We start from the raw sequence: 89,992 nt of genomic DNA, 5'->3' as shown, positions 1-89,992 counted from the left end.
TTGCCTTAGTCTGATCCTCAGTGACGGGGCGCGCCCCGTTGAAACCCGGAACGACCTGGAGGTGAGCCATGCCATTATTGACCTTTGATATTCTCGAGGGACGCAGTGAACAACAGATTACCCAGATGCTGGACGCCGCCCACCGCGCAGTGTTGACCGCCTTTAAGGTGCCAGAGCGCGATCGCTACCAGATTGTTCACGAAAATAAACCTTACCAAATGGTGATCCAAGATACCGGGCTAGGGATTGAGCGGACGGACAATATTTTGGTGCTGCGGGTGTTTACCAGCCCGCGCAGCGAGGAGCAGAAGGCGCTGTTCCTGACCGAACTGTGCCGCGAACTGCATGAGCAGTGCGGCATTTTGCCGAGTGACGTGATGGTCTCGTTCATCAGCAATACGCGCTCGGACTGGAGTTTTGGCAATGGGGTCGCACAGTATGTGACGGGTGAACTCTAGGCATGAAAAAGGGACGGCGTACCGTCCCTTTTGGCGATCTGGCCGCTTACCGTGCGCCGACAAACCCGCCGGTCTGGTGACGCCACAGGCGGGAGTAAAGGCCCTGCTCCCCCTGCAACTCGTCGTGGCTGCCCAGCTCGGCAATCTGCCCCTTCTCCATCACCACCAGCCGATCCATCTTGACGATGGTGGAGAGGCGGTGGGCAATCGCAATCACCGTTTTGCCCTTCATCAGCACGTTCAGGCTCTCCTGGATGGCCGCTTCCACCTCAGAGTCGAGGGCGGAGGTCGCCTCATCCATGATCAAAATGGGCGCATCTTTCAACAGCACGCGGGCGATGGCGATACGCTGGCGCTGGCCGCCGGAGAGTTTCACGCCACGCTCGCCGACATGGGCATCCAGCCCGGTGCGACCCTGATCGTCCACCAGCGACGGGATGAACTGATCGGCGTGCGCCCGTTTGATGGCGCGCTGTAACTCTTCCTCGGTGGCATCGGGCTTGCCGTAGAGCAGGTTATCGCGCAGCGAGCGGTTCAACAGCGCGGTGTCCTGGGTGATCATGCCGATCTGCGCGCGCAGGCTCTGCTGGCTGACCTGGGAGATGTCCTGCCCATCAATCAGAATGCGGCCGCCATCCAGGTTGTAGAGGCGCAGCAGCAGGTTGACCAGCGTGGACTTGCCGGAACCCGAGGGGCCGACCAGCCCGATGCGTTCGCCAGCGCCGATGGTCAGGTTGAAGTCGGGGATTAGCGGCGTACCCTCGCGGATGTAGTTGAACTTGGCGTGCTCAAAGGTGATCTCGCCACGGGTGACAATCAGTTCCGGTGCGTTTGGCTCGTCGCTGACGGTGACCGGCTGGGTCAGCGTCTCCAACCCATCCTGAACCATGCCGATGTTGCTGAAGATGCCGTTGACCACCCACATGATCCAGCCAGACATGTTGACCAGCCGCAGCATCAGGCCGGTTGACAGGGCAATCGCGCCGACGGTGATCAGGTTCTCCGTCCAGAGCCAGAGCGCCAGCGCGGTGGTGGCGACAATCAGCATCCCGTTGAGGATGTTTACCGTCACATCCATGCTGGTCACCATGCGGCTGGTGAGTTGCGCCTTATGGGTCTGTTCGCGCAGCGCCTCTCGGGCGTAAGCCTCCTCCAGGTCACGCTGGGCGAACAGTTTGATGGTCAGGATATTGGTGTAGTTATCGACAATCGCCCCCACCAGCCGGGAGTTGGCATTGGAGGCGGCCACCGAGCGCGCTTTCACGCGCGGCACAAAGTAGTTAAGGCTAATGGCGTAGGCGACAATCCACACCAGCAGCGGGATCATCAGCCGCCAGTCGGTCTCGAGGAACAGCACCATCGCGCCGATGGAGTAGATCAACACATGCCAGATGGCATCCACTGCCTGCACCGAGGAGTCACGCAGGGCGTTGCCGGTCTGGGTGATGCGCTGGGCGATGCGCCCGGAGAAGTCATTGGTGAAGAAGCGCAAGCTCTGCCGCAGGATGTGGTTGTGGTTCTGCCACAAAATCATGCTCGACATGCCGGGGTTGATGCACTGGTGAATCAGCAGGTCATGCAGGCCGATGAACAGCGGCCGCAGGATCAACGCGACGATCAACATCCAGAGCAGCTCATGGAAGTGCGCCTCGAAAAAGTTGGCCGGCGTGGTGCCGCGGGTCAGGTCAATCAGTCGGCTCAGGAAGTCAAACAGGATCACCTCCAGCAGGGCACTGACCAGCCCGACAAACATTAGCGCCAGGAAGGTCGGCCAGACCTGCTTGAGGTAGTAAAAGTAGAAAGCCCATACCCGATTAGGCGGCGTTTCCTTCGGAGCTGGCTTGAAAATGTCGATCATTTTTTCAAAGCTGCGGTACAACATATGACGCCTCTCATCTCATCAAGCGGATTCCGGCCGGCACAGCACCCGACCAAGGTGACACTGTCACATAAAGTGTAGCCATATTTATCAATTATGAAGTGTCCATGTGCCGTTGCCGGTACTGCCGGTGTGGCGGGAGGGGGAAAGCCGGAAGCCGGAAAGGCGCCCCGCGTACGGGGCGCCCCACTGTCAGCTCCCTGTACCATCCTTACGTTGCAGGGCTTTCACTTTCTGCGCCGCGTTCTTGCCGGCGACAAAGGCATGATCTGAATTGTAGTACTCCCACTCACTATAGCGACCCGACAGCACGATATCGTGCTTCGCCAGCCAGCTGCGCACCGTCGAAACGTGTTTGGCGCGGGTGTGGTCGTAGATCACATAGGCATACGGCATATCGACGATGTTGGCCGCCAGCACCTTGTCCTCTTTGGTGAACATCCCAACCTGGATGCACTCCTCAATGCAGCGGTCAATCAGCGCCTGCCCATCAACCGGCAACGGTTTATACGGCGAGTAAGTGATTTCGCAGGTAATGCCAAAACCACCCGGCGGGTTGCAGTGCGGGCTGGCATTGCCCTGCACAAAGATGCGGTGGAAGATGGTCTCCTCCGGGTAGTAGATCCAGTGTTTGTCGGTCAGGTTTTCGCGGCCAATCCCCAGGTTGACGCACTTGACGGAGATATGTTGCAGCCCTTCGGCGGCCTCACGGATCTCCACTGGCGCGGCATCGCCCATCATGCGGATCAGCTCTGGCAGCGGCAGGGTGCTGATCAGGTGGTCATAGCGGTAGCGGCGGCCATCGGCCAGCGTCAGGATATGCTCACGCGGCTGTACTTGGATAATCTTCGCGCCAGTCTCCAGTTGCCCGTCGATATGCGGCAGGAAGCCCTCCATCAACGCCTGGAAGCCGCCGCGCAGCGGATAGCCGAAGCGGGCGTTTGGCCCCATCGGTGCGCCGACTGGCTCCAGCGCCCCCTCAATGATCTGCTCCAGATCCGGCAACGGCACGCGGCCACCCAGCCATGAGGTTTCCATCTCAGAGAGCGGCACCGTCCACAGTTTTTTGTTGTAAGGGATGGCGAAGTGGTTGCCGATGCCCTTGCCCCACACCTTGTGGATGAACTCCTCGAAGTTTTTCGGCTCGCAGCCCGCGCCATCCACCACTGTGGTGTTCTCATCCGGCGCGCTGCCATCGGCGCAGCAGTCATCCAGCGGTTTCACCACCGCGCCCGCTGGCTGTTCGGCCGCGCCGTAACGCGCCTCGATTGCCCCGACGATGCACTCTTTGATCACTTCCGGCGGCAGGCCGTAAAGCGCACCCTGGAACGGGTAGCGGGTGTAGACATTTTTGCTGTAGACCCACGCCTCACGGTTCTGCCAGTGCAGGTTGTCCCCCAGCAGCATTGCGTAAAGCTCCAGCACATAGGGGTCATTGGAGAACATGATGTGGCCGGCGAAGTCAAAGGTGAAGCCATTGTCCTCAATGGAGCGGCACCAGCCGCCGACGCTATCATGGCGCTCCAGCAGCAGCGCGCCGGGGCCATAGTGGTAAGCGGCGCTCAGGCCGGTTGGGCCAGCACCGGCAATCAGGCAAGGGATGCGCACCGCGTCATTCGGGCTGGTAGTGCTCAGCACCGCGACGTTGGAGGCATCCAAATCGGTGCGGGAGACCGGCGCAATGTCCTGATGAACTGGGTGGCGTTTATGCAGCAGGGACTCATCCATCAGCGTCGCCATCTGCTCCGCCGTGGCATCCCACGAGGTGGCGGCGATGCGCCCGCGCATCTGCTCACCGCTCTCCGCTTTTTCGGCATCTGTCAGCGCCAGGGCGCGCTCACAGGCGGCGATAAAGCCCTCGGTATCGTAGCCGATGGCCACCACGTCACCATGCGGCTCCACCACGTCCTTAATGGCGGTACTGACGATCGGCAGCTCGGCGGCCATGTACTCCAGCACTTTGGTCGGGCTGATGAAGCGGGTGGACTCATTCAAGGCGAACGGCAGCAGGCAGACGTCCCAGTCAGCCAGGAAGTGCGGTAGCGCCTGATAGGTCTGTTGGCCGTAGTAGTGGATGTTCGGGCGCTGCGGCAGGCTGGCCGGGTCAATCTTCACCACTGGCCCCACCATGCAGAGTTGCCACTCAGGGTGGCGGTCTGCCATCGCCGCAATCAGGTCGAGGTCGAGTCGCTCGTCCAGCACGCCGTAGAAGCCAAGGCGCGGGTGCGGCAGGTGCTGCTGGTCAGGGTGGCCGTTGTTGCGGTCGCGCGCCTGCTCAAAGTGCACCGCGTCCACGCTGCTCGGGAAGCAGTAGCTGTTGTCATGGCGGCCCTGTTTGGCGGCATGAAGGCTCGGCCCGCCGGTGAACAGCAGGTCAGCGCGCGCCAGCAGGGCGGACTCACGTTGCAGCAGCTGTTTCGGCGCGTTTTTGAAGGCGGCCAGTTCATCCATGCAGTCATAGACCACCAGACTCGGGGTCAGGGAGTTGAGCAGCGGCAGCGCCATCGGCGTATAGAACCACGCAATGGGTTCACTGCCATCTTTGATCAGGTTCTCCAGCAGAGGTTGCAGCACGGCGATCTGGTCGTCGTGGAAACCGGGGGCGTGGACCGGTGTATGCGGACGGTAAACGGTGATGTTTGGGGCGGGAGTCGAGGTTTCCAGATAGGGTGCCCCTTCGTCAAACACGGGCTCCTCAATGAAGAGGATCCGATGAAATTGTGCCAGCCGGCTCAGCAGCTGCTGGGGCCGTTGATAGACAAAATCCCAACGCAAATGACAAAACACAACGATAGTCGACATAGAGCTTTCCTGGCCCGGTGGGCTGTTGGTGAAACACAGTTTCGAATGGAGCCGATGCAACATGCCCTGCGCGCGGCGCAAGGCGGTTGCATAGTGAGGAACCAGCACCCGGGCATGGGGATCGGGGCCGAGGTAGTCCAGATCCCATAAGCCGCTGCGGTGCCAATGTGCAACGTTGTCCCAATCGGGACGATCAATAATCGGATAGAGGCAGATGCCGCGGACATCCACGCCGATCATTTGGGCCTGCGCCACTTCAGCGGTGATGTCATTGATCCAGGTGCCGCGGCCACTGCCAACATGGCTGGTTTCAGCCAGCAAAACAGGACGGCCATAACGTTGATGCAGTTCCAGTAACATCTGGTAGAGCGGTTTGCGCCGCTTGTCGCCCAGATGCCACCACAGTCGGGCTTCAGTACCTCCCTCCCACTGGTTACTGTGATAGTAGTTCGCGCCAATCAGATCCAGATAGCGCGGCGAGCCGCCCAGCTCCGGTGCCAGGCGGCCGCAAATCATGTCCCAGGCGGCGTATTGCGCCTCACGTAGCCCCGCCACGGCCCCCTCCCACAGCTCCGGGTCAACCTCTGGCGGCACCAAATGGATGATCGGGTCGCATTGCAGGATGCGCGCGCGCGGGTCAGCCGCCCAGATGGCATCGCAACCGGCCAGCGTGGCGCGCACCATCTGGCGTTTGGCGGCGTCGCCAATCCCCGCCTCCACGCCGGGCGGCGGCGGGAAGATGCCGTTTTCCATGCCCCAGCTGGTGAAGGAGATCTCGTTGATAGGTGAATAGATGGGAATGTCAGAGAATGGGGCCAGGTAGCGCGTCACCGCGTCGCAGAAGCGGGCAAAGCGCGTGATGAACTCTGGCGAGAAGAACGCCACATCCTCCGGGTAGCCGTAGTGGCAGAACGTCCAGCAGATCTGGATGCCCAGCTCCTGCGCCACCCGGGCGCGCTCCTCCAGCGAGCTAAAATCAAATTCGCCATCCTTTTCAACCAACCGCCAACCAACCGTTTCACGCACGGTACGGATATTGAACGGTATCAGCGCGGCATAATCTTCCCTTACCCGGTTGAGGTGGCCTGTCGCCTCGTTCATTGACAGCGCCTCGCCTTGGGGGTTGATATGATCCGCACCTTCATATCCGGCTTGCCAGAAACTGGAAAATGGGGTCATCACTCACTTCCTTCTCATCATTAACAGCCGTCCAGTACCGGCCAGCCTGTGACAACCAGACCACCGGGCAGTTGACGGCCCTTCGGGACAGCCGAACCCGATCACGCAGGTTTAAACGGCATGAATCACAACGGTAATGCTGTGTGGTGAGTGCTGGAAAAAAGCAGCCAGCAAAAAAGAAGAAAGCAGAGCGTCCCTTGCAGCAAAACGCATGACCGCTTGCCGCCAGGTCTCAGACACTGAAAATTGATCCTGGGAGATTTGTAAGGCAGACGTGCCCTACTCCCCACTGATAGTTAGGATTTTTTAAGTATTAACGCATTGGGGATTTATGCACGAAATATGAAACAAAAATAGGGCAATAAATTAAATAAAAAATATTTAATTCAAAAAATTGCTCATCGTAAGAATTTTTAACTAAATGGAGGGGATTTATCACCGAAAATGGCGCATATTTGCCTGACGGGGTTTCCGCTGGCTGCCACTGCAGACAGTTCATTAATTGAGCAGAGTTTACCATGCCCCATACTGGCCGGGTAATAAAATACGCGGGCCACCGGGCTTTAGGAACAATGCCAGTCAGAGGGCGTCAGGCACGTTACCATCCCAGGATGCCAGGATGCTGGAATCCCAGGATACTGCACCACACCTACGCCAGCCGCTTGCAGAGCGTCAGGGTATTTTCGCCGTGGTCACTCTGGTAGCGCACCTCATCGACGCTGGCCTGAATAAACATGATGCCCATGCCATTCTCAGGCCAGCTCTCCATATCATCCGGGTCAATCGCCAAATGCTTCTCCTGTTGCAGCAGCGCCGCCGGAATGGGGGTGCCGCTGTCCACTAGCCCAATCTCCAGTACCCTCTCCTCCTCACGGTAGCGCAGTGAGAGGCGCAGCGTGCGCGAAGCATCGTAGTGGTAACCATGCTTGATCACGTTGGTCATCGCCTCACTGAGCGCCAGATCGAGCGGGAACAACCCTTCGTCCCCCAGCGTCAGGGGGCGGGCAAAATCGTCCAGGGCCCGGCTGGCAATCGCCAGGCTGTCTGTGACAGCGGGCAGCGTCAGCTCCACGTCCTGGGGCAAGCTCTCATACATGGCCGCATACCTATCGGTTGAGCAGTTTGTTCAACGCCTCTTCCTGAGTGGGGAACGTCATGAAGATCCGGTCCATGCGCGTCAGTTTGAATAAATTGAGCAAGTTGGCATTCATGGCGCACAGCGCCAGCGTGCCCTTGCCGTTGAGCGACTTCAAAATCGACACCAGCGCGCCGAGGCTGCTACTGTCGATGAAGTCGACGCGGCTGAAGTCAATCAGCAGCTCCGTGTCGCCGCCTCGGATCATCTCCTGCACCGTCTCCTTGAATTTGTTCGATACTGACGCATCCAGCCGCCGCACCACCGGCATCACCAGGGTGACCTGTTCATGTTTCGCTGTTTCGACAATCATGGTTTTTCCTCTTGCTGCACAAAGGAGGATGTCCGCTCTATCACCAGCAGCGAGACATCGTCATTCAGGTTGCTGTTGCCATATTTGACGCCGTTCTGCGGGTCCACCGCATCCAGTTGCACATTGCGCCACTCCAGCAGCGCCAGCTCCAGTTGGAGGAAGCGCTCGGCGCGCGGCAGGGCGTGGTTGTCCCCCAATAGCGCGCGCAGGCGTGCCTCGCCAAACTGCTCGCTCTCCTCGTTTTCGCACTCGCTGATGCCATCGCTGTAGAGGCAGAGGCACTCGCCCGGCTGGAGAGTGAAGGCGCAATCTTCCCAGCTCAGGGTGTCAAACAGCCCCACCGGCCCGCCCCCCTCGCCGATGGAGGTGGTGGCCCCATCCGCATGGACGATAAACGGGGTCGGGTGGCCCGCCTGACAGAGCCGCCCCCGGCCATCCAGCGTGTTGATCACGCCATAGATCATGGTGAAGTAGCTCTGCACGTCATCATTTTCGTAACAGAAGCGCTGGTTGAGCAGGCTGACCACCTCATGCGGCGGGGTGATCACCACCCGCCCGGCGTCATCGGTGCGCGCCAAAAAGTTCTCCACCGTGCGGCCATGCATAAACTGGCGGCCCACCGCCAGCGAGTGCATTGCCGCCGTGACGCCATGCCCGGCGACGTCGATGCAGTAGAAGCCGATATGGTGGTCTGGCAGAGCGAAGAACTGGAACATGTCCCCGGAGACATAGGCGGAAGGAATGAAAAGCCAGTCGATGCTGAATCCCTGCAAGCTGACGTTGCGCGCCGGTAACAGCGAGTGCTGGAGCCGCGCCGCCGCTTGCAAGTCCGCCTCCATCTGCTGCCAGGCTTGCACTAGCTTGGCGTTGCGCAGCGCGAGGTTGGCCTCCAGCTTCAGGATGCGCTGACCAGCATAGAGCCGCGCCTGCAACTCACTGGCGTTAACTGGCTTGCTGAGGAAGTCATCGGCCCCCGCCTCAATGCCAGCGGTCAAATCCTCTACCGAGTGGCGCGCCGTGACCAAAATCAGGTAAACGTAGGGGGTGGCGTTGCGGTGGCGGATCGCCCGGCAGAGCGCCAGCCCATCCATCACCGGCATCTCCCAGTCGCTGATGACCATATGGATCGGCTGCTGCTGCAACACCTCCAGCGCCCTCTCCCCTTGGTCGGCCTCAAACACCCGGTATCCCCACTTCTTCAACAAACTGGAGAGCAAAAACCGGTAACTGGAGGAGTCATCCACCACCAGAATGGTGGTTGGCTCGCGCTCGGCGCTCATCACTTGCATAGCACGCTCCTCAAAACGGGATGTAATAGATCAGGCTGATGGTGCCTTCGCGGAACAGGGCGTTGGCGTTGCTGCGCCACGGGTAGCGCGTCCCGCTGTAGTTAGTGTACTGGATGGAGAACGAGCCGGGGGTGTAACCCGAATACCCAAAGCTGTAGGTGTAGTCGGAGTCCCACGGCTGCTGCTGTCGGCTATCAGGATAGTAGAATGCGCTGAACCGAAAGAACCAGTGCTGCACAAAGCTGTAACCGCAGCCGCCTAGCAGGATGCTTTTGTTGTTTTTGCGATCGTTGTCCGCCAGCGAGTAGTAGCGCGGCACCCAGGTGTAGCCTACCTGGCAGGTCAGCGCATCGCCCTTTTGCAACAGCAGGTACTTCTCCAGCTCCTTGGGCAGGCTGAACTTGTACGCGCCCGTCCAGGAGCCTTGCTCCGGGTAGGTGCGCCGGTTGTTGGAGGTCGGGAAGAAGCGGTTATCGCCATAGTTGCCGTAGACCAAACTGAAGGTATTGGGGTGCCAGTCGTCATAGCCAAAGCTGTAGCGGAAATCGGCGCTGTATTTGTTGATGTTACGCAGTGGCATCCGGAAGGTGACGTTGGCAAACCAGTAGCTGAAGGGCGAGTATTGCAGGCTCAGCAGCAGCCGTTGGTTGAGCTCATTCTTCTGGGATGCCGAATCCTGCCCGGTAGGGATGCTGACCCACTGATCCTTCAGCCCGCTGTTGAAGGAGAGCGCGCCAGAGAACTTGGCATCATCTCCATAGAACAGGCGGCCCCAGCGGCTGGTAAAGACGCGCACCTTCTCTGTGCTGCCGCCGCTGTTGACGGTGGGCTTCTGCGCGGCGGAGCCAACGTTGTCCGGCACGCTGCCGGGCACGGTTTTTTTGGTGGGATCGGGCGGCGGCTTGACGGCGGCGGCTTGTCCAGAGAAGGGGTTGCGCCCTTGGCTCTTTTTGACCACCGGCGCGCTAGCCGTCTCCGCCGCCCCGCAGGCAGCCGCCACCGCCAGGCAGCACAAGCCGCCCAGCCACCGGCTGCCCCTCCCCCGAACCCGCCTGCTCAATGCCCCCATATCACCTCTGTCACGCTGCCACATACCACTCAATTTGGAATAAATTTGCCACCCACCTCATACTTCGCCATCAGCCATAGCGCCATCAGGATGGCGGCATGAACCACGGTGTTGCGTATCCACGCCTGCTGCCACAGGTCAAAGTGCACCAGCTGGCTGGCCATCAGCACGAAGTAGACGTGGATAATGAAGGTGTAGAGCGAGTGCTGACCCAGGGGGATCAGGAACCAGCCAACCGCCCGCTCAATGGGCCGCCACAGGTAGGTCAGCACCAGATAAACCGTAATGATCAGACAGAAGTCATCCAGCACCCGCATCGGCCCCAGCGCATTTTTTGCCGCCAGCGTGCGGTAAAACCAGTTAAAGTCCGCCGGCGAGATGACGTGCATCATCAACGCTGGCGGCATGAAGGGGTTGGTGTGGTTCTGGGCGATGAACATCATCCCCAGTGCGAAGATCACCATCACCACGATCACAAAGTGGCCCATGCCGGTGCGCGCCAGCGAGGTCAGCTCATCCTTGTACCAGCCGCAGCACATGCCAAGCACATAGATCAGCTGCCATGCCAGCAGCGGGAAGGCGAACTCAAATTGTGACACCGTCAGGCGCACATGGTTGAACTGGTAAAATACATACAGCGCCAGTGAAATCAGCAATAACCAGGCGATCCGTCCGCGTGACAGCATCCAGAGCATCAGGGGGCTGGCGAGCAGCAAAAAGATATAGAGGCCGAGGATTTGGGTCTGGTGCGGCCCTATTTGTAGGTAGAGAATAATATTGAACCACGTCTCGCGAATTTGTGGCGTCACGGGAATTAGCGAGTAGGAGATACCGGCGTAGCGGTCAGTAAAATGGGTAATTTCAAAGGTATTAATAAAAGGCACCTGCGCCAGCAGCAGCACCGAAAGAATAATGATCAGATTCACCTGGTATATTTTCCACGCGCGCCGCACCAGGTTATAGGAAATAGTCAGCAGGTACTCTTTCTGCAAGCGTATACGGTTCAACATCCCCAGCATAAAGCCAGACATAATGACAAAGCCTTCCGCGCCGGTGGTTAATCCCAGCCGCTCCCAGGTAAATATATTGAAAACCGACATCACCTCGGTATGGGCGACCACCATCATCACCAACGCAATGCCACGCAGCATATCAACCCGCAAATCGCGACGGCCTGGCACCGCATAGCGCCAGGAGACCCGTTCGGAAACGTCTGAAATGACTGTATCTTGTGCTGCCATACTCGCCCCGCGCACTCCGCAGATTTAGGTTAGGGAGATTACTGATTTCTAGAGTGTAGACGAGTTCCCCCGGCTAATGGGTGGGAAACTGCTTCGCGCCAAATTACGTGAGTCCTCTCACAGAATAGTAGGTGAATTTTTCGCTATGTCGCGGTTGTTTCGATAAAAAATTGCCTTGAAACCTTTTTTAGCTGCACTAGACTCAAATGACATTGCGCCAATGCCCCTTATCGGTAAAGAGCGCGAGGCCAATCAATAATACTTTATAATTCAGTAGCATTTCTGTTTTTGACACCGGGAAACGTAGCGCCTTTGCGCATTTATTCTTGTGAAACGATGAACAGGAATGCCCATGGCTTTCTATTTTTCCAATTTTGAACACCGGAAACCGCCAGAACCACTAAAAACCCCCTGGATAATCCAGGTACTGTGGCAATGCCTTGCGGTGGCAGCGCTTATTCTGGGCGCCAACTATATCCGCTGGAGATGGATGTCATCGCTCAATTACGATGCGCTCTGGTATGCCATTCCACTGGTGCTGGCAGAAACACTGGCCTATATCGGCACGGTATTTTTCACCATCAATCTCTGGAAAGAGTGGGATGTCCCGCAGCGCCCGGCACCGATCGATATTAATGAGTGCCTGGGGGCGGATGAACAGACAGAAACCCGGCCGCTAAAGGTCGATCTATTTATCGCCACTTATTCAGAGGATGTGGAGCTGGTGCGCATCTCGATTCAGGATGCGCTGAAAGTCACCTACCCGGCGCCGATTGATTTCAAGATCCATGTGCTGGATGACGGCCGCCGCCCGGAAATGCGCGCCGTGTGCGAGCAGGAGGGGGTGAACTACATCACCCGCGAGACCAATATCGGCTACAAGGCCGGTAACCTGCGCAATGGCATGGAGCAGACCGACGGCGACTTCCTGGTGATCTGCGATGCCGATACCCGCGTCTTCCCGACCCTGCTGACCCACACCATGGGCTACTTCCGCGATCCAGATGTCGCCTGGGTGCAGACGCCACAATGGTTCTATGACCTGCCGGAGGGACGGCGGCTGCCGGAGGCCCTGCGCCGTCGGCTGGGCGTGGTGGGCTACGGCCTTGGCAAGGTGACCGAGGCGGTGGTTGGCCCGGTGACGCTGGGGCGCGATCCCTTCTTCAATGACGCGCGGATGTTTTATGAGGTGATCCTGCGCCGCCGCAACTGGGCCAACGCCTCATTCTGCTGCGGCGCAGCTTCCATCCACCGGCGTGAGGCGGTGATGCAGGCGGCGCTGCGCAGCTATGTCTGGGCGGTGGATGAGGAGGTGGCACGCTTCACCCGCGACATCCCGGATGCCGACGCGCGCGAGGCGCTGGAGCAGGCGATGCGGCCGCACGTGATCATGGACACCGAACTGACCCCCTACAAATTCCATGTCTCGGAGGATATCTACACCTCCATTGTGCTGCATGGCGATACCGAGCGGCGCTGGAAGTCTGTGATGCACCCGCGTACTGAGTCCAAAATGCTGTCGCCGCAGGATCTGCTCACCTGGATGATCCAGCGCTTCAAGTATGCCGCTGGCTCGATGGATATCCTGCTGCATGACCCGATTTTTAGCCGTAAGCGCTTCCGCCTGAGCCTGCCGCAGACCCTGATGTATGGCACCACCTTCTGGTCCTATCTGGCCTGCCTGTGGAACACGGTATTTTTGATCTCGCCGCTGATCTACCTGTTCACCAATATCCCGCCGGTGTCGGCCTACTCCCAGCCGTTCTACCTGCACTTCCTGCCGTTCTTCATCGTGTCGGAACTGGCCTTTATGTTCGGCACCTGGGGGCTGTCCGCCTGGGATGGGCGCTCCTCCTATCTGGCGCTCTACTCGATGAACTTGCGGGCGCTGGACACGGTATTGCGCGGCGAGAAGATCAAGTTTCACGTCACGCCGAAAGAGCGTCAGCAGGGAATGTTCCTCTATCTGGTCAAGCCCCAGCTGGCGATCGTCGCCCTGACGCTGCTTGGCCTGATCTGGGGCGGCATCAAGGTGGCGAATGGCGATATTGAGGACCCTTCCGGTTACATCATCAATATCTTTTGGGGCGGGGTGAATATCGCCGCCATGATGCCGATGATCCTGGCGGCGATGTGGAAGCCGGACACGGCTGCGTCTGATGAAGAAGAGGGCGTCTGATATGTCATGGAAAGAGAGCCTGTTGCCAGCCCGCAGTTATGTCACCATCCTGCTGGGTTTCCTGATTGGCTTTGGCATCGTGCTCTATGTGGAGAAACACATGCCGCCGGTGGTTGAGGAGAAAGCTGGTTATACCCTGAGCAAGGATTTCCCGCCGCTGCCCCAGCAGCGTGACCTGACCTTTGACGAGGCGGTGTGGGCGCGCGTCGCGTGGCAATACTTCGCCAACAATACCCAGCTGACCGGGCTGGCAAACGCCCAAGACCAGCGCCCCTACACCTCGCTGTGGGACACCGGCAGTTACCTGATGGCGCTGATTGCCGCCCGCCAGCTCGATATTGTCACGGCAGAGGAGTTTGACCAGCGAATTTCCAAGGCATTGACCGCCCTGAGCCTGCTGCCGCTGCTGCCCTCTGGCGTACCGGGCAACTGGTATCAGACCCAAACGCTGGAGCTGCTGCGCGACCCGGCCGATACCGAGGCCCCCACCACCCCGGCGGTGGACATGGGGCGGCTGCTGGTGCCGCTCACCGTGCTGATGTGGCGCTACCCCTACCACGCCGCACAGGTGCAGGAGGTGCTGGCGCAGTGGAACCTCAACAGCCTGTTTGAGAGCAGCACGCCCGCCACCGCCACCAGCATCCAAGTCGCCCACTGGGATCTGGGGGCCAACACCAACCGCAGCGGTTATGGTTTCCGCCTCTACACCGCTGGCACGCTGCGCATGGTCAGCCCCTCCGCCGGTATCGCGGTAACCCAGCCGCCGGAGGGGGTCAAGCTGGTACAGATTGATGGCTACGCCATCCCCAGCGATGGCTTCCGCCGCGGCGTCGACCAGGAGGCGCCCACCATCATCACCCTGCCCTATGTCCTGACTGGGCTGGAGATGGGCTTTGACAGCCGCAGCGCCGAGTTCGCCTGGCGTATCGTGCGCATCCAGCAACGGCTCTATAAGGCCACCGGCAACTACACCTCGGTGAATACCGACTATGCCGAACAGGCACCCGACTTTATCGCCAACCTGCCCGGCCAGCAGCCGGTGCAGGATGCCACCGTGCAGCGCAGCGACCTGCCGCCGCCGCGCATCCTCTCCACCCGCTCCGCCTTTGGCTGGTACGCGCTGTTCCGCAACGCCTGGAGCGAAACCCTGCGCACGCAGGCCGTCCCGCTGCTAGTACCCGGCAAGGGGTGGTATGAGGGCTACAGCGGCAATCAGGCGGTGAACCAGATTATTAGCGCCGACACCAATGCGGTGGTGTTGGAAAGCCTCAGTTATATCGCGCATGGACAACTGTTATGCCTGGCCTGCGTCCCCCCTTCATCCATGCCGATGAACGATCGGAATAAAGGAGTACTCCCATGAGACCATCGTCCGCCACTGTCTCTTCTGCTGTCCGCCCGGCGCGGCGCTGGCTGGCATGGCTGGCCATGCTGGCGGCGCTGTGGCTGCTGGCGGGCGGCGTGCAGGCCGCCACCACTGAACTGCCGTCGCAGCACTACCCGGTGCGCCACGGCGAACTGACGCCGCGCGAGCGGGCCATTGCCGTCAATGCCTGGCAATACTTCGTCGCCAACTACCAGCCCACCACCGGGCTGGTGAACGCGGTAAACAAATACCCCTCCACCACCATGTGGGATACCGGCTCCTATATCGGCGCGCTGGTGGCGGCGCGCGAACTGAAGATCATCGACAAGGCCGAGTTTGACCAGCGCATGATCAAGCTGCTCAAAACGCTCAACACGCTGGTGCTCTACCAGAACGAGATGCCAAATAAGGCTTACAACACCATCACCGCGCAGAAGGTGAACTATCTGAACAAACCGGGCGACATCGGCTTCTCCGCACTGGATATCGGCCGCATGTTGCTGTGGCTCAAGATCGTCAAGGAGCGCTACCCGGAGTATGGCAACAGCATCGATAACATCGTGCTGGGCTGGGACTTCACCCACACGGTGGACGACTGCGGCACGCTGTATGGCGCTTACGTCGGCCCGGACAAGAAGCCGGTCTATGTGCAGGAGGGACGGCTGGGGTATGAGGAGTACGCCTCGGCGGGCTATCAGCTCTGGGGCTTCAAGACCTGCCAAGGCTCCCGGCCAGAGCCATATTCGCTGGCGAATATCTACTGCGTGCTGGTGCCCTATGACACCCGCGACCCGCGCCTGACCAGCCAGCACAACTATGTGGTGACCGAATCCTACCTGCTGCACGGTCTGGAGATGGGCTGGGACAAGGCAGATGACCGCGAGGATCGGGTCAATGAGTTCTCCCACCCGTGGATGAAAAACTTCGCCGACCGTGTCTATCAGGCACAGGAGAACCGCTACCTGATCACCGGGGTGCTGACCGCCCGCTCGGAACACCAGCTCGATAAAGCGCCCTACTTCGTTTATGACACGGTTTTCTCTGATGGCTTCAACTGGAACACCATCACCGACAAGGGCAAATATGTGCCGGAAGTCTCCGCCATCTCGCTGAAAGCGGCGCTCGGCATGTGGGTGCTGTGGGACTCGGCCTACACCGACCGGCTGCTGGATACCATTGAGAACGCCAATGAGAAGGGACTGGGCTACTACGAGGGGATCTACGAGAACGGCGACGGCCCCATCCGCGAGTTCACCGGCAACAACAACGGCATCATGCTGGAGGCGCTGCTCTACAAACAGGAGGGCCGCCTGCTGAAGTTCAATACGGACAAGCCGAAGGCGCATGACTTCGCGCCCTCGCTGTGGGAGAAGCGTCTGGTGGATGCCTTCGAGGAGAACAACACCAAACGCAACCGGCCTTTCATCAGCTCCACGCCCGGCGTGAAGAACTGGTGTGAGCAGACCGGCGTGGCACAGCGTACCGAGCCATCCTGCCAGTCCTGTAAATGCGCGGCCTGCCAGAATGAGGATGCGCCGATCAAACTGCCTCCGGTGGCGATGTCATGCTTAAAACCGTAAGCCTGATCAGGCTTGGCCTGTTGCTACTGATCGCGGTGGCGATCGCGCTGGTCTTCTCCTCTTTTCAGGAGAGTCAGGGCGGCCGCTACCTGCGCAGCGGCGCGTGGCACTATCCGGGGCGGATGGGCGAACTGACGGCGGAGGAGCGCCAGTGGGCAGAGGTGGCCTGGCGCTACTTCAAGAACAATACCCAAAGCGGCACCGGCCTGATCAACGCCAGCGACAACCGGCCAGTCACTAACCTGTGGCAGATTGGCGACTCGCTGATCGCCCTGACGGCGGCACGCCAACTGGCGCTGATTGATGAGGTGGAGTTTGACGACCGGCTCACCCGGCTGCTGGCGACGCTGAACCAGCTGCCGCTGACCAACCTGAAAACGCCGAACCTGCTCTACAACACCAGCAATGCCACCATGGTCAACTACAGCAACAAACCGGCGATCCTCGGCTGGTCGGCGCAGGACATCGCCCGGCTGATGACCGGCTTGCGCATCGTGGCGCTCTGGCACCCCGCTTACAGTGAGTACCTCGACCGGGTGATCATGCGCTGGAACTTCTGCAACGTGGTGGATGACAAGGGGCAGCTGCTGCGCGGCGGGATGCGGGACGGCAAATTGATGCCGCAGCCGGAGGGGCGGCTCGGCTACAGCGAGTATGGCGCGGCGGCGCTCAGCCTGTGGGGCTTCCCCTCGGCGCGCTCAGTGACGCCGCCCTACCAGTCGGTGATTGTCGATGGCATCGCGATTGATGTCGATGCCCGTGACCCACGCACCACCTACACGCCGGCGGTGGTGACCAACACCCCCTACGTGCTGGGCGGGCTGGAGTATGCCTGGCAGACGCCGGGCGAGGACGCCACCCTGCTCACCATGCAGCAGAAGCGGGCGCAGAATATCTACCGCGTGCAGGAACAGCGCTGGCAGAAGGAGAAGGTGCTGACGGCGCGTGATGAATTTAACCTCAATGCCGAGCCGTGGCATATCTACGACACCATTTTCGGCAACGGCTACGCCTGGAACACGCTGGGCGACAACGGCAACTACTACCCGACGCGGGCGCTGGTCTCCACGCGGGCGGTGTTTGGTCTCTGGGTGCTGTGGAAAAGCGACTTCACCGACGCGCTGATGACCATGACCCGCCTGACGCGCGACAACCAGCGCGGCTGGTATGAGGGGCGCTTTGAGGCCACCGGCGGCTACAACCGCATGATCACCCTGACCACCAATGCGATGGTGCTGGAGGCGCTGTTCTACAAGCACAACTATGGCCCGCTGATCCGCAGCGTGCCACAGGAGAGCTACTTCAATACCCGCCTGAGCGATGTCTTTAACCCACCCCGCTTGTGCATGCCGCAGGAGCGCAAACCCGGAGGACAACAGCCATGAGTTTCTCCTATGATGCCGTTTTCAATGACAGCTACGCACGCATTACGGACAGTGATAACGGGGAGCGTTTTTTCAACCACTTCTACCAACTGTTCGTCCACAGCACCGCCGAGATCGAGGCCACCTTCCTGGAGCAGGATGAGGCGCGCATCCGCAAGATTGTCTACAAGACCTTCTTTTACATGCTGTCGGTCTCCAGCACCCACAATGTCTCCAACTACCTGATCAATATCTCGCGCACCCAGGATGCAGAGGGGATCAAGCTGCCGCCAGCGTTCTACGCCCACTGGAGGCGGGCGATTCTGGAGACGGTGCGGCGGCTCGATCCTGACTGTGACGAGGAGATCATCACCGCCTGGGCGATGGTGATCGCCCCCGGCCTTGAGTATGTGCGGCGGCAGGCGGAGCTGTTCCACGTCATCGCGCCGCCGGCAGTCCCAGGAACCACACCATGAAAAATGCCATCTTTGCGGCGCTGGACCATATCAATGCCGCGATCTTGATTTACGATGCCGAGGAGCGGCTGGTCGCCTTCAACGAACAGGCGCTGGACTACTATCCGGCGGTCAAGGATCTGATGGTGCGCGGCACGCCGCTCCATGCCCTGATTGAGGCGTTCATCACCTCCGGCTACATCTCCGAGATTGCCGATCAGGGGGCGCTGGCCGCCGTGCTGACCGAGCGCTGCCGGGTCGATAACCACTTTGAGATCCGCAAGCTGCCGGGGCGCACGGTGTTCGTGCAGCATAACCGTACCCCGGACGGCGGCATTGTCAGTTTGCATACCGACGTCACCCATTTCGCTGACATCCTCGCCTCCCGCAACCAGCTGCATGATGACTTTATCCTCGCCGCCGAGGCGACCCACATCGGCATCTGGGACTGGGACTATTTGCAGGATCTGGTGCAGGTCAATGACGCACTGCTGATGTTGCTGGGCTACCCGCGCCGCAGCTGGAAGTACCGCTCCGATGACTGGCGCGGGCTGATCCACCCGGATGACCTGCCCACCGCCGCCCGCCTGCTGAAAGAGGCGGGCACCGACCGGATGGCGGTGTTTGAGTGTGAACTGCGTATCCTGCACAGCGACCAGCAGTACCGCTGGTTCCTGCTGCTCGGGCAGGTGATCAGCCTCGCCAACGACGGCGGCATCGGGCGGGTGATCGGCACCATGCAAGACATCACCCAGCGCAAAAAGGCAGAGGCCGCCTCGTTGCAGGCAGTGGAGATGGCGAAAGCCGCCAGCCAGGCCAAGAGTGCGTTCCTCGCCAACATGAGCCATGAGATCCGCACGCCGATGAACGGCATCCTCGGCATGACCCAACTCTGCCTCGACACCGAACTGACGCCCGAGCAGCGTGACTACATCACCATGGCCCACAGCTCCGCCCGCGTGCTGTTGAAGGTGATTGATGACATCCTCGACTTCTCCAAGATTGAGGCCGGCAAGATCACGCTGGATATGGAGGAGTTCGCGCTACGCCCCTTCCTGCAAGGGATCATGCGCCCGCTGATGCCAAAGGCGACCGAAAAGGGCATCGAGTTGCTGGTGGATGTCGCGCCCGGCATCCCGGAGTACATCTACTGTGACTCGGTGCGGCTGCGGCAGGTGCTGACCAATCTGGTCAGCAACGCGCTGAAGTTCACCCACGAAGGCGAGGTGGTGATGAGCATCACCCCCGGTATCGCCGCCCAGCAGCTCTCCTTCGAGGTGAAGGATACCGGTATCGGCATCCCGCCAGAGAAGCAGCGGCTGATCTTTGAGTCCTTCAGTCAGGCCGACACCTCCACCACCCGCAAATATGGCGGTACTGGCCTTGGCCTGACCATCTCCGCCCGGTTGGTGGAGATGCTCGGCGGCGAACTGCGCGTCGCCAGTACGCCCGGCAGCGGCAGTACCTTCTTCTTCGCCCTGCCGGTGCTGAAAAAAGTGCCGCAAACGGCCGGGCCGACCCACGTACCCGCGGTCATCAAGGGCACGCGCATCGCGGTAGTGGATGACAACCAGACCAACCTGCGGCTGATGCAGGAGATGCTGCGCAATATGGGGCTGCAACCCTTCACCTTTAGCAGCGGGCAGGCGGCGCTGGACGCGCTCGAAATCTCGCCGGACTTTCCGCTGATCCTACTTGATGCCCAGATGCCGGATATGGATGGCATGACGCTGGCGCTGGAGATCACCTCCACGCCGGAGTTGCGCCACAGCAAGCTGATTATGCTCAGTTCGATGGGCCGCTACATGGATACGGCGGTGCTGAAAAAGATTGGCGTGGTGCACTTTCTCAACAAACCGGTAGACCAGAATGAGCTGTTCAGCGCCATCGTACAGACGCTGGCGCCCGGCGCACCCGCCACCGTTGCGCCAGCGGCCCCGGCCGCGCCGCCGGTCGCCGCGCTTGCGCCACAGGGCCAGCAATACCGCATCCTGCTGGCGGAGGACAATCTGGTGAACCAGAAACTGGCCGTGCACTTCCTCGGCAAGCTGGGCCATCAGGCGGACATTGCCAACAATGGGCTGGAGGCGCTGGAGATGAGCGCCCGGCAGGAGTACGACCTGATCCTGATGGATCTGCAAATGCCGGAGATGGATGGGCAGAAAGCCACCCAGATCCTGCGCCAGCGCGAGGCGTTCGCTACCCCGCCGCACCACTTCCCGATCATCGCGATGACCGCCCATGCCATGCAGGGCGACCGCGAATACTGTCTGGAAAATGGCTTCGATGGCTACATCGCCAAGCCGGTGATGCTGGATGCGCTTTCGACCGAAATTGCCCGCGTGATGGCCAGTCAGCAGGGCGCGCTAGCGCCGGCGGCCCCCGTGGCGACGGATGACCCTGCCGAGGCAGTCGATTATGCGCTGATGCTAGAGCGAGTCGGCCACGATAAAGAGTTGCTGGTGGAGCTGATCGGCATGTTCCTGCTCGATATTCCGGTGCTGCTCGACAACCTGCACCGGGGCGTGGCGCAGCATGACAACGATGCCGTCAAACGCAACGCGCACAAAATGAAGGGCGAGGCCGCCACCTTTGCCTGCGAGAAGCTGGTACAGGCGCTCGGCCAGCTGGAGCAGGCGGCCGAAGCCGATGACACCGCCGCGATGGCGACGCTGGATAGCCAACTGGATACATTGTGCCAGCGCGTGAATGATGCCCTGACACAGATTAAGGAGACGCCATGAAAAGGTTACTGGTCGCCGCTGGCGCCCTGCTGTTGCTGGCCGGGTGCGCCGATCGCACCGCCCAAGGCCCGTCCACCCAGTCGTTGGCCGGCAAGTGGCGGGTGCATGACGCCAACGATCCCGCGCTGGCCGGGTGGCGCGCCGACGATGACCAGTGGCGGTCCCTGCGCGTGCCAGCCAACTGGTATGTCGCCGGGCTGGATCACCAAGGGGCGCTCTGGTATCGCACCCAGTTCTCCCTGCCGCCGTTGCGCCCGGACAACATGGCGACGCTGGTGTTCAAGGGGGTGGATTACCATGCCGATGCCTGGCTCAACCAGCGCCCGGTGGGCCGCCACACCGGCTATTTCCAGCGCTTCTCCCTCGATATCAGCGAGGAGGCGCGGCGCGACAACCAACTGGCGGTGCGTGTCGATAGCCCCTTCGAGTCGCCGGACTCCATCTGGCCGCTGCATAAGAGCGTGATCAAGGGGGTCTTCTCACAGCATGACGCCCGCCCCGGCGGGGCCTGGACGAAACAGGGGCAGGATGCCAATACCGGCGGCATCTGGGCGCCAGTGGACGTGCACATCAGCCGCGGCGCGGTAATTGATAACGTGCTCACTACCCCGGCGTGGCAACAGGGGCTGGCGCACCCGGCGCTGACGCTGGCGATTGACTATCGCACCAACCGCGACCGCCCGGCCATGCTGCATATCCGCGTCAAGCCGCATAACTTCTCCGGCAAAAGTTACACCTTCAACCAGCCAGTGAATCTGGCCTACCAACGCAGCGGCGCGCAATCCTTGCAGGTGACACTGCCGATGGAGGGGGCGGCGCTGTGGTGGCCGAAAGGGTATGGCGAGCCCAACCTTTATGAGGTGGAGGTCAGCCTGACGGACAACCTTGGCGTGATGGACCGCACTACCACCCGCACCGGGCTGCGGCAGATCGTCAAGCCCGCGCAGGGCGGCTGGATGATTAACGGCAAGCGCATCTTCCTGCGCGGCACCAACTACATTGGCTCCTCCTGGCTGAGCGCCATGAAGCCCGCCGACTGGGAGAAAGATCTGGAATTGCTGGAGGAGATGAACGCCAACGCCATCCGTGTGCACGGGCATATTGCCAGCCATGAGCTGTATGAGCTGGCGGATGAGCGTGGAATGCTGATCTGGCAGGATATGCCGTTGCAGTGGGGCTATAACGATAGCCCAGAGTTCGCGCAGGAGGCGGCGCGGCAGGCTACCGATGCCATCCGGCAGTATGGCAACTACCCGTCGATCATTGTCTGGGGCGGGCAGAATGAGCCGCCGTTTGATTCACTCTGGATGCAGAAACGCTTCCCGGACTGGTATCCGGAGATGAACAAAAATCTGGCGCAGAAAGTAGCGGACGCGCTGGCACAAGACACTACCCGCATCATGCACCCGTGGTCATCCGTGACTGAGCACTTCTGGCAGGGGTGGTACTTCGGCACCATCAATGACTTCCTGCAACCGGCCAAGAACGGCATCATTACTGAGTTTGGCGCGGAGGCGCTGCCGAATCTGGAGACGCTGAAGACCATCATCCCGGAGAAAGATCTCTGGCCGGCCACCACCCAGCCGGGCGATCCGGGTTGGGCAATCTGGAAGTACCACAACTTCCAGCCGGTGCAGACCTTCCAGTTCGCCAAAATCGAGCGCGGGCCGACTATCCAGACTTTTATCGAGAATACCCAGCGCTATCAGGCTGACTCCGTGCGCACCGCCGCTGAGAGCTATCGCCGCCAGCGCTACCAACCGGTGAGCGTGCTGTTCCAGTTTATGTTCGTCGAGACCTGGCCCTCCATCAACTGGGGGGTGATGGACTATCGCCGCCAGCCAAAACTGGGCTACTACGCGTTGCAGAAAGCCTACCAGCCAATTTTGCCCTCCATTGAACCAGTTACGCTAAACTGGAAAAGCGGCGCGGCCGGGAAGGTCAACCTATGGGCCATCAATGACACCCTGAAGGCTTACCCGAAGGCGCGCCTGGCATGGACGATTACCCAGGATAACCGGGTATTGGCAGCGGGCGAACAGCGTCTGGATATGGCGGCTGACAGCGGCGTGAAGCTGGCGGCGGCCAGCGCGGTGCCACAGGGCGGCGCGCCAGTGACGGTGACCAGCCGCCTCTATGACCGCTGGGGCAATCTGCTTGGTGCCAATGACATCGACTTTACCCTACAAAAATAAGCAGGAGGCTTAATGCGTCATCCCTTTCGTGCCCCGCACCGGCTGTCGGCCGGTGCGGGCCTGTTACTGCTCGCCCTTGGCTGCGGAGCCGCCCCCATGACACCCCTGACCATCGCGGAAGATTTCAACGAGAATCTGCCGCTCAGCCAGGCGGTCACCGAGGTGAACGCCGATCGCAGCATCACTTTCCGGCTGTTTGCGCCACAGGCGCGGCAGGTTTCGGTGGTGGTGGGCGCGCTGCCGCGTACCCGCATCAGCTACCCGATGGAGAAGAACGGTCAGGGCGTCTGGCAGTACCGGCTGGCGCCACAGTCGCCCAATCTTTATGAGTACTACTTCAATGTGGATGGCTTCCGCAGCATCGACACCGGCAGCGCGATGCCGAAACCGCAGCGGCAGGTAAACACCAGTCTGGTACTGGTGCCCGGTAGCCTGCTGGATGAGCGCGCAGTGCCGCATGGTCAAGTGCATGGCCTGACCTACCACTCCAAGGCGCTGGACAAAGAGCGGCATCTCTACCTCTGGTTGCCGCCGGGCTACAGCCAGGCTGACAAGCCGCTGCCAGTGCTCTACTTCTACCACGGCTTTGGCGATACCGAGAGTTCGGCGCTGGTGCAGGGCCGCTTCGCGCAGATCATGGATAACCTGCTGGCAGAGAAGAAGATGACGCCGATGGTAGTGGTGTTCCCGGACACCGAAACTGACGTTACCGAGGCGGTGCCGGAGAACTTCCCGCGTCAGGAGCGGCGCAAGGAGTTCTACCCGCGCAATGCCAAGGCGGCTGACCGTGAGCTGGTGGAGGACATCATCCCGCTGATTGAGCAGAGTTACCGGGTGCGCACCGACGCCGAAGGGCGTGGCATCGCTGGCATCTCGCAGGGCGGCTATCAGGCGCTGGTCTCTGGCATGAATCACCTCGACCAGTTTCGTTGGCTCGCCAGCTTCAGCGGCGTGACCACCGTGACCGTGCCGGATGCGGGCGTGGCGCAGGCGCTGGCCGATCCGCAGCGCATCAACCGCCAGCTGAAAGATTTCACACTGGTGGTTGGTACGGATGATGACGTGACCGGCAAGGACATCAACGACCTGAAAAAGCAGCTGGATGAGAAGCAGGTGAAGGTGGACTTTCACAGCTACCCCAAGCTGGGGCATGAGATGGATGTATGGCGGCCCGCCTATATCGACTACGTGCAGAAGGTCTTCAAATAGCAAAAAGCCCGGCAGTGCCGGGCTTTTTTATCAGGCGGAGACTTAGACGTTCACGCCGAAGCTTTTCGCCAGTGCAGACAAGCCACCTTCGTAGCCCTGACCCACAGCCTTGAATTTCCACTCGTCATTGTGGCGATAAAGCTCACCGAAGATCATCGCGGTTTCGGTCGCGGCATCTTCTGACAGGTCATAGCGCGCCAGTTCAGTCTGGTCATCGTTGTTGACCGCACGAATGAAGGCGTTGCTGACCTGACCGAAGTTCTGCTTGCGCTCGTCCGCTTCATAGATGGTCACGGCAAAGACCACTTTCTTCGCAGCGCTATCCACTTTATCCAGGTGGATCAGCAGTTGCTCATCATCGCCCGCGCCTTCGCCGGTGCGGTTGTCACCCTGGTGGATCACGCCGCCGCAAGCGCTGGTTTTATTGTTGAAGAAGATGAAGCTGGCATCAGAGAGCACTTTGCCATCTTCGCCCACGATGAACGCCGAGGCGTCCAGGTCAAAGGCGTTGCCATCGGTCTGGCGGGCATCCCAGCCCAGACCGAACAGCACGGATTTCATGGAAGGGGCTTCTTTGGTCAGGGAGACGTTGCCGCCTTTTTTCAGTGAAACTGCCATACTTTTTTCCTTTTCGTTAATGTTTTGAAGATCAATCGCGCCGTCCACGACGGCGCGGGGCCAGCCATCAAGCCGCGTTAATGCCGAAGTTTGCGCACAGCGCCGACAGGCCGCCGCCAAAGCCCTGCCCTACCGCACGGAATTTCCAGTCACCGTTATGGCGATACAGCTCGCCGAAGATCATCGCCACTTCAGTGGAGCTATCCTCTTGCAGGTCATAGCGCGTCACTTCGTTGTTGCTCTCTTCATTCACCAGACGGATAAAGGCGTTGCTCACCTGACCGAAGTTCTGGCGGCGCGCGGTCGCGTCATGGATGGTGACGGTAAAGACAATCTTGTCGACGCTGGCAGGCACTTTCGCCAGTTCCACCGTCAGCTTCTCATCATCGCCATCACCGGCACCGGTGCGGTTGTCGCCCTGATGCACCACGGAACCGCAGCTGGAGCGTAGGTTGTTGTAGAAGATGAAGTCATTGTCCTGTGAGACCTTGCCATTGGCTTGCAGCAAAAAGGCTGAGGCATCCAGGTCAAAGTCCTGCCCATCCGTAGAGCGGGCATCCCAGCCCAGACCCACCACCACTTTTTTCAGGCTTGGGTCGGTTTTGCTCAACGAAACATTGCCGCCTTTGGAAAGTGAAACACCCATGTGGTTCTCCTGTTATCTGTAAAGAGGGCGGGCATCGCCCGCCGGTATGAAAATTTATCCCTGACGATCGTCTGCCGGCGCATCTTTGCCGGGGAACATGACGCTCGCCAGAATGCCAAGGGCCAGCACGCCCAGTACCACGTAGAGGCTGGTGGTGGCGCTGATGCCGTAGCCGTGGTGCCAGAGGTGGTCACTGGCGTTCAGGCCCAGTTTGAACGCGATGAAGAACAGTAGCACAATGACCGCTTTTTCCAAGTGCACCAGGTATTTGCGCAGGGCTTCCAGCACAAAGTAGAGGGTACGCAGGCCAAGGATGGCAAACATCATCGCGGAGTAGACGATCAACGGCTCACGGCTGACCGCAATCACCGCCGGTACGCTGTCAAAGGCGAACATCACGTCCGACAGCTCCACCACTGCCACGCAGAGCAGCAGCGGCGTGGCGTAGCGCACACCCTTCTTTACAGTGAAGGCGAAGCCCTGATTCTCGGGCTTGGCCAGCTCAGCGCTTACTTCCTCTGACTTCAGCAGGAAGCGGTTGCCCGCCAGCTTTGGCCAGACCGGGAAGAAGCGGCGTACCAGACGATTGGCGAGGTGATCGGAGTAGTCCTCAATCTCCTCGTCGTCGTCGCCAGCGCGCAGCATCATCACTGCCGTCCAGGCGACAATCACCGCAAACAGCATCTCGACCCACGGGCCAAGCATCAGCAGGCCCGCGCCGATCGCCACGAAGATGGCACGAAATACGATGGCCCCAATGATCCCCCAGTAGAGCACGCGGTGGCGATAGCCGTCAGGCACTTTGAACCATGCAAAGATGGCCATCATCACAAACAGGTTATCGACCGACAGCACCTTCTCCAGCGCATAACCAGTGACAAACAGGCTGGCGATCTCCGCGCCGTGGTGGAAATAGAGGAAGGCGGCGAAACCCAATGCCGTCGCCACCCAGAACAACGACCACATCACCGCGCTTTTCAGGCTGATCGCCTTATCGCCACGGTGGGCCAGCAGGTCAATCAGCAGCGCGGCCACGGCCAGCACCACGAAAACAATGACCGTTTCAGCCGGGAAACCAATCAGGGTAGATTCCATCGTGTACTCTCAGTTAGAAGAATTCGTCAGGCTTCAGGCCCAACTCATGGCAGATGGCAATCAGTGCCTGCTTCTCCGCCTCATCAAAATCTGCGTCGCTCTTGGCGATCATCACGCCCAGACGCACCGCCGCACGGGCCTCCTCCGGCTTGTTGCGCAGCTTGCCGATCACCTTCAGGCACTCGGAGCGCCCAATATCCAGATCGAAATCAAACTTCTCGGAGAGCTTCTGGAATTCGCGGATCACTTCATCAGTGCTGAAGACCTTGAGCGCGTCACTGATTTCAAAGTACTTCACCAGCTTCTGCTTCTCTTGCGGCGAAACCACGCCATCGGCAAACGCGATATAGGTGCCGGTCGCCACGCAGCCCTGCATGAAGTCTTTGCTCTTGTAGCGGCTGACCTCGTTTAGGAAGGTTTCGCGGCCCTGATTGAATTTATTTTTGGCCCAATCAAACATAGTGTTTTCCTCGTAAAAGATTACTTGCTGCCTGCCCGCCAGTTGAAACCCCAACCGTAGGCTTTATCCATCGGCTCATGGCCGGCGAAATAGTCATTCAGGCGCTCCACCTTCAGGGTGCCCTGGGTGTTCTCTAGCCGGGCGATGGCGCACATCATGTTGCGGCTGCCGCCTTCGGTGAGGCGGGTCTCAATCGGCGGCTGCTCTGGCAGTTGCAGCGTGACCACGCCGTCGGTTTTCGCCCAGTTCGGCACGCCCTTATAGATGAAGGCGAACACCACCACCTCGGCAATCTCATCCCAATGCGCGCCATTGATGTTCAGCCACTCGCCTTCAGAGCGGGAGCCAGTGCGGTCATCGCCCTCCAGGTGCACATAGGGGAAGCGGTCAAAATCACCGAAGCGGTTGCCGAGCGCCTGAATCAGGTCTTTCTCACCATTTTTCAGGCGGACGTAAGCGCCGAGATCGAGGTCAATGGCGTTGAGCTTGTTGAAGAAGCCGCCGCCGCTGCCGCGGTTCCAGTTCAGGTTGACGCGGATACGGCCGAAGCCCTGGCTCTTGCTCAGGTTGACCGACTTGGTCAGGTTGATGGTCGGCTGCTCTTTGGTCAGCGTCACCTTGCTGAGGTTGATTGGCGCGGGTTTCGGGGCCGGTGCGGGAGCTGGCGCTGGCGCGGGGGACTCCTCCGCGGCCTCATCAATGGTCACGCCATAGTGCTCGGCCAGCGGTTGCAGCCCGCCATTGAAGCCCTGCGCGACAAAGCGGAATTTCCACTCGCCGTTGCGGCGATACAGTTCGCCGAGGATCAGCGCCGCCTCGCGGCGCCCCGCCAGATCCACCTCGCCCGCCAGTTGCGGCTGGCCGTTGTACTCAACACCCACGGAAAGGGAGCGCAGCGCCTGCACTGACTGACCACCCTCCGGCGTAATGGTGAAGGCCACTTTCTGCACGTCGGCGGGCAGCGCGCTGAGGTTCACGGAGAAGGCGCTGGTTTCGCCCTCGGTCAGCAGGATCAGCGAGCGATCCTGGCTCTGTTTCTGGCCGTAGAAGACAAAATCGTCATCCTGGCGAGTTTTGCCCTGTTCGTTCAGGCGAAACGCGGAGACATCCGCGGCCACGCCGCTCTTGATGCGGATGATGACCGTGGTGTTTGGCACGGCGGCATTGCCGCCGGCAATCAGTTGGGTCGCCATGGTTACCCCGCCAGCTCGCGCACGATCATCGGGATCATGCTCTCAATGGTACGGCCATTGGCCGGGATACCGTGCGCCTTGAACTGCCAGTCGCCGCCGGTGCGGGAGAGCGAGGCGATAAACAGCGCGGTATGCTCCCCTTTCTGCGCCAGATTGTAGGTGGCCAGCTCTTTATTGGCCTGATCGAGGATGCGCACCCCGGCATTTTCCACTTTAGTAAAGTTCTGACCAGTGAAGCTGTTGACGGTGAACGCCAGGTGCTGCACCTCTGAAGGCACGCGGCGCAAATTGATGGTGATCACCTCATCATCCCCGTCACCCGCGCCAGTACGGTTATCACCGCTGTGCACCACCGCCCCGCAATCTGACTCAAGCTTGCGGAACCAGACGGTATCCACCTCGCGCCCGGTGCTGTCCAGCATGACGCAGGAGGCATCCAGGTCGATGTCACCGCCACCGCCGCCAAACAGGCCGAACAGCCCTTTGCTTTTTACCGCATCCCAGCCGAGGCCCACATGAACCGCGGTGACGGTTGATCCTGACTCCTTGGTCAAGGACACCGACTGGTTTTTACTTAGCGAAATAGCCATCACGAAACTCCTTGCTGTGAAGATAAGCGTGTGCAAATGCATTCAGTGCCAACAAGTGAATCTTTTATGACGGGTTACTCATTAGCCATAAATAGATTGATTCACACCTGTTAACCTGCAAATAAATCGGTCTGGCGACAGTATTACAAGAAATAGTCTGAGTTGTTTAGGAAAGGTTTATTGATTTACACATCAAATGATTAAACTATAAAAACTGACCGTGATTGCAATAGTCACGGAGTAAATGGTAACGACTGTAACAAACTCCTCTTTGGCGTTTTGCGCTTTGTGTAAATCTATGTAATAAAAACTTTTTTTACAGTAAATCGTTGCTTGATTATTCTTGTTTGATTTATTAATTCATCAAGCCTGACTATTTTTTGATTAAAACAAGTACCTTTCGGCTCTCATTTCCCGACGATTTACATTGTTCTATTTAAATAAGTAGAAATAAAATTACATTTATTGACATGTTTTGCAAAGATAAGTAAATGACATTGATTTATCTGCCAACTATCTTGCCAACTATAAAGATGAAACGTGGAAGATTCTTCGATCCACACCGCACTCTTTTCTGTGAAATCTGAATCAATACGTCTGTCGGCCTTTGAAAAAAACTTTCTTAGTTGTCAGGCGGTATTCCTGTTGCTTCAGAAAGGGACAACAATGATAAAAGCCAACAGATACAATATCTTTGACATCAAGATGCAGCTCATTTTCGCGTTTGGGTCACCAGACAGTGTTCAGGTGCGGGAACGGCAGTTGCTGCAGGAGATCATCCCCCATTGCGCACGCAATCTTCCCTTCGTGATCGATCACCTTGACCTGCTGCATGAGGGGGTGGAGCTGCGGCTCACTATGTCGCCAGGTACTGAATTGTCAATGTTGGTCAATGCCCTTAAAACCCACAGTGCCAAACAGCTGGGCGAAATAACCGGAAACCGTAAGTCTGGCTTATGGTTGCGGGGCTATGGTGCCCACTCCATTGGCGAGGTGCCTGCCGCTGCCTCCACGCTCTCCGCGTTGATCGCCAAGAACCGCCGGGAGCAACAGTCATGATGTGGTTGATGGAGGGATTCTCATCCCAACGCGGGATAATCCAAGGCTTGCGCGAGGCGATTCGCCACTACGGCTGGCAGGATGCCCATGGCCAGCCATTGAGCATTATCGCCTCACACCGGCAGTACCGGCCAGAGATCACCCAGTGTGCCGATATTGCGCTGCGCGAGCCGTCTGACCCGGTGCAACGGCTGGAGTTTATACGGGAAACCGTTGCGGCTTATCACGTCAGGGTCATCCACACCGGCAAGCCGGGCCGTTGGTTTGAAGCCCATCGGCAGGAGATTGAGGCTACCGGTGTGCAGTTAATCACGGGTGCGACCAGGCCAGCCTCACAGGCACTTGCGGATGACAAAGCGGCCTTCACCGAGGCATTGATTGCACAGGGCATTCCGCACACCCCGGCGGTACGCGTGGAGAACCTGGAGGCGCTGCGCGACACGTTGCAGACGCTGAAGGCCCGCTACCCGCGCTTGTGCATCAAACCCAATACCGGCATCTATGGCCTTGGCTATTGGCAGTTGGACGATGAAGCACCGGCCAGTTTGATGCTGGAGGCGCCAGACTCCCGCCGCATCCGTACCGAAACCTATCTTGACGCGCTGGCCCAAAGCGGCGGCCTGAAACAACCCATGATCGTCATGCCCTATCTGCCCGGCCCGGAGTGCAGCATCGATCTGGTGGCGCGCCGTGGGCAGGTACAGGCGGCACTTGGGCGTCGTAAAGATGGCCCGATGCAAACGCTGTTTGAGCACGGCGAGGAGGTTGAATTGGCCTGTCGCGTCGCGGCGCTGCTTCAGGCAGATGGGTTGATCAACGTCCAGACGCGGGCCGGTGATGATGGCCGCCCGCGCGTGCTGGAATGCAATTTGCGCCCCAGCGGCGGGGTCGCCTATGGCCTGCAAAGCGGCATCAATTTACCGGCCATCATGATGGCCGATCGGCTGGGGTTAACGCTTCCCCGCCAACAACTCCGCCATACCACGGTGCGTATCGTGGAAGAGGCTATTCCGGTTCCTGCCAGCGAGTCACACCATGCGTAATGCCCACGGTCACGAAGAACACCTGGAGGCCAGCCTGCCGGCGGGCAAGATGTCGCTGGACCTTTTTTGCCAGCCGGGATGGAGCGCCGACACGCTGTTCTCTATGGCACAGCGCCGCAATCCGCGGCGCGCCTTTCTGTTTGTCAGCAAGGTGCTGGGTCGCCATATCCCCTGCCCGCCCCGCCTGATGCGCAAAGCCTTTAGCGATCTGGCCGACCAGATCCCCGCCAACCTGCCCGGCCCGCTGCTGGTGATGGGCATGGCGGAGACGGCGGTCGGGCTGGCAGCGGGTGTCCATGCCGCCCTGCGCGCGCGCGGTGAGCAGGCGATCCTGCTGACCACCACCCGCCACCCGCTCGGTGGCGATCTGCTCTGCCGTTTTGAGGAGGAGCACAGCCACGCCACGGCGCATCTGGTGCATCAGCCTACCCACCCTGCCCTGCGTGAACAGGTGCAGCAGGCCCGTACGTTGGTGATGGTGGATGACGAGGCCACCACCGGCAAAACCTTCCTCAACCTCTACCGTGCGCTGCACGATGCCGGGCTTACCCAGTTGCGGCAGGTGGTCACCGCCACCCTGACAGACTGGTCAGCCAATGCGCTGGGCGGGCAGATCGCCCTGCCGGTCAGCGCGGTCTCGCTCGCTACCGGCCGCTGGCGCTGGACACCGGCCAGCACGCCGGTGGTGCTGGATGCCCCGCAGGTCAACATTACCGCGCGTGGCAGCCAGCCACTGAACAGGCTGGCGGATCGCTGGGGGCGGATGGGCGTTGACGAGGTGGAGCGCCTGCTGCACCTGCCGGCCCCCTGCCCCGGTGAACGCATTCTGGTGCTTGGCTCTGGGGAGTATGTCTGGCAGCCGTTCCTGCTGGCCGAATGGCTGGAGAACCAAGGGGCGCAGGTCAAATTTGGCTCCACCACCCGCTCCCCGGTCTCGCCGGGGCTGGCCATTGAGCAGGCGATAAGCTTCCAGGATCACTATGGTCTGGGCGTACCGATGTACCTCTATAACGTCGATCCAGCCGCCTATGACCGGGTGATCCTTTGTACCGAGACACCCGCCTCCGCGTGGGATCCGGCTTTTTTGGCACGCTTCCCACACCTGCACATCCACGAGGGCTGATATGCCGCACGACGCATTTACCCGCCCGATCATCTTTACCGATCTGGACGACACCCTGTTTCAGACCCTGCGCAAGATCCCTGGCCCGCAGGCGCAGCAACCCTTGGCCGTCGGCGCGCTGGACAGGGATCTCGCCCCGCGCAGCTTTATGATGGCGCGGCAGGCCAATCTGGTGCAGTGGATGCTGGCACAGGCGGAGACCATCCCGGTCACCGCGCGCGGCACTGATGAACTGGCGCGGGTCTGCATCCCTTTTGATTCCTACGCCATCACGACCCACGGCGCGGTGATTTTGACACCACAGGGCGAGCCGGATGCCGATTGGCAGGCGCAGATCAGCGCGCAGCTTGCGCCCTACCAGACTCGGCTGGCGGCACTGCAACAGCATGTCTCAACGCTGTTGGCCGACCCGCAGGCGCAGGATGCCCATCTGCCTACCGCGCCCGGCTGGTGCCGGATGTGCCAGGAGTATGGCATCCCCATCTATCTGGTGATGAAGGTGAAGGAGAGCAGCCAGCTGGAGGCGCTCAACCGCTATGCCGACTGGGTGGCACAAACCTTTGATCTGAATGGGTTCTACGTCCACCGTAATGGCAATAATATCGCCTGGTTGCCCAACTGCGTCGACAAGGGCCACGCCGTGCGCTATCTGCTGGCGCGGCTGCATGAACATGCGCCTGATCGGCCAGTGCTCGGCTTTGGCGATAGCCTGACGGATTTCAGTTTTATGCAGCAGTGTGACTTTCTGGCGCTGCCCCAGCGCAGCCAGTTGCTGACCCTGTTGCAGGATGCCCTGTCGCGGCATTGATTAAGGAGTGATTATGCATACCCCCTTCGCCCTGACCTCGGGCTCTTATGATGCGTCGGACATTACGTTCCTGCTCTCGCCGGTCGAGGTGGATTACACCCCGGTTGAGGAGAAGGAGCGTTTGATCCAGCGGGGCGACAAACACTATTCAGAGATGCTCTCTGAGGAGCCGACGCCGTCGGCGGCGCATCAGGCCATCTACCAGCAGGCGATGGCGCAGTTTGGCCCGCGCATTGCCCAAGAGGTGACCGCGCTGGCGCTGGGCCTGGCGGAACAGGTCAGCGCCCGCCCGCTGGTGCTGGTCTCGCTGGTGCGCGCCGGGGTACCGCTGGGCGTCTGCCTGCTGCATACCCTGCGGGATCTGAGCATCGACGCAGTGCACTATGGCGTCAGCATCATCCGCGATCGCGGACTCGATCAAACGGCGTTGGCGCACATCACCCAGAAACATGGCAGCGCCGGGGTGGTGTTTGTTGATGGCTGGACGGGCAAGGGCGCCATTTCGCGTGAGCTAGCGGCGTCGCTGGCCCCGCTGCCAGCGTTTGGTCATCCGCCACGGCTGGCGGTGCTGGCCGACCCTGGCGGCTGCGCCTGGCTCTCTGCCTCCGGCGAGGATTGGCTGATGCCGTCCGGCATCCTCGGCGCGCCGGTCTCCGGACTGGTCAGCCGCTCGTTATGGCGCGAGGGCGAATTTCATGGCGCGATGTACTGCCGCCACCTGCTTGCCCATGACATCAGCCGCCAGTTTGTCGCGGAGATTGATGCCCTGCGCGCGCAGCAGAGCCAACCGGTGGCGGCCGCGCGGCCTGACCCCGAGCGACGCACCCTGCGCCGCCACTTAAGCGAGCGGGTGCTCGCCATGCTGGCGGAGACCTACCGGGTTGATTCCCTTAACCGCATTAAACCCGGCATCGCCGAGGCCACCCGAGCGGTGATGCGCCGGGTGCCGGATCATGTGCTGGTCAGCAATAAAGCGGATGCCGACGTGGCCCTGCTGGTTCACCTCGCGGAGGAGGCTGGTATCCAGGTCGAAGAGGTTGGCGAGGCCATCGGGATTTACCGGGCTGTCACCATTATCAGAAAAGTCGTGTAAGGATGAGGATGATGGAAACTATCACGCCTAACGATTTGGGTGCCACCCTGTATGTACCGGCCACCCATCCCCAATTGCTGGCGATTGCCCGTGGCGAGAAGTACCCGGAATTGCTCTCTATGGTGATCTGTCTGGAGGATGCGGTGCTGGAGCGCGATATCCCACAGGCGCTGGTCAACCTGCGGGGGACGCTGGCACAGCTTGCCGACTCCCCCATCGAGCCGCGCCCGCTGTTGTTTATTCGCCCACGCCATCCTGACATGGCCGCTGCCCTGGTGGCTGACAGCGCGCTCTGCCTCAATGTGGTGACCGGGCTGGTGCTGCCCAAATTTACCCTCGCCGATCTGGATCGCTGGTTGGCGATCACCGCACATAGCCACCTGCGCTGGATGCCCACTCTGGAGGATGCGCGGGTCTATGACGTCGCACAGATGCAGTTGCTGGCGGAGGCGCTGCACCAGCGCGCGGCCGACCGGGTACTGGCATTGCGAATTGGCGGCAATGATTTGATGAGCGTACTGGGGCTGAGGCGCAGCAAAGACCATACGCTGTATGAGGGGCCGTTAGGTTATGTGATTAAAATGCTGGTCAGCGTGTTTGGATCACGCGGGTTTGCCCTCACCTCGCCAGTCTGTGAGTTGATCGACTCACCGGACATGCTGCGTCAGGAGCTGAAACAGGACATTTTGCATGGGCTGGTGGGCAAGACTGCCATTCATCCCAGCCAGATCCCCATTATTCATGCCGCCCTGAAAGTCGCGCCACGGGACTACCAGGAGGCATTGCGCATCCTGAATGCCGACAGCGCGGTATTCAAGTCCGATGGGGCAATGTGCGAGCCAGCCACCCATGTCAACTGGGCGCACCGCATCATCCAGCAGGGGCAAAAATATGGCTATGCGGAAAGCCCCTCCGGCGAGGCCGAACGCATCAACCACGCCGGATAAAGCCCCCTAGCGCGCGAAGTGATCCAGCAGCGCATCCTGTAGGGCCAGCGGCATGACCGTCATGTGTGACTGGCCCGGATAGAGCATAAAGCTGACGTGGCGGGCACCCTCTGGCATCGCCTGCAATGACCACGCCAATTCACGCACGCCATCTACCATGGCTCGCTGCTGGCGGTGGCGCGCCAGTACCTCGCGCTGCTCCACTGGCAACTGCATCTCACTTTGCTGCAATGACTGCTCATACTCCCCGACCGTCAGCCGTAGCCGCTCTGGCCACTTTTTCGGCGGCTGTTTCGCCAGCGTCATTAGGTAACGGTTGTTCCACCAAACCGAGGGGCTGGCGGCATAGAAGTGCTGAAAGGCGTCTGGCTGCGTCAGCGCAGTATAGAGCGTGTAGAGGCCACCGTAGGAGTGACCAAACAGCGCCTGACGTTGATGATCGATCGGCAATTGCGTTTCGATGTGCGGCTTCAACTCCTGCATCACAAAACGGGTAAAGGCTTGGGCATTGCCCGGTGCGCCCGGATCATAGGTGCCGCCAGCCGGGTTGCTCTCCAGCTTGACCTCTTGGGTGGCGGGGCGGTAATCCTGATCGCGACGTGATTTACCCGGATAGCCAATCGCTACCACCACACCCGGCTGCATTGGGCAGCGGCTGCAAGAGTACGACGCCATCATGCTGGCCGCTGGCGCAAAGGCAGCATTGCCATCCAATAAATAGATGACCGGCCACCCCCCGGCGGGCGCATTGCCCGGCGGAACGTAGGTCATGATTTGATAGTCACCATTTTCAGAATGCAGGATTTCCACCTGCGATCCTGGCAATACATAACCCTGCCCGGCCGCCAGTGTGGCGGTGGTAACACATAACCCGAGAAGAAGGAAAAGCGTGCGCATCCGTTGCTCCCTGACTGTAACGTCCCCGCCATTGGCGAGAGAGATGAGTGATTTTTTGACGGCAGAACAGTAGCACAGCCATTAATGAGAGTGCTAATAATTATCATTTACTTAACGTAACCGCCGCCGTCATAGCGTGCGCGGCTTCCAGGAAAGGGGCGATATCTACACCATAATCCTGAAATCACAGGATTACAGGATTACAGGATTACAGGATTACAGGATTACAGGATTACAGGATTATTTGTCTGCCGTTTTCCCCAGCACGTCAATTAATGCGTCGAGGTTGGTGTTGCGGGTGCCCTTGCGCCAGATGAGCCAGATGTCCGCGAACATATCCTCATCTTGCAACGTATGGGTTTTGACGCGCGTGGCCCCCGGCAGGGAGTTCAGCACCGACTCCAAAATCATCGCGATGCCCGCGCCGGTGCTGACGCACGCCAGCATACTGTGGTAGGACTCAATCTCCACAATCCTTTTAGGTTGGACATTTCCCTGCGCGAACCAGTTACCGAGCCGCCGGCGATAGGAGCAGGTATTGCGGAACGCGAAGACCGCATCTTCCCGGACATCCTGCGGCCCCTGAATGGGCGCGTGGTCATGGGCCGAGATCAACACCATCTTCTCTTTATAGAGCGGGATGCCCTCCAGCTCTGACGGCAGGGTCATCACATCTGTAAAGGCGGCGGCATAACGCCAGTTCAGGACATCTTCCGTCACCTCATCTGACAAGCCGGTAAACAACTCCAACGTCACCTGGGGGTAGCGATTATGGTACGCTGCCATGACATCAGGCAAGTGAATGGCTGCGGTGCTCTCCACCGCGCCCAGGGTAAATAACCCGCCAGGCTCCTGGCGCTGTATCGAACGTCGCCCCTCCTCTGCCAATTCCAGCAGCCGGGTGGCATATCCCAGAAAATCCCGCCCTTCGGCAGAGAGGTAGATGCGCTGCTTCTCACGGATGAACAATTGGCAGCCCAGCTCCTCCTCCAGCTGCCGGATACGGGTGGTGATATTGGAGGGCACTTTGTGCAATTGCCGCGCGGCACCGGTGATCGATCCTAGCGTGGCGGCGGTTCGAAAATACTCAAGCTGTGTAAAGTCCATCTTCTCACCTAAAGAATAAGTTTTTAACTATTATTCATTATACAAGAATTGATGCGCTGGATAGGCTACCTGCCTGCTATTTTTTTGGAGAGTGTTGTGTCACAGATGCGCGTCGCCCTTACCGGGTTTTTTACATTAATTGCTGTCATGGGCATGGGGCGGTTCTCCTTAACCCCCCAACTGCCGCTGATGTTACAGGAGCAGATTATCTCGCTCTCATCGGCTGGCCTGCTGGCTTCCATGAACTATATCGGTTATCTGGTAGGGGCCATCTATGCCATGCGCCTTAACCAGCGCCACGCGCTGCACCTGCGCGTAGGCATCTGGATGACGGTTGCCGCCACCCTGCTTTCAGCCTTTACGCCTGATTTTACCTTGCAGGCGATTTTGCGCTTTCTGGCCGGATTGGGCGGCGCGTGGGCGCTGATCATCATCACAGCCTGGACACAGGATCGGCTGGCCGTATTCAACGCCCCTCGCCTATCTGCCGCCGTCTTTTCCGGGCCGGGCGCGGGCATTATGCTGACCGGCATTCTCGCGTGGGTGCTGGCCCATGCCGACGCCTCCTCCGAGCAGGGGTGGCTGGTCTATGGCGGCGTGGCATTGCTGATCGCCCTGCTGTTTCGCACCTCACTGCCAACGGAAATCCATCGACCGCAGGCGGGCACAGCCGCCCCGCTAAGCTGGTCTCCGGCGTTGAAAAAACTGCTGGTGACCTACACCCTTGCCGGTTTTGGCTACATCCTGCCAGCTACCTTCCTCTCACAGTTGGCAAATGTGATGTTCCCCGGCAGTACGCTGGCCGCGCTTTTCTGGCCGATGTTTGGACTGGCAGCAATGCTGGGTGTGGCTGCCGTGATTTTCCTCGGCACTCGCCTGTCTACCCGCTTCCGGCTGACGCTGACGCTGGTGCTTCAGGCAATCGGCGTTGCCTCGGTGGTGGCGTTCCCGGGCATGGCAGGGCTGGTCACCGGTACGCTGCTGACCGGGGGCGGTTTCCTGGCAATCATGCAGCTCAGTATGCGAATGGGCCGTGAGATCGCGCCCGCCCAGACCGCGCGGGTAGTAGGCATCCTGACCACGGGCTATGCCACCGGCCAACTGGTTGGCCCACTGGTCTCTTCCGCCAGTGTGCACCTGTTCGGGTCGCTCTCGCTGGCACTGGGTGTGGCTGCAGTGGGCCTGATTGCCGCAGCGGCGCTCACCGCTTCCAATCGTCCGTCCCCTGGCCTTGAAGCTACCCAAGCAAAATAATTCTGCTCTATTCACTTCAGGCCGCACAAGCGGCCTTTTTTATTCTGCGGCGCATCATTTTTCTGTCACGCTAAGCTGCTGTAATGGCGGTCACTGGGTAGGGAGCAGAGGGTGAGAAGCACGTGAGAATGACGTATTGCGTCATCATAAGATGGGCAAAAAGAAAAGCGCTATAGCGCGCTAAATGTACAATATTTCACTTGTAATTTTTGGATTTGTTCAAACTTATAAAAGTTATTCACAGAAACGGGGGATAACTCTGTGCGTTACTTGGGTGAGATGCCCAACAAGCGCTCTCCCACCCCCTGTGACCCATATCAACTTTTTGCAGGAGCCCGTTTGGTCCGGGTATTCACTTCCGCCATTACCGCTTTCTGCGCCACTTTATCACCCACGATTTTGTACCAGCTTGCTAACTTCCGCAGGTCTGGCAGGGTGGCTTTCTCCGCTTTGTCATAGGCCAGTAACCGCGCGCGATACTCCTCAAAAATCTCAATGCAACTGCGTGCCCACTCCCCTTCGAGATCCGACCCCGCAACGGCCCTCGGGCGGCGCGGCAGACGCGGACGCAGCGGTTTGCTCGCTTCCGGGGAGGATTCATCCATGTAAGCAAATTTGATGGCAACAATGGTGCGGCCACTTTTGATGGGTTCCCAAACGACGGAAATGTCGGTATTGGCGTTGATGCGATTGATGGTTGGCTCAAGCAGCTTCTGCCGGAAATCACGGTAATCTTCATACTTGCCGACTAGCCCGGCTTTCTCACGCATCCAACCGAGATCGAGCGTCACCTCCACGGCTTTGCTACTGCGTCGGCCATAGAGATTCTTGGCTTTGATCAACCAGCCATAGAGTCGCACGGAGAAGGGGGTATCGAGTTTGGCGATATTGGTGAAATTGAGCTTGGTGAAGGACTCCTTCAGCTCATACAGATAGGGGGCGACATCCTGCCCGAAACGCAGCACCACGGCGCTGTGATCGTCGCTGCTGACATACTCCAGGCGTGAGAACCAGGAGAGTTGCACGGTACGGATCTTGCCGGTTTTGACATCCGGTTTGTAGATCGTCACCGGCTTTTTCATCAGGCTTTCCGCCGCTTCCCGTAGCTGCCGGTGGCTGCTGGTGGGGTTAACCCCATAGATACGCTGATAATCCTGGGGAAAAAGACGGTAAAGCGTGTCAGGCTGAGGTTTCCTGCTATCAATTTGCGCCAGCGCCAGGTTGAGCAACCGCATCTCATCCAGTGTCACACTGTAGGCGCCTTCAAGCAGATCGTTGCCCTGAACCACAGTAAGTTTGTTGAGTTCCATGAAGCAGGATCCTTAAGTGGAATGTATTTAAATTATTCCACATAAAAAATAAAAGCGTAAAGAGAAAATATTATCTGTAATCAACTGTTTTAATTATTAATTTTTTCCCCAACTCATAGCGGTTACAGGAAATTTCTCCACATAGTGATTTTGATCGCAGTTCGATCCCCACCGCGATCCCGGCCAATGACTCCCCCTTTTGACAGGAAATTTCTCCACCTTTACCCCATCACCGCCCTGCCCTCCCCTTTCGTCGACAGGAAATCCCTCCACGTCTGCTGTACCCATAGGTCAAGGGGGCCTGGAGAACAGGAAAAGTCTCCACCTTTAACAGGCGAGCCTGGATAACGGACAGTGTTTGGGCGCGAATATCCAGAACAGGAAATCTCTCCACCTATTGCAGCTGGCCTCCGCTGGCGGCTGGGCTGAAGGAGCAACAGGAAATTCCTCCACCTTTAAGCGGCGGCAGAGGCAACAGGAAATTTCTCCACGTGACAGTAACCTGGCGGGCCAAGAAGGATGAACAGGAAATCACTCCACCTATAGATTTGCGAAATAGCAGGCAAATATGGCTTGCCAATATCCGGCTCAGCCAGTGGCTTAGTGTACAGAGTGAGAAAAAGCATTTTGCCCTGTTTTTAGTGATGACAGGAAATCTCTCCACATAAGAGTAAGTGCACTGCTAACAGCAAATTTTTCCACGTAATCTGGTTTTGAGAAGCACCATCACTTCAAGGAGTTATTACGGGATCACGTAACAGGTTGTCCACTTATCAATGCCAAAAACGGCCACAGCGGGGCAGGAAATGACTCCACATCAGAGGGGGGCAGCAGGGGGGAAAAGAGTAATAAATATCCTAAATCCGGGTGAAATGATTAGGATCGCATGAAAGTTATCAACAGGAAAAGATTCCACATATAGAAGGCTAATTAAATCAAAAAGTTATCCACAGGAAAAAATTCCACATATAACAGGAAATCTCTCCACGTATAACAGGAAATCTCTCCACCTGTAGCAGGAAATCTCTCCACATATATCATTGCAACCGTTTGATCTTAAAAAGCTAAATGTGCCCTTAAAGAGAAAGATCTAAAATTAAAAAGAGATAAAGACTATTTTGATCTTGGATCTTAAAGGGATCTTTCAGGAGGGTTCCTGGATGAAGCAGGCATTAGCCCGTTTTTGTAAGAGCAGGGCCGGTGTGGCCCCGATAGGCGATCACTGCTCGTTGTGGGCAAGCCAACCCTGGATCAATTCGGTTAATACATCGCGCATCTCACGATCCTTCAGGAAACAGGTCGTCTTGAAGCGACGATGAAGATCCTCGTCAATGTTCGTCTGTAGCTTCTTCTGCGCCGCTGAGGGCTTGGCAACCGCATCTAAGGCGGGTGCCAGCTGCTTGTGTTGACCAAGTTTCATCTTCATGCGAGCAACTCCAGAATCTCTTTGGTGATGATCTCGATTTCACCCTTGGCATTGCCATCTGTGGTGTCGAAGACGGTGCCACCATCCAGCATGGTGCGGATATAGACTTGACGCTGGGTCGTACCGGTTTTCAGCGCAGGCACGCCGGTGTCCGCAATCGACTCTTTCAGCACTTCCAGCATCTTGGCAGAAGCCACTTTTTTGGTGATGAGGAAGCGCGCAACGATAGGTTGGAGGTTCTCCCGCGCTTCAACCACTGCCAGGATGGCACCACATGCAGCAAAATCGAGGGGAGAGGGTGTCACAGGTATCAACACCAGATCGCTCACCATCACGGCCGCAGAGGAGATGGCGGAGATGGCTGCCGCGCCATCGATGATGACGTAGTCATACTCCTTGAGCTGCTTGCGAACGGTGTATACCTCTTTTTCAGAGGCCGCTTCCGCCAGGTCAAATTGGCATTTTTCCTCTTCGTACCAGTTGCTGATACTGCCCTGGGGATCGGTGTCCACCATCACGACTTTGTGACCTTGTCTCGCCAAGCAGGTCGCGACGTTGACGGAGGTTGTGGTTTTCCCTACCCCACCCTTTCCGTTCAGGAAAGAGATGATTTTTGCTGCCATGAGCTCACCTTCATAATCTCAGGATTCCAGGATTCTGTGATTCTCCCATCCTAGGATTACAGGATGCGGGAATGAAGCGCTACTATAAAGAAAGTTATCAAGGGGTTCAATGGCAATGATTACAGAATCCTAGGATTCTGGGATTCCAGGATTCTGTGATCAAGCCTGATTCTACCTGCATTGAGCGTAAAATAATTGGCTTGATAATCCTGGAATCCTAGGATTATGGAATCCTCATCGGAGGGTGGGTGAAGCCGAGTAACCGGGCTTTCTCGCACTTGTAATGGCAGGCAGTCAGGCGGGTATTGCCTGTTCCATGCAAGGCAAAGGTGGAGCGATTTCCTGTCCCTGCCCAAACCAATTTAGTGAATTTCCTGATCGTTTTTTGTAGCCAAAAAAATTTATATTTATCCCAGGATTACAGGATTCTAAGATGCTGGAATCCTCGCCAGATGACACTTTTCGGCCATGAAAAAACTCGCCTGTCATAAAAACGTCATAATATGAAAGATTACGGAATCCTGGGATTATGGAATCTTTTACGGAAAATGGTTTGTTGGCAAAGAATCGAATTTTTTCGGAAGCAGAAAATCTCTCCACCTTTGTTTTTGGCGAGAATCGGAAGGTTAGTGTACAGAAGCGACAGGGTCTGAAGTACCTAATGACTCATTGATCGCGGTGATGGAAAAGGCATGGCACCGCTCGCGCACAGCGGGCGTTTGCAGCGTGATAAGGCCAAGGTGGAAGGATTTCCTGTAGGCACTATGCCCCCATTGCTGCTCGTGAACATGGCTACGCCTACGTGCATCATAGAATCCTATAATCCCAGGATTACAGGATACTCGTTGGAGATGTATCACTTGTCAGACCGGATGTAGTAGAGAACTCTCTGCACAGCATCACAGCATCACAGCATCACAGCATCACAGCATCACAGCATCACAGCATCACAGCATCTTATAATCCTATGATTACAGGATTCCAAGATTACAGGATTATTGTTTGACAGCGAGAATCCTGGAATCCCAGCATCCTGAGATGACAGGATGACAGGATGACAGGATGACAGGATGACAGGATGACAGGATGACAGGATGACAGGATGACAGGATGACAGGATGACAGGATGACAGGATGACAGGATGACAGGATGACAGGATGACAGGATGACAGGATGACAGGATGACAGGAAATTTCTCCACCTATCTTTTTTAGGCCCACTACACCTTACAGCAATGAACATTTTGTCATCAAACCAGCCTATCTGCGGTCGCACATGCTATGTGGAAAGATTTTCTGTACGCCTGTGCTTTTGGAGTGCGACAATCCCACAATCCCACAATCCCACAATCCCACAATCCCACAATCCCACAATCCCACAATCCCATAATCCTGTAATCCTGTAATCCTGTAATCCCATAATCCTGTAATCTTGGGATTGCAGGATTATGAGGTGATGCTCAGCTGGGAAAGGGGGATGCCTGATTGACAAGCCTATGCGGTAGAAGCTGTTCCGCCAGTTCTACCCACAGGGCAACGCCTGTTTCAATTAAATCATCGTTGAAATCAAAACATGCGCTGTGCAGGGGAGGGGAGGGCGCTGCCTTGTCGGCACCCAACCAGAAATAGGCACCGGGGCAGGCGCGAAGCATAAAAGCAAAATCCTCCGACGCCATAGAGGGATTGATTCCCCAGTGAACATGATCCTTGCCGACCACTCGCTCTGCAGCACAACGTACTTTCTCTGCCCAGTCAGCATGGTTGAGTGTCACCGGATAACCGCGTTGGTAATGCATCTCCCCACGCACACCAAACGACTGTGGTAAATGGGTAACGAATTCCCCAATCAGTGTCTCCACCCGGTCACGGACGTTGGCATGTAGGCAGCGGACCGTTCCTTTCAATACCGCTCGTTCTGGAATGACATTGATGGCCTCGCCAGCGCTAAGTTGAGTCACGCTGATGACCGCGGAATCAAGAGGGGATAAACGCCTTGCTGGGATCGTCTGTAGGGCCAAAATCAGCTCGGCAGCTGCGACCAGCGGATCCGCGCCCTCATCGGGCATAGCAGCGTGGCAGCCTTTGCCGGTCAACGTTACCTCGAAGGTATCAAGTGAGGCCATCATGGCACCATTGTTAAGCGCGACGTGCCCCTGTGGCAATCCGGGCCAGTTGTGCATTCCAAAAATGGCATCCATTGGGAACAGGCGGAAGAGACCATCCTCAATCATCTTGCGCGCCCCTGCCAAATTCTCTTCAGCCGGCTGAAAAACTAGATGCAGCGTCCCGGAGAAATGACGCGTCTGGCTAAGGTGTCTGGCTGCGCCCAATAACATCGCCATATGGCCATCATGGCCGCAAGCATGCATTTGGCCCGCAAGCGTGGAGCTGTATGGCTGCTGAAAGCGTTCCTGAATGGGCAGGGCATCCATATCCGCTCGCAGGCCGATTGTCGCGCCAGGGCCGTTTCTAAGCGTGCCTACCACGCCAGTGCCAGCCAGGCCACAGTGCACCTCAAAGCCGAAAGTCTCCAATAACTCTGCAATCCGCCGAGAGGTATGATGCTCCTGAAAACCCAATTCCGGGTAAGCATGAAATTCATGGCGCCAGGATATTGCTTCTGCAATCAGCGCATAGGGAAGGGCCATTACGTGCTCCTGTGTGATTCAAGGGGATCGCGCATAAAGAACATTTTTGCCGGGAAACAAAACGCTTACCTTGCGGAGCGCTGCATCAAGCATAGAAGATATCAAATCCTAGGTAGCGCGATTTAACCAAAATATCAGGCTGGACATTTTCTACACAATGGCAGGTACTGTTTACGATATAAGCCTGCCCGGTGAGCGCAATTGATGCATTCCCATCGCTGGTCGTTTTAAAGGGTTGGGCCGGAGATGAGGTAATAACGGCATAAGCGGGCATCGGGAGGCGCAGTATGTCCGGTATCTATTCAGGTAAAATTACACAAACCGAGCCACTGTTTTTGAAAAAATGCCTGACAGGAAAACGGACGCTGATAACCTTTTCGTGGCTAGGTACGTTTTCGCTGAGGTCGGATGTGCCAATGTTAACATTGGATTATTTTGGCGCATCATAATTCGAACAGTAAGCGAACCGCCAAAATTTTCGATGACCGAAGCTATGGCCCGATGGGAGATTTCTGAATTTACCCGATTTGATAAGTAAAAAAGCTAAGTTGTTAACATTATTGTCAGAGTAAGAATAACCCTAATTTTGTATCCGCCTGGTGATGAGCAATGCTTTTTATGTGCTGCCGGGAAGTGCTTACATTGATAGATAAAAAAGCACAGGTTTTTTAATGATATATTTGCATCAAATCAGAAAAATTAGGATGAGTGCGTGCAGAATGGCATCTATGACCTGACAGGTTAGCCTAAAAAACTCAATTTTTCTTAGAAAGTAACGATAAAAAAACGGCCTGTAAACACAGGCCGCTTAATAAAACACTTTAAACGTGAAAGGCATTTGCCTGCTGTGAAGGATATGACAGGTACAGCATGAAGCCATTCATTTTTAAGAAATTTTTACTGCTTGATTAGGAAACTCTCGAGAGTTTTACCCGCATCCAGCGCCTCTTTAATGGCTGCTGGGGTGCGGCCCTGGCCGGTCCAGGTCTTTTGCTCACCTTTTTCATCGGTGTATTCATATTTAGCCGGACGCGGTGCACGCTTAGCTTTACCGGTTTTACCTTTGCTGGCTTCGATAGCCATCAGATCGCTTGGATCAATACCGTCGGCCAGCAGCATTTCGCGGTATTTAGCCAGCTTGTCTTCACGCTCTTTCTGCTCTGCCAGCATGGATTGTTCTTCATCACGGCGCTCAGAGACAACGGATTCCAGCTTGGAAAGCATCTCTTCCAGCTCTTGCAAAGAAACTTCACGCGCTTGTGCTCGCAGAGTACGAATGTTGTTCAGAACCTTCAAAGTATCGCTCATATCATATCCATTAGTTTGGTTAAACCAGTAATAACGCGCATACTATTGAGTAACCGATGTCGCGTTGTTTCTTTGGTTATAATTGTAAACATAACTTCCCCTATTAGGCAAAGGTTGATTGTAAAAAAAAGCGTAAAAATTTTATTTCCCTCATGCGCATTTATATAGCAAAACCGGTAACGCGTGCCGGGCGGATTAATATTGGTTTGGCTGCAACATCAGGCCGGTCACGCCAACCTTCGCCCTTAAATGCAATTGCCAGCAGGGGATTATTCACAGGTGGAATCATGCCAGCCGGTTCTGCTTTCGTGACGATTAGCACAGGTTGCTTATTGTCTGGATAAGTCACTGGCGTGGTCAGCGGCAAATAATCAGCGGCCAGAGGCGAAAAATGGGCAGGATAAGCGGAATAGTTAAACCTGAACTCAACAGCAATAAATAATGGGCTATTTACCCTTTCTTACGCTGCCCGCCGCCGATATGTCTGGCTCGCCGACCAATGGCGACTTTCGAAAATGCAGGCTTATGCGCGGTAGGGCTGGGCTAAGGCAATGATTATATGTGTTATCCTGGCTAACAGTGGCGACCGGCAAAGGCCGCCAGCCGTCATATTATCCATAGGCTTGCTGATGGGCTTTTTTACGCCGCAGGTAATCCTCATCCTCACGTAACCGGTCCCAATAGGCTTTGAACACGGCAGCGGCCGCCGCTTTCTCCTCATTTACGCTGTAGGGCAACACCTCGCCCTGCGGATCATATTTACGGCCGCCCTTATGGTTGGCATAGCGGCGTGCGCGCGTATAACCCATCTGGATGAATTTGCGTGCCATATCCATACCGACAAAGTCATCTGCCTTGCGGTATGCCTCAAACAGCTGGTAAATCGCCTCCGCGGAAGCCTCGGCAATTGGCACAGTACGAAAGCGCCAGTGCGGCAAAATTTCGCTTTTATAGGGTTCTACCAGCAATACGCCCTGTTCGCCGCGTCCGACCTGATACAGCTCCGGGTGTTGGCGAAAATCGATGGTGGTAAAGTCCTGCTCGTAATTGAAGGGAGGAAAGGGCATAGCGATGGCGCTCCTTGGGCTTGGATAACTACCTTAAGCGTAGCAAAGCGGAGCGGGAGAAAAAAAACGGGAGCCTGTTGGCTCCCGTCATCGAGGGGTAAATGCTTAACCGGCGCTTGGCTCGGTCACCGCAGGCTGGGTCTCAGCCGGGGCGGTTGGCTCGGTCGTGACCGGTTGGATCACTGGCGGCTGCGGCACGGCTTCAGGCTGTGCTTCCGGTTGTTCCGGCTGCGCAGGCTGTGCGTCATGCAGGCCATTGACCTTCACCGGCATCCCGGAGCGGGTTTCAATCGCCTGATCCACATCAGTGGTGTTGACGCTGGCATCAGAGATCACTTTGCTCACCGCCGGGGTCAGGGACACGGGCACCGGATCCTTGGATTTCCACTGCTCTTCGTTTTCAGAGAGCGGGTTGTGGACTTCCACATAGCGGGAGCCGTCCGGTTCTACGGTAGCCTTCACCGGCTCATTGATGAATTGGACGCGCGTACCTACTGGCACATTCTCAAACAGCCACTTGATGTCATTGTCACGCAGACGCACACAACCGTGGCTGACGCGCAGGCCAATGCCGAAGTTGGCGTTGGTGCCGTGGATGGCGTACAGGCGGCCAACGTAGAGCGCATAGAGGCCCATCGGGTTGTCCGGGCCTGCCGGGAAGACCTCTGGCAAGGTTTCGCCGCGCGCCGCGTACTCGGCATGCATGGCTTTGGTTGGCGTCCAGGTCGGGCCATCTTTCTTGCGCTGTACAGAGGTCACCCAGTCAACCGGGGTGTCTTTGCCCAGTTCACCAATGCCGATTGGCAGTACCACTACGGTGTTGGTGCCTTTCGGGTAGTAGTAGAGGCGCATTTCAGCACTGTTGATGATGATACCTTCACGCGGGGTGTCCGGCAGGATCAATTGCTGGGGGATCACCAGCTGGCTACCGGCTTTCGGCAGCAGCGGGTCAACGCCGGGGTTGGCTTCCATCATATTGCTCAGACCCATCTGGAACTGGGCGGCAAAGTGCTCCAGCGGTTGGGTGCTGTCGTTCGGCACATCGATAACGATGTTCTCGCCTACCAGGCGGCTGTTCTTGGCCGGTAGCGGATAGACTACCGCAAAGGCTGCCTGGCTATAGGCGACCACTGCGAAGATCACTGTGAATAACGCGCGAATGCTCATAATGTCTTTTCGTTGATTGTTAATGCCAGATTGGCAGGGTGGTTGATGTTACAGCCGGGCATCAGGCCCGACTGCTAAGTGTCGTTTTACAAGGTCGCGTTCCAGGTTCAAACAGGTAACCCATCCTATTTGCGGGCAGAGATTATAAAGGTTTATTGACCGGCCGCCACTGTTTGTTAATCAAACAATTTAATTAACCTGTCAGGAAGTATAACAGCCCTCACTGACCTCAAGCTTTAAGAGAGGGCTCTGAAATATTTGATGGCTTGCCAGTCCCTTACAACAGGTAGGGTTGCGCTCGGTCACAAAGCGTAAATAAAGCAAGAAAACGTAAACAAGCTGTTAATTTTCTCAATTGTCGCAAAGAAAGGTGCAACGCCATACTTCCTCCCGAATGCGCAGGCCCGGCCTGCCCTCAGACCATCATCACGAAGCCCGCTCGCTGGCAGTGCGCCGACGAATCGGGCGCCGTCAAAAAATAACGCGGTGGCCACAGGCCGTTATCTTTTTGACCTCAGACGAGAAGATAAATATGACCCGTTACCCTGCTCTGACCCTCAGTGACAAGATTGGCTATGGCCTGGGCGATATGGCCAGCGCGCTGGTTTGGCAAACGGCCACCCTGTTTCTGGCCTACTTTTATACGGATGTTTTCGGCCTGCCTGCCGCCGTCATGGGCACCATGTTTCTGGTGGTGCGCGCGGTGGATGCGCTGATTGACCCCTGCATCGGCTCGTTGGTGGATCGCACGCAGACGCGGCACGGCAAGTTCCGCCCCTGGCTGCTGTGGATGGCCATCCCGTTTGGCGTCTGCTGCCTGATCACCTTCTACGTGCCGGATGTATCACCGACGCTTAAAACGATCTACGCCTGCGTGACCTACAGCCTGTTGAGTCTGGTCTACTCCGCGATCAACGTCCCCTACTGCGCCATGCCCGGCTCCTTGACACTCGATCCGCGCGAGCGCCACTCGCTCCAGTCATGGCGTTTCGCGCTCGCCTTTATCGGCGGGCTGGTGGTGACGGTCATCGCCCTGCCGATGGTCTCCTGGCTGGGCGATGGCGACACCCGGCGCGGCTACTTCTATGCCATGAGCCTAATGGGGCTGCTGGGCGTGGTGCTGTTTTTCTGCTGCTTCGCCATGACCAAAGAACGCTACCACTCGCCGCGCGACACACGCCATACCCTGCGGGGCGACCTCAAGCTCCTGTGGCAGAACCACCAGTGGCGCATCGTCTTTGCCTTTAACGTGTTGCTGCTGTTGGCGGTGGTGACGCGCGGCTCCGCCACCATCTACTACGTCAAATATGTGATGTTGCGGCCGGATCTGGTGTTCGCCTTCATTGTGGCGAGTCTGGTGGCGGCGATGTTTGGCGCGCTGCTCTCAGAGACCCTGCTTGGCCGCTTTGACCGGGTGAAATCCTTCCGCTGGACCATTGCCACCTACGTGGTGATTGGCGCGGCGATCTTCTTCCTGCCGCCCACCGCCGTCTGGCTGATCTTTGGCGTGAATGTGCTGTTCTGCTTTGTGCAAAACCTCGGCACCCCGTTGCAGTGGGCGATGTTCTCGGATGTGGTGGATTATGAGGAGCACCGCAGCGGCCGCCGGATGGATGGGCTGATCTTCTCGACGGCGCTGTTTGCCATCAAGCTTGGGCTGGCGTTGGGTGGGGCGGTGGTGGGCTGGGTGCTGGGCATGGTGGACTACCTGCCTGCTACCGCGCAGCAGCCTGCACTGGTGACCACCACCATCAATGCGCTGTTCACGCTGGTGCCCTCCCTTCTGTTTATCGCAATGGGATCCCTGCTGTTCATCTACAAGCTCAATAGCCGTTACGTGCGCGGTATCGCCGATGAGTTGGCGAAAAAACGTAACGTCCAATCGCCAGCCACGGTGCCGGCCCCTGATTCCGCCCACCTTATATAAGGAGAGAGTATGTCCCATCTTTATCAAGACGCCTCGCAGCCGATTGCGGCGCGGGTAGAAGATCTGTTGTCCCGCATGACCGATGAGGAGAAGTATGCCCAGATGCACGCGCTCTGGCTGATTCTCTCTGCGGAGGGTGACCACCGCAGCCGTAACGACCTCAGTGACAGCTTTATTGGCTCAAAGGGGGAGGGCGATCTTGCCACACGCCTGAAGCGGGGCATCGGGCAGATTACCCGGCCGCTCGGCACCCATATTGTGGAGGCGCATGAGGGCGTGAGGGCACTCAACCGGCTGCAAAAGAGTCTGGTGGAGGAGACGCGGCTGGGCATCCCGGCGATGTTCCATGAGGAGTGTCTGGTGGGGCTGCTGTGCCGTGACGCCACGCTGTTTCCCTCCTCGCTGAGCTACGGCGCGACCTGGGACCCGGCGCTGATTGAACAGGTGGCGGGCGCGATCCGTCGTGAGGCCAAGAGTATCGGTTGCCATCAAGGTCTGGCACCGGTGCTGGATGTCTCGCGTGATGCGCGCTGGGGCCGGACTGAAGAGACCTTTGGCGAAGACCCCTATCTGGTGGGCATCATGGCGACCGCCTATGTGCGCGGCTTGCAGGGGCCAAACCGCGATTTGCTGGCGACGCTGAAGCACTTTGTCGGCCACTCCTTCAGTGAGGGGGCGCGCAACCACGCGCCGGTGCACCTGGGGTTCCGCGAGTTGAATGACACCTTCCTGCTACCGTTTGAGATGGCGGTCAAACTGGCGAACGCCGGCTCGGTGATGCCGGCCTACCATGACATCGACAACCAGCCGTGCCATAGCGACCACTTCCTGCTGACCGATGTGCTGCGCGAGCGCTGGGGCTTTGACGGCCTGATTGTCGCGGACTACGGCGGCGTCAGCCTGCTGCACCAGCACCACGGCGTGAGTGCGGATGGGGCGGCCTCGGCGGCGCTGGCGTTTAACGCTGGGTTGGATATTGAGCTGCCGAAAGATGACTGCGCCCGCCATCTGGCGGAAGCGCAGGCGCGCGGGCTAATCTCCGCTGACAAAATTGATGAGATTGTGGCGCGCATCCTGACAGAGAAATTCCGGCTCGGGCTGTTTGAGCACCCCTATGTGGAGGAGTCACAGGTGACGTTGCAACAACAGGAGACCCGCCAACTCGCCCGGCAGGCGGCGGTGCGCGGCATCACCCTGCTGGAGAACGACGGCACCCTGCCGCTGTTGCCGAAGGCCGGGCAGCGCATCGCAGTGATTGGGCCAACTGCCGATGATCCTTTAGCCCTGCTGAGCGGCTACAGCTTCCCGGTGCACCTGATCATCAGCGACATGACCGCCCAAACTGAGCAGATTACCACCCCGCTGCAAGCGCTGCGGCAGGCGTATGGCGAGGGGGCAATCCGCTACGCCAAGGGGTGCCACATTCTGGAGCAGCGCCAGGCCGGTGCGCCGGTGTTTCCCGGCGACAGCGGCAAGCCGTTGCAGCGCTCTCCGGTGTCGCAGGATCGCAGCCTGATCGCCGCTGCCGTGGAGCAGGCGCGCCAGAGCGAGGTGGCGCTGGTGTTTGTGGGCGATTTGGCGGGCCTGTTCCAGAGCGGCACGGTGGGGGAAGGCTCTGACAGTGACAGCCTGCAACTGCCCGGCGTCCAGCAGGCGCTACTTGAGGCGGTGGTAGAGACCGGCACCCCGACAGTGGTGGTGATGACCAGCGGCCGCCCCTACTACCTGAATGGGCTGGAGGATCGGCTGGCCGGTTATCTGGTGGCCTTCGCGCCGGGGCAGGAGGGCGGCCACGCCATCACCGATCTGCTCAGTGGCCGGGAGGCCCCCAGCGGGCGGTTGGTGGTTTCGGTGCCGAAAAGCGCCGGTGCGATGCCCTATTACTACAACCATAAATTGAAGAGTGGTGGTACGCCCATCGCCTTCCAGTTCGGCGCGCGCTACCCCTTCGGTTATGGCCTGAGCGGCACTACCTTTGACTACTCGGATCTGCGGCTGGGTGCGGCGCAGGTGGAGAACCGCCACGGTGAGGTGGTCGCGCAGGTCAGCATCACCAACAGCGGGTCACGCGCCGGCAGTGAGGTGGTACAACTCTACGTGCGGGACAGGCTGGCCTCGCTGGTGCGCCCGGTACAGGAGCTGAAAGCCTTCCAGCGCGTCACCTTGCAGCCGGGCGAGCGCGCGACCCTGACCTTCACGCTACCGACTGACATGCTCAACTTCACCGATGCTCAAGGGCGGCGAGTGGTGGAGCCGGGCGAGTTTGAGCTGCAGGTGGGGGCTTCCAGCGCGGACATCCGTAGCCGCGCCACGGTGCGGGTTACCGGCGGGTTGAACGTGCTGCCTTCCGCCTGGCGGATGGTCAGCCATTGTGAGGTCGAGCGCGCCTAAAATCGGCCCAGATCTTCCCGCATCCCTCCCTGATGCGGGAATTTTTTCACATTAACGCATTGAACTTAATAAATTTTTTACAAAATGGTAGGCTGTCGCCGTTTTTTGGAGATTTAGGACAAAGGAAATGAAGAAGACGCTCACCATTGCACTCTCTTTGGCGCTCTGCGCCTGTACTCCCGCGAAGACTTCCCCACAGCAACACGCCCGGCACTATATCTTTGCTACCAGCCATGACAGCGATCCGCAATTCCGAATGCTGGTGGCAGACTCGATCAAAAATGCGGTGCCGATGTTTGACTACTTCTACCAGCTGGGTAAAGAGGACAAACAGGCGGGAAAAGATCGCGCCACGGCTGACCAGCGGATCGCCTATTTCCACAGTGATGAATTTCTGACCAGGGCAGGTCGCACGTCGCAATTCATCAACCACACCTACCAAGAGGGACGTGACAAGCGCAACGAGCAGATCTTTGTGCAGGAGATCACCGGTGCCTATTGGGATGGTTACGAGGGGCGCTAAGCGCAAAAATAAAAAAGCCCGGCATTAGCCGGGCTTTTTGTTGCATCAGGCGTCAGAAATCGTAGCCGACGGTCGCGACCACGGTGCGCTCCTGGCCCCAGTAGCAGTAGCCGGTGCCGTAGCAGGCGGCGACATACTTCTTGTCGGTCAGGTTATTGACGTTGAGCTGCACGAACGCGCCTTTCAGCTCTGGGCTGAATTGGGCCAGGTTCATGCGGACAGAGGCGTCAAACAGCGTGGCGGAAGGCATATGCAGGGTGTTTTCGTTATCCGCCCACTGGGTGCCGATATAACGTACGCCCGCGCCCACATCCAGGCCAATCGGGGAGTTGTACTGGCCCCACAGGGAAGCCATCTGTTTCGGCGTCACATACGGGGTGTTGCCGTCATTGCCATCCACCGCGTCCTTGAATCTCACCTTATTGTAGGTGTAGCCAGCAATGATATTGAAGTGTTCCGTGATCGGAGTACGCGCTTCTAGCTCCAGACCTTGCGAATGGATTTTGCCCACCGGCACGTTATAACTGCCCACCACCACGCGGTTGGCGACATCTTTCTGCGTCAGGTCATACAGCGCGGCGGTGTAGAGCGAGGCGCTGCCCACCGGCTGGTACTTGATGCCCACTTCATACTGTTCGCTGGTGGTCGGTTTCAGCAGGTTTCCACTCGCGTCCTTCAGCGTAGCAGGGGTGACACCGGTGCTATAGCTGATGTATGGCGAAATGCCATTATCAAAGGCGTAGAGCAGGGAGCTGCGGCCGGTGAAGTGATCATCATTGCGCTCGTCAACGGCATTGGTCTCATCGGTCACCGTCTTGGTCTTCATACGATCGTAGCGACCAGAGAGCGTCAGGTGCCATCTGTCCAGCTTCATATCATCTTGCAGGTAGCCGCCCGTCTGGGTGTACTGGGTTTTGGTGTGCGTGCTGCTGTAAATCGAGAGTGCATCACCGCCTGTTTCCCCGGTATAGGGATTCAGGTAGGTGGCAGTCGCGTATTCAGAGGAGGCATCATTGCTAAAGTGCTGGAAGTCGAAACCGAGCACGACCTTATGCTCCAGCATACCGGTGGCAAAATCGGCTTCCAGCTGGTTATCGATGGCGAACGCATCCAGCGTGGAGTCCTCACCCGAGTAGTAGCGGCTCATCTCGCTGCGATCGGCATTCCAGCCCGCGCCGTAAACCTGCTCCAGCTTGGTGTTGGAGTGGGTGTAGCTGGCATTCTGGCGGAATGACCAGGTGTCATTGAAGGCGTGCTGGAATTCGTAGCTGTAGATCTGCTCCCAGCGCTTGAAGACGTTGTGGCTGCTCTCACCGTCAAAGAAGCCGCGGCTCAGGCGGTCGCCATACAGACTGCCATCGGCGGGTACGGCGGAGTGGTAGCCGCCAGAGGGATCTTTTTGCAGGTAGGCGCGCAACAGCAGGGAGGTGTTCTCATCCGGTTGCCACAGCAGTTGCGGGGAGATAGCGTAACGCTCCTCGCGCTGGTGGTCATACTGCGTATCACTACTACGGGTCATGCCGGTCAGGCGGAACGCCCACTGGTCATTGATGGCGTCGGTATAGTCAAACGCGCCGCCCTTGGTATTGAAGTTACCGGCGGAGAGGCGGAAATGGCCTTCCGAGGCAAATTGTGGGCGCTTGGTGCTCTCGATCACCACGCCACCAGGGATGCTCTGGCCATACAGCGCAGAGGCCGGGCCTTTTACCACATCAATGCGCTCCAGGAACCACGGGTCAACCTGCAAGGCGTTATAACTGCTGCCGTCGCTGAGCAGGCGCAGGCCATCGAGGAAAGTGTTATTGACGTCGCCGCCGTGGAAGCCGCGCAGGGAGATGGTGTCATAACGCGTTGCGCCGCCGGCAAAGTTGGTAAACACGCCCGGCGTATAGTTCAGGGCGGCATTGAGGGTGGTGGCGTTCTGGTCATCGAGTTGCTGGCGGGTCACAACTGATACTGCCTGGCCGGTAGTAATCAGAGGTTGATCGGTTTTCGTGGCGCTTTTGCTGGTTTTAGCCGTGTAACCCTGCGTGGGGGCATCAGCGGTGTCGGCAGGCTGGGCCGTGACGACAATAGTATCTTCCGCGAGGGAGGCGAAGGGCACAAACAGCGCGAGGGAACACAGCAGGCTGGAGCGCTTCAAATTAAAAGCCGACAACATATTCATAATCCCTATAAAAATCTTTTCGAGTTAAACAGAAAGAGCAACGCGTGTGAGTCAGGCAATATCGCCCGCGGCCTCATAGGGCCGTGGATGCGATCAATTCAAATTATGTAAATCTAATGATAATTATTATCATTATTAAAGGCGAGATTCAAGAAGATGTTTCAGAGTTGTGACAAGTGGCTATACGTTTATCCCCCTGATAAGAAAGGGCTAAACGTGATAGATAAGCCAGAATAAAGGGAAAATAGCGGAGTGGCGGCCAATGGCAGGAAAAGTGGCGTTAAGATATAACTTCACTTTCATTGAACAGTAGTCAGATTTAACTATATAAAACGGGTGGGAATGGCCGAAAAACCGGCCCACGGGGGCCGGTTGGACGAGGGTTAGCGATTGACCAGTTTGGCTGGCAGCGCCACCACCAGCAAAGAGCTGAGCAGCAGGCTGGCGGCAAACACCCACAGCGCGCCACCACTCTTGCCGGTCAGATCCAGCGCCAGCCCCATCAGCGAGTTGCTGACCAGCCCGGCGATATTGGCGAGGGAGCAGGCCAGCGCAAAGCCAGTAGCGGCGGCGGTGCCCTTCAGGAAGGTGCCGGGCAGGCTGAAGAACACCGGTACTGCGCCAATGATCGCCGCCTGCGCCAGCGAAAAGAGCAGCACAGTGGCGGTGACGTTATAGGTGAAGAAAGTGCTGGCGGCCATGGCGGCGGCCCCGACCATAAAGGGCACAATGATGTGCCAGCGCCGTTCGCGGTGATAGTCCGAGCTGGCACCAATCAGCAACATGCCGACCAACGCCGCCAGGCTGGGCACTGCGGTCAGCAGGCCAATCAGGGTGAGATCCGTAACGCCAGCAGTCTTGATAAAGGTCGGCATCCAGAACCCCATCGCGTAGGCGCTGAGCAGAATGGAGAAGTCGATGCCACCGAGCATCCAGACTTTCAGGTTGAAAAAGCCGTCGCGAAAGCGTGCGCGCACCGGGCCGGCCTCTGCCTCATCCGCTGCCAGCGCGCGGCCAACCTGGGCCTTCTCCTTGGCATCCAGCCAGGTGGCGTGTTGGTAGCTGTCCGGTAACTGGCGGAACGCCAGCAGGCCAAGCAGGATGCTCGGCACGCCCTCCAGCAGGAACAGCCACTGCCAGCCGTGCAGGCCGTGCCACAGGTCGAAGCGGCTCATGATCCAGCCGGAGAGCGGGCCGCCCACCACGCTGGAGAGCGGCAGGCCAATCATAAATAGGGCGATGATGCGGCCGCGCCGGTGGGAAGGGAACCAGAGCGTCAGGTAGTAGAGCACACCGGGCAGGAAACCCGCCTCCGCCACCCCGAGCAGCAGGCGCAGCACATAGAATTGGGTGGGGGTAGTGACCAACAGGGTGGCGGCGGAGAGCAGCCCCCAGGTGATCATGATGCGCGCGATCCACACCTTGGCACCGACGCGTTGCAGGATCAGGTTACTCGGCACCTCAAACAGGATATAGCCGACAAAAAATAGGCCGGCACCCAGCCCAAAGGCGGCCTCACTCAGTTGCAGTTGGCTGGACATCTGCAATTTGGCGAAACCGATATTGATACGATCCAGATAGGCCGCGAGGTAACAGAGGCATAAAAACGGGATTAACTTCCAGGTGATCTTGCGGTAAAGCAGCGAGTCAGCGTCCTTTAGTCCGGCAGGACGGGTGATCTCAATGGCCATAACACACTCTCCGTCATTAAAGTCACCTGCCGCATGGTGGCGCAGGCCAATGCCCCGTTGGGGCGGTCAACAACTGTTATGCCGTACCATTTAATGAATACGGTCGCCCGGCATCATAGCGAATCTGCATAAAGAGTCACCGGAATTCGCCGTTGGCACCGGGAAAACCGCATCAAAAAGCGAGAGGAAGCGTCATGGAAGCAGGGATTTTATTGATGGCCGCCGGCCTGAGCCGCCGTTATCGCGCTGCCAGCGGCGGCCAGCACAAGTTGCTGGCCTCACTGGGCGATGGCGAAACGGTGTTTGCCCGCAGCCTGCGCCACGCACAGGCGAGCGGGCTGCCGGTGCGCGTCATTGTGCGGCCGGAGGATGAGGCATTGCACCGGCTGGCGCAGGCCGCCGGGGCGGAGTTTTATTGTGTGGCGAGCGGCGGGTTGGGGGAGTCAATCGCCGCTGGCGTGGCGGCCACCGCGCGGTGGCCGGGCTGGCTGGTGGCGTTGGCGGACATGCCCGCCCTGCATCCGCACACCTATCGGCAGGTGGCTTCGGCGCTGGATCAGGCCCCCAGCGCGCGCGCCTTTACCACAGGCGGGCTGGCCATCCGGTCGGCTTTGGCGCCGCCCTGTTTGCCGCGTTGTGCCAGCTTCGCGGCGATCAGGGCGCGCGCAGCCTGCTGGCCGCCGCGCCGCCGCAGGCGGTGGCCGTGGACGATCCCGGCTGCCTGTGGGACATCGACCTGCCAGCGCACCTGCCGCAGGCCGATCAGTAGTAACTGGTCTGGTAGGTCTGATTGTAGCTCAGCCCGGCGCTGCCATAGTCACCCTCGGCGGTGATGGTGGCGGAACAGCTCAGTGGGTTGGCGTGCTCGTCATAGCGGCAGGACATCTTGTTGATACCGGCTGGCTTGCCATCCACTTTGGCCTCGGTGGTCGCATCCAGCCGTTTGTGGGCGGGGGCGTCATCTTTGACCTCAATTTCTGTTTTGCCGAGCGGGCTTTGGAACAGCGTAGTGCGCGGGAAACCAAGTTCGTCGTAGCTGTAGTGGGCGAAGCTGTCATCGTTGGCGGTCTTCACCACCTCGGTCACAAAGCCCTTGGCGTCCTTGCGATAGAGCAGGCTGCCGTCAATGGTGCGCTCCAGCCGACAGTGCGCATCCAGTTGATAGAGCTTTTTATGGCTGGCGCGATCGACAAAGTAGTCGCCCTCCTTGACCAGATCGACATCCACATCCATCTGCGGCTGGAAGGCGCGCAGTGTCTGCACGCAGCCCTGCTCATCCAGCGTGCCGCGAATATCGGCGGTGATCTTGCCGGACTCATCTTTCTGGATTTGCGAGAAGGCCCTCACCTTGCCGAGCAGTGGGTCAAAACCAAAAATGTTGGAGAGGCTGGCCAATGAAGGGTTGACCCTCTCCGGCGCGCGGTTGTCGCAGGCGGTCAGCGCCACGGCGCCAAGCAGAAAAAGAGCGGCCTTATGCATAGTATTATCCTTATCCTTAGAGCGCTATCGCATCATAACATGCTGAATTTGCGACACTATAGCGACTAAACAGGATAAAGATCGCTTTTATGGCAGGAAACCATCATGCCCGGCCAATTGGGGTTAAGGCCGCCGCTTCTGTTTCATTAAGTGCAATTTTTAACCGGCATTGGCGCTCTCGCTGGCGGGCGTATCACCAATGCCGGGCGGATTGACCTGCGAACGCTCAATTTTCTCCTCCGTCTCGCCCCAGCGATCGATCGCCCGTGCATAGTCGCCGCGCGTGATCGCACCATTGATCGCCTCACTCAGCGCGGCGGCCAGCCCATTGCCCTTGCGAGTAGTGGCAGCGACCTGCGCCAGCTGCGGGCCGTTGCCCACCAGCCGCGTCTGGCCGGTCAACGCCGCCTTGTAGGCACCGGTCGAGTGTGGGCCAAAATAGAGATCGACCCGGCCGGACTGGAGCGCCAGGCTGGCGGCGGCATCATCGGTGACATAGATCGGCTGGGCCGGGGCCAGCCCGGCGGCACGGTTCTGCCTGTCCCACCCCAGCAGCACATTCTCCTGATTGGTGCCGGAACCAACAATCACCTTCAGCCCGGCCACATCCGCCGGTTTGCTGATGGCGCGGATGGGGCTGTTGCGGCGTACCGAAAAGGCCAGCGTATCCTGCCGATAAGTGGCGAAGTCAAAGCGGGTTTTGCGCTCCTTGGTCACGGCGATATTGAACAGCGCAACATCATATTTGCCGGAACTGATGCCCAACGGCCACTGCTCCCAAGAGGCTGGCACCAGATTCAGCCCCAGCCCCAGCCCATCCGCCAGCAGGCGCGCGACATCAATGTCACTGCCGATGCGCGTCTGGTTGTCATCCGCCAGCACCGACAGCGGTGGCGCGTTCAACGCGCTGACCGCCACCGTCAGCTTGCCCGGCACGGCAAAGTGGAAACCGGGCGGGATCAGCGCCACCGCCGCCGGATTTTTGACGGTGTGGATGGGTTGCTGGTTGGCAGCCAGGTCAATCAGGAGCGTGGGAGCCGCTGCCCAAGCACAGGCCGCAGGCAGGGCGATCAGCCCGAGGATCACGTTTCTCATGCGGCCCCCTACAGCACTTTGGCTAGAAAACGGCGGGTGCGCGGATGCTGCGGCGCATTGATCACCTGCCGGGCGCTGCCCTGCTCGACGATCTTGCCATCCACCATAAATACGATCTGGTCAGCCACCTCACGCGCAAAGCCAATTTCATGGGTTACCACCACCAGCGTGACGCCGGAGCGCGCCAGACGCCGGATCACATCCAGCACCTCACCCACCAGCTCCGGGTCCAGCGCGGAGGTCGGCTCATCAAACAGCATCACGCGCGGGTTGAGCGCCAGCGCCCGGGCAATGGCAATGCGCTGCTGCTGGCCGCCAGAGAGTTGGCGCGGCCAGGCATCGGCCTTGTGCCGCAGCCCGACGCTCTCCAACAGCTCCTGTGCCCGCGCAATCGCCTCTGGCCGCGTCTGCTTTTTGTGGACGATGGGTGCCTCAATGATGTTCTCCAGCACCGTCAGGTGCGGGAACAGATTGAAGTTCTGGAACACGTACCCCACCTCGGTGCGCTGGCGCAGGATGGCGCGCTCCTTCAGTTCGTAGAGGCGGTCGCCGCGCTGCTGGTAGCCGATGTACTCGCCATCGATCTGGATAAAGCCCTCATCGACCCGCTCCAGATGGTTGATGGCGCGCAACAGCGTGGACTTGCCCGAGCCGGAGGGGCCGAGGATCACTGTCACCGAACCCGGCGGCAACTCCAGCGACACTCCATCCAGCGCCTTGTGGCGGCCAAAGTACTTGGTGACGTTGGTAATGGAGATGTGGCCGCGCGCGAGCTGCGCGTGGTAATCGATCGCTTCAGACATGGTTAGCTCCTTACCGGGCCGAGGGGCGCGCGGCCAAACCGCAGACGAAGTTTTTGCCACAGCGCCGGGCGGGCCTCGCGGCGAGAACTGCGCGCCAGCCAGCGTTCGCCATAGTATTGGAACAGCGACAGCACGCTGGTGATCACCAGATACCACACCGCGCCCACCATCAGCAGCGGGATCACCTGCTGGGTGCGGTTGTAGATCATCTGGATGGTGTAGAACAGCTCCGGCATCGCCAGCACATAGACAATCGAGGTGCCCTTCGCCAGGCTGATGATCTCATTGAAGGCGGTGGGGATAATGGTGCGCAGCGCCTGCGGCAGGATGATGCGGAAAGTGCGGTGGCGGCCGGGCAAGCCGAGCGCCGCGGCGGCCTCAAACTGGCCATGGTCAACGCCCAGAATGCCGCCACGGATAATCTCGGCGGTATAGGCCGACTGCACCAGCGTCAGGCCAACCACGGCGGTCGGGAACTGGCCGAGCACATCAATGGTCGGGTAGTTACCCAACGAGAATGAGGTAAAGGGAATGCCGAGCGACAGCGTGTCATAGAGGTAGGAGAAGTTGTAGAGCACGATCAACACCACTACCAGCGGCAGCGAGCGGAACAGCCAGATGTAGGCCCAGGCCAGCCCGGAGAGCAGCCAGGAGGGCGAAAGGCGTGCCAGCGCCAGTCCGGTGCCGAGGATCAGGCTGAACAACGAGCCTAGCAGCGTTAGTAGCAGTGTTTGCTGGAGTCCCTCAAGGATAATGGGATCGAAGAACCAGCGGGCAAAGACGCTCCACTCCCAGCGCGGGTTGAAGGCCACGGACTGCACCACCGCAGCGGCGATAAACAGGGTAAAGGCCGCGCCCAGCAGGCGCAGCGGGTAGCGCGCGGGCACCACACGCAGGGTTTCATGCTGCTTCATCCCGCCTCCCCGGCGTGCGCCGTCTGCGACGGGGCGACGCTTTCGCCCAACACTTTGGTGAACCGCAAGCGTCCGTCATGGGGCGGCTGGCTGTACTCCTCCGGATCGCGGTTAAGGTCAAACTGCGGCTCATACCCCTGTGACAGGTAGAGGCGCACCGCCTCTGGCTGGCGGAAGCCGGTGGTGAGGTAGGTTTTGCGGTAGCCGGCCAGCAGGGCGCGGCGCTCCAGCTCCGCCACCACTTTGAACGCCAGCCCCTGGCGGCGCAGGTCACGCCGCGTCCAGATGCGCTTTAGCTCGGCGGTGTCGGCATCCAAGGGCTTGTAGGCCCCCATCGCCACCAACTCGCCCGCCTGCTCCAGCACGATAAACAGCCCGTGCGGCGGCAAGTACCACTCGGTCAGCTCCTCTTCGGCGCTACGGGAGAAGAAGTCGCCGTAGCGCGCCTCATACTCGCCAAACAGGCCGGTAATAATCGGTTGCAGCGCCGCATCCTCCGGCGAGACATCACGGAATGTCATGGTCATATCTGCTCCTTAGTCACCCAGGCCGGGCGGGTTGATCTCAGACTTGTCGAGCCGCTCGACGCCTTCCCCCCAGCGATCCAGCACCTGGCTATAGGCACCGGCCTGAATCACGCCGTTCAGCGCGGTATTGACCGGCTCCACCAGACCGCTGTTCTTTTTCAGCGTCACGGCGATGTGCGCCGCCTTGGGCCAGCCGCCGTCGAAGGTGCCAACCAGCCGCGTCTTGCCGGTCAGCGCCGCTTTCCATGCGCCAATCACATTCGGCCCAAAGTAGGCGTCCGCGCGGCCGGTTTGCAGCGCCAGTGTTTGGGCGGCGTCATCCTTGGTGTAGATCGGGGTGAAAGGCTTCAGACCCTTTTTGCGGTTTTCGGCATCCCAGCCCAGCAAAATCGCCTCCTGATTGGTGCCGGAACCAACTATGATCCGCAGGCCAGCGATATCCTCCGCCTTGTCCAGCTTCTGGATGGCGCTGGTGGACTTTACATAGAAGCCCAGCGAATCCTTGCGGTAGGTGGCGAAGTCAAAGCGCTCCTTACGATCCTTGGTCACGGTGATATTGCTGATGGCGGCGTCATACTTGCCGGACGCCACGCCGAGCGGCCAATCCTCCCAGGAGGTGGGTACAATGTTCAGCTCCAGCCCGAGGCTGTCGGCCACCAATCGTGCGATGTCTGCCTCGCTGCCGATCAGGGTCTTGTTGTCCTCGGCGAACAGCGCCAGCGGCGGCGAGTTGAGCGCGGCGATCGCCACTGTGAACTTGCCCGGCACGGCGAAGTGGTAACCGGCGGGGATCTGCGCCACGGCGGCCGGGTTTTTCGGCACGTTGATCGGCACCTCATTGGCCTTGACGTCAATGCTGGGAACAGCGGCATAGGTGACGCCCGTAAACAGCAGCGCGGCGGTCAGGGCGGAGAGCAGGAAACGTTTCTGCATAGCGATTCACTCTTATTGTTATTGGGCAAATTGGTTGGCTGGCTGGTCCAGACCAAAGTTGTCACGCAGGGTGGTGCCGGAGTATTCAGTGCGGAACAGGCCGCGTGCCTGCAACAGCGGCACGACGCTCTCCACAAAGCGCGGGAAGGTGACTGGCGTGCCGCCGTTGATGATGAAGCCATCGGCCGCACCGCTCTCAAACCAGTGCTGGAGACCATCTGCCACCTGTTCCGGCGTGCCGTGGAACAGCGGGCGCGGCGTGGCGGCTTCCAGCGCCGCCTGTCGCAGCGTCTGTCCCTTCTCACGCGCATTGCGTTTGATCTCATCCGTGGTGCTGCGGAAACTGTTCTGCCCAATCTCGCCCAGTTCCGGGAAGGGGGCATCCAGCGCGTATTGGCTAAAGTCGTGGTGGTCAAAGAAGCGGCCCAAATAGTTGAGGGCATCCTTGATGGAGACCAGTTGCGCCGTCTGCTGGTACTGGCGCTCCACATCCTCGGCGCTGTCACCGACAATCACGCTCACGCCCTGGAAGATGTGCAGGTGCTCGGGGCGGCGGCCGTTCTCCACCAGTTGGCGTTTCACATCCAAGTAGAAGGCGCGTGCCTCCTCGACGGTCGGGTGGTGGGTGAAGATGGCATCCGCATGGCGCGCCGCCAGCTTTTTGCCATCCTCAGAGGCACCGGCCTGGAATATCACCGGGCGGCCCTGCGGCGTGCGGCCAATGTTCAGCGGCCCCTGCACCTGGAAGAAGTCGCCGTGGTGGTCAAGGGTGTGCAACTTGCTGGCGTCAAAGAACTGGCCGCTGGCCTTGTCACGCACGAAGGCGTCCTGCTCCCAGGAGTCCCATAGCCCCTTGACCACCGTCAGGTACTCGTCAGCGATGCGATAGCGCAGCGCATGGTCGGGGTGCTGCTGGCGCGAGAAATTTTTCGCGGAGCCTTCCAGGGGGGAGGTCACCACGTTCCAGCCGGCCCGGCCAGCGCTGAGGTGATCGAGGCTGGCGAACTGGCGCGCCACGGTAAACGGCTCGCTGTAGCTGGTGGAGAGGGTGCCGACCAACCCCAGATGGCGCGTGACGCCGGAGAGCGCGGAGAGTAGGGTCAGCGGCTCAAAGCGGTTCAGGAAGTGGGGGATCGATTTCTCGTTGATATACAGCCCATCGGCGACAAAAATAAAGTCGAGTTTTCCCTCTTCCGCTTTTTTCGCCACGCTTTTGACAAACTCAAGATTAATGCTGGCATCGGCAACGGCGTCCGGATGGCGCCAGGCGGACATATTTCCTGAGGCACCATGTAATATGGTGCCAAGGCGGAGTTGGCGGGTCATGGTTATTTCCTTATTCAATGAGCGGGGCGTTGAAATGACTATTCCCGAATTGACGCGGGATGTGAAATAACAAATCCCGCAATCTAAACATCAAAAAGGCAAATAACCGGAGCGATTATTGGGGCAGGGGAAGGCTATTCAGGGCGTGCTCAGCGAGCTGGGAAAAATAGCGTGCCGCCGGGGCAATCAACCGCTCGTCAGGGTTGAATCCGGGGTGGTGCAGCCCGTCGTGGCTGGCGCTGCCAATGCTGACAAAGGCACCCGGCACATGGTGCAGGTAGAGGGCAAAATCCTCCCCGCCCATTTGGGGCGGTGTCTCTACCAGTTGGTAGCCCACCTCCTGCGCCAATTGCTGGCTGAAGGTGGCCCAGTGTGGCGTATTGACCAGCGCTGGCGGGCCGGGCGACCAGAGCAGTTCGGCCGCGCCGCCCGAGGCAGTGGCGATGCCGTGGATCAACTGGCGGATATTATCTGCGATGCCCTCACGGATGGCATTGTTGTGGGTACGCACAGTGCCCTCCATCTCCACCTGCTGCGGCAGCACGTTCCAGGTAGTGCCGCCAGCGATGCGCGTCACGCTCACCACCACCGACTCCAGCGGGCTGTAGCGCCGGCTGGGCAGGGTCTGCAACGCGCCGACAATCTGGCTGGCGATGACGATGGCGTCCACCCCCTCCTGCGGCCGCGCCGCATGTGCGCCACGCCCATTGACGCGAATCACGAAGCGATCGACATTGGCATAGAAGGCGCCACCGCGCGTTGCCAGCGTGCCGGTAGGCAGTTCCGGCGCATTGTGCATCCCAAAAATCGCCTGCACCCCCGCCAGCACCCCGGCGTCAATCAGCGCCTGCGCGCCGGTGAAACACTCCTCCGCTGGCTGGAACAGAATGCGCACCCGGCCGGGCAGCGAAGCTTCCCGCGCCTTCAACAGGGTGGCCGCGCCAAGCATTACGCTGGTGTGCACATCATGGCCACAGGCGTGCATTACGCCACGGTGCTGCGAGGCAAACGGCACCGGGGCGATCTCCTCAATCGGCAGGGCATCAATATCCGCCCGCAGGGCAATACATTTTTCGCCGTGGCCTATTTCCACTACCACGCCGGTTTTTAATGAATAGGGCAGGGGCGTTAATCCCAATCCTTTTAACCAGCCGGTAATTCTTTCGGTGGTGGCAAACTCTTTATTTGAGAGTTCCGGGTATTGATGTAATTCTCGCCGCCATGAAATAAGCTGCTGCTCTAATTGTTCGCTCATGCGTCTCCCTATTAACTAGTCTCTCACGCCACTTTATGCGGGCACCTGCGTCGTGGCCGGTTGGTATTCAGCCAGCAGCGCCAATGAGGTCAGGCGCGCCACGCCCTCGCTGATCGGCGTATCAATAATGAACTCCTCAATGCCGTGGCGTTTTACCAGGCTTGCGAGTTGGGCGTGCACCTGCGCGGCGGTGCCTTTCAGGGTGGCGCTCTGGCGTGGTTCGATCTGGTAGTCAGTCAGCCCGGCCTGCCGCACATAGGCCTCCGCCTGCGCCTCGGTGCCGACGGTCACGCTCTGGCCATGCGGGTTAATCACGCGGAAGTGCTGGAGATCGGCGGCCAACAGCGTGGCCTCTGCTGGCGAGGCCGCGACAATGGCCTGTACCGCCACAATCGCCCGCTGGCCGCCACTAAGCTGGTGGTAGGTTTCGAGCGCCAGCTCCAGATCGCGCTCGCTGCCATTCAAATGGGCAGCAAACACAAAGTGCCAGCCCAGCTCCGCCGCCAGCCGCGCGCTCCCTTCACTCGCCCCCAGCAGGAAGCGCTGGGCCGGGCGTGAGGGCAGGGGCGTCGCCAGCAGCTCATCGCTTTCACCAGCGTTGCGCGCCTCCAGCCAGTGGTTGAGTTGCGCCAACTGTGCCGCGAAATCGCCCTTTTCAGCCACGTTCACCCCCTGTTGCAGCGCCCGCGTGGAGAGCGGCAACCCGCCGGGCGCCTTGCCAATGCCAAGATCGACCCGGCCGGGCGCCAGCGAGGCCAGCAGGTTGAAGTTCTCCGCCACTTTATACGGGCTGTAGTGCTGAAGCATCACGCCACCCGCGCCTACACGCAGGCTGTGGGTCTGCGCCAAAATCCAGGCGATCAGCACTTCTGGCGATGGGCCAGCCAGCGAGGGGCTGTTGTGGTGCTCCGCCACCCAAAAACGGTGAAATCCCCACGCCTCCGCCCGTTTCGCCAGATCCAGGGTGCGGGCCAGCGCCTGCTCGGCGCTTTCGTCCGTCGCCAGCGGGCTTTTGTCCAGCAGGCTGAGTCGGTATGCCATACGATGTGCCTTCCTTTTTGCAAATGAGTGCCGCAATTATTGGAAGGCGGCGGTCAGGATGTAAAAGAAGAAATATCGCTTAACGCTTGCGGGGAACGGGATAGGGCTTGCACTTCATTTCAATTGCAACTATTCATCAGGGGGTGGCTGGGGTATCCTTAGCGCACTAAGTGTGACAGTGTCACGCCACTTTTGATGACAGGTGAACCCATGAGCTTCAGAACCCTGAAACAGCAGCATCCGGCCCTGCGTGACGACATCGGTGATCTGGTGACCCGCCGCCCGCTGCCTAACGCCCAGCTTCCGCAGCTTGATCCGTTCCTGTTCCTCAACCACCACGGCCCGCAGGTCTACCCCGCCAATAACCAAGGGTTGCCGTTTGGCCCGCACCCGCACCGTGGTTTTGAGACCGTGACATTCATTCTGGAAGGCGAGCTGGCGCACCTCGACAGCGGCGGCCATGAGAGCGTGATCAATGAGGGCGGCATCCAGTGGATGACCGCTGGCTCCGGGCTGGTACATGCCGAGATCTCGCCGGCCTCCTTCAAACGCAGCGGCGGCCCGCTGGAGATCCTGCAACTGTGGGTGAACCTGCCGGCCCAGCTAAAGATGACGCAGCCCGCCTATACCGGCTTGCAACAGGCTGATATTCCAGCCATTGAAGCCGCAGGGGGCCTTGCCACCGTGAGCCTGATCTCTGGGGAGTTTGACGGGCAACAGGGGCCATACGTGTCACAGACCGGCATCACCATGATGACCGTCCAGTGCCGCGCGGGCGCGCAGCTTACCTTGCCCGCCCCGGCGGGCCACACGGTGTTCCTCTACGTGGTGCGCGGCGATCTCTCCCTCAACGGGCAGGCGCTGAAGCCCCACCATCTGATTGAGCTGAACGATGAGGGTGACAGTGTCACGCTGGCGGCCAGCGGCGAGGCAGTGATCTTGTATGGTCACGCCCAACCGTTCAAGGAGCCGGTAGTCTCCTACGGCCCCTTCGTGATGAACAGCCGCGAGGAGATTAATCAGGCGATTGTCGATTACCAAGCCGGTAAGTTTGGCGACGTCACGCTGTAAGCGCCATCAACCCCCCAGACAGGAGCCGGGATGCAGACGACATGGTTGGCACGCCACGACGGGCTGGAAGCGTCTCATACCCTTTCGGGTGCCGCAGGATTCCCACGGCACACCCATGAGGAGTATGTACTGAGCGCCAACCTCGCGGGCGTTGAGAAGATCTGGTTTGACGGCACCGCCCAGCGCGTTGAGGCCGGACAGGTGACGATCTATAACCCTTTGACCGTGCAGGCCTCTGAGTTTTTGACGCCGGGCAGTGCCTTTTTCAGCCTGCACCTGGATGTTGGTTGGCTGCGCCGCCTCTGCCAGCAGAGCGAGCTTTCACTGCAAGGCGATGTGCTGTTCCAGGAGGGAGCGTTCGATGACCCGGCCCTGTTTGCCGCCATCGCCGCCCTGTGTCAGGACAGCGACGTCAGTGGGCAGGAGCGGCAACTGCTGCTGTTGGCGGCGCTGTTGCCGCACCAGCGCGCCTGCCATCCCGATGCGCGCCCGGCCCCGCTCCACGCCGTCATTACCTTCATGCACGCCAACCTGACCGAGGCGCTGCGGCTGGAGGATCTGGCGGCGGTCGCTGACGTTTCACCCTTCCATCTGGTGCGCAGTTTCCGCCAGCAGACCCACATGACGCCGATGCGTTACCTGCAACAGTTGCGGCTAATGGAAGCGCGCCGGCGGCTGCGGCGCGGTGAGGCACCGGCCGCCGTGGCGCACGCGCTGGGGTTTTATGACCAGAGCCACCTCAGCAATGCCTTCAAACGGGTGATGGGCACCAGCCCGCAGCGTTACGCGCTACCGCGCAGGATAAATTCGCTATAGCCGCTGTACATCACGTAGAGGGCAAAGTAAGCAAAGATCAGGGCTGACGCGACGTAAGAGAAGACCAGCATCCGTTTGCCGAGCAGTCTCCCGCCCTGATGTGACACCCCGCACAGCACCAGAGACCACACTACCCCAGCGATGAAGAAGCCCGCGAGGAACAGGCCAGCATTCTCCATCCCCGCCTGCTGGCGGGCGATCAGGCTGCCGCCCACCGCCGCGAACCAGAGAATCGCCGTCGGGGAGGAGAGCGCCAGCAGCACCCCACGACCAAACAGTGCCAGCCGGCTGCCATCCACGGCGGCCGGTGTTGCCGGATTGGCGGTGGCGCGCAGCGCGGTCAACATCATCTTAAACGTAAGGAACAGCAGGATCGCCGAACCGCCGAGCCACAATGCCCAGCGCACCGGCGCGAACGCCAGCAGGGCAGCCATCCCGGCCATCGCCAGCACCGCATAGATCAGATCGCCGACGCAGGTGCCAAGCCCCAGCATCATGCCCTTGCCGAACCCGCGCTGCATCGCCAGTGCCATCATCGCGATATTCGCCAGCCCAATATCCAGACAGAGCGAAAGACTAAGCAAAAATCCATTATAAAACGGCACAACACTCCCCTTATGGCGGTTATCAGATGGCGCCATCTCACCACAGCATAAGAGCAAGGTATTGGAAAAAATTGCACCGGGCAAAAAAAGCCCCCGGAACGGGGGCATGTTGACCAGCTGGCCGTTATTGCCGGTCACACCTCATAGGTGTCTTCAGTGATGGAGGCAATGAACCCAGCCTGACAGGGGCAGGTGCTGCGGCTATGGAGCGTGCCAGCATAGCCCCGCCCCTCCAGCTCATCGTCAGGGATGGCACCCGCAATCCGGTATAACCCGGCATGGACGCCGCAGGTGACGGCATCTCCTTCACGTGCTACCGGCCGGTCATATAGCGTATATAACGGGTCTCCTTCGGTGATGATGCCGCCGCAGGTGGTTCTGTCACCCTGTATTAAATAGTGGCCTTGCGCCATAACGATCTCCTTGCTGACTGTTGAATAAGCGCTCCCAAAGCGGTTGACATCCTCCCCTCCCTAAAGGGCGGGTATTCCTACAGCTAGACGGCAATGCCCTGCCGCGAGTATATTCTTTGACGCGTTTACATCGCGATCATGTAGCGTTCCGCACTCGCGACAAGTCCATACTCTTATTCGCAGACCTGCTCTACCTTTCGGACTGTTGGGGGATAGCGCCCCACAACACGAACAAGCCTGGGTGGAATAGGATTCGTTGACTACTTGAAACACGGCTGATCGCGCAATCGCCTTATATTCCAGCTGTGTTTTGAGCATCGCCCAGCCCGCGTCTAAAACGCGCTTAGCCATCTTTGTTTTGATTAGCTTGCTGGCGCTCACGTCGCCTACGAATATTGCCGCATTCGCTTTCACCATTGCCGTACTGAATTTGTGCAAAGCGTCTTTGCGGCGGTTTTTAATTTTGGCGTGGATAGCCTTTACGCGGCGCTTTTTGTTCGCCCGTTGTGCCTTGCCTAATGCTGGCTCCAGATCACGATAGAACCGCCCTCCTCCAGCTTTTCACCGTCTGACGTGGTGGCAATATCCTTTAAGCCTAAGTCGATACCAACGGCGCTAACGCCTTCGGTTGGCTGCTCCTCATAGTCTACGGCTACGTTGAAATACCAACGCCCCCGGCTATCTTCTGAAAAGCTACCCGCGCGGAATTTGTAGCCGCTCAAACCGTAGCTATCCCAGACATTAAACAGCTTGCCAGCGAATGTAACGCTGCCGTTATGCCACTTCGCAAAGCCCACTTTAAACGGGATCCAGCCCAGCGAACGGCGAGTGCCGCCACTGACACGCCAGCGAAGTTTTGACCGCTTAAACTGCTTGCGGGCTTTGCCGTGTACGGCGATCACTTCCTGAATGCTGGCGCTGTCGATCAGATAGCCCTTTTCCTTGCGGAGTCCGGCAGTCTGCTTTTGAACATCATACGCCGATAGCCATTTGGGGATCTGCGCACCAAACTCGCCAGCGTTGCTATATGCCGCGCTGGTTATCTCGTTTGCCAGATTAAAGACCTGATTGACTTCAAAAGCCATCTGCCGCAAAACGGCGGCGTGTTTGTCTTTAACTCTGACTGAGAGTGTTTTGGTATGAATGCTCATAGTGCGCTAAACTACAGGCTTTATAGCACATTTTCAAGGTTGGTCTATGGAGTTAACTTATCGAACGGGGCGGCATTGCGTCTTTGTGCTGCACTGCCATTTAATCTTTAGAAGGTGGCGATCAGCAAGCTGGTTAACAGCCTGAAAGGGGTGAGCAGTCGCAAGATGAAATTGCTTCATCCTGATTTGCATAAACCCGCGTGGAAGTCAGACGCGCTTTGGTCGCCGTCTTATTTTGCTGGCAGTGTGGGCGGTGCGCCCCTCGAAGTGATTAAGAAATATATTGAGGATCAGAACCGCCCTCATTAGCGCCCTGTCGGGCGCTTCGCTCTGCATCCCCTACCTAAAAGGAAGGGAACGCTACGCACTTTCTGGGGCGACCGGGGAGAGATGGGTGATCCACACGCTCTCCTGCATGGGCACTCCACTGATCACCAACTGCATGGCGGATGTGCTGGCCGCCGCCTGTGACGCAGTCGCCAGCGCCAACCAGGGAGCCGCCGCGCCAGCATCACCGCACAGGTCATCCAATGGATAAAGCCCATTATCTGCGCGGATGCCGCCCAGCGGCGATTGGCCGCAGCGCGCCATCACGGCAGATTGCGACTGCCTGTCCGTTGCCGCTAGCCAGAGATGGCCCAACTCCTCGCCGTGGCGCAGTGGCACCCAATAGGCTGACTGTTCAATGCCCTGCGCCAGAGTGGGCAGCGTAGTCTGCTCCGGACGGTGGAGTAACGCGATGGGCTTCAGCACCTTTTGCGTCAGGCGGTTGCCCAGCAGTAGTGCCACTGCCGCTTCCGCGCTCCCTTTTACCGTTTCCGGCGCGACCTGTATGGCAACCACCAGCAGCAGGCTCTTTTTCTCAATATGCCGATCCAACCACTCATCGATAACCGCCATGCCTGTACCCGGTAGGCGCGCCAATGGCTGTTGGATACCTTGCTGTTGCCAGGCGGATTGCCACATCTCCCACAGGTGCTCGGCAGGCAGGGTGCAGGAGGACTCAAACAGGATCGCCACCTCCTGATTGGCTGGAACTTGCGCGAGCTGTCCGGTCAGAGAGGCGGCCAATGTAGTAAAGGCAAGGTCAGCTGTATTAAGGGGCGTGTGCAATGGCGGGGTTTTATCACCGATACGGCTGTGCGGAAAGGTGTGGATGCCATCACGGCTTAGACGTGGTGTTAATATCCTTTCGCTTTTGAGTGTGGATTCCAGCGGTGGTAAATAACGGCCATGATTCAACGTGGCATGGCCGGTAATAAACTGGGCTGACAGAACTTGCAAGGCACGCCGACCTTGCCGGGTTTTTTGTAGAATCATCTCCTGCCGCTCTCGGTTCCAGAGGGATATAGAGCAAGAGTAAAAGGAAAAATAAAGAAGGCGGAGCATCAGTGCCATAAGCCAGATAGATATGGGTAAAATCAGCGGTGTAAGCGAGCGAGAGTCCTCTTCTGTCGGGTATTTGAGCGCCCCACAAAATAACATGCTAGCGACTACCATTATTCCCAATGCGTTGAGCCAGCGCCATGCGTTAGGGGGGTTGGGCCATGAGCGCAGCTCTAAAACATTATCAAAATTCACTGGCATGGTATTTACTCCCTATTTTTTCCTGCGGGGCGGTACGTGACTCATGGTCAATGTCTGCTGGCCAGCGCACGGTTTCACGCAGCTTCCAGGTGCGCGGCTGGGTTTTATACAGTGGCCGGGTGGGCACCGGGCGGTGCGTCATGTAGTGGCAACAGTGGCTCCACAGGCCGCGCTGCACCTTGGGATGGCCGATGGAATCGCTGAGCATAAAGCGGTCAATCACCTGACGGGTGCCGGGCTGGCAAACCGCACACCAGAGCTGATAGCCTTGGTTATAGCGCCCGGACTGGTAGCTCAGTTCACCGTGGATATCAGCCCAGTCATAAACTTTGATGGTGGTTGGCCAGCGCACCCAGGGGTTCCAACTACGGGTATGCTGATAGACATACACTTTCTGCCGTGCACGATTAAAACGGATAGGGAGGGGACGGGGAGTATACGCAAATAATTTCAAATAAAATAATGAGGCTGTTGCAAAAATAAATGCACCTATAAACATAATAAATGAAAGTAAATAGCTAGGATGATCCGAGAAAATAACCATTAAACTAAATGCTAGATAGATAATCATAGCAATTGTAGTTAAGGTGAAGATAAATGGTACGGCGCCCCATAAAATATCTTCATGGAGTGGCACCTCCATCCACACTTTATTTATTTCATTAATATAAGTCAGGCGAGGCGCAGTGTGTTGCGCTTCAACACTTTTGGATAGATCCTCTTCCCAGTTTTTCAGGGGTGGGGATAGGGTGGATTCTCTGGAGAAGTAACTCTCCAATGCGGTATTCAGCATCTCTATATTTTTATCAGCGTGTTTCATCGCGTGCTCCTGACGTTTCTGCCACCTCATCCTGCGGGGCGGTACGTGACTCCTGGTCAATGTCTGCTGGCCAGCGCACGGTTTCACGCAGCTTCCAGGTGCGCGGCTGGGTTTTATACAGCGGCCGGGTGGGCACCGGGCGGTGTGCCATATAGTGGCAGCAGTGGCTCCACAGGCCGCGCTGCACCTTGGGGTGGCCGATGGAATCGCTGAGCATAAAGCGGTCAATCACCTGACGGGTGCCGGGCTGGCAAACCGCACACCAGAGCTGATAGCCTTGGTTATAGCGCCCGGACTGGTAGCTTAGTTCACCGTGGATGTCAGCCCAGTCAAAGACTTTAATGGTGGTCGGCCAGCGCACCCAGGGGTTCCAACTTTGAGTATGCTGATAGACATACACTTTCTGCCGTGCGCGATTAAAGCGGATGGGGAGGGGACGGGGGACATATAGAGCTATCTTAATACTTAAGAACATTAAGGAAAACATCACAAATGACAATAGTAAATATAAAATAAAAATTAAAGGATGTTCAAATAGATCATGAATAATCCCTGGTATAAATAGTAGGCTTGAATAACATATTAGTGGGATCGGGGTTACACCAAGTAGTAATATATCCACCCCCCACATGACATTGTCATACAATGGCACCTCCATCCACACTTTATTTATTTCATTAATAAAAGTCAGGCGAGGCGCAGTGTGTTGTGCCTCAACGCTTTTGGGTAGATCCTCTTCCCAGTTTTTCAATGGAGGGGATAGGGTGGATTCTCTGGAGAAATAGCTCTCCAATGCAGCATTCAGGGTTTCTTTATCCAGATGCGTTAAGTTTTTATCCGTCTGTTTCATTCATTGCTCCTTAATCTTCTGTCTTAACTTGCAAACCCATGACCCATGCCTGATTGGCTTTATCTGGCCAGTAGCTGACATCCAGCACCGCCTGGGGGTAGAAAGTGCTGTCTGCCCAGGCTTCCCCTTCAATAACCAGATCGTTGCCCTGCCAGCGCTCGGTTACTGTGCCAAGATCCGGCCGACGGCGGTGTGATTGCCAAGGGGAAGGTGCCAATGGCTCCAGCCGTGCGTTGGTGGAGGATGGCGTGTTGTGGGTTGTGGCGAGCAGAATCTCTGTGCCGCCGGTTGCGTTCGGCAGCGTCAGGCTATAGCTCCAGGCTGAGTGGTCTTTGTCGCAGCCCGGCAGCACGATGCGCATCTTGATCAGATCCTGGCGATCGAGCAGTTCAGCGAGTTTGTCGCTGTAGCCCACCTCGGCCATCAAACCATTGTTGATGGCGTTGTAGGCCTGCAAGGCAGCATTGAGGTTGGCGTCATTCAGCGTGGGTAGGGTGCTCAGCCGCCACGGCACATCTTCACTGTGTGGTTTACCAAAGCAGCAGCGGCGTAACCAGATCTCAAAGGGGGTACCGATAGTTTTCTCAGCCTGAATGGCCAGCGCAGCCCCGGTTAAGATTAATAGTCCAGCCCAACCGGCAGGGCCAAGCAGGGCAAAATTGGCTGCGCGGGCTGCATAAATACCAAATGCCCCACCAATAAAAGTTGCTCCTGTTGCGCCTCCATACCAGAATATCTTTTCTATATTTCCTTCTTTATAATTTTCAACTCCTTTAATAAGCATCCCTACTCCATCAATAATTGCCGCTAATCCCCCCAGCATGCCCCCTAGCTTGATTAACCAATGGGTTTTATTGACCCAAGGTTTGGCCATGGCCAGGGTACGCAGAAAGCCGGCACCCTCGACGGCGGCGCTGACCACCATGGTGACATTGGAGAGCAGCGCCAACCGGGCCTTGCTGTCATTGCCAATGGCTTGATCCAGCGCCTGATGGTTGGCTTCCAGCGCACCAAGTTGCAGCAGTAGCATCCAACTCGACAGCCCCATCCCCACGCTGTTGCCGCTCACTATCCGGCGCATCATCTGCGCCTGACTGCGCAGTAGAGATGTTGTTTGCGATTGGGAGAGCGTTAGGGTGCCTTGATCGACCCCGTCAGCCAGCGACAGGGCAGAGATGCGCAGTTCGGAGAAGTGCCGGAGCTGGCCTGCCTCGGTCAGCGGGCTGGAGGAGACCGCCTCCAAGCTGGTGCCGGCTTGGTGCAGCGCGGTGTGGAGTTTATCGGGTGCCATGTCACTGACCAACGTGACCTGGATGCGTCGTGCCAGCACCTCTTGATCCGTGACCCGCAGCAGCCCGCCAGTGGTGACGGTACGGGTGATGGCCGTCCCTTGCCGTACCGCGCCGCCAAATGGGATGGGCGTACTGGCCGCAGGCAGCACCGAAGCGGCCATGTCGATATAGAGCTGCTGGAACTCCCTAATGGACATCGTCAGGGTAAACAGCGTGATTTGCTGGCCCGTGAGCAGGTAGGCCATACCTTGCATCACCCGCGTATAGGCCTCTTTTGCGGTCTGGCTCAGTTTGGTGGTCAGGCGGCTATAGGCACCGCTGAGCGCCAAAGCACGCTGCATCAGGGCTTTTTGTACCCGTTTTGACTTCAGGAGGTTGCCCAGCTCATCCGATCCCAGCAGTACCTTAAGGTTGCTGTATCCTTGGATGCCGTTGTAGACCGCTTCTAAAATCGAATGCTGATTGCCCAGCAACCCCCGGAAGCCAGCGCTGTCGGGCGTCTCAAACCAAATGCGCCACGCCTCCTCGGTATGGGGGTCGGTGCAACTGCCCTGCACACATGCCATCAGGGTGCCCAGTTGGGCCACCCAGCCAGTGAGGCTGGTCTCTGGTGCATAGTCGTGGAGGATGATCTCCTCCCACTCCCGCGCCTGATACCATGCCGACAAACTGCCACCCGTCGCCGTTAGCCGCCGTTGGTAACGTGCCAGCGTCTGCTGGTACTTCTGGTCAAAGGTGGCGCGCGCCACTTCGTCATAGCAGGTCTGTAGCCGCGCTAGCTCGGCAGCATAGCTCTCCTGTGCGATCTGTTCGGCGGGCACCACAGTGACTTGGGCCGCTGGGTAGCCACTGGCAGGCCGCTCGTAACGCGGCTGGCTGCGGGCGGTGGTCTCCTGTTTTATCCTGGCCAGCGTCTGGGCGATTGCCTCAGAGATCAGGTGCTGGTGGCGGATCTCTGGGGCCTCGTTCCACTGCTGGCGCGCCTCCACCACGCGCAGGCGATCCTCATTCAACTCTTCCACCACGCCCACTGGATCATTAAGCGCCAGCGCCGTGATTGCACAGCCGTGTTGTAGCGTCATCTGGGCGATATGCTCTGCCAGTGCTTGCGCGCGGCTCAGCCGGGGATAGAAGCCATGCATGCCGCCGGGCGGCGGGAGCGGCAAGTTCTGTTCGTGGCTGCCAGAGGGATCATTCAAGACCGGGACGGGGTCAAGCCACTCATCAGTGGCAAACTCCGCGACCTGAGCCTTCAGGAGAGAGAGGCGACTGTCCAGCACGCGCGCCTCGGGAATGAGGCTAGGCGACCGTTTCAGGGTGGAAAGGTTGATTTTGGTGAAACGGGCGCTGGGGCGCACGCCGGAAGCGTACTCCTCCAGTACCTGCTGGCTCCAGGGATCGCTACTGAAGGCGATCCATGCCTCACTGTATTGGCTGTCATCAATGTTGATAAAACTGGCTAATATGTCGTGCCCATAGGTCAGGCAGGCACGGCTCAGCGGCTCCACCGTATCGCTTTCAGGCATCGTAAAAGGGTTGAACTGGCGCAAATAGCCTTCTGCCGTGACCTCATAAGCTTGCCAGATACCCTGATCCAGCAGTACATAGAGATAGCCTTCGCGCAGGGTACGCAGCGCATATTTAACCCCCCCACCCGTCAGCGTGACAGGCTGGCGTGGCACCGTGGGCTGCCACGCCCTGCTGACCATCCGCGCCGCGACGGCGGCTACCCGCAGCGGCAGGATGGGCAAGCCGCTGCGCTGGCAGGCTTTGCAGCCGGAGGGGAGTGCCGCTGCCTGCTGTGCAAGGGGTAGATAGTGGGCAACTTGTTGTTGGATATTCATCTATTTCTCCTGCGAAAGGGCGTCAAGCACCGGTTGTATCCTGTGGGCGGGGTGGCGCTTCACCTGTTGCACTAGCTGGACAAGGGCCGGCGAGGTGCGGTAATCATCCTCACTGTTCAAGCCAACCAGGGCGAGCGTAAAACGGTCATGCGGGTGATTGACCCGATCACTGGCCCATACCCATGCCTCTGCCGCACGGCGGGCGGCGTCATCGGGCAATGGCGAGTGGGGGGCGGCACGTCGCCAGGCAAAGAGCAGTGCCTGCACCTGCGCCATGTCTGACTGGATACGCACCATGCCGCTATCCATTGCCCACTCGTGGCCGTCGGCACTGCCCTGAAGGTGGTGCAGCTTTCCGCTGGCGGAGGGATACCACCAGTGCGTGATGGGCCAGAGGGTTCCGGCCAGCTCATAGGCGTGATGCAGCAGCTCAAGGCGCAAAGGCTCATAGAAGGGCAACACCTTGTGGTCGCCGAGTGCGAGGCCCAACTGGCGGCTGCGCGTCACCAACAGGGTGGCAATCTGGTCCGGCGAGTGTGGGCTGGCTAGCCAGCCGCACAGGTAGCGCCGTTCATACGCGGCCTCCAACCCGACACGCGTCATTGAGGCGTTGAACTGTGACTGCTGGAGGGGTTCCCCTGGCGCGGCCAGTTGCACTAGCACCGGACAGTGGGAAGGGGAGTGGGCCAAATCCAGGCGCAACACGCGAGTGAGGGCTTCCTGCCCAAGCGCGGCTTCCAGCTCGCGGAGGTGTAGTGGGCTGTCAGGTGAGACCTGCCGTAACGGATCAAGCAGCAGGTAGCGGTAACTCTCGTTGTCATGCAGTGGGAGCAGTGACGCAGCGATCTCTTTCATGGCGGCTCCTATTTCTGCTGTTCGGCACAGGTTGCCTCAGGGGGAAGTTCAGGCAGCGGCGGCGTGTAATTTTCAGGTTTCATCCGCTTGTGGCTGGCGGCTTTCATCGTCAGTTGCCCAGTGGTCTTCAACGTGATGCCTGAGCTATCCAGTACGATGGCGCTGCCGTGGCAGGCCAGCGTGAGCCTTTTTGCCGCTGTCAGGCAGATCTCATCTTCCTGGCTGGTGATGTGCATCTCCTTAAGAGAGGTGAGGGCCATACCATCCCCCTGGGCCTGGATCTCCACCTTGCCCCTATTGGCGAAGATTTTGATGCCAAGGGATTTGGCAAACAGACTGATCATCTCGCCAGCGGCCACGGTGAATTTTTTGAAGACGCTGACATTGCTGTTGCCGGCCGCCGTCTGGATGAGGTGTTGGCCGCTACTGATCTGGATACTTTGTGGGGAAACCTGCGCAATGCCCGCCGGGGCGCTCATTAATAGAACCGGCTGTTGCAGCTCGGTGAGGGCGTTTTCCAACAGGGATTTTTGTGCCTGTATCTGCGCCAGTTCGGCTTTGGCGGTTTTGACTGCCTCGTTCAACGACTCTGCCAGTCCAGCGGCCTGCTGGAGCGTGGCGAGGGCCGCCTGCATCTCCCGCTGTTTGCCCCGCGCCTGCAGCTGCGCATCGGCGCTGATGAACAGCCCGCGGCCAGCGCGGATGACGCCATAGCTGTCGCTGCGCAGTTCGATGCCCTCGCCGCGCGGCTGTTTCTGCTCATCCACCAGATAGCCCAGATTGAGCTGGCTCCTGCCGCCATACTCCGTGGACAGCGTAATGTGCTCCTGCCCGCGCGAGTCATCCAGCCGCAGCAGGTTCTGGGCCGGGGTGCGCAGTAGGTTGCATTTGTAGTTCTGGATGGTGACCGGGTCCGGGTGCGCCGAGTCGTGCAACGCCCCGGCGATATAGGGGCGGTCGGGGTTGCCGTCCTCAAAGGCGATGGCGACCTCGGTGCCCGCCAGCAGCGGCAGGTGCAGGCCCCAGCCGTCGCCGGCATAGGGGCGCGCCTGGCGCACCCACAGGCTCTCCTGGCCCGCGGGCCACGACTGGCGGTCAAACAGCAGGTTGACGCGGTAGCGCCCGTGCCGGTCAATGTGGGCATAGGGGTCGTTGTGCCGGGTGCTGGTGACGCGGGCGGGCAGCGTGCCGGCCATCACCCGCCGGGGCGGCAGCGGCGGGCGAAAACCACAGGCACCAACCGCCGGCAGGGCGGTCAGCTGCACCACATAACTGCTGTCGCGCCGGGCATGGCTGAGCAGGCCGGTCACCAGTACGCCCTCACGGAACGCCGCCGCGTCCGGCCCGCCGCCGGTGACCTGCAGCCGCTCGCCGGGGAGAGCGCCGCGCAGTTGGTGGTGGCTGTGAGCTGGGTCTGGCGGTTCAGATAGCGCTCATGGTGCAGGCGGGCATAGAACGCACCACTTTCCGGTGCCGGGTGGCGGCTGTGGGGCACGTCGGCTGTCCGATAGCCCTCCGCATAGTGGCAGGCCTCGCCGTAGGTGGTGGGGTCACCGCCGGTGACGTCCACCTGCACGGCCAGTGCCTGCGTGGCCTCGCGGTAGTTATAGTCGTCGGTGGTCACCGACTTCTCCACCACCTGGTGGTGATGGGCCATCGCCCATACCGACTCCACCCCCAGGTCGTGCATACCCGAAGGCGGCACCGCCGCCAGCACCCGGCCCGGCAGGGTGTTTAGCGGGCCATCAAAGAACTCCACCACGTCGATGTTCAGCCGGGTGTCCACCGCCAGACGAAAACCGATGCCCACCCCGGCCAGCAGCCGGCGGATGAACGCCAGGTCATCCTCGTCGTACTGCATCACCTGCTCCCGGCGCGGGTAATCCTGCGTCAGGGTAAAGAGGAAATCCTGTCCGCGCATCCCATGGCGGCTGCGCAGGATGTGCTCGACTATCTGCGGCACCGACATGTCCTGATAGATGGCGTTCTGGCGGCTGCGTGACAGCAGGGCCAGGCGCGGTTGCAGCGTCACGGCGTAGTGCCCCTCGTCAGGCGAGACGGAGAGCTGGCTGAAGGCGGTCACCACGCCCTGCACCACCCGCACCGGCTGCTGCACCCGCTCGCCGCCGGGCTGCGTCACCGGCGTATGCAGGGTCAGCGAGGCCGGGCGCATCAGCATCGCCTGCGCGGTGAGTGCCTTCTCAGGGCTGGTGAATTCAATGGCGTAGTGGAAGGGTCGGCTGAGCGCCTCCTTGCCCGCAAAGCTCAGGACATCCAGCACGGCAGGGCAGTCACGCACGGCCAGCCGGTGGTGGCTGTGGTCATATATCTGGCGGCTCATGATTCATGCTCCTTATGAAGGGCGGCCGGGCAGGCTCCGTCCCGGCCAGAACAGGGGGCAATATTGTGAGCAGGCAAAGGCCGCAGGCACGCTGCGCAAAATCAATAAAGCTTATATTTCAATGGGTCGGCACAAGATTTTGGGTGTTACGCCGTAAAGGAGGGGCGCGGCACAGGCTCAAGCAACAGAGGCAGGCAGCGAGTTGTATGGGGAAGAATATTTAATGCTTATAAATAAGAGGCGATGTATCAGGCTGGGGCAGAGAGGAGAGGTAAAAAAAAAAGCCCCCGGAACGGGGGCTTGGGGAGGGGCTTATACCACGGGGGTGTTTGGGGTATCGTCGAACTGTTTCTTGAACTGCTTCTCCAGTTGCTCCAGCGATTTGCCGCGTGTCTCGGGAGCGCAGAGCACCACAAAGATAGCACCGGCGATGCCGACGGCGGCGAAGATGAAGAAGCTCATCGACAGGCCAACCGCGTCCAGCAGCAGCGGGAAGGAGAGAGTGATGGTGAAGTTGGTCATCTGCATCATAAAGACCGAGATGCCGGTGGCGCGGCCACGGATGCGCATCGGGAACAGCTCCGACAGCAGCAGCCAGGTCACCGGTGACAGCGCGCCCTGCTGGAAGCAGAGGAACAGCAACATCCCACCCAGAATCATCCAGCTACGCACCAGATTCGGCGCGCCATCGACGCTCTCCGGCAGGAAGTAGCAGAGGCAGCCGATGATAATCAGCATCGCGGTACAGCCCATCTGGCCCACCATCAGCAGCGGACGGCGGCCGAAACGGCTCAGCATCATGATGCCGACAAAGGTCATCAGCACGGAGACCACGCCGTTACAGATGGTGGCGATCAGGGCGGCATTGGTGCCCATACCGGTGGATTGCAGCATGGTCGGGGCATAGAACATGATGGTGTTGATGCCGGAAAGCTGCTGGATCATGGCGATGCCGATACCCAGCGCCACCAGACGCTTCATCCAGGTAGAGATGGTCTTGTTGCGGCGCGAGTGGCGCTCATCTTTCGGGGCAACCGCCTTGCGAATGTCTGCCAATTCACGCTCCACATAACGTGAGTTGCGGGTACGCTCCAGCACGTCGCGCGCCTCGCGGAAACGGCCATGCATCACATACCAGCGCGGCGTATCCGGCAGGAACAGCATCCCTACCCACATGATCAGCGCCGGCACACAGGCGATCCCCAGCATCCAGCGCCAGGTGGTCTCGCCGCCCCACACTTCGTTGATCGCCGCGTTGCTGGTGTAGGCCACCAACTGGCCGGAAACGATCATCAGCTCCTGGAGGGTCACAAACTGCCAACGGCGGTTGGAGGGAACGATCTCCGCGATGTAAACCGGCACAATGGCCGCCGCGCCGCCTACCCCAAGGCCGAGGATGAAGCGGAAGAAGATCATCATGTGGGCGTTCGGCGCCATCGCGCAGCCGAGCGAACCAAACATAAAGATGATGGCCAGTACCAGAATCACCTTTTTGCGGCCAAGGCGGTCAGCAAACCGGCCTGCAGTCATGGCACCAAAGGCGGAACCGAGGATCAGCGAACTGGTGACCAGCCCGGTGGTCAGTGGTGTCAGGTGCAGGTCGGTCTTCATAAACAACAGGGCGCCAGCAATTACCCCGGTGTCATACCCAAAAAGCAGGCCACCTAAGGTGGCGATCACGGCAATCACCTTGACCAGCGGTTCGACGGGCGTTTTCGCCGTACGTGGCGCGCCTGCTTGCTCATTAATCGTGCTATTCGTCACACGTCTCTCCCTGTAATTATTGTCTTTTAGCAGTGCCATTGCGTGTTAAGCGCATGCCTTATCAATGAAGCAACACAGAATCAAGCTTAAGCACAGATGTGACGGATCGCTAATTTTTACAAATTAACGGCATAAAAAATCATCAGTAGTCACAATTTTCCAACGAATAATTACAGGGTGGAACAGTTCTTTCCCAGAGTGAACACGCTATCCACAAGTGGAAGGATTTTCTGTAATACAACCAAATGAAAGATAGCCGATGTGATAGCGTTGCTCCGCCTCCGCTGGCTGGGCAATCTCTTCTGACGAAAAGGTCATGCGCAGATGTTGCCAGCAGGCCGGGTTCCAGGCCGCCAACTGATGGCTGGCCGGGGCGGGCAGACACACGCCGGGCAAATCGCTGTGCGGCAGAATCGAAGTGATTCGGCGGCTGGCCCACCGGCTTTGGCGCAGCAACTAGAGGTCTGGCATATGCAGCAGCGGCCAGAGATCGATTGCCGGCCAGCCAAAGGCGGCCGTTAGCGCCGCAAAACCGGGACTGCACAGGAAACGCTGCATTGCGGCACTCTCCTGCCACAGGTAGAAAGGCGCATAGCGGTTCTCCGCGCCCTGCTCGCCGCGCAGGGCATAGAGGTAGGCTTTGAAAACCAGCCCCGGAAAGCCATCCAGCTTGTGGCCGTTCTCCTCAATCCGGCGGATGACAATGCCCATGTCTTAATCGGCCGGCAGGGTGAAGCTATATTGCATGGCGATCATCACACGCCCTCCGGGTTATATATCTGCCCATGGCTGAAACTCCACTCTTCGGCCTGATTGCAGGTGATGATGACCATCACGTCCTGCGGTGCGATGCCCAGCTCACGGTGCAACGCCTGCGCCAGATGGTGGTAAAACGCCTGTTTCTGCTGGCGGCTGCGGGAGCGACCGGCGGTGATGGTGAACAAAATGAACTGCTCGCTGCGTGGGCCGCCCAGATAGTCGCGGTCAGCAATCAGGCGGCCGGGCGGGCAACACTCGATCATCTGGAAGCAATCACCGGGTGGAACAGAAAATCTCTCCACTAGTTGCTGCTGGAGCAGGGCGGACAACCGTTGTAGCCACGCCTCGGTACGGCCTTCGTGTAGCATGATGCGGGTAAAGGGCATAATGACTCTCCTGTCTGGATGGTCAGGAGAGGATATGCCGCTGGCACTGTCCTGAATATCGCATAATATGGGAGAAACAATCCCGAAAAACAGGATGGATGATGGAGAAGCGTCCCTGGTGTTTTGACCTTGATGCGTTGCAGAGTTTTGTTACCGGCATTGAGTTGGGCAGCTTTGCCCGTGCGGCCGATCGGCTAGGGCGCTCGACGTCTGCGGTCAGTGCGCAGCTGAAAAAATTGGAGCAGCAGTGCGGCGTGCCGCTGGTGGAACGGGCCGGACGCCATTTGGTGCCCAGCCGGCAGGGCGAGATACTGCTCGGCTATGCGCGTCGGTTGCTGGCGCTGAACCGTGAGGCGGCGATGGCGGTCGGCGGCAGCGCCCTCAGTGGGCCATTGCGTATGGGGTTGCAGGAGGATTTCGGCGAGCGCCTGTTGCCCGCCGTGCTGGGGGCATTCTCCCGGGCGCACCCGGAGGTGCAGATGAGCGCGCGTATCGGCCGCAACGCGGAGCTGTTGCAGGGCATTTTGCAAGATGATTTGGATCTGGCCCTCTGTTGGCAATCGCCACAGCCTACACCCTTTATGGCGCACCTTGGCGAATTGCCGCTCCACTGGATCGGCGCAAACGCAGGGGAGACCCGCCATTTTAGCGGGAGTGAACCCGTGCCGCTGGTGGTGTTCGAGTCGCCCTGCCTGATGCGCCGCCACGCCACCGACGCACTGGATCGCGCGGGCATTCCGTGGCGCATTGCATTGGAGAGCCGTAGCCTGCAAGGCATCTGGGCCGCGCTCGCTGCCGGGCTGGGGGTGACGGTACGAACCGGGGCGGGCCTGCCCGCCACCCTCTGCCGGCTGGCGGCACCGGCCTTGCCAGCGCTACCGTCAGTTGGCGTGACGTTACACCAAAACCGGGCCACCCTTTCGCCGGCCGCAGAGAGCCTGAAAGCGCGTTTATGCCATGAGCTGGCTTTGGCGCTGGCGGCGGCCCATTCAGGCTCGTGACAAATTTTTTGCTTTCATTTGGGTAAAATGCGTTATCTCATCTATAGTTATGCGCGGCCTCGTCAATGAGGCATTGTCTTAAAACACTGACGATTTTTCGCGTTGAAGGATACACGGAATGTTTTACCGCATTGTCACGCTCATGATCGCTTTTTCATTTTTTCTGTGGATTCTTTTTGTGTCGCATCCTTCACAGCTGGGCGTGCTGTCGCAACTCGGCATCAGGCTGTTTGGCAGCTAACGCCTGAGCCAGCTAGCCAGCGCGCGGGTCAGCCACGGCATCCAGAAGAAGACCACCAGCCCGACCACCGTGGCGTCATTCAACAGGTGCCCGGCCAGCGTGCCGGTCAACGCTGGCGCCACCTGGTGCCAGAACATCGGTACCAGATTGGTGGAGGGGAAGATCACCGCCAGCGTCAGCAGATATTGCTTCCAGCGCGCCGGTCGGCGTACCCCATGTTGGGGCGGGGTGAACCAGAATTGGCTACCCGCGCGCACCTCGATCTGGTCGCCCTGCGCCAGCAGGGGCGAGATTTCGGCCAACAGCCCTTTGCGCTCCTCGGAGGCCGTCCAGCGCGTCAGTTGTTCCAGCGTATCAAAACGGATTAAGACGGTGTAAGTCTCCCCCTCCTCGCCCGGCCGCAACACATTGACGCCACGATGGCCGTCAAAGCTCTCCGCCACCGGCATGATGCGCGCTAGCCAGCGCTCATAGGCCGCCTGCTGGCCCGGCAGCAGCGTATGGGTAATGACCAGCGTAACAGGTTCACTCTTCACCATGATGTTTTCCCCTTTTCCATGATCGATCATCTAAGACGGCGTGCCTGACACCATCCTATGCGAGCCGGGAAAAAACGCGTAACGAGTAATTTTTAATGAATGGTTAAAATTATTTGGTGGAGAGCAGGGGCAGAGAAGAGAACGCCGCAGGCCAGAAGCGCTGCGGCGTGGAGATTAAGGCATTGGCCAGTTTTGCGGGGTCTGGCTCATGATTTCGACAAACAGATCCTTGGCATGGGCGCCATAGAGCGCCATATCCGCCGAGGTGATCCCCAGCAAGCCCATCACAAACCAGCAAGAGACGGCAATGCCGACGCTGCTGGAGAGGAGAGCCAGGCCGTGGCGGCTGGCCCTACGCAGGCTGATGTTGAGGGTGCTGGCAAAAAACATGATAACGGCGCTGAGAATTTCCCAGCGCGCCAGAACGACGCCGGTGGCGAGTGCACTCATGATGGTAGTCCTTGCAAAACCGCGCTAGCCGTGTGCCGGCGTTATTAAGGTCGTCCGTTGCACAGCATGTAGCGCTTAAGTCAAATTACAGATAAGTGTGACAGCGGTCACATTGTAGCACACTGTTTAACCAGTGGATAAAAAATAAACTCCCCCAAAATCAACCAATAACCCTTGTTGTTATTAATAACGTTGAATCATCACATTTTTTGTTTAAATCATTTTCCTCGGTGATATTTTTATATGGAACAATAAACAGCCTGATAACCCGCTGGCTGGTGCCAGCCTGAAAAGAGAGAAGGAGCTGAAATGTCCGATTCATTGGTGATCTTTTTACACGGCGTTGGCAGCCGGGGCAGCGACCTGGCGATCCTGGCCTCATTCTGGCAGCGCACCCTGCCAGCCGCCCGCTTCGCCCTGCCGGACGCGCCTTTCCCTTTTGACGGCGGCGGTAACGGCTTCCAATGGTTCAGTATTAACGGCGTAACGCCCGAAAATCGTCCAGCCCGGCTGGCGGCGGCCCGTGAGAGCTTTGATGCCGCGCTGTCCGCCATCGTCAGCCAGCATGGCTTTACCGAACGGCTGGATCGCGTGGCGCTGGTGGGGTTCTCACAGGGATCGATCATGGCGCTGGATGCGGTAGCCAGCGGTCGCTGGCCGGTTGCGGCGGTGGTGGCCTTCTCTGGCCGACTGGCGTCACCGCCGCCCTTCACGCCGACCGACAGCCCGCTACTGTTGATTCACGGTACGGCGGATGCGGTCATTCCCTGGCAGGAGAGCGAACGCGCTGGCGAGGCGCTGAAGGCGGCAGGTATGGCGGTGCAAACCCACTTCCAGCCGGGTGTGGGACATACCATCGATGAAGAGGGCGCAGCCCGCGCCGGGAAGTTCCTGGCGGAGGTGTTGGGGTAGGGCAGGGGGCGCTATAGTCGCCCCCACTTGATAGTTAATGCTGCCTCTTTAACGGGCGCTGTTTCCAGCGTTGATACAGCCATTCATACTCCTGATAAGTGAGTTCGCTATGGATATACTCTCTAATGGCTTTAATTAACGGCTCCGCTGCTTCATAGGTTTCGATCACGGTAGTAAAGGAGGTGCTCTTTATCATGCCTTCATCATAAATGCCGGACTTGATACTGACCGCTACCCGTTCATAAAAGTTGAGGATGTATTGTATTTTTCGACGCTCTTCCATCTCATGTTCTGAAAGAACAATGCCTGTTCCAGGAAATACATAGGAGCGAAATGACTTACCTGAATCTCTTACTTGTTTGAGCGTTTGAAGTCCTGTGAGATATTCTTTATCTTTCCGGCTTTCAAAAAGAAAAAGGGCCGTTTGAGATCGACGAGCGGTCTTCACGTTATATCTAATCGTGGTAACTGCGACGATAAGACCAGAGAATACCAGTCCGTTGCTGAGTAGAGACCATAAAATAGGGTTGGCTAACATGCTGTTCTCAACACTAAAAAAATCGGAGCCTGAGCTCCGATAATAACATTAGTATTTAAAAACCATCAAATTCATCTGATTTATTCATTGGCTACCTCTTATTAACTTTTGTCAATGAGTTATGCCCTTATGTTAGCAATGGCTAACTACTCCGACAATCTTTATTGTACAGTTTTAGCTGTTTGAATCAGGATCAGATACAGGCTCATCCCTACCGTTTCACTCCCCCTCCCCCCAACCTAACAGTATGGCCTGTATCCGGCTGCGGTATAAGTTAGCCGCCGCCCCATCCACCCGCTTACGCTGGTGGACACGGGCGGCCATAGCCAGTGGAAAATCATTCTGGCTCGACCCTTGCCAGCATATTCTGGCCCATTGCAGCAAAATGAGCTGATTTATCTCACTGGCCTTTTTTAGTTTTCTCAACGACGGAATGTGATGGCGGCCGGGAGCGAGGCGGCTATAGTCGTTTTAGTGACCCATCAATCCGGCTTAAGTGTCTGGATAATGTCTTTTAAGGAGGGCGTGTGTGTCCGTTAAACAGGGTAAACCATTGGGTTCGGCAAGAGGAGTTAATTTCTTTTTAACAGCGCCGGCCTCTTTATGGAATCAAACGAGAGGTGACAGGAAATGAAATTTAGAAGTAAACATATCTATTACGAATATATCGATTATTTACTGCGCATTGGCTATATCACGGAAGAGATGGCGCTGGAGTTGGTGCCGTTGATTAACAGTGACAAGATGGAGCTGGTCGATAATATGCTGGGGGATATTGAGGGTGGTTTTCATGGCCGCCAGAAAGATTTCCTCCGCAGCACCTTCTATAAGGATTTGGAAAATGGCGAGCTGAGCAATCACGGTGGCGAGGGTGGCCACTCTTACCTCTATGATCTGCTGTTACGTCAGCACAGCACTGAAAATCTCTCGCTCAGCCAGACCGTCGAAACCCTGAAGACCAAACTCGGCCAGCGTGATATCGAGCTGCAACAGAGCGTTGACCGCGAACTGCTGATGGAGAAGGCTGCTGCCCGCTTCAAAACCATGCAGGCGGAGAACGAGCGCCTCAGTCAGGAGAACATGGCCCTGAAGAAAGAGAATAAAGAGCTGAAAGAGTTCTCCCAGCAGAAACGCATCGACGGGAAGATCCCTGGCTATGTGAAAGAGGTGAGCGCCAAACTGGACCTGGATGATAAGGGGTTTTCGCAGCTGGCGACCCGCTGGTCGATCATTGGCTTTGTGGCGGCCTTTTTGGCAGTTATCGCCGCCTTCTTCACCTTTGCTGAAGGCTCGGTGTTATTGGCAAATGCGCAGGTCTATGACGAGATCGCACTGCTCTACGTCTTCTTCCGCGGCGTGCTCGGCGTCGGCTTGCTCTCCTGGCTGGCGAACGTCTGCTTCAGCACCTCACGCAACTACACCCACGAGTCGATCCGACGCAAGGATCGCCAGCACGCCCTCAACTTTGGCCGGCTGTTCTTGCAGATTTACGGGGCCAGCGCAGAGAAAGAGGAGATGCTGAACGTCTTCAAAGACTGGAACATGGCCGGCGACTCCTCCTTCTCCAAAGACGCGGCGGCTCCGCCCAGCGTGCTGGAGATGCTGGAGAGCCTCAACAAATTGAAAACGGGCCTGCTCAGCAAAGGCAAGAGTGTGGTGCCGCCAACGGGCGGCGATACGCCACCGCGTTGATGTTCCTATTTCCCCATCGCATTTCCCCGGTTTCCGGAATTGATTGCGTGGGCTGCCTTAGGCAGCCCTTTTTTTGTTCTGGAGAATTTTCAGGCCCGCCTTGCGCTTGCCCTCTCCCCGTATAGACTTTCAGTGGCGCGCCAGCCAATGGGCGCGTCGCTATTTTCCATCCTTTGGGTAAGCCCGGCGCGGCAATAATGCCACACCGCCAACGGGCGATATTTCTCCTTAAACGTGAGGGCAGTCTGATGAATAACGCAGGCGATGAAAAAACAGGGGCGGGACAGGCCGCAGGTGAAGAGAATAACATTCCAGAGCCAGTCTATATCGACCCAGAATATAAAGCGGCAGGAAAATTAAAGGGCAAGGTGGCGATGATTACTGGTGGCGACAGCGGCATTGGCCGGGCCGTCGCGATTGCGTTTGCCAAAGAGGGGGCTGACCTGGCGCTGCTCTACCTGAAACATGGTGATGATGCGGAAGCGACCCGCCAGGAGACCGAGAAGTGGGGCGCCAAAACTGTGCTGATTGCCGGTGATATTGGTGATGAGGCGTTCTGCCATCAGGCGGTGGCGCAGGTGCATGAGGCATTCGGCCAGATTGATATCGTGGTGAACAATGCCGGTGAACAGCATCCGCAAAAGGATTTTGATGACATCACCGCAGAGCAGTTGCAGCAAACCTTCCGCACCAACTTCTTCGGCATGTTCTACCTGACGCAGGCGGCGGTGCGGAAGATGAAAGAGGGGGCGGTGGTGATCAACACCTCGTCACTGACCGCCTACCACGGCAACGCTGAGCTGATTGACTACTCGGCCACCAAAGGGGCCATCACCGTATTTACCCGCTCACTGGCGCTGAACCTGGCGCAACGTGGCATCCGCGTCAATGGCGTCGCTCCCGGCCCGATCTGGACACCCCTGATCACGGGTTCCTTCGCCGGCGAGGATGTCGAGAAGTTTGGTACGGACTTGCCGTTCGGTGCCGGGCAACCGGCCGATCTGGCACCCGCCTATGTCTATCTGGCAAGTGACGACTCACGTTACGTCTCTGGCCAGATGCTGCATGTCAATGGCGGGGCCATCGTCAACGGCTAACGCGGTGGGAAGCCTCAGGGCTTCCCGCTGTTCTCCGCGGCCTGTGGCGGCACCTGTGTCTCGGCATGGCCGGTGAAACCGGTGGCCCCATGCTGATGCTCGCCGCCACCTTCGACCCGCTGGAGCTGGATCACTTTGCCATGCTGCCAGGCATCAGCCAGTTTATCCGGCTCAGGTGCCTCCAGCGAAGCGCGATCCTGCTGGCGCTCCTTGGAGTCAATGCCAAAACGCTGGTCACGATCCTTCAACAATTTCTGGTCAAGTTGCCCCTCGCCGGTAAAGCCCATCATCAGCGCCGGAATGCCATAGGGCAGTTCTTTGTCGCGATCGGTGTGCCAGGTGTGCCAGGTCTTGCCGTAGGTGGTGACAATCTTGGACATCAGCGCTTTCTCCGCCACCTCTGGCAGGCCGGGCGCAATCAGGCTGCCAGACTTCACCTCATAGCGGTGGCTGTGCCACAGCACTTTCTCCTCCGGCGGCAGCTTCTCATAGAGGCGGGCGCTGATGATGTACTCCACCCCCATCAGCTTGGCGTCTTTGCCGTTGCCGTCATAAATCACCGCCTGCATCACATCATCATTGAGAATGGTGACGTAGTGGTGCGCCTCCATCTGGCCATTTTTATCGCCGTTATAGAAGTGGAAGCCATCCAGATAGGCGCTGATGGCGTCAATCGGCGCGCGATCCTGCAATACATTGGCACCGGTCTCCAGCACCTTGTCTTTGGTGGTCTTTTCGGCGCCGGGGGCCTGAATCTGGGTGGGGCCACTCTCTTCGGCATAGACTGGCACACTACCGGCCAGCACGGCGCAGAGCAGTGCCAGACAACGGAGAGGGGAAAAACGGGGGGTGAGGACAGAGGGTGTCATAAATGCCTTCCTTCGCATAATGCCATGTGCAGGTCATGCCGCACGCAATAAAAAGCCGACCGAAGCAAAATGCCTCAGCCGGCTTGCC

General features: G+C 58.6%; 73 protein-coding genes and 5 pseudogenes. 29 read left to right on the top strand and 49 right to left on the bottom strand.

The window, feature by feature from the left end; all coding sequences use genetic code 11:
• Positions 1 to 68: 68 nt before the first annotated feature.
• Complete coding sequence (locus ACK3SD_RS19285; protein WP_481127709.1) at positions 69 to 458, top strand: tautomerase family protein; 390 nt, start codon at positions 69 to 71, stop codon at positions 456 to 458.
• A 46-nt stretch (positions 459 to 504) separates the two neighbouring features.
• Here the strand turns inward: ACK3SD_RS19285 and ACK3SD_RS19280 are convergent, their stop codons facing one another.
• The 7 genes from ACK3SD_RS19280 to opgC all read right to left on the bottom strand — a co-directional run bounded on the left by ACK3SD_RS19280 (position 505) and on the right by opgC (position 11,365).
• Positions 505 to 2,340 carry an ABC transporter ATP-binding protein gene (locus tag ACK3SD_RS19280; RefSeq protein ID WP_137765633.1) on the bottom strand — a complete coding sequence of 612 codons (1,836 nt, stop codon included), beginning with the start codon at positions 2,338 to 2,340 and terminating at the stop codon, positions 505 to 507.
• A 189-nt stretch (positions 2,341 to 2,529) separates the two neighbouring features.
• Positions 2,530 to 6,318 (bottom strand): FAD-dependent oxidoreductase, encoded by a 3,789-nt coding sequence (locus tag ACK3SD_RS19275; RefSeq protein ID WP_481127708.1) that lies wholly within the window; start codon positions 6,316 to 6,318, stop codon positions 2,530 to 2,532.
• 649 nt (positions 6,319 to 6,967) lie between these two features.
• Positions 6,968 to 7,414 carry an ATP-binding protein gene (locus tag ACK3SD_RS19270; protein WP_137765631.1) on the bottom strand — a complete coding sequence of 149 codons (447 nt, stop codon included), beginning with the start codon at positions 7,412 to 7,414 and terminating at the stop codon, positions 6,968 to 6,970.
• 10 nt (positions 7,415 to 7,424) lie between these two features.
• Positions 7,425 to 7,766, bottom strand: a complete 342-nt coding sequence (locus tag ACK3SD_RS19265) for an STAS domain-containing protein (RefSeq protein WP_481127707.1) — start codon at positions 7,764 to 7,766, stop codon at positions 7,425 to 7,427.
• Positions 7,763 to 9,055 carry a PP2C family protein-serine/threonine phosphatase gene (locus ACK3SD_RS19260; RefSeq protein ID WP_481127706.1) on the bottom strand — a complete coding sequence of 431 codons (1,293 nt, stop codon included), beginning with the start codon at positions 9,053 to 9,055 and terminating at the stop codon, positions 7,763 to 7,765. Before ACK3SD_RS19260 ends, ACK3SD_RS19265 begins: the two co-directional genes overlap by 4 nt.
• Positions 9,056 to 9,065: 10 nt before the next feature.
• Positions 9,066 to 9,929 (bottom strand): hypothetical protein, encoded by an 864-nt coding sequence (locus ACK3SD_RS19255; RefSeq protein ID WP_481127835.1) that lies wholly within the window; start codon positions 9,927 to 9,929, stop codon positions 9,066 to 9,068.
• 224 nt (positions 9,930 to 10,153) lie between these two features.
• On the bottom strand, positions 10,154 to 11,365 hold the full coding sequence (opgC, locus tag ACK3SD_RS19250; protein ID WP_481127705.1) for an OpgC domain-containing protein: 1,212 nt from the start codon (positions 11,363 to 11,365) through the stop codon (positions 10,154 to 10,156).
• Positions 11,366 to 11,717: 352 nt separating this feature from the next.
• Here opgC and ACK3SD_RS19245 point away from each other — a divergent pair, with 352 nt between their 5' ends.
• From ACK3SD_RS19245 to ACK3SD_RS19210, 8 genes are all read left to right on the top strand, one after another.
• Positions 11,718 to 13,544 carry a glycosyltransferase gene (locus tag ACK3SD_RS19245; RefSeq protein WP_481127704.1) on the top strand — a complete coding sequence of 609 codons (1,827 nt, stop codon included), beginning with the start codon at positions 11,718 to 11,720 and terminating at the stop codon, positions 13,542 to 13,544.
• Position 13,545: 1 nt separating this feature from the next.
• A complete protein-coding gene (locus ACK3SD_RS19240; protein ID WP_481127703.1) occupies positions 13,546 to 14,907 on the top strand; it encodes a DUF3131 domain-containing protein in 1,362 nt (453 codons plus the stop codon).
• Between the two features lie 65 nt (positions 14,908 to 14,972).
• A complete protein-coding gene (locus ACK3SD_RS19235; RefSeq protein WP_481127834.1) occupies positions 14,973 to 16,490 on the top strand; it encodes a DUF3131 domain-containing protein in 1,518 nt (505 codons plus the stop codon).
• Positions 16,475 to 17,875, top strand: a complete 1,401-nt coding sequence (locus ACK3SD_RS19230; protein WP_481127702.1) for a DUF3131 domain-containing protein — start codon at positions 16,475 to 16,477, stop codon at positions 17,873 to 17,875. Before ACK3SD_RS19235 ends, ACK3SD_RS19230 begins: the two co-directional genes overlap by 16 nt.
• Entirely contained in the window at positions 17,872 to 18,330 is a 459-nt protein-coding gene (locus ACK3SD_RS19225; RefSeq protein WP_481127701.1) for a Globin, read from the top strand. Before ACK3SD_RS19230 ends, ACK3SD_RS19225 begins: the two co-directional genes overlap by 4 nt.
• A complete protein-coding gene (locus ACK3SD_RS19220) occupies positions 18,327 to 21,053 on the top strand; it encodes a response regulator (protein WP_481127700.1) in 2,727 nt (908 codons plus the stop codon). The genes ACK3SD_RS19225 and ACK3SD_RS19220 overlap by 4 nt, the downstream gene beginning before the upstream one ends.
• Positions 21,050 to 23,248: a glycoside hydrolase family 2 protein gene (locus ACK3SD_RS19215; protein ID WP_481127699.1), complete on the top strand. Its 2,199-nt coding sequence runs from the start codon at positions 21,050 to 21,052 to the stop codon at positions 23,246 to 23,248. The genes ACK3SD_RS19220 and ACK3SD_RS19215 overlap by 4 nt, the downstream gene beginning before the upstream one ends.
• A gap of 42 nt (positions 23,249 to 23,290) precedes the next feature.
• Positions 23,291 to 24,457, top strand: a complete 1,167-nt coding sequence (locus tag ACK3SD_RS19210; RefSeq protein ID WP_481127833.1) for an alpha/beta hydrolase-fold protein — start codon at positions 23,291 to 23,293, stop codon at positions 24,455 to 24,457.
• Between the two features lie 42 nt (positions 24,458 to 24,499).
• Here the strand turns inward: ACK3SD_RS19210 and ACK3SD_RS19205 are convergent, their stop codons facing one another.
• The 6 genes from ACK3SD_RS19205 to ACK3SD_RS19180 form a co-directional block, all read right to left on the bottom strand.
• A complete protein-coding gene (locus ACK3SD_RS19205) occupies positions 24,500 to 25,075 on the bottom strand; it encodes a TerD family protein (protein WP_137765622.1) in 576 nt (191 codons plus the stop codon).
• Positions 25,076 to 25,142: 67 nt separating this feature from the next.
• Entirely contained in the window at positions 25,143 to 25,721 is a 579-nt protein-coding gene (locus ACK3SD_RS19200; RefSeq protein ID WP_137765621.1) for a TerD family protein, read from the bottom strand.
• A 54-nt stretch (positions 25,722 to 25,775) separates the two neighbouring features.
• Positions 25,776 to 26,816 carry a TerC/Alx family metal homeostasis membrane protein gene (locus ACK3SD_RS19195; protein ID WP_137765620.1) on the bottom strand — a complete coding sequence of 347 codons (1,041 nt, stop codon included), beginning with the start codon at positions 26,814 to 26,816 and terminating at the stop codon, positions 25,776 to 25,778.
• 13 nt (positions 26,817 to 26,829) lie between these two features.
• Positions 26,830 to 27,276, bottom strand: coding sequence for a tellurite resistance TerB family protein (locus ACK3SD_RS19190; RefSeq protein ID WP_481127698.1), 447 nt, complete (start codon positions 27,274 to 27,276; stop codon positions 26,830 to 26,832).
• A gap of 20 nt (positions 27,277 to 27,296) precedes the next feature.
• Positions 27,297 to 28,469 carry a TerD family protein gene (locus ACK3SD_RS19185; protein WP_481127697.1) on the bottom strand — a complete coding sequence of 391 codons (1,173 nt, stop codon included), beginning with the start codon at positions 28,467 to 28,469 and terminating at the stop codon, positions 27,297 to 27,299.
• Positions 28,470 to 28,471: 2 nt separating this feature from the next.
• Positions 28,472 to 29,059, bottom strand: coding sequence for a TerD family protein (locus tag ACK3SD_RS19180; RefSeq protein WP_137765617.1), 588 nt, complete (start codon positions 29,057 to 29,059; stop codon positions 28,472 to 28,474).
• Between the two features lie 540 nt (positions 29,060 to 29,599).
• Between ACK3SD_RS19180 and ACK3SD_RS19175 the strand changes: the two genes are divergently transcribed.
• The 6 genes from ACK3SD_RS19175 to ACK3SD_RS19150 are packed head-to-tail and all read left to right on the top strand — an operon-like array spanning position 29,600 to position 35,132.
• Complete coding sequence (locus tag ACK3SD_RS19175; protein WP_481127696.1) at positions 29,600 to 30,118, top strand: transposase; 519 nt, start codon at positions 29,600 to 29,602, stop codon at positions 30,116 to 30,118.
• Positions 30,115 to 31,161 (top strand): ATP-grasp domain-containing protein, encoded by a 1,047-nt coding sequence (locus ACK3SD_RS19170; protein ID WP_481127695.1) that lies wholly within the window; start codon positions 30,115 to 30,117, stop codon positions 31,159 to 31,161. Before ACK3SD_RS19175 ends, ACK3SD_RS19170 begins: the two co-directional genes overlap by 4 nt.
• Positions 31,154 to 32,284, top strand: coding sequence for a phosphoribosyltransferase domain-containing protein (locus tag ACK3SD_RS19165; protein WP_481127694.1), 1,131 nt, complete (start codon positions 31,154 to 31,156; stop codon positions 32,282 to 32,284). The genes ACK3SD_RS19170 and ACK3SD_RS19165 overlap by 8 nt, the downstream gene beginning before the upstream one ends.
• Position 32,285: 1 nt before the next feature.
• Complete coding sequence (locus ACK3SD_RS19160; protein WP_481127693.1) at positions 32,286 to 33,092, top strand: HAD family hydrolase; 807 nt, start codon at positions 32,286 to 32,288, stop codon at positions 33,090 to 33,092.
• 13 nt (positions 33,093 to 33,105) lie between these two features.
• A complete protein-coding gene (locus tag ACK3SD_RS19155) occupies positions 33,106 to 34,185 on the top strand; it encodes a cysteine protease StiP domain-containing protein (RefSeq protein WP_481127692.1) in 1,080 nt (359 codons plus the stop codon).
• Between the two features lie 8 nt (positions 34,186 to 34,193).
• A complete protein-coding gene (locus tag ACK3SD_RS19150; RefSeq protein WP_481127691.1) occupies positions 34,194 to 35,132 on the top strand; it encodes an HpcH/HpaI aldolase/citrate lyase family protein in 939 nt (312 codons plus the stop codon).
• Between the two features lie 6 nt (positions 35,133 to 35,138).
• Here ACK3SD_RS19150 and ACK3SD_RS19145 read toward each other — a convergent pair whose 3' ends face one another.
• On the bottom strand, positions 35,139 to 35,942 hold the full coding sequence (locus ACK3SD_RS19145; protein WP_481127690.1) for an alpha/beta hydrolase: 804 nt from the start codon (positions 35,940 to 35,942) through the stop codon (positions 35,139 to 35,141).
• A 327-nt stretch (positions 35,943 to 36,269) separates the two neighbouring features.
• Positions 36,270 to 37,136, bottom strand: a complete 867-nt coding sequence (locus ACK3SD_RS19140; protein ID WP_137765609.1) for a LysR family transcriptional regulator — start codon at positions 37,134 to 37,136, stop codon at positions 36,270 to 36,272.
• Positions 37,137 to 37,241: 105 nt separating this feature from the next.
• On the opposite strand from ACK3SD_RS19140, the gene ACK3SD_RS19135 reads away from it, so the two are divergent.
• Positions 37,242 to 38,390, top strand: a complete 1,149-nt coding sequence (locus ACK3SD_RS19135; RefSeq protein WP_481127832.1) for a YbfB/YjiJ family MFS transporter — start codon at positions 37,242 to 37,244, stop codon at positions 38,388 to 38,390.
• A 317-nt stretch (positions 38,391 to 38,707) separates the two neighbouring features.
• On the opposite strand, the gene ACK3SD_RS19130 is transcribed toward ACK3SD_RS19135, so the two are convergent.
• Positions 38,708 to 39,700 carry a replication initiation protein gene (locus ACK3SD_RS19130; protein WP_481127689.1) on the bottom strand — a complete coding sequence of 331 codons (993 nt, stop codon included), beginning with the start codon at positions 39,698 to 39,700 and terminating at the stop codon, positions 38,708 to 38,710.
• Positions 39,701 to 40,191: 491 nt separating this feature from the next.
• Here ACK3SD_RS19130 and ACK3SD_RS19125 point away from each other — a divergent pair, with 491 nt between their 5' ends.
• Positions 40,192 to 40,368, top strand: a complete 177-nt coding sequence (locus ACK3SD_RS19125; RefSeq protein ID WP_481127688.1) for a hypothetical protein — start codon at positions 40,192 to 40,194, stop codon at positions 40,366 to 40,368.
• Positions 40,369 to 40,919: 551 nt separating this feature from the next.
• On the opposite strand, the gene ACK3SD_RS19120 is transcribed toward ACK3SD_RS19125, so the two are convergent.
• The 6 genes from ACK3SD_RS19120 to ACK3SD_RS19095 form a co-directional block, all read right to left on the bottom strand.
• Complete coding sequence (locus ACK3SD_RS19120) at positions 40,920 to 41,126, bottom strand: plasmid partition protein ParG (RefSeq protein WP_137765607.1); 207 nt, start codon at positions 41,124 to 41,126, stop codon at positions 40,920 to 40,922.
• The gene (gene parA, locus ACK3SD_RS19115) at positions 41,123 to 41,749 is read right to left on the bottom strand and encodes a ParA family partition ATPase (protein ID WP_137765606.1); all 627 of its coding nucleotides are present in this window, start codon (positions 41,747 to 41,749) and stop codon (positions 41,123 to 41,125) included. The genes ACK3SD_RS19120 and parA overlap by 4 nt, the downstream gene beginning before the upstream one ends.
• A gap of 1,460 nt (positions 41,750 to 43,209) precedes the next feature.
• Positions 43,210 to 44,397 (bottom strand): M20 aminoacylase family protein, encoded by a 1,188-nt coding sequence (locus ACK3SD_RS19110; RefSeq protein ID WP_481127687.1) that lies wholly within the window; start codon positions 44,395 to 44,397, stop codon positions 43,210 to 43,212.
• Between the two features lie 897 nt (positions 44,398 to 45,294).
• Positions 45,295 to 45,705, bottom strand: a complete 411-nt coding sequence (locus ACK3SD_RS19105; RefSeq protein ID WP_481127686.1) for an H-NS family histone-like protein — start codon at positions 45,703 to 45,705, stop codon at positions 45,295 to 45,297.
• A gap of 611 nt (positions 45,706 to 46,316) precedes the next feature.
• Positions 46,317 to 46,772, bottom strand: coding sequence for a DUF4385 domain-containing protein (locus ACK3SD_RS19100; protein ID WP_481127685.1), 456 nt, complete (start codon positions 46,770 to 46,772; stop codon positions 46,317 to 46,319).
• Positions 46,773 to 46,877: 105 nt separating this feature from the next.
• Positions 46,878 to 47,939, bottom strand: a complete 1,062-nt coding sequence (locus ACK3SD_RS19095; protein ID WP_481127684.1) for a L,D-transpeptidase family protein — start codon at positions 47,937 to 47,939, stop codon at positions 46,878 to 46,880.
• 532 nt (positions 47,940 to 48,471) lie between these two features.
• Between ACK3SD_RS19095 and ACK3SD_RS19090 the strand changes: the two genes are divergently transcribed.
• The 3 genes from ACK3SD_RS19090 to ACK3SD_RS19080 all read left to right on the top strand — a co-directional run bounded on the left by ACK3SD_RS19090 (position 48,472) and on the right by ACK3SD_RS19080 (position 52,780).
• Entirely contained in the window at positions 48,472 to 49,866 is a 1,395-nt protein-coding gene (locus ACK3SD_RS19090; RefSeq protein ID WP_481127683.1) for an MFS transporter, read from the top strand.
• A 9-nt stretch (positions 49,867 to 49,875) separates the two neighbouring features.
• Positions 49,876 to 52,257 carry a glycoside hydrolase family 3 N-terminal domain-containing protein gene (locus ACK3SD_RS19085; protein ID WP_481127682.1) on the top strand — a complete coding sequence of 794 codons (2,382 nt, stop codon included), beginning with the start codon at positions 49,876 to 49,878 and terminating at the stop codon, positions 52,255 to 52,257.
• A 127-nt stretch (positions 52,258 to 52,384) separates the two neighbouring features.
• A complete protein-coding gene (locus ACK3SD_RS19080; protein ID WP_481127681.1) occupies positions 52,385 to 52,780 on the top strand; it encodes an Exc2 family lipoprotein in 396 nt (131 codons plus the stop codon).
• 52 nt (positions 52,781 to 52,832) lie between these two features.
• Here ACK3SD_RS19080 and ACK3SD_RS19075 read toward each other — a convergent pair whose 3' ends face one another.
• Positions 52,833 to 54,941, bottom strand: a complete 2,109-nt coding sequence (locus ACK3SD_RS19075; protein WP_481127680.1) for a TonB-dependent siderophore receptor — start codon at positions 54,939 to 54,941, stop codon at positions 52,833 to 52,835.
• Positions 54,942 to 55,330: 389 nt separating this feature from the next.
• Positions 55,331 to 56,638, bottom strand: coding sequence for an MFS transporter (locus ACK3SD_RS19070; protein ID WP_481127679.1), 1,308 nt, complete (start codon positions 56,636 to 56,638; stop codon positions 55,331 to 55,333).
• Between the two features lie 194 nt (positions 56,639 to 56,832).
• On the opposite strand from ACK3SD_RS19070, the gene ACK3SD_RS19065 reads away from it, so the two are divergent.
• Entirely contained in the window at positions 56,833 to 57,471 is a 639-nt protein-coding gene (locus ACK3SD_RS19065; protein WP_481127678.1) for a nucleotidyltransferase family protein, read from the top strand.
• Here ACK3SD_RS19065 and ACK3SD_RS19060 read toward each other — a convergent pair.
• The 9 genes and pseudogenes from ACK3SD_RS19060 to ACK3SD_RS19020 form a co-directional block, all read right to left on the bottom strand.
• Positions 57,401 to 58,117 (bottom strand): YnfC family lipoprotein, encoded by a 717-nt coding sequence (locus tag ACK3SD_RS19060; RefSeq protein WP_481127677.1) that lies wholly within the window; start codon positions 58,115 to 58,117, stop codon positions 57,401 to 57,403. The two genes, ACK3SD_RS19065 and ACK3SD_RS19060, sit on opposite strands and share 71 nt — an antisense overlap.
• Positions 58,118 to 58,276: 159 nt before the next feature.
• Positions 58,277 to 59,212, bottom strand: a complete 936-nt coding sequence (locus ACK3SD_RS19055) for a transporter substrate-binding domain-containing protein (RefSeq protein ID WP_481127676.1) — start codon at positions 59,210 to 59,212, stop codon at positions 58,277 to 58,279.
• Positions 59,213 to 59,220: 8 nt separating this feature from the next.
• Positions 59,221 to 60,015, bottom strand: a complete 795-nt coding sequence (locus tag ACK3SD_RS19050) for an amino acid ABC transporter ATP-binding protein (RefSeq protein ID WP_481127675.1) — start codon at positions 60,013 to 60,015, stop codon at positions 59,221 to 59,223.
• A gap of 2 nt (positions 60,016 to 60,017) precedes the next feature.
• Positions 60,018 to 60,929, bottom strand: a complete 912-nt coding sequence (locus tag ACK3SD_RS19045; protein WP_137765592.1) for an amino acid ABC transporter permease — start codon at positions 60,927 to 60,929, stop codon at positions 60,018 to 60,020.
• Positions 60,926 to 61,456, bottom strand: a complete 531-nt coding sequence (locus ACK3SD_RS19040; RefSeq protein WP_481127674.1) for a GNAT family N-acetyltransferase — start codon at positions 61,454 to 61,456, stop codon at positions 60,926 to 60,928. The genes ACK3SD_RS19045 and ACK3SD_RS19040 overlap by 4 nt, the downstream gene beginning before the upstream one ends.
• Before the next feature lie 9 nt (positions 61,457 to 61,465).
• Positions 61,466 to 62,287 (bottom strand): annotated as a pseudogene (locus tag ACK3SD_RS19035) (ABC transporter substrate-binding protein); the annotation flags it as partial.
• 53 nt (positions 62,288 to 62,340) lie between these two features.
• Positions 62,341 to 63,721: pseudogene (locus ACK3SD_RS19030) on the bottom strand (LLM class flavin-dependent oxidoreductase); the annotation flags it as partial.
• Between the two features lie 109 nt (positions 63,722 to 63,830).
• Positions 63,831 to 64,970 carry an amidohydrolase gene (locus ACK3SD_RS19025; RefSeq protein WP_481127673.1) on the bottom strand — a complete coding sequence of 380 codons (1,140 nt, stop codon included), beginning with the start codon at positions 64,968 to 64,970 and terminating at the stop codon, positions 63,831 to 63,833.
• A 33-nt stretch (positions 64,971 to 65,003) separates the two neighbouring features.
• Entirely contained in the window at positions 65,004 to 66,011 is a 1,008-nt protein-coding gene (locus ACK3SD_RS19020; protein WP_481127672.1) for an MsnO8 family LLM class oxidoreductase, read from the bottom strand.
• A gap of 210 nt (positions 66,012 to 66,221) precedes the next feature.
• On the opposite strand from ACK3SD_RS19020, the gene ACK3SD_RS19015 reads away from it, so the two are divergent.
• Together ACK3SD_RS19015 and ACK3SD_RS19010 are read left to right on the top strand one after the other, a co-directional pair.
• Positions 66,222 to 67,082 (top strand): pirin family protein, encoded by an 861-nt coding sequence (locus ACK3SD_RS19015; RefSeq protein ID WP_481127671.1) that lies wholly within the window; start codon positions 66,222 to 66,224, stop codon positions 67,080 to 67,082.
• A gap of 30 nt (positions 67,083 to 67,112) precedes the next feature.
• Positions 67,113 to 67,898 (top strand): helix-turn-helix domain-containing protein, encoded by a 786-nt coding sequence (locus ACK3SD_RS19010; RefSeq protein WP_481127670.1) that lies wholly within the window; start codon positions 67,113 to 67,115, stop codon positions 67,896 to 67,898.
• Here the strand turns inward: ACK3SD_RS19010 and ACK3SD_RS19005 are convergent.
• The 3 genes and pseudogenes from ACK3SD_RS19005 to ACK3SD_RS18995 form a co-directional block, all read right to left on the bottom strand.
• Complete coding sequence (locus ACK3SD_RS19005) at positions 67,865 to 68,503, bottom strand: LysE family translocator (protein ID WP_481127669.1); 639 nt, start codon at positions 68,501 to 68,503, stop codon at positions 67,865 to 67,867. The genes ACK3SD_RS19010 and ACK3SD_RS19005 overlap by 34 nt on opposite strands.
• Positions 68,504 to 68,637: 134 nt before the next feature.
• Positions 68,638 to 68,916 carry a PAAR domain-containing protein gene (locus tag ACK3SD_RS19000; RefSeq protein ID WP_481127668.1) on the bottom strand — a complete coding sequence of 93 codons (279 nt, stop codon included), beginning with the start codon at positions 68,914 to 68,916 and terminating at the stop codon, positions 68,638 to 68,640.
• Positions 68,917 to 68,976: 60 nt separating this feature from the next.
• Positions 68,977 to 70,067 (bottom strand): annotated as a pseudogene (locus ACK3SD_RS18995) (RNA-guided endonuclease InsQ/TnpB family protein).
• 111 nt (positions 70,068 to 70,178) lie between these two features.
• Between ACK3SD_RS18995 and tnpA the strand changes: the two are divergent.
• Positions 70,179 to 70,376 (top strand): annotated as a pseudogene (tnpA, locus tag ACK3SD_RS18990) (IS200/IS605 family transposase); the annotation flags it as partial.
• 51 nt (positions 70,377 to 70,427) lie between these two features.
• On the opposite strand, the gene ACK3SD_RS18985 reads toward tnpA, so the two are convergent.
• The 9 genes and pseudogenes from ACK3SD_RS18985 to ACK3SD_RS18945 all read right to left on the bottom strand — a co-directional run bounded on the left by ACK3SD_RS18985 (position 70,428) and on the right by ACK3SD_RS18945 (position 82,565).
• Positions 70,428 to 71,087, bottom strand: a complete 660-nt coding sequence (locus ACK3SD_RS18985) for a hypothetical protein (RefSeq protein WP_481127667.1) — start codon at positions 71,085 to 71,087, stop codon at positions 70,428 to 70,430.
• A gap of 550 nt (positions 71,088 to 71,637) precedes the next feature.
• Positions 71,638 to 72,474 carry a DUF6708 domain-containing protein gene (locus ACK3SD_RS18980; protein ID WP_481127666.1) on the bottom strand — a complete coding sequence of 279 codons (837 nt, stop codon included), beginning with the start codon at positions 72,472 to 72,474 and terminating at the stop codon, positions 71,638 to 71,640.
• Positions 72,461 to 73,324, bottom strand: coding sequence for a DUF6708 domain-containing protein (locus tag ACK3SD_RS18975; protein WP_481127665.1), 864 nt, complete (start codon positions 73,322 to 73,324; stop codon positions 72,461 to 72,463). The genes ACK3SD_RS18980 and ACK3SD_RS18975 overlap by 14 nt, the downstream gene beginning before the upstream one ends.
• A 10-nt stretch (positions 73,325 to 73,334) precedes the next feature.
• The gene (locus ACK3SD_RS18970; RefSeq protein ID WP_481127664.1) at positions 73,335 to 76,460 is read right to left on the bottom strand and encodes a T6SS effector BTH_I2691 family protein; all 3,126 of its coding nucleotides are present in this window, start codon (positions 76,458 to 76,460) and stop codon (positions 73,335 to 73,337) included.
• A complete protein-coding gene (locus tag ACK3SD_RS18965) occupies positions 76,461 to 77,315 on the bottom strand; it encodes a hypothetical protein (RefSeq protein WP_481127663.1) in 855 nt (284 codons plus the stop codon).
• Positions 77,316 to 77,323: 8 nt separating this feature from the next.
• Positions 77,324 to 79,656: pseudogene (locus ACK3SD_RS18960) on the bottom strand (type VI secretion system Vgr family protein).
• A gap of 312 nt (positions 79,657 to 79,968) precedes the next feature.
• Complete coding sequence (locus tag ACK3SD_RS18955) at positions 79,969 to 81,459, bottom strand: sugar porter family MFS transporter (RefSeq protein WP_137765577.1); 1,491 nt, start codon at positions 81,457 to 81,459, stop codon at positions 79,969 to 79,971.
• 417 nt (positions 81,460 to 81,876) lie between these two features.
• Entirely contained in the window at positions 81,877 to 82,131 is a 255-nt protein-coding gene (locus tag ACK3SD_RS18950; protein WP_481127662.1) for a DUF4865 family protein, read from the bottom strand.
• 44 nt (positions 82,132 to 82,175) lie between these two features.
• On the bottom strand, positions 82,176 to 82,565 hold the full coding sequence (locus tag ACK3SD_RS18945) for a tautomerase family protein (protein WP_481127661.1): 390 nt from the start codon (positions 82,563 to 82,565) through the stop codon (positions 82,176 to 82,178).
• Between the two features lie 101 nt (positions 82,566 to 82,666).
• On the opposite strand from ACK3SD_RS18945, the gene ACK3SD_RS18940 reads away from it, so the two are divergent.
• Entirely contained in the window at positions 82,667 to 83,566 is a 900-nt protein-coding gene (locus ACK3SD_RS18940) for a LysR substrate-binding domain-containing protein (protein WP_481127660.1), read from the top strand.
• 118 nt (positions 83,567 to 83,684) lie between these two features.
• Complete coding sequence (locus ACK3SD_RS18935; protein ID WP_255508622.1) at positions 83,685 to 83,807, top strand: hypothetical protein; 123 nt, start codon at positions 83,685 to 83,687, stop codon at positions 83,805 to 83,807.
• Here the strand turns inward: ACK3SD_RS18935 and ACK3SD_RS18930 are convergent.
• Both ACK3SD_RS18930 and ACK3SD_RS18925 read right to left on the bottom strand, forming a co-directional pair.
• A complete protein-coding gene (locus ACK3SD_RS18930; protein ID WP_481127659.1) occupies positions 83,804 to 84,346 on the bottom strand; it encodes an antibiotic biosynthesis monooxygenase in 543 nt (180 codons plus the stop codon). The two genes, ACK3SD_RS18935 and ACK3SD_RS18930, sit on opposite strands and share 4 nt — an antisense overlap.
• Before the next feature lie 174 nt (positions 84,347 to 84,520).
• The gene (locus tag ACK3SD_RS18925; protein WP_481127658.1) at positions 84,521 to 84,796 is read right to left on the bottom strand and encodes a YjcB family protein; all 276 of its coding nucleotides are present in this window, start codon (positions 84,794 to 84,796) and stop codon (positions 84,521 to 84,523) included.
• Positions 84,797 to 85,105: 309 nt separating this feature from the next.
• Between ACK3SD_RS18925 and ACK3SD_RS18920 the strand changes: the two genes are divergently transcribed.
• On the top strand, positions 85,106 to 85,708 hold the full coding sequence (locus ACK3SD_RS18920) for an alpha/beta hydrolase (RefSeq protein WP_481127657.1): 603 nt from the start codon (positions 85,106 to 85,108) through the stop codon (positions 85,706 to 85,708).
• A gap of 34 nt (positions 85,709 to 85,742) precedes the next feature.
• Here ACK3SD_RS18920 and ACK3SD_RS18915 read toward each other — a convergent pair whose 3' ends face one another.
• Positions 85,743 to 86,246, bottom strand: a complete 504-nt coding sequence (locus tag ACK3SD_RS18915; RefSeq protein WP_481127656.1) for a DUF4760 domain-containing protein — start codon at positions 86,244 to 86,246, stop codon at positions 85,743 to 85,745.
• Positions 86,247 to 86,876: 630 nt separating this feature from the next.
• On the opposite strand from ACK3SD_RS18915, the gene ACK3SD_RS18910 reads away from it, so the two are divergent.
• Both ACK3SD_RS18910 and ACK3SD_RS18905 read left to right on the top strand, forming a co-directional pair.
• On the top strand, positions 86,877 to 87,938 hold the full coding sequence (locus tag ACK3SD_RS18910) for a cell division protein ZapB (protein ID WP_481127655.1): 1,062 nt from the start codon (positions 86,877 to 86,879) through the stop codon (positions 87,936 to 87,938).
• Positions 87,939 to 88,186: 248 nt separating this feature from the next.
• Positions 88,187 to 89,035: an SDR family oxidoreductase gene (locus ACK3SD_RS18905; protein ID WP_481127654.1), complete on the top strand. Its 849-nt coding sequence runs from the start codon at positions 88,187 to 88,189 to the stop codon at positions 89,033 to 89,035.
• A gap of 14 nt (positions 89,036 to 89,049) precedes the next feature.
• Here ACK3SD_RS18905 and ACK3SD_RS18900 read toward each other — a convergent pair whose 3' ends face one another.
• Positions 89,050 to 89,904, bottom strand: coding sequence for an OBAP family protein (locus ACK3SD_RS18900; RefSeq protein ID WP_481127653.1), 855 nt, complete (start codon positions 89,902 to 89,904; stop codon positions 89,050 to 89,052).
• Between the last annotated feature and the right edge of the window lie 88 nt (positions 89,905 to 89,992).

The organism is Chimaeribacter sp. YP20170169, assembly GCF_056739715.1.
This window is presented reverse-complemented; position numbering and strand designations above follow the sequence as displayed.

Bases quoted from the DNA above. Each gene is read 5' to 3' on its own strand.
- ACK3SD_RS19285 (WP_481127709.1), top strand. From the start codon at position 69: ATGCCATTATTGACCTTTGATATTCTCGAGGGACGCAGTGAACAACAG.
- ACK3SD_RS19280 (WP_137765633.1), bottom strand. From the start codon at position 2,340: ATGTTGTACCGCAGCTTTGAAAAAATGATCGACATTTTCAAGCCAGCT.
- ACK3SD_RS19275 (WP_481127708.1), bottom strand. From the start codon at position 6,318: ATGACCCCATTTTCCAGTTTCTGGCAAGCCGGATATGAAGGTGCGGAT.
- ACK3SD_RS19270 (WP_137765631.1), bottom strand. From the start codon at position 7,414: ATGTATGAGAGCTTGCCCCAGGACGTGGAGCTGACGCTGCCCGCTGTC.
- ACK3SD_RS19265 (WP_481127707.1), bottom strand. From the start codon at position 7,766: ATGATTGTCGAAACAGCGAAACATGAACAGGTCACCCTGGTGATGCCG.
- ACK3SD_RS19260 (WP_481127706.1), bottom strand. From the start codon at position 9,055: ATGCAAGTGATGAGCGCCGAGCGCGAGCCAACCACCATTCTGGTGGTG.
- opgC (WP_481127705.1), bottom strand. From the start codon at position 11,365: ATGGCAGCACAAGATACAGTCATTTCAGACGTTTCCGAACGGGTCTCC.
- ACK3SD_RS19245 (WP_481127704.1), top strand. From the start codon at position 11,718: ATGGCTTTCTATTTTTCCAATTTTGAACACCGGAAACCGCCAGAACCA.
- ACK3SD_RS19240 (WP_481127703.1), top strand. From the start codon at position 13,546: ATGTCATGGAAAGAGAGCCTGTTGCCAGCCCGCAGTTATGTCACCATC.
- ACK3SD_RS19235 (WP_481127834.1), top strand. From the start codon at position 14,973: ATGCTGGCGGCGCTGTGGCTGCTGGCGGGCGGCGTGCAGGCCGCCACC.
- ACK3SD_RS19230 (WP_481127702.1), top strand. From the start codon at position 16,475: ATGCTTAAAACCGTAAGCCTGATCAGGCTTGGCCTGTTGCTACTGATC.
- ACK3SD_RS19225 (WP_481127701.1), top strand. From the start codon at position 17,872: ATGAGTTTCTCCTATGATGCCGTTTTCAATGACAGCTACGCACGCATT.
- ACK3SD_RS19220 (WP_481127700.1), top strand. From the start codon at position 18,327: ATGAAAAATGCCATCTTTGCGGCGCTGGACCATATCAATGCCGCGATC.
- ACK3SD_RS19215 (WP_481127699.1), top strand. From the start codon at position 21,050: ATGAAAAGGTTACTGGTCGCCGCTGGCGCCCTGCTGTTGCTGGCCGGG.
- ACK3SD_RS19205 (WP_137765622.1), bottom strand. From the start codon at position 25,075: ATGGCAGTTTCACTGAAAAAAGGCGGCAACGTCTCCCTGACCAAAGAA.
- ACK3SD_RS19200 (WP_137765621.1), bottom strand. From the start codon at position 25,721: ATGGGTGTTTCACTTTCCAAAGGCGGCAATGTTTCGTTGAGCAAAACC.
- ACK3SD_RS19195 (WP_137765620.1), bottom strand. From the start codon at position 26,816: ATGGAATCTACCCTGATTGGTTTCCCGGCTGAAACGGTCATTGTTTTC.
- ACK3SD_RS19190 (WP_481127698.1), bottom strand. From the start codon at position 27,276: ATGTTTGATTGGGCCAAAAATAAATTCAATCAGGGCCGCGAAACCTTC.
- ACK3SD_RS19185 (WP_481127697.1), bottom strand. From the start codon at position 28,469: ATGGCGACCCAACTGATTGCCGGCGGCAATGCCGCCGTGCCAAACACC.
- ACK3SD_RS19180 (WP_137765617.1), bottom strand. From the start codon at position 29,059: ATGGCTATTTCGCTAAGTAAAAACCAGTCGGTGTCCTTGACCAAGGAG.
- ACK3SD_RS19170 (WP_481127695.1), top strand. From the start codon at position 30,115: ATGATGTGGTTGATGGAGGGATTCTCATCCCAACGCGGGATAATCCAA.
- ACK3SD_RS19165 (WP_481127694.1), top strand. From the start codon at position 31,154: ATGCGTAATGCCCACGGTCACGAAGAACACCTGGAGGCCAGCCTGCCG.
- ACK3SD_RS19160 (WP_481127693.1), top strand. From the start codon at position 32,286: ATGCCGCACGACGCATTTACCCGCCCGATCATCTTTACCGATCTGGAC.
- ACK3SD_RS19155 (WP_481127692.1), top strand. From the start codon at position 33,106: ATGCATACCCCCTTCGCCCTGACCTCGGGCTCTTATGATGCGTCGGAC.
- ACK3SD_RS19150 (WP_481127691.1), top strand. From the start codon at position 34,194: ATGATGGAAACTATCACGCCTAACGATTTGGGTGCCACCCTGTATGTA.
- ACK3SD_RS19140 (WP_137765609.1), bottom strand. From the start codon at position 37,136: ATGGACTTTACACAGCTTGAGTATTTTCGAACCGCCGCCACGCTAGGA.
- ACK3SD_RS19135 (WP_481127832.1), top strand. From the start codon at position 37,242: ATGCGCGTCGCCCTTACCGGGTTTTTTACATTAATTGCTGTCATGGGC.
- ACK3SD_RS19130 (WP_481127689.1), bottom strand. From the start codon at position 39,700: ATGGAACTCAACAAACTTACTGTGGTTCAGGGCAACGATCTGCTTGAA.
- ACK3SD_RS19120 (WP_137765607.1), bottom strand. From the start codon at position 41,126: ATGAAGATGAAACTTGGTCAACACAAGCAGCTGGCACCCGCCTTAGAT.
- parA (WP_137765606.1), bottom strand. From the start codon at position 41,749: ATGGCAGCAAAAATCATCTCTTTCCTGAACGGAAAGGGTGGGGTAGGG.
- ACK3SD_RS19110 (WP_481127687.1), bottom strand. From the start codon at position 44,397: ATGGCCCTTCCCTATGCGCTGATTGCAGAAGCAATATCCTGGCGCCAT.
- ACK3SD_RS19105 (WP_481127686.1), bottom strand. From the start codon at position 45,705: ATGAGCGATACTTTGAAGGTTCTGAACAACATTCGTACTCTGCGAGCA.
- ACK3SD_RS19100 (WP_481127685.1), bottom strand. From the start codon at position 46,772: ATGCCCTTTCCTCCCTTCAATTACGAGCAGGACTTTACCACCATCGAT.
- ACK3SD_RS19095 (WP_481127684.1), bottom strand. From the start codon at position 47,939: ATGAGCATTCGCGCGTTATTCACAGTGATCTTCGCAGTGGTCGCCTAT.
- ACK3SD_RS19090 (WP_481127683.1), top strand. From the start codon at position 48,472: ATGACCCGTTACCCTGCTCTGACCCTCAGTGACAAGATTGGCTATGGC.
- ACK3SD_RS19085 (WP_481127682.1), top strand. From the start codon at position 49,876: ATGTCCCATCTTTATCAAGACGCCTCGCAGCCGATTGCGGCGCGGGTA.
- ACK3SD_RS19080 (WP_481127681.1), top strand. From the start codon at position 52,385: ATGAAGAAGACGCTCACCATTGCACTCTCTTTGGCGCTCTGCGCCTGT.
- ACK3SD_RS19075 (WP_481127680.1), bottom strand. From the start codon at position 54,941: ATGTTGTCGGCTTTTAATTTGAAGCGCTCCAGCCTGCTGTGTTCCCTC.
- ACK3SD_RS19070 (WP_481127679.1), bottom strand. From the start codon at position 56,638: ATGGCCATTGAGATCACCCGTCCTGCCGGACTAAAGGACGCTGACTCG.
- ACK3SD_RS19065 (WP_481127678.1), top strand. From the start codon at position 56,833: ATGGAAGCAGGGATTTTATTGATGGCCGCCGGCCTGAGCCGCCGTTAT.
- ACK3SD_RS19060 (WP_481127677.1), bottom strand. From the start codon at position 58,117: ATGCATAAGGCCGCTCTTTTTCTGCTTGGCGCCGTGGCGCTGACCGCC.
- ACK3SD_RS19055 (WP_481127676.1), bottom strand. From the start codon at position 59,212: ATGAGAAACGTGATCCTCGGGCTGATCGCCCTGCCTGCGGCCTGTGCT.
- ACK3SD_RS19050 (WP_481127675.1), bottom strand. From the start codon at position 60,015: ATGTCTGAAGCGATCGATTACCACGCGCAGCTCGCGCGCGGCCACATC.
- ACK3SD_RS19045 (WP_137765592.1), bottom strand. From the start codon at position 60,929: ATGAAGCAGCATGAAACCCTGCGTGTGGTGCCCGCGCGCTACCCGCTG.
- ACK3SD_RS19040 (WP_481127674.1), bottom strand. From the start codon at position 61,456: ATGACCATGACATTCCGTGATGTCTCGCCGGAGGATGCGGCGCTGCAA.
- ACK3SD_RS19025 (WP_481127673.1), bottom strand. From the start codon at position 64,970: ATGAGCGAACAATTAGAGCAGCAGCTTATTTCATGGCGGCGAGAATTA.
- ACK3SD_RS19020 (WP_481127672.1), bottom strand. From the start codon at position 66,011: ATGGCATACCGACTCAGCCTGCTGGACAAAAGCCCGCTGGCGACGGAC.
- ACK3SD_RS19015 (WP_481127671.1), top strand. From the start codon at position 66,222: ATGAGCTTCAGAACCCTGAAACAGCAGCATCCGGCCCTGCGTGACGAC.
- ACK3SD_RS19010 (WP_481127670.1), top strand. From the start codon at position 67,113: ATGCAGACGACATGGTTGGCACGCCACGACGGGCTGGAAGCGTCTCAT.
- ACK3SD_RS19000 (WP_481127668.1), bottom strand. From the start codon at position 68,916: ATGGCGCAAGGCCACTATTTAATACAGGGTGACAGAACCACCTGCGGC.
- ACK3SD_RS18980 (WP_481127666.1), bottom strand. From the start codon at position 72,474: ATGAAACACGCTGATAAAAATATAGAGATGCTGAATACCGCATTGGAG.
- ACK3SD_RS18975 (WP_481127665.1), bottom strand. From the start codon at position 73,324: ATGAAACAGACGGATAAAAACTTAACGCATCTGGATAAAGAAACCCTG.
- ACK3SD_RS18970 (WP_481127664.1), bottom strand. From the start codon at position 76,460: ATGAATATCCAACAACAAGTTGCCCACTATCTACCCCTTGCACAGCAG.
- ACK3SD_RS18965 (WP_481127663.1), bottom strand. From the start codon at position 77,315: ATGAAAGAGATCGCTGCGTCACTGCTCCCACTGCATGACAACGAGAGT.
- ACK3SD_RS18955 (WP_137765577.1), bottom strand. From the start codon at position 81,459: ATGGCACTGCTAAAAGACAATAATTACAGGGAGAGACGTGTGACGAAT.
- ACK3SD_RS18950 (WP_481127662.1), bottom strand. From the start codon at position 82,131: ATGGGCATTGTCATCCGCCGGATTGAGGAGAACGGCCACAAGCTGGAT.
- ACK3SD_RS18945 (WP_481127661.1), bottom strand. From the start codon at position 82,565: ATGCCCTTTACCCGCATCATGCTACACGAAGGCCGTACCGAGGCGTGG.
- ACK3SD_RS18940 (WP_481127660.1), top strand. From the start codon at position 82,667: ATGGAGAAGCGTCCCTGGTGTTTTGACCTTGATGCGTTGCAGAGTTTT.
- ACK3SD_RS18935 (WP_255508622.1), top strand. From the start codon at position 83,685: ATGTTTTACCGCATTGTCACGCTCATGATCGCTTTTTCATTTTTTCTG.
- ACK3SD_RS18930 (WP_481127659.1), bottom strand. From the start codon at position 84,346: ATGGTGAAGAGTGAACCTGTTACGCTGGTCATTACCCATACGCTGCTG.
- ACK3SD_RS18925 (WP_481127658.1), bottom strand. From the start codon at position 84,796: ATGAGTGCACTCGCCACCGGCGTCGTTCTGGCGCGCTGGGAAATTCTC.
- ACK3SD_RS18920 (WP_481127657.1), top strand. From the start codon at position 85,106: ATGTCCGATTCATTGGTGATCTTTTTACACGGCGTTGGCAGCCGGGGC.
- ACK3SD_RS18915 (WP_481127656.1), bottom strand. From the start codon at position 86,246: ATGTTAGCCAACCCTATTTTATGGTCTCTACTCAGCAACGGACTGGTA.
- ACK3SD_RS18910 (WP_481127655.1), top strand. From the start codon at position 86,877: ATGAAATTTAGAAGTAAACATATCTATTACGAATATATCGATTATTTA.
- ACK3SD_RS18905 (WP_481127654.1), top strand. From the start codon at position 88,187: ATGAATAACGCAGGCGATGAAAAAACAGGGGCGGGACAGGCCGCAGGT.
- ACK3SD_RS18900 (WP_481127653.1), bottom strand. From the start codon at position 89,904: ATGACACCCTCTGTCCTCACCCCCCGTTTTTCCCCTCTCCGTTGTCTG.